Source organism: Micromonospora rosaria (assembly GCF_001567585.1).
Classification (GTDB): domain Bacteria; phylum Actinomycetota; class Actinomycetes; order Mycobacteriales; family Micromonosporaceae; genus Micromonospora; species Micromonospora rosaria.
The window spans coordinates 1-83,268 of the sequence record NZ_LRQV01000013.1 but is presented as its reverse complement, the minus strand read 5'-3'; the positions used below and the strand labels follow the sequence as shown (position 1 = coordinate 83,268).

The 83,268-nt window shown below is 74.5% G+C and carries 67 protein-coding genes and 1 riboswitch; of the genes, 25 read left to right on the top strand and 42 right to left on the bottom strand.

The window, feature by feature from the left end:
* Positions 1–154 precede the first annotated feature (154 nt).
* Positions 155–1,723 (top strand): pectate lyase family protein, encoded by a 1,569-nt coding sequence (locus AWW66_RS06530; protein ID WP_067361178.1) that lies wholly within the window; start codon positions 155–157, stop codon positions 1,721–1,723.
* A gap of 266 nt (positions 1,724–1,989) precedes the next feature.
* On the opposite strand, the gene AWW66_RS06525 is transcribed toward AWW66_RS06530, so the two are convergent.
* The 5 genes from AWW66_RS06525 to lanL form a co-directional block, all read right to left on the bottom strand.
* A complete protein-coding gene (locus AWW66_RS06525; RefSeq protein WP_067361175.1) occupies positions 1,990–3,765 on the bottom strand; it encodes an ATP-binding cassette domain-containing protein in 1,776 nt (591 codons plus the stop codon).
* Positions 3,765–5,471, bottom strand: coding sequence for an ATP-binding cassette domain-containing protein (locus AWW66_RS06520; RefSeq protein WP_067361172.1), 1,707 nt, complete (start codon positions 5,469–5,471; stop codon positions 3,765–3,767). Before AWW66_RS06520 ends, AWW66_RS06525 begins: the two co-directional genes overlap by 1 nt.
* 73 nt (positions 5,472–5,544) lie before the next feature.
* A complete protein-coding gene (locus AWW66_RS33435; RefSeq protein WP_157527208.1) occupies positions 5,545–5,706 on the bottom strand; it encodes a hypothetical protein in 162 nt (53 codons plus the stop codon).
* A gap of 120 nt (positions 5,707–5,826) precedes the next feature.
* A complete protein-coding gene (locus AWW66_RS06515) occupies positions 5,827–7,611 on the bottom strand; it encodes an alpha/beta hydrolase family protein (protein ID WP_157527206.1) in 1,785 nt (594 codons plus the stop codon).
* Positions 7,608–10,319 (bottom strand): class IV lanthionine synthetase LanL, encoded by a 2,712-nt coding sequence (lanL, locus tag AWW66_RS06510; protein ID WP_281179566.1) that lies wholly within the window; start codon positions 10,317–10,319, stop codon positions 7,608–7,610. The genes AWW66_RS06515 and lanL overlap by 4 nt, the downstream gene beginning before the upstream one ends.
* 319 nt (positions 10,320–10,638) lie before the next feature.
* Between lanL and AWW66_RS06505 the strand changes: the two genes are divergently transcribed.
* A complete protein-coding gene (locus AWW66_RS06505; RefSeq protein WP_067361162.1) occupies positions 10,639–11,703 on the top strand; it encodes a cobalamin-independent methionine synthase II family protein in 1,065 nt (354 codons plus the stop codon).
* Positions 11,704–11,874: 171 nt separating this feature from the next.
* Here the strand turns inward: AWW66_RS06505 and AWW66_RS06500 are convergent, their stop codons facing one another.
* Positions 11,875–12,324: an AAA family ATPase gene (locus AWW66_RS06500; RefSeq protein ID WP_067361159.1), complete on the bottom strand. Its 450-nt coding sequence runs from the start codon at positions 12,322–12,324 to the stop codon at positions 11,875–11,877.
* 96 nt (positions 12,325–12,420) lie between these two features.
* Here AWW66_RS06500 and AWW66_RS06495 point away from each other — a divergent pair, with 96 nt between their 5' ends.
* Positions 12,421–12,861 carry a VOC family protein gene (locus tag AWW66_RS06495; protein WP_067361156.1) on the top strand — a complete coding sequence of 147 codons (441 nt, stop codon included), beginning with the start codon at positions 12,421–12,423 and terminating at the stop codon, positions 12,859–12,861.
* Positions 12,862–12,926: 65 nt separating this feature from the next.
* On the opposite strand, the gene AWW66_RS06490 is transcribed toward AWW66_RS06495, so the two are convergent.
* Positions 12,927–13,829 (bottom strand): DMT family transporter, encoded by a 903-nt coding sequence (locus AWW66_RS06490; RefSeq protein ID WP_245647957.1) that lies wholly within the window; start codon positions 13,827–13,829, stop codon positions 12,927–12,929.
* 34 nt (positions 13,830–13,863) lie between these two features.
* On the opposite strand from AWW66_RS06490, the gene AWW66_RS06485 reads away from it, so the two are divergent.
* Entirely contained in the window at positions 13,864–15,267 is a 1,404-nt protein-coding gene (locus tag AWW66_RS06485; RefSeq protein WP_067361150.1) for an aminotransferase-like domain-containing protein, read from the top strand.
* Between the two features lie 100 nt (positions 15,268–15,367).
* Here the strand turns inward: AWW66_RS06485 and AWW66_RS06480 are convergent, their stop codons facing one another.
* From AWW66_RS06480 to AWW66_RS06470, 3 genes are all read right to left on the bottom strand, one after another.
* The gene (locus AWW66_RS06480) at positions 15,368–17,122 is read right to left on the bottom strand and encodes an ABC transporter ATP-binding protein (protein WP_067361147.1); all 1,755 of its coding nucleotides are present in this window, start codon (positions 17,120–17,122) and stop codon (positions 15,368–15,370) included.
* On the bottom strand, positions 17,119–18,798 hold the full coding sequence (locus AWW66_RS06475; protein ID WP_083978274.1) for an ABC transporter transmembrane domain-containing protein: 1,680 nt from the start codon (positions 18,796–18,798) through the stop codon (positions 17,119–17,121). Before AWW66_RS06475 ends, AWW66_RS06480 begins: the two co-directional genes overlap by 4 nt.
* A gap of 225 nt (positions 18,799–19,023) precedes the next feature.
* Entirely contained in the window at positions 19,024–19,782 is a 759-nt protein-coding gene (locus AWW66_RS06470; protein ID WP_211271847.1) for a hypothetical protein, read from the bottom strand.
* A 333-nt stretch (positions 19,783–20,115) separates the two neighbouring features.
* Here AWW66_RS06470 and AWW66_RS06465 point away from each other — a divergent pair, with 333 nt between their 5' ends.
* Positions 20,116–20,670 (top strand): hypothetical protein, encoded by a 555-nt coding sequence (locus tag AWW66_RS06465; RefSeq protein WP_067361140.1) that lies wholly within the window; start codon positions 20,116–20,118, stop codon positions 20,668–20,670.
* Between the two features lie 42 nt (positions 20,671–20,712).
* Here AWW66_RS06465 and AWW66_RS06460 read toward each other — a convergent pair whose 3' ends face one another.
* The gene (locus AWW66_RS06460; protein ID WP_067361212.1) at positions 20,713–21,399 is read right to left on the bottom strand and encodes a response regulator transcription factor; all 687 of its coding nucleotides are present in this window, start codon (positions 21,397–21,399) and stop codon (positions 20,713–20,715) included.
* Complete coding sequence (locus AWW66_RS06455) at positions 21,396–22,532, bottom strand: sensor histidine kinase (protein WP_157527202.1); 1,137 nt, start codon at positions 22,530–22,532, stop codon at positions 21,396–21,398. Before AWW66_RS06455 ends, AWW66_RS06460 begins: the two co-directional genes overlap by 4 nt.
* Before the next feature lie 170 nt (positions 22,533–22,702).
* On the opposite strand from AWW66_RS06455, the gene AWW66_RS06450 reads away from it, so the two are divergent.
* Positions 22,703–23,371 (top strand): DUF2306 domain-containing protein, encoded by a 669-nt coding sequence (locus AWW66_RS06450; protein WP_067361136.1) that lies wholly within the window; start codon positions 22,703–22,705, stop codon positions 23,369–23,371.
* Between the two features lie 7 nt (positions 23,372–23,378).
* Here the strand turns inward: AWW66_RS06450 and AWW66_RS06445 are convergent, their stop codons facing one another.
* Positions 23,379–24,479 (bottom strand): hypothetical protein, encoded by a 1,101-nt coding sequence (locus tag AWW66_RS06445; RefSeq protein WP_067361133.1) that lies wholly within the window; start codon positions 24,477–24,479, stop codon positions 23,379–23,381.
* A 255-nt stretch (positions 24,480–24,734) separates the two neighbouring features.
* On the opposite strand from AWW66_RS06445, the gene AWW66_RS06440 reads away from it, so the two are divergent.
* Complete coding sequence (locus AWW66_RS06440) at positions 24,735–25,757, top strand: LLM class flavin-dependent oxidoreductase (RefSeq protein ID WP_067361130.1); 1,023 nt, start codon at positions 24,735–24,737, stop codon at positions 25,755–25,757.
* Positions 25,758–25,789: 32 nt separating this feature from the next.
* On the opposite strand, the gene AWW66_RS06435 is transcribed toward AWW66_RS06440, so the two are convergent.
* The 5 genes from AWW66_RS06435 to AWW66_RS06415 form a co-directional block, all read right to left on the bottom strand.
* Positions 25,790–26,344, bottom strand: a complete 555-nt coding sequence (locus AWW66_RS06435; protein ID WP_067361127.1) for an RNA 2'-phosphotransferase — start codon at positions 26,342–26,344, stop codon at positions 25,790–25,792.
* A 74-nt stretch (positions 26,345–26,418) separates the two neighbouring features.
* Positions 26,419–28,056 (bottom strand): ribosomal protection-like ABC-F family protein, encoded by a 1,638-nt coding sequence (gene abc-f / locus AWW66_RS06430; protein WP_067361124.1) that lies wholly within the window; start codon positions 28,054–28,056, stop codon positions 26,419–26,421.
* Between the two features lie 298 nt (positions 28,057–28,354).
* Positions 28,355–29,026, bottom strand: a complete 672-nt coding sequence (locus tag AWW66_RS06425; RefSeq protein WP_067361121.1) for a peptide chain release factor-like protein — start codon at positions 29,024–29,026, stop codon at positions 28,355–28,357.
* Positions 29,023–30,201 carry an RNA ligase RtcB family protein gene (locus tag AWW66_RS06420; protein ID WP_067361118.1) on the bottom strand — a complete coding sequence of 393 codons (1,179 nt, stop codon included), beginning with the start codon at positions 30,199–30,201 and terminating at the stop codon, positions 29,023–29,025. The genes AWW66_RS06425 and AWW66_RS06420 overlap by 4 nt, the downstream gene beginning before the upstream one ends.
* A 167-nt stretch (positions 30,202–30,368) precedes the next feature.
* Entirely contained in the window at positions 30,369–30,989 is a 621-nt protein-coding gene (locus tag AWW66_RS06415) for a hypothetical protein (RefSeq protein ID WP_157527200.1), read from the bottom strand.
* A gap of 84 nt (positions 30,990–31,073) precedes the next feature.
* Here AWW66_RS06415 and AWW66_RS35120 point away from each other — a divergent pair, with 84 nt between their 5' ends.
* Together AWW66_RS35120 and AWW66_RS06405 are read left to right on the top strand one after the other, a co-directional pair.
* On the top strand, positions 31,074–31,679 hold the full coding sequence (locus tag AWW66_RS35120) for a CGNR zinc finger domain-containing protein (protein ID WP_067361112.1): 606 nt from the start codon (positions 31,074–31,076) through the stop codon (positions 31,677–31,679).
* Positions 31,680–31,835: 156 nt separating this feature from the next.
* Complete coding sequence (locus AWW66_RS06405; RefSeq protein ID WP_067361207.1) at positions 31,836–34,145, top strand: exo-beta-d-1,3/1,6-glucosidase; 2,310 nt, start codon at positions 31,836–31,838, stop codon at positions 34,143–34,145.
* Between the two features lie 167 nt (positions 34,146–34,312).
* Here the strand turns inward: AWW66_RS06405 and AWW66_RS06400 are convergent, their stop codons facing one another.
* The 3 genes from AWW66_RS06400 to AWW66_RS06390 form a co-directional block, all read right to left on the bottom strand.
* Complete coding sequence (locus AWW66_RS06400) at positions 34,313–35,830, bottom strand: hypothetical protein (RefSeq protein WP_245647954.1); 1,518 nt, start codon at positions 35,828–35,830, stop codon at positions 34,313–34,315.
* A gap of 46 nt (positions 35,831–35,876) precedes the next feature.
* On the bottom strand, positions 35,877–38,588 hold the full coding sequence (locus AWW66_RS06395) for an ATP-binding protein (RefSeq protein ID WP_157527198.1): 2,712 nt from the start codon (positions 38,586–38,588) through the stop codon (positions 35,877–35,879).
* A gap of 111 nt (positions 38,589–38,699) precedes the next feature.
* Positions 38,700–40,961, bottom strand: coding sequence for a phospholipase A2 (locus AWW66_RS06390; RefSeq protein ID WP_157527196.1), 2,262 nt, complete (start codon positions 40,959–40,961; stop codon positions 38,700–38,702).
* Between the two features lie 398 nt (positions 40,962–41,359).
* On the opposite strand from AWW66_RS06390, the gene AWW66_RS06385 reads away from it, so the two are divergent.
* From AWW66_RS06385 to AWW66_RS06375, 3 genes are all read left to right on the top strand, one after another.
* On the top strand, positions 41,360–42,037 hold the full coding sequence (locus tag AWW66_RS06385; RefSeq protein ID WP_083978273.1) for a CHAP domain-containing protein: 678 nt from the start codon (positions 41,360–41,362) through the stop codon (positions 42,035–42,037).
* 167 nt (positions 42,038–42,204) lie between these two features.
* On the top strand, positions 42,205–43,353 hold the full coding sequence (locus tag AWW66_RS06380; protein ID WP_067361201.1) for a transporter substrate-binding domain-containing protein: 1,149 nt from the start codon (positions 42,205–42,207) through the stop codon (positions 43,351–43,353).
* Positions 43,317–44,360, top strand: a complete 1,044-nt coding sequence (locus AWW66_RS06375; protein ID WP_067361100.1) for a hypothetical protein — start codon at positions 43,317–43,319, stop codon at positions 44,358–44,360. Before AWW66_RS06380 ends, AWW66_RS06375 begins: the two co-directional genes overlap by 37 nt.
* A 36-nt stretch (positions 44,361–44,396) precedes the next feature.
* On the opposite strand, the gene AWW66_RS06370 is transcribed toward AWW66_RS06375, so the two are convergent.
* On the bottom strand, positions 44,397–44,999 hold the full coding sequence (locus AWW66_RS06370; protein ID WP_067361096.1) for a DedA family protein: 603 nt from the start codon (positions 44,997–44,999) through the stop codon (positions 44,397–44,399).
* Between the two features lie 129 nt (positions 45,000–45,128).
* On the opposite strand from AWW66_RS06370, the gene AWW66_RS06365 reads away from it, so the two are divergent.
* Positions 45,129–47,294, top strand: a complete 2,166-nt coding sequence (locus AWW66_RS06365; RefSeq protein ID WP_067361094.1) for an APC family permease — start codon at positions 45,129–45,131, stop codon at positions 47,292–47,294.
* A gap of 43 nt (positions 47,295–47,337) precedes the next feature.
* On the opposite strand, the gene AWW66_RS06360 is transcribed toward AWW66_RS06365, so the two are convergent.
* From AWW66_RS06360 to AWW66_RS06310, 11 genes are all read right to left on the bottom strand, one after another.
* On the bottom strand, positions 47,338–48,531 hold the full coding sequence (locus AWW66_RS06360; protein WP_083978272.1) for a zinc-binding dehydrogenase: 1,194 nt from the start codon (positions 48,529–48,531) through the stop codon (positions 47,338–47,340).
* On the bottom strand, positions 48,518–49,216 hold the full coding sequence (locus AWW66_RS33430) for a GntR family transcriptional regulator (protein WP_067361090.1): 699 nt from the start codon (positions 49,214–49,216) through the stop codon (positions 48,518–48,520). The genes AWW66_RS06360 and AWW66_RS33430 overlap by 14 nt, the downstream gene beginning before the upstream one ends.
* Before the next feature lie 8 nt (positions 49,217–49,224).
* On the bottom strand, positions 49,225–50,157 hold the full coding sequence (locus AWW66_RS06350; protein ID WP_067361087.1) for a 2-deoxy-5-keto-D-gluconate 6-phosphate aldolase domain-containing protein: 933 nt from the start codon (positions 50,155–50,157) through the stop codon (positions 49,225–49,227).
* The gene (locus tag AWW66_RS06345; RefSeq protein WP_067361084.1) at positions 50,154–51,155 is read right to left on the bottom strand and encodes an alcohol dehydrogenase catalytic domain-containing protein; all 1,002 of its coding nucleotides are present in this window, start codon (positions 51,153–51,155) and stop codon (positions 50,154–50,156) included. Before AWW66_RS06345 ends, AWW66_RS06350 begins: the two co-directional genes overlap by 4 nt.
* Positions 51,152–52,000: a carbohydrate ABC transporter permease gene (locus tag AWW66_RS06340; RefSeq protein WP_083978269.1), complete on the bottom strand. Its 849-nt coding sequence runs from the start codon at positions 51,998–52,000 to the stop codon at positions 51,152–51,154. The genes AWW66_RS06345 and AWW66_RS06340 overlap by 4 nt, the downstream gene beginning before the upstream one ends.
* On the bottom strand, positions 51,997–52,950 hold the full coding sequence (locus AWW66_RS06335) for a carbohydrate ABC transporter permease (protein ID WP_083978268.1): 954 nt from the start codon (positions 52,948–52,950) through the stop codon (positions 51,997–51,999). The genes AWW66_RS06340 and AWW66_RS06335 overlap by 4 nt, the downstream gene beginning before the upstream one ends.
* A 4-nt stretch (positions 52,951–52,954) precedes the next feature.
* Positions 52,955–54,250: an ABC transporter substrate-binding protein gene (locus tag AWW66_RS06330; protein ID WP_067361081.1), complete on the bottom strand. Its 1,296-nt coding sequence runs from the start codon at positions 54,248–54,250 to the stop codon at positions 52,955–52,957.
* Between the two features lie 26 nt (positions 54,251–54,276).
* On the bottom strand, positions 54,277–55,383 hold the full coding sequence (locus AWW66_RS06325) for a 6-phosphofructokinase (protein ID WP_067361078.1): 1,107 nt from the start codon (positions 55,381–55,383) through the stop codon (positions 54,277–54,279).
* Between the two features lie 2 nt (positions 55,384–55,385).
* Positions 55,386–56,846: an aldehyde dehydrogenase family protein gene (locus AWW66_RS06320; RefSeq protein ID WP_067361075.1), complete on the bottom strand. Its 1,461-nt coding sequence runs from the start codon at positions 56,844–56,846 to the stop codon at positions 55,386–55,388.
* Positions 56,843–58,132 carry a mandelate racemase/muconate lactonizing enzyme family protein gene (locus AWW66_RS06315; RefSeq protein WP_067361072.1) on the bottom strand — a complete coding sequence of 430 codons (1,290 nt, stop codon included), beginning with the start codon at positions 58,130–58,132 and terminating at the stop codon, positions 56,843–56,845. Before AWW66_RS06315 ends, AWW66_RS06320 begins: the two co-directional genes overlap by 4 nt.
* Before the next feature lie 346 nt (positions 58,133–58,478).
* A complete protein-coding gene (locus tag AWW66_RS06310; RefSeq protein WP_067361069.1) occupies positions 58,479–59,261 on the bottom strand; it encodes a DeoR/GlpR family DNA-binding transcription regulator in 783 nt (260 codons plus the stop codon).
* A gap of 124 nt (positions 59,262–59,385) precedes the next feature.
* On the opposite strand from AWW66_RS06310, the gene AWW66_RS06305 reads away from it, so the two are divergent.
* Genes AWW66_RS06305 through AWW66_RS06290 form a run of 4 tightly spaced genes read left to right on the top strand, consistent with a single transcriptional unit; the run spans position 59,386 to position 61,718 of the window.
* Entirely contained in the window at positions 59,386–60,255 is an 870-nt protein-coding gene (locus tag AWW66_RS06305; protein ID WP_281179565.1) for a hypothetical protein, read from the top strand.
* 4 nt (positions 60,256–60,259) lie between these two features.
* The gene (locus AWW66_RS06300) at positions 60,260–60,982 is read left to right on the top strand and encodes a sulfite exporter TauE/SafE family protein (RefSeq protein ID WP_083978266.1); all 723 of its coding nucleotides are present in this window, start codon (positions 60,260–60,262) and stop codon (positions 60,980–60,982) included.
* Positions 60,979–61,395 carry a YidH family protein gene (locus tag AWW66_RS06295; protein WP_245647952.1) on the top strand — a complete coding sequence of 139 codons (417 nt, stop codon included), beginning with the start codon at positions 60,979–60,981 and terminating at the stop codon, positions 61,393–61,395. Before AWW66_RS06300 ends, AWW66_RS06295 begins: the two co-directional genes overlap by 4 nt.
* Positions 61,392–61,718, top strand: a complete 327-nt coding sequence (locus tag AWW66_RS06290) for a DUF202 domain-containing protein (protein WP_067361066.1) — start codon at positions 61,392–61,394, stop codon at positions 61,716–61,718. The genes AWW66_RS06295 and AWW66_RS06290 overlap by 4 nt, the downstream gene beginning before the upstream one ends.
* 170 nt (positions 61,719–61,888) lie before the next feature.
* Here AWW66_RS06290 and AWW66_RS06285 read toward each other — a convergent pair whose 3' ends face one another.
* The 4 genes from AWW66_RS06285 to AWW66_RS06270 all read right to left on the bottom strand — a co-directional run bounded on the left by AWW66_RS06285 (position 61,889) and on the right by AWW66_RS06270 (position 66,954).
* Positions 61,889–63,667 carry a vWA domain-containing protein gene (locus AWW66_RS06285; RefSeq protein ID WP_067361063.1) on the bottom strand — a complete coding sequence of 593 codons (1,779 nt, stop codon included), beginning with the start codon at positions 63,665–63,667 and terminating at the stop codon, positions 61,889–61,891.
* Positions 63,668–63,751: 84 nt separating this feature from the next.
* Positions 63,752–64,975 carry a serine/threonine-protein kinase gene (locus AWW66_RS06280; protein WP_067361059.1) on the bottom strand — a complete coding sequence of 408 codons (1,224 nt, stop codon included), beginning with the start codon at positions 64,973–64,975 and terminating at the stop codon, positions 63,752–63,754.
* 143 nt (positions 64,976–65,118) lie between these two features.
* Complete coding sequence (locus AWW66_RS06275) at positions 65,119–65,562, bottom strand: PPC domain-containing DNA-binding protein (protein WP_067361056.1); 444 nt, start codon at positions 65,560–65,562, stop codon at positions 65,119–65,121.
* Between the two features lie 93 nt (positions 65,563–65,655).
* Positions 65,656–66,954, bottom strand: coding sequence for an MFS transporter (locus tag AWW66_RS06270; protein WP_067361054.1), 1,299 nt, complete (start codon positions 66,952–66,954; stop codon positions 65,656–65,658).
* Positions 66,955–67,033: 79 nt separating this feature from the next.
* Here AWW66_RS06270 and AWW66_RS35895 point away from each other — a divergent pair, with 79 nt between their 5' ends.
* The 8 genes from AWW66_RS35895 (at position 67,034) to AWW66_RS06235 (ending at position 75,403) form a co-directional block, all read left to right on the top strand.
* Positions 67,034–67,159 (top strand): hypothetical protein, encoded by a 126-nt coding sequence (locus AWW66_RS35895; protein ID WP_281179564.1) that lies wholly within the window; start codon positions 67,034–67,036, stop codon positions 67,157–67,159.
* Between the two features lie 106 nt (positions 67,160–67,265).
* Entirely contained in the window at positions 67,266–67,493 is a 228-nt protein-coding gene (locus tag AWW66_RS06265) for a cation:proton antiporter regulatory subunit (RefSeq protein WP_067361051.1), read from the top strand.
* 45 nt (positions 67,494–67,538) lie between these two features.
* The gene (locus tag AWW66_RS06260; protein WP_067361048.1) at positions 67,539–69,017 is read left to right on the top strand and encodes a cation:proton antiporter domain-containing protein; all 1,479 of its coding nucleotides are present in this window, start codon (positions 67,539–67,541) and stop codon (positions 69,015–69,017) included.
* A 165-nt stretch (positions 69,018–69,182) separates the two neighbouring features.
* Entirely contained in the window at positions 69,183–71,615 is a 2,433-nt protein-coding gene (locus AWW66_RS06255) for a low temperature requirement protein A (protein WP_067361045.1), read from the top strand.
* A 69-nt stretch (positions 71,616–71,684) separates the two neighbouring features.
* A riboswitch (cobalamin riboswitch) is annotated at positions 71,685–71,867 on the top strand.
* A gap of 29 nt (positions 71,868–71,896) precedes the next feature.
* Positions 71,897–72,883 (top strand): ABC transporter substrate-binding protein, encoded by a 987-nt coding sequence (locus AWW66_RS06250; RefSeq protein WP_211271845.1) that lies wholly within the window; start codon positions 71,897–71,899, stop codon positions 72,881–72,883.
* Positions 72,884–72,921: 38 nt separating this feature from the next.
* Positions 72,922–73,944 carry an iron chelate uptake ABC transporter family permease subunit gene (locus AWW66_RS06245; protein WP_245647950.1) on the top strand — a complete coding sequence of 341 codons (1,023 nt, stop codon included), beginning with the start codon at positions 72,922–72,924 and terminating at the stop codon, positions 73,942–73,944.
* Positions 73,944–74,705: an ABC transporter ATP-binding protein gene (locus AWW66_RS06240; RefSeq protein ID WP_083978265.1), complete on the top strand. Its 762-nt coding sequence runs from the start codon at positions 73,944–73,946 to the stop codon at positions 74,703–74,705. Before AWW66_RS06245 ends, AWW66_RS06240 begins: the two co-directional genes overlap by 1 nt.
* Positions 74,702–75,403, top strand: coding sequence for a (2Fe-2S) ferredoxin domain-containing protein (locus AWW66_RS06235; protein ID WP_067361039.1), 702 nt, complete (start codon positions 74,702–74,704; stop codon positions 75,401–75,403). The genes AWW66_RS06240 and AWW66_RS06235 overlap by 4 nt, the downstream gene beginning before the upstream one ends.
* Positions 75,404–75,564: 161 nt before the next feature.
* On the opposite strand, the gene AWW66_RS06230 is transcribed toward AWW66_RS06235, so the two are convergent.
* The 5 genes from AWW66_RS06230 to AWW66_RS06210 all read right to left on the bottom strand — a co-directional run.
* Positions 75,565–76,596, bottom strand: a complete 1,032-nt coding sequence (locus AWW66_RS06230) for a hemolysin family protein (protein WP_067361036.1) — start codon at positions 76,594–76,596, stop codon at positions 75,565–75,567.
* Entirely contained in the window at positions 76,593–77,945 is a 1,353-nt protein-coding gene (locus tag AWW66_RS06225) for a hemolysin family protein (RefSeq protein WP_067361033.1), read from the bottom strand. The genes AWW66_RS06230 and AWW66_RS06225 overlap by 4 nt, the downstream gene beginning before the upstream one ends.
* A 373-nt stretch (positions 77,946–78,318) precedes the next feature.
* Entirely contained in the window at positions 78,319–82,320 is a 4,002-nt protein-coding gene (locus tag AWW66_RS06220) for an SGNH/GDSL hydrolase family protein (protein ID WP_083978264.1), read from the bottom strand.
* Positions 82,321–82,419: 99 nt separating this feature from the next.
* Positions 82,420–82,899 carry a DUF2690 domain-containing protein gene (locus AWW66_RS06215; protein WP_083978263.1) on the bottom strand — a complete coding sequence of 160 codons (480 nt, stop codon included), beginning with the start codon at positions 82,897–82,899 and terminating at the stop codon, positions 82,420–82,422.
* Between the two features lie 158 nt (positions 82,900–83,057).
* Positions 83,058–83,268: tetratricopeptide repeat protein (locus tag AWW66_RS06210; RefSeq protein ID WP_157527194.1), on the bottom strand; the 211-nt coding region annotated here is incomplete at its 5' end.

Below are 83,268 nucleotides of genomic sequence, written 5' to 3'. Positions count from 1 at the left end.
GGCACCACCGACCGACCCATATCGAACACACCAGCCCCCACACCCGGGTCGACCAGCGACCCGCCCGGCGACAGGCGACGGCGGCGGCGACCGCCGCACCGACCCCGGGATGTGGCAGCACCATCCAGCGTTCAACGACGAAGGTGAGGCGAGGATGAGACGACCAGTCGCCCTGCGAATCCAGGCGGGGTTGGCCACCGTGGCCGTCGGGGCCGCGATCGGCCTGGCGATGCAGACCCCCCAGGCGTCGGCAGCGACCGGCAGTGCCACCGGGTACGCCACCCAGAACGGGGGCACCCGGGGTGGCGCGGGCGGGCAGACCGTCCGGGCCACCACGGGTACGCAGATCCACGCGGCCCTGTGCAACCGGGCCAGCAGCAGCACCCCGGTCATCATCGAGGTGCAGGGCACCATCAACCACGGCAACACGACCAAGGTCTCCGGTAACAGCTGCAACACCGCCGCCGGCGTGATCGAGCTGAAGGGCATCAGCAACGTCACGATCGTCGGGGTCGGCAGCGGTGCCGTCTTCGATCAGATCGGCATCCACATCCGGGACTCCAGCAACATCATCATCCAGAACGTGACCGTCCGGAACGTCAAGAAGTCGGGCTCGCCCACCTCCAACGGCGGCGACGCCATCGGCATGGAAAGCACCGTCCGCAACGTCTGGGTCGACCACGTCACCCTGGAGGCCTCCGGTGGCGAGTCGGAGGGCTTCGACGGCCTGTTCGACCTGAAGGACAACGTCCAGTACGTGACCCTGTCCTACAGCATCCTGCGCAACTCCGGGCGCGGCGGCCTCGTCGGCTCCAGCGAGAGCGACCGCTCCAACGGCTTCATCACCTACAACAACAACCTGTACGAGAACATCGACTCCCGTACGCCCCTGCTGCGCGGCGGCATCGCGCACATCTACAACAACCACTACGTGAGCCTCCACGAGTCCGGCATCAACTCCCGTGCCGGGGCCCGCGCCAAGGTGGAGAACAACTACTTCCGGAACTCCAAGGACGTCCTGGGCACGTTCTACACCAGTGAGGCCGGCTACTGGCAGGTCGCCGGGAACATCTTCGACAACGTGACCTGGTCCAGCCGCAGCGGTGACACCAACCCGGCCGGCCCCAACCCGACGTCGAACACCACCGTCAGCATCCCGTACTCCTACCGGCTCGACGGGGCCAACTGCGTGCCGAACATCGTCAGCCAGACGGCCGGCGCCAACAAGGGCAACCGGGTGTCGGACGGCAACTGCACGCCGACCACCCCGACGCCCGGCCCGACCAGCCCCACCCCGGGCCCGACCACCCCGACGCCCGGCCCGACCACGCCCACGCCGGGCCCGACCAACCCCCCGGGCGGTACCAACCTCAGCCTCGGCGCCGGCGCGGACGGCTCCAGCAAGGGCAGCGGGACCAGCTACGGCAACGTGATCGACGGCAACCTGAACACCTACTGGTCGCCGAGCGGTTCGACCGGCCAGATCTCGGTCAAGTGGGGTACCGCCACCCGGGTCTCCCAGATCAACATCCGCCAGGCGTCCGGCGGCGGCACCATCGGGTCCTGGCGGGTCCTCAACAGCGACACCGGGGCCGTCCTGGCCAGCGGCAGCGGCGCGGGCGGCGTCATCTCGTTCGCCGCGACCTCGCTGCGCAAGATCACCTTCGACATCACCGCCGCGAGCGGCACCCCGCGCGTCGCGGAGTTCGAGACCTACTCCTGACCTCCGACCACCACGCCGGGACACCGCACCACGATCCGTCCGACCCGGCACGGGTGACCACCATCCACACCTGACCGTCCGCGAAGGGGCGGGGGCCGTCGACACGCCGGCCCCCGCCCCTCTGCTGTCCACCGTCGGCCCGCGCCCGCGCCGTCCACCGCTGGCCCCGCGCCCGCGTCGTCCACCACCGGCCGGCGCTGCCGCGTCGTCCGTCGCCTTTCCCGGCCCCGCTCCGGCGTTGGCCGGTCGGTGCGCCGGGCCGCCCGTCACCCCTGCTGCCAGTAGCCGACCAGGTCGGCGTAGCGCTCGTGCTGTGCCAGGAGCTGGTCGTGGGTACCGATCCGCACCTGCCCGTCGGCGACCAGCGTGACGAGGTCGGCGCGCAGCGCGCTGCTGATCCGGTGGGCCACGACGATCAGCGTGCCGCCCCGGCGGCGCATCTCGGCCTCCGCAACCTCCTCCGCCACCGGGTCGAGGTGACAGGTGGCCTCGTCGAGGACGACGACCGAGGCGGGCGACAGCCAGGTCCGGGCGAGCGCGATCCGCTGCCGTTCCCCGGCGGAGAGCCCTCCGCCGCCGGGCGGCAGCTCCCCGGCGAGGCCCCCGAACCGGGCCACCACCGGGGTCAGCCCGAAGCGGCGCACCGCGTCGGCCAGCTCCGCCGTGGTCGCCTCGGGCCGCAGGTAGGCGAGGTTCTCCCGGACCGTGCCGGCGAAGACGTAGCTCTCCTGCGGCACCACGGCGACGACCCGCCGGAGCAGGTCCGGGGGCCACCGGTCCAGCCGGGTGCCGGCGAGGGTCACCTGACCCGCCAGGGGGTGACGCAGGCCGGTCAGCAACGCGGCCAACGTCGACTTCCCGGCGCCGCTGGGCCCCACCACGGCCAGGTGCGTGCCGGCCGGTACGGTCAGCGCCACGTCCGCCAGCACCGGGGCGGCCCGGGCCGAGTAGGCGAAGGTCAGGCCGGTGGCCCGCAGGTCGGGCGGCCCCACCGGGGCGGTGCCGCCCGGGGCCCGCCCGGCCCGGCCCGGCCCGGCCGAGGTGGCGGCGGCGAGGCGTTCCCCGGCCAGCCCGAGCTGCACCAGCCACCCCGCGCCGCCGGAGACCATGAACCCCACCGCCGGCGCCAGGCCGTGGACCAGGTACACCACCGCGCCGACCAGGTCACCGGAGGTCAGCCCGAGGGTCCGGGACAGCCAGGGGGCCAGCAGCAGCAACACCAGCACCGGAGCCTGGACGGTGAGCATCGGCACGACCGACCGCCACCAGCCGAGCCGGTTGACCCCGGCGGCAGCCGCCGCCGTCGCCTCGACGGCCGCCACCGCCGGCCGCAGCGCCTGCTCCCGCGCGCCGCACGCCTCGACGTCCCGGGCCGCGGCCAGCACCTGTCGGCTGGTCTCGCCCAACCGTTCCCCGGCCAGCAGCAGGTGCCGTTGCCGCCGGATCAGGCGCCGCAGCACCGCCAGCCAGAGCGCCCCGCCGAGCAGGAGGAAGGGCAGGACCGCGAGGGTGACCACCGGTACCAGGGTGGCCAGGCCGGCGATCGCGAGCACCATCGTGACGGTCGTCGAGAAGGTGGTCCGCAGCAGCGCGACGACCAGCCGGCGCACCGCCTCCACGTGCTCGGTGGCCTGCACGGCCACCGCCCCGGCCCCGTCCCGGGCCGTCTCCTCGGCCACCGCGCGGGCGAGTCCGGCGCCGATGACCAGGGTGACGAGACGGTCCCGCAGCGGCTCGGCCACCCGCGCCATGACCGGCAGCAGCGCCTGCGCCACGTACGCGCCGGCCACCCCGAGCAGGGCGAGCCCGGCCAGCCAGAGCACCCCGGTCGCCGGGTCGCCGGCCAGGAAACCGGCGTCGACCGCGCGGGACACGGCCAGGCCGGAGAAGAACGCCGGGGCGCCGGCCAGCACCGAGCCCAAAGCCAGCCGGAGCAGGTCGGCGCGGGCGGGACGGAGCTGCCCGACCAGGAGCCGCCGCCCGGCGGCCGGGGTGGCCGGGGCGCAGCCGTCACCCGGCAGCACGGTATCGGTGGTGGCCATCAGCCGATCCGCTTCGGCTCGGGGCGGACGGGCTGACCGAAGACCCGCCGGTACTCCTCGTCCCGCCAGAGCGACTGGTGCGGCCCGTACGCCCGCAGCCGGCCCGCGTCGAGCCACACGACCAGGTCGGCCGCCGCCGCCGTGGCGGCCCGGTGGGCGACCAGCACCGCCGTCCGGCCCGTCCACGCCCGCCGCAGGGCGGTGTGCAGTTCGGCCTCGGTGGCCGTGTCGACGCTGCTGGTCGCGTCGTCCAGCACGACCAGGTCGGCGTCGCCGACCAGTGCCCGGGCGATGCCGAGGCGTTGCAGTTCGCCGCCGGAGAGGGCCAGCCCGGCCAGCGGTGTGTCGTAGCCGTCGGGCAGGCAGCGGACGAAGTGGTCGGCGCGGGCCGCGCGGGCCGCCGCGACCACCTCGGCCCGGCCCGCCGACGGCCGGCACGCCGCGAGCGCCTCGTGAACGGTGGCACCGAAGAGTTCCGGCCGCTCGAATGCGTACACCACCCGCCGGCGCAGCTCCGCCGACGCGATGGCGCGCAGGTCGACGTCGCCGAGGAGGACCTGCCCGGCGTCGGGGTCGGCGAGCCGGCCGACCAGCCCGCAGAGCGCGGACTTCCCGGCCCCGGAGCGGCCGACCACGGCCACCCGGCCGCCCGGCGGGATCTCCAGCGTCACCGCGTCGAGGACGGTGCCGGCGTCGTGGCGTACGGTCGCCCCCACCAGCCGCAGGGCTGCCGGGCCCGACGGTGGCGGCTGCGGTACGGCCGGCTCGGGCACCGCCTCCGGCTGGGTGAGCACCTCGTGGACGCGGCGGGTCCCGGCCCGGACGTGCAGGATGCCGCCGACCGTGTCGACCTCGTCGAGCAGACCGAGCACCAGACTGGTGTACCCGAGGACGGCCACCAGGTCCCCGGGCGCGAGGTGGCCCTGGTACAGCCGGATGCCCGCCACCGCCAGGACCGTCGCCTCCAGCAGGGGCCGGAGCACGGACACCCGGAAGACGAGCCGTCGTTGCGCCGTCCACTGCGCGCCGGCGGCGGCCCGCAGCTCCGCCAGCGGGCGCAGCACCCGGTCGGTCTCCCGCTGCACGGTGCCGCTGGCCCGGATGGTGCGGGCGCCCCGGCAGGCGTCCACGAAGCGGGCGGCCAGGTCGGCGGCGGCCTCCCGGTAGCGCAGCAGCGGCCCGGCGAGGTCCAGGACGAAGGCGCGCACCACCACCGCGCTCACGGCGACCCCGGCGGCGAGGACCAGCGCGGTCGGCCCGTCGACGACGACCAGCGCGACGAACCCGGCGAGGCCCACCGCCACGCTCAGGCCCACCTGCACCGCCACCGGCAGCAGCGCGCCGGGTTGCCCGGCGTCGGTGCTGACCCGGGAGACGAGGTCGCCGACCGGGAACGGTTGCCGGTGCGGCGTGCCGAGCCGCAGGGCGTGGCGCAGCAGCCGGGCCCGCAGCAGCCGGGTGGCCCGGACCGCCACCACGCCGGCGGCCACCGCGCTGGTGGCCCGGACCAGGGTGCCCCCGACCAGGACCAGGGCGAGGACCAGCAGCGGCGTACCTGCCGGCTGGCCCGCGATGGTGGCGTTGACCGCGGCGGCGAAGGCCGCCGGCTCGGCCACGGTCAGCACACCGGCGGTGACCGCCAGTCCGACGTGGACCACGGCGGGGCCGGGTGCCGCGCCGACCGCCTGCCAGAAGAGGCGACGCATGGTGCTGCTCCTCGATCCGGCTGGTGGTGGCTGCCGACCCGGTCGTCACCGGGTCGGCAGCCGCCACGGTCGATCACTGGGGGCTGACCGTGGTACGGGCGCAGCTCGCCGCACCGCAGGTGTACCCGCAGCTGTCGCTGCAGGTCACGGTGCACGGCGAGACGATGCTGAGACCGACCTCCGCCGAGACCGGCTCGAGCGCCGGCAGCTGCTGGAGATCCGCGACGTCCATCATGGTTGATCACCTCCTTCCGGGACTCGGAGCGGAAACACCCGTCGGTCACCTCGGTCCGGCGGCCGACGGGAGGCCGGGGTGGGGCGGTCGCGACCGGTCCGGCGTCGGGACCGGCGCGGATCAGGCATCGGCATGGTCCAGGCGCCCCTGCTCCCGGACCACCGGGTCGTGGTGCGGCTCCCGGAGGAAGTCGGCGATCGCGTCCCAGGCCGTCGGGCCGTCGACGTCGTGCCCGAGGTCGTACTCCCGGTACCGCACCGCCGGCCCGCGCGCCGCGACGAGGGCCGCCGCCAACTCCCGGACGTGCCCGACCGGGATCTGCTCGTCGTGGCGGCCGTGCAGGAGCAGGATCGGGGCGCGGGTCCGGTGGCCCAGGCGGAGCAGGTCCCGGGGGCCGAGACCGGCGTGCGGCGGGTCGGTGAGACCGCCCAACCGCTCGATCATCCGCCGTACCGTCGGCTCCGCCTGCCGGTGCAGCCGGGCCGCCGAGGAGAACGGCGCGACGGCGGCGCACCGCCCCCAGAGCTGCGGCCCGGCGGCGGCGGCGAGCAGCGCGAGGAAGCCGCCGTAGCTGCTGCCCACCAGGGCCACCCCGGGCCCGTCGCCGCGCAGCGCGCGCAGGTGCCGGCCCACCGCCAGGACGTCGTCGAGGTCCGGCCCGCCCCAACCGGTACGGATCGCCGCGGCGAAGGCGTGACCGTAGCCGACGCTGCCCCGGGGGTTGAGCGCGAGCACCGCCACGCCCTCGGCGGCGAGCTGGGCGAAGAACGGGTGGTACGCGAGCTGCCAGGCGCTGGACGGGCCGCCGTGCAGGGCCACCACCACCCGGGGCCGCTGCCACCACCGGTCCCCGCCGTAGGCAATCGCCTCGATCGGCCCGGCCGCCCCGGGCACGGTCACCACCCGCGCCTCCCACCCCGGGTCGGGCGTGGCGTCGGCGTCGGCGGGCCGGTCGCCGGCCGGTCCCAGGTCCAGGAAGGTCAGCGGTACCCGTGGGGTGGTCCACGGCACGACGAGGCGTCGCCGGGTCCACACCGGCCGGCCGGCGAGCGCGCCCGGTGGCACCACCAGGGTGTCCCGGCGGTGGCGCACGACGTCGTAGCGGTGCAGCAGGGACCGCACCCCGCGCCGCTCGTGGGCGAGGATCCGGTGCCCGTCCGGGTCGACCGCGACCGCCTCGACCAGCCCGTCGGGGGCGGCGAGGTCGTCCGGGAAGGCCCACCGTTCGCCCCGCCCGGGCCGGGCGTACCCCAGCCGCTGCACGCCGCCGACGTCGGTGTGCACGACGCCCAGGCCGGTGCCGGGGTGCCAGGCCTGGAGGGTGTCGTTGCTGTGGTCGCTGACCTCGAACAGGGTCCGGTCGGCACCGGTGACCAGGTCCACCTCGACGGCGGTGTGCGGCTCGCCGGACCGGCTGCGGCCCAGGCCCAGCCGGCGGCCGGCCCGGTCGGTCCACACCCCGCCGGTGTACGCGCCCGGCAGTGCGATGACGGCGGTCGGGGTGGGGCCGTGGGTGACCAGCCGGGCCAGGGTCGTCCGGGTGCCGTCGTAGGCCAGGACCCACGGCCGGCGGTCCGGGTCGCCGGGCGCCGGGGTCAGCAGCCGGACCGCCTGGCCCGCCCGGGTGGTGAGCCGGGTACGGGTCAGGGTGGCGCAGTCGACCGTCCAGACGGTGTGCCGGCTGCCGCCCCCGCCGCAGATCAGCAACCGCCGCCCGGCCGTCGGCACCAACTGGTCGACCGGCTCCACGGCCAGCGGGGTGGGGTGGGGCGTGAACGTGGCCCCGTCGCGGTCCCACAGCTCCACCGTGACGGCGTCCCCGTCGAGGCGGGACGTCGCCGCCCAGCTCGCGTCGGCGGCCAGGTGCACGCCGAAACGCGCCGGGCCCCGCCTCGCCGCGCTCACGACGGCACCCGTGCCGTCGCGGCGACCGGCGGGTGGAAGATCCTCGGGCCGCCGTACCGCAGCCGGAGCAGGAACGCCAGGTGACCGGCGAGCCCCGCGCCGAATTCGGCGGTGACCTGCGCGCCCGTCTCGTTGGGCAGCACCGCGTGGCCGTCGCGGTAGGTCCGCCGGTCGTACAGCGTGCAGGCGATCTCCTCCGCCCAGGCGCGGTGCAGCGGGTCCCCGCTCGCCTCGGCCAGGTCGAGCAGGAAGTCCCCGTCGCCGGCCAGGCCGTGGCAGTACGCCGTGCCGGAGCGCCACCGCTGCCGCAGCACCGCCCGCGCCGCCCGGTCGGCGAGGCGCAGGTACCCGGGGTCGCCGGTGGCCGGGTACAGGCGGGCGAACAGGGTGCCGACCCCGGAGGAGCCGTTGCACCAGTGGTAGAGCAGGCCGGGCTTGCCCGCCGCCTCGGACCAGACCGCCGTGTCGTCGCGGTGCTCGGCCAGCGTGACGAGGGTCTGTCCGCAGCGCCCGGCCAGCTCCGTCAGGTCCGGGCGGCCCAGGTGCTGACCGGCGGCGAGCAGGAACGTCCCGATCCCGGCGGTGCCGTGGCCGAAGCCGTACGAGCGGTAGCCGGCCAGTGCCGAGTCGAAGTCCCGGGGGACGGTCCAGCCGACGAGGTCCCGGTCGGGGTCGACGCTGTCGACCAGGCCGTCGGCCACGTCGGTCACCGCCTGGGCGAGCCGGCTGTCCCCGGTGTCGCGCCAGAGCAGGAGCAGGGCAGTGCCGAGCCCGGCGGCCCCGTGCGTGACATCCGGGTTGGGCCACCGCCGGGGCAGGTCCGCCAGGAGCGCCCGGGCGAGCTGCGTGGTGCCGGGGCGGTCGAGCAGCGTACCGGCGTCGTGCAGGGCCAGCGCGGTGCCGGCGGCACCGAAGCAGAGGCCGGGCAGCCGGTGCTCCTGCGTCCGCAGGTGGTCGATGATCCAGTCGGCGACCTCGCCGACCAGCCGCCTCGCCACGGGGGACGGTCGGTGCCGGTGCAGCCGGGACAGGACGGCGAGCACGCCCCCGGCCCCGTGCTGGACGGCGCAGGGTTCGGTGTCGTCGCCGAAGGCGGTGCTGCGCCAGAGCCGCTCCGCCGCGGTGTCCACGGTGGCCGCCAGGTGCGCCACGGCACCGTCGAGCAGGGCGTCGAGGTGCGCGGCGGGCAGCGTGCGGAGCCGGCCGTACGCCTGCTCGGGAGTCGGCGGACGCCACAGGTCGACCGGGCCGGGGACCGGGGTCGGCCGGTGGGCGGCGATGGTCGCGGTGACCTCGTCGAGGCCCGGCCGCCGGGCCGGGTCCTCGCGGAGCAGGGCCAGCAGCAGGCGCGTCACCGGCTCCGGTGGTGCCACGGCCCGGTGCGGTGCGCCCAGCCGCGCCGCGACCAACTCGTCGTGGCCGCGCCCGCCGGGGCTGTCCCGCAACAGGTCCGGGGTGGTGCAGGTGGCCAGGTAGAACAGGACCGCGCCGAGGGAGTACAGGTCGGCGCTGGGGTCGGGGGCGGCGGCCCGGAACTGTTCGGGAGCGCTGAAACCCGGGGTGCCGCCGTGCTCGTGGATCGGGGGCCCGCCGTGGTCGAAGTGGGCCATCTCCAGGTCGACGAGCGTCATCGCGCCGTCCTCGTCGACCAGGATGTTGTTGGGGCTCAGGTCGCGGATGACGACGTGACAGCCGTGGACGGCGCGGAGCAGCCGGGTCAGCCGGTCGGCCATCCGCCACCACTGGTCCAGCGGCAGCCCGTCGCCCCGGTGCAGCCGGTCGGTGACCCACCGGGCCAGCGGAACACCGGGCACGTGGGTCTCGACCAGGAACACGTGCTCCTGGTCGGTGAAGAGATCGACCAGTCGGGGGACGCTGCCCAGGTGACCGAGCCGCCGGAGCACGGCGGCCTCGTGCCGCAGCACGTCCCGCACGTCGCGGCCGTGGTCGTCGGTGGCGACGTGCGGCCGGCTCTCCTTGACCACCACGACCGAGCCGGTCTCCCGGTCGTCGGCGAGGTACACGCCGCCCTTGTTCGCGTGCCGGATCGCGCCGGTGATCCGGTACCGGGAGTGCAGGACCGCCTCGGTGGGGCGCGGCGGGGCCGCCGGGCTCGGCACCGGCGGCACGGCCCAGGGCGGCGGGCTGTGGAAGGCCTGCCGCCGGTCGTCGACCGGGTTGCCCGCCGGGTCGAGGATCAGGTACCGGTAACTGCCGTCGTGGTCGAGCTTACGCAGGCCGATAAAGGCGCCGTAACGGTAGTGGACCAGACTGCCCGAACGGAGTCGGGCGTCGGAGAGAATGCGGGGACCGGCCAGTCCTTCCGTCGCTTCGTCAAGGCGTTCCGCGAGTGTGCGGAATTGCTCGTCGTCGACCGGGTAGGCGGTCAGGAACTTTCCGGACGAGCCGCGCGGGGCGCGGACGTCGTTGAGGTTGCGCAGGATGTCGCCGGTGGCCGCGTACTTGAACTCGCAGCCGGCCTCGACCAGCACCGGGGCGCAGGCGGCCAGGACCCGGTCGGCGGAGTGGACGGTGGCCGATACGTGCAGTTTCCAGCCCTGGACACGGGACATCGTCGCGGCCGGTCGGACGTGGGTCCACGGTCGCCGCGACTCCGTCCGCCAGCCGTCGGCCCGCAGCCGGGCGGCCACCGACGGCGGCAGTCGGTACGCATTGTCTCCGCCTTCTCTTCCACGCCCAGCAGACATGCGGGAATCACCTGTCCAATGCAGGTAGGAACCTGGATGGTGGCGGTGCCGGAGAGGTGTGCGGCACCCTCGCAGGGACACCATATCCAGCGACGAACGGCAATGAAACAAGCAAAAAATTCAATTGCTTGGTGTGTCCCTCTTTGTCGGGGAGGGGGTGATTCCCGGAGTGCGGTGAACAACATCGGAGAAACAAGCCTGTAATGTGTATCAAACGAGCTCGACCGTCCTCTGCCCACCCGCCGGACGGTCCGCCGCGTCACGTCGCGCCGCCCGACGCCGTTGAATCGATCACCGACGTTGCCTAGCCTCGTGGCTCATGGGAATCCCCACCGAACCGATCGGCAGCATGCCCCGTCCGCCGGAGCTCCTCGCCGGCCTCGCCGACCACGCCGCCGGCCGCCTGGACCGCGCCGGGCTCGACGCGCTCCACGACCAGGCCGTCCAGGACACCATCGCCCGTTTCGAGGCACTCGGCTCCCCGGTGGTCACCGACGGGGAGCAGCGCAAGCCCAGCTTCGCCACGTACCCGGTCGACGGCCTGGACCACCTCGCCCCCGACGGGGTCGTCATCCCGTTCGCCGACGGGCACGTCCGGCAGCTTCCCCGCCTGACCGGCGGCCCCTTCCGGTACGCGACCCGGTCGGCGCGGTACCTGCGGGCGGCGCAGCGGCACGCGAGCGTACCGGTCAAGCAGGCGGTGATCGCCGCGTCCGCGCTGAGCCTGCTCTACCCGGCCGACGGCCTGCCCGGCTACGACCGGAGCGCGTTCCTCGACGACCTCGTCGACGAGGCCGAGGCGGACATCCGGGGTTCCCTCGACGCGGGCGCGCACCGGGTCCAGCTCGACTTCACCGAGGGGCGGCTGTCGCTCAAGCTCGACCCCTCCCGGGGCGTCCTGGACTCCTTCGTGGCGCTCAACAACCGGGTCCTCGACCGGTTCACCCCCGCCGAACGGTCCCGCATCGGCGTGCACACCTGCCCCGGCGGCGACCAGGACTCGACCCACAGCGCCGACGTCGACTACGCGGAGCTGCTGCCCCGCCTCTTCGCGCTGAACGCGGGGGTCTTCTACGTGCAACTCGCCAGCGAGCCCCACCCCGACCGGGTTCTCCGGGTGATCGCCGAGCACGTACGGCCGCAGCAGCGGGTATTCGTCGGTGTCACCGACCCGATCGACCCCGTCGTGGAGACTCCCGAGCAGGTCCGGGACCGGGTCCTGCGCGCCGCCGAGTACCTCCCGCCGGACCGCCTCGGCACCTGCGACGACTGCGGCTTCGCGCCGTTCGGCGACGACGTGTCGACCTCCCGGGAGACCGCCTGGGCCAAGGTACGCGCCCGCATCGAGGGCACCGCGCTCGCCGCCGCGCAGTTGGGCGTCTGACCCGTCAATGCGGCGACCCGCCGACCAGGCAGCGCGGCGCCGGCGTCGACCGGTACCCGCCGGTGGCGCCGGCCGCCCTGCCCGACCCCACCGGCGCTGCCGGGCGACGCCCCGCCGTCCGGCAGCACCGGTGGGTGCCGGTGGGCGGCGGCCCGCACGCGGCCGGCCGGGTCAGGTCGCCTCGGCGAGCAGCCGCTCGACGACGTCGGCCAGGTCCCGTACCGGCCGCCGGCCGTCGAGTTCCAGGGTGGCGCCGCGCCGCAGCAACGGCTCCACCTCACGTACGTAGCGCTCGATCTCGGCGCGCTGCTCGGCGGTCCCCCCGTACGGGTTCGTCGACCGGGTCGCCACGCGGTCGAGCAGGACGCGCAGCGGTGCGCTCAGCAGGACGACGTGGTCGAAGCGGTCGTAGAAGTGGACCTGGTTCGCCACCGTCCCGGACACGACGACGGCGGGCCGTGCGGTGAGCAGTGCCGTCATGCGTGGCTCGTCCCAGTCCCGGTCCGGCAGCGTCCACCCGTCGTCGTCGGTGTCGACCGTCGCGTGTCCACGGCGCGACAACTCCTCCAGCAGTGTCGTCTTGCCCGCCCCTGACATGCCCGTCACCAGCACCCGCGCCACCCGTCGACCCTACCGACCGCCCGGCCGCCGTGGTCGCGTCCCCGACGTCACCGGCGGGTCCGGGCCCGCCGCCGAAGGGTCGGTTACGGTACCCGGATGGAGCAGCGCATCAGCCTGGTCACCCTCGGCGTGACCGATCTCGTCCGGGCCCGCACCTTCTACGAGCGGCTCGGCTGGCGGGGCCAGGAGGTGGAACGGACGGTGTTCTTCCAGGCCGGGGGGATGGCCGTGGTGCTGTGGGCACGGGAGTCGCTGGCGGCGGACGCCGGTGTCGACGAGGTCGACGGGTCCGCCGCTGGGCACGCCCGGATCGCGTTGGCGCACAACGTGCGCGACCGGCACGAGGTGGACCGGGTACTGGCGTCGGCGGTCGAGGCGGGGGCGACGGTCACCCGGCCCGCGCGCGAGACCTCGTACGGCGGGTACGCGGGCTACTTCGCCGACCCCGACGGTCACCTCTGGGAGATCGCCTGGAACCCCGGCTTCCCGCTGGCGGCGGACGGCACGATCAGCGTGCCCGACCTCGGCCCGGCCTGACCGGCAGGGTCACCCGGCCCCGGCGCGCCGCCGGCGCCCGGTCGGGGCGGGCGGATCCGGGCCGGTCAGGCCGTACCCGGCGCGGGTGTCGGCGCGGCGGCGCGGGTGCGTTGCGTCAGCACGACGCAGACCAGCACCAGCAGCGCCGTCGCGACCGAGGCCGGGGCGACGGTCTCGCCGAGCAGCAGCGCCGACCAGAGCAGGGTCAGCACCGGCTGGGCGAGCTGCACCTGGCCGGTCCGCGCGACACCGCCCCGGGCCAGGCCCGCGTACCAGGCGAAGAAGCCCAGGAACATGGAGACCACGGTCAGGTAACCGAACGCCGACCAGGTCACGGCGTCGGCGCGCGGGCTGGTGGCGACCGCGACGACGACCGTGACGGGCCCGGTGACGGGCAGCGCGACCAGCAACGCCCAGCAGATCGTGCGCGCCCCGCCCAGGTCCCGGGCGAGCGCACCCCCCTCGGCGTACCCCAGACCGCAGAGCACCACCGCCGCGAGCAGGAACAGGTCGGGCAGGGACAGCGCGCCGTGTACCGCGCCGCTGGCGCCGAGGAAGGCGAGGACCGCCACCAGCCCACCGGCGCTCGCGACCCAGAACAGCAGCGGTGGCCGCTCGGCGGCCCGCAGCACCGCGCAGACGGCGGTCACGGCGGGCAGCAGGGCGATGACGACCGCGCCGTGCGCGGCGGTCTGGGTGAGCAGCGCCAGCGAGGTGAACAGCGGGAAGCCGACGACGACGCCCAGGGCGACGAGCGGCAGCCGTCGCCACTGGTCGCGGGTGGGCCGGGGCGCGCCGGTGAGGCGCAGGTACGCCCAGGCCAGCAGCGCCGCGCCGACGGCCCGACCGAACGCGACGAACCACGGGTCGAGCTGCTGCACGGCGACGCGGGTGGCCGGCAGGGAGGCACTGAAGGCGAGCACGCCCAGCGCCCCGAGCGCGAGGCCGGTCACCCGGTCCGCTGTCACCGTCGGGCGCGCGATAACGCTACTATGACCTGTCATGAATGACGGTAACGCAGCCGACCGCGTTATCCAACACCTGCGTGGCCTCGTGGCCGGCGCGGCTCCCGGCTCGCGGCTGCCCTCGGTCCGCGAGCTGACCGCCCGGCACCAGGCCTCGCCGGTCACCGTCGCCGAGGCGATCCGGCACCTGGTGGCCCAGGGGTTGATCGAGACGCGATCCGGCAGGGGCACCTTCGTGGCCACCGCACCGGCCGAGCGACGCGCCGCCGACCTGTCCTGGCAGACGGTCGCGCTCGGTCCCCGTCGGCCCGGCGAGGAGGAGATGCGGGCACTGCTGGCGCTCCCGCCCGCCGACGCGATCCCGCTCTCCGGCGGCTACCTGGACGCGGACCTCCAGCCGGCCGCCGCGCTCGGCGCCGCGCTCACCCGCGCCGCCCGGCAGCCGGGCTCCTGGCAGCGCGGCCCGGCCGAGGGCCGTGAGGACCTGCGCGCCTGGTTCGCCCGGGAGTCCGGAGCCGGGCTACGCACCGACGACCTGGTGATCTGCCCCGGTGGGCAGTCCGCGCTGTCGACGGCGCTGCGGGCGCTCGGCGCCCCCGGCGACACCCTGCTCGTCGAGTCACCGACCTACCTGGGCGCGCTGGCCGCCGCCCGGGCCGCCGGACTGCGGGTGGTGCCCGTGCCCGCCGACGCCGACGGCGTCCGGCCCGACCACCTCGCCGACGCGTTCGCCCGGACCGGCTCCCGGCTGTTCTACTGCCAGCCGCTGCACGCCAACCCGCACGGCGCGACCCTGGCCATCCACCGCCGGCGTCCGGTCGCCGAGGCCGTCCGCGCCGCCGGGGCGTTCCTGATCGAGGACGACTACGCCCGGGACCTCACCCTCGACGGGGACGCCCCACCACCCCTGGCCGCCGACGACCCCGACGGGCACGTCGTCTACCTGCGCTCCCTGACCAAGTCGGCCGCGCCCGGGCTGCGCGTCGCCGCGATCGGCGCCCGGGGCCCGGCCGGTGCCCGGCTGCGCGGTGCCCGGCTGCTCGACGACTTCTTCGTCTCCGGCCCCCTGCAACAGGCCACCCTCGACATCGTCACCGCCCCGGCCTGGGCCCGCCACCTCCGCGCCCTGCGCGTCGCGTTACGGGCCCGCCGGGCCGCGCTGTCCGCCGCGCTCGGCCGGCACCTGCCGGACCTCGGCCAGCAGCCGGTACCGCGCGGCGGCCTGCACCTCTGGGTCCGCCTGCCCGACGGCACCGACGACGTCGCGCTGTCGGCCGCCGCGGCCACCGAAGGCGTCATCGTCTTCCCCGGCCGCCCCTGGTACGCCGCCGAGCCGCCCGCCCCGTACCTGCGCCTCACCTACGCCGCCGCCCCGGCCGAGCTGATGGACGAGGCCGTCCGCCGCCTGGCCCGGGCCCTGCGCGCGACGTCGACCGGCTAGCCGACGGTGGCCCGCCCGCCGTGCCCGGGGTCGGTGGGCGGTGCCGGGCTCGGGTCTGACGCTGGCGGTCAGCCGCCCTCCGCGCGGTCGGGGAGCCGGGTCAGCGGTGCCAGGCGGACCAGAGCGTCGCGTAGGTGCCGCCGGCGGCGACGAGCTCCTCCGGGCTGCCCAGTTCGACGATGCGGCCGTGCGCCATCACGGCGATCCGGTCACAGGCCTGCGCCTGGGTGAGCCGGTGGGCCACGACGATCGCCGTCCGCCCCCGGACGAGGGCGGCGCTGGCCAGTTCGAGCTGCCGGGCGCCCGCGCTGCCCGCCTCGGCGGTCGCCTCGTCGAGGACGACGATCGGCGGGTCGAGCAGGGCGATCCGGGCCAGCGCGACCTGTTGCGCCTGGCTCGGAGTGAGGTGGTGCTCGCCGTCGCCGACCACGGTCTGGAGCCCGTCGGGGAGCGCGGCGACCCAGGTGTCGGCCCCGACCAGCGCCAACGCGGCGTGCAGCTGCGCGTCGTCGGCGTGCGGGGCGGCCAGCCGGAGGTCGTCGGCGAGCGTCCCGGCGAAGACGTGGACCTCCTGGGTGACCACGCCGACGAGGCGGCGCAGCTCGTCCGGGTGCAGGTCGTCGATCGGCAGGTCGCCCAGCCACACCTTGCCGCCGGTGGCGGGGAAGACCCCACCGAGGATGGCCGCGAGGGTCGTCTTGCCCGCCCCGCTCTCCCCGACGATCGCCAGCGACTCGCCGGGGGCGATCTCGATCGAGACGTCGTGCAGCACGGTCGGGCCGTCGGGGTACCGGTGCGACACCGACGAGGCGACGACCCCGGCCGGCGCCCGGGAGCCGGCCGGGTCGACGACCCGTGCCGCCGGCACGTCGAGCCCGGCGATGCCGACGAGCCGGGCGAGCGCCGCGCCCGCCGACTGGACGTCGTTGAACGAGATCAGCAGCATGCCGAGCGGGCCGAAGAGCCGGTGGAACAGCAGCGCGGCGGCCGTGACGTCGCCGACCGTGCTGACCTCCCCGCGGACCAGCAGGAAGCCGGTGAGCAGCACGGCGGTGAGCCCGATCGCCTCGGCGTAGTTCATCATGTTCGCGAACCAGAGGAAGCCCCGGACGGCCCGCAGCCGGGCGACCACCGCACCGCGCGACGCCTCCTCGACCCGCCGGCCCTGCGGCTCCTGCATCCCGTAGGCGTGCACCGTCCGGGCGCCGGTGAAGGTGGTGAGCAGGCTCTGCGTCCGGACCGCCGCGGCCTGGCGCTCGGCGGCGTAGAGCCGGGCGGCCCGCGGCACGAACCGGCGCAGGCTCAGCACGTACACCGGGAAGACGACCAGGAACGCGGCGGCGATCCGCCAGTCGAGCGTCGCGAAGCCGGCGAAGGTGATCACGACGGTGACCAGCGAGGTGAAGACCCCGGCGGCCAACTGGACGGAGTCGGTGACCTGCTCCACGTCCTCGGTGACCCGGGAGGCCACGTCGCCGGACCCGACGGCCTCCAGCCGCGCCGGGTCCATCCGCAGCGCGTGGTCGAGCACCTGCTCGCGCAGGTCGGCGCAGGCCCGCGTACCCCACTCGGTGACCAGCCACCGGGACACCCCGGTCAGCACCGCGGCGACGAGGCCGGCGGCGAGGATCCACGCCGAGATCAGCAGCAGTGACCGGACGGTGCCGCCGGCCACCACCAGGTCGACCAGCCGGCCGAGCAGGATCGGCACCACCACGGCCGCGCCGCTGGCCGCGGTCGCCGTGGCGACCGACGTCCAGGCGAGCACCGGATGGCGGCGCAGCGCCCGCCAGAAGACGGCGGCGGTCACCCGGCCGGTCGCGACGGGCAGGATCGTGGGGACCGGGCCGGTCATCGCAGCACCACCTCGGCGTACGGGGGTTGCGCGAGCAGGTCGCGGTGGCGTCCGACGGCCGCGACCCGCCCGCCGTGGACGAACACGACGCGGTCGCAGCGGTCGAGCAGCGGCGCGCTGGTGGTGACCAGCACCGTCGCCTGCCCGTCGCGGTACGCGCGCACCCCGTCGGCGATGGCGTGCTCGGTGACCGCGTCGACGGCTGTCGTCGGGTCGCGCAGCACGGTGACCGGACGGTCGGCGAGCAGCGCCCGGGCCAGGGCGAGCCGCTGCCGCTGGCCGCCGGAGAGGTTGAGCCCGTGGTCGAGCAGTTCCCGGTCCAGGCCCTTGCCGCCGTCGGTGCGCAGGTCGCTGGCGGACGCCGCCGCCAGGGCCCGGTCCACCGTCGCCTCGTCGTGGTCGGTACCGGTGTGCAGCGCCTCGCGGATCGAGGACCCGAACAGGTCGACCGCGTGCGGCTCGACGAGCACGACCCGGCGCAGCGAGGCGATGTCGAGGTCCCGCACCGGCGTACCGGCCAGGGTGACCTCCCCCCGTTCCGGCGGTCGGGCGCCCGTGAGCAGGTCGGTGACGGCGTCCGCGGTCGCGGTCTCCCCGGTGACGACCCCGAGCAGCTCACCGGGCTCGACGGCGAGGCTGACGCCGTCCAGGCCCGGTGCGTGGACGTCGTCGAGGACCAGGGTGCCCGGCTGCGCCGTCCGCGTACCCGACGAGACGCGCTCCGGTGCGTCGAGCACCTCGGCGACCCGGGCGGCGCTGGCCCGCGCGGTGGCCAGCTTGAAGACGCAGTCGGCGAGGTTGAGCACCGGGTCGGTGATGAACGCCGCCAGCCCGACGATGGTGATCAGTTCCCCGAACGTGATCCGGCCCTGGAGCGCGAACCAGCCCGCCAACGCGGCGACGACCGTGATCAGCAGACCGGTGGTGAACGTCGACGCGCCGACGAACACGGCTCCGGCCTTGACCGCCCCGATGTTGGCACGCAGCGAGGTACGGCTGGCGGACCGGTACCGACGTGCGGCCTCGTCGACGCCGCCGAAGCCCCGCAGCGGCCGGAGCCCGTGCAGCAGATCCGCCGCCGTCGCGGCGGCACGACCGATGGCCTGCTGCTGCGCCGCCGTGTGGCGGCCCACGAGCGGCCCGAGCGCGTTGAGCCCGAGCACCAGCACCGGGATGCCCACCACCAGGCCGAGGCCGAGGGACCAGTCGATCCGGAGCAGCACGACCGTCGCGACCGTCAGACCCAGCAGCGCGGACACGACCCGGCTGCCCAGTTCGAGCAGCTCGGCGGAGGCCTCGGTGTCGGAGGTGGCGATCGAGAGCAGTTCCCCGCTCTGGCGGCGGGTGCGGATGCCCTGCCCGGCGACGACCCGCCGGACCACCCGCATCCGCAGGGCGTGCGACTCCTCCACCATCGCCCTGGACAGGAACCAGAAACCCGACCGCCAGCCCATGGTGAGCGCGGTGAACAGCCCGAAGATCCCCAGGACCGACCAGAGCATCGCGGTGGTCGACCCGGTGCCGACCGCCTGGTCGATGACCAGCCCGATCGCCACCGGGACGAGCGCCTCGCAGACCTGGTGCAGGGACCAGAAGGCGGCGCACAGGACGGTGTCGCGCCGCTGGCGCCAGAACATTCCACGGATCAGCCGACCGGCCGGTGACACGGCGCGCATCCTCACACCGCCCGTGGCCGGCGCAGGTGCGCGGCGACCACCCCGAGCGATCGTTGGCCGGCCCGGCGGACTCGCGCCGTGGTCTCTGTCATCCCCGCCCCACTCTCAACAAGTTAGGCTAGGCTAACTTGTTGACCCGCTCGGGTGTGAGCCGGGGGAACGACCTGCGGTGCGTGTGGGGACGGTCCGGCCGGAGGGGCCGGGAGGACGGTCCCGGCCCGGTCCTCAGCCGAACGTGATCGTCCAGTTCTCACCGTCGAAGACCGCCGTGGCGTCGGTCTCGCCGTCGGGGTACTTGAGTTGGTACGGCTCGGTCAGGATGTCCTCGGTGACGACCGTGCCGGCCTTGTAACTGCCGAACGCCAGCCAGTAGGTCGGGGTGAGCAGGAACTGCGCGCCGGTCTTGGGCTGGGTCGGCACCACGAACGTGCCCGCCCCGGACATCCCGATCCCGACGCTGCCCTGGGTGGCCAGTCCGGGGCCGGGCACCGTCTCGTCCTCGGTGATGAGCAGTGACCCGGGGGCGGCGCCCGAGGTCGGCGTCCCGAACTCGAAACCGTCGTCGATGTACGAGAGGGTGACCATGTTCTGGTTCTGGAGGTCGGCGGGGATGATCTGGCCCGCCTCGTAGTCGACGCCGGGCTTGAGCGTTCCGGTCTGACCCCAGACGAAGTTGTAGTCGATCGTCCATTTGAAGGTGATGCTGGTGCCGGCGTGGCACATCTTCGACAGCCAGGCCAACGAGTACATGTCTGCCGGCTGGCTGGGCTGCTGCTGGAACACGATCGCGTTCTCGTCGTCGATTTTGGAATTGTTGACGATCGTGACGCTGTACGGCGTGCCGGTGAGCGCGGCCCGCCTCCGGCCCGTCGTTGCCGGGCCGGCTGACGCGGGTGTCGCCGCGCTGCCCAGCACGGCCGCGCCGAGCGTCAGGCCCAGGGTCGTGAGGCCCTGCCGGCGGCTCATTGACACGTCTTTGCCCATGCGTTTCTCCTGAGGAATCCGGGCACCGAAAGGTGCGTGGCAAACGCAGTCAATGTGCTCGCCGGAGGAGGCGTGAACAATGCGGTGACGATGCGGGAAATGCTAGTGCCGATTCGTTGATGATCGCAAGCTCGCGCACCGGGCTTCCGGTTGTCCGCCCAGAGGGAGATAGCGCGCCAATAGCATTGGCACTGATGAATGCATGCAAATGGGGTGCCGGTGTCCGGCGCGCCGCGCTGCCGGGCGTCCGGAGACGCCGGCCCCGCCGTCCCCACGCCACCGGCGCGTCGCCCCGCGGTGACGGCGGTCCGGCCGCGTCGCTACCCTGCGGCGATGACGGTGGGCGGGGACGGGGAACGGCTGGCGGCGTCACTGGCCGACCGACTCGACGCGCTCGCCTTCACCGACCTGACCACCGACCAGGTCACCGCCCGGCTGATCGACGCGGTGGCCGACTGGGCGGGGGAGCGCGGCTGGCGGGTCTACCGGCGGGCGCCCAGCGTGTTGCCGCTGCCCCCGCCGATGGCCGCGCAGCACTCGGTGCTCGACGTGGCCTGCGCCCGTCCGGACGGGCCGCCCGTCGTCGTCGAGGTCGACCACGGCACCCGGCGGCGTACCTGGGAGAAGCTGCTCGCCGAGGCGGACGCGGGGCGGATCCCACTCTGGGTGCGCTGGGGCGCCGGCCGGTTCACCGCGCCACCCCCGCCGATCCGGATGGTGACCTGCGAGGTCGACCGGCGGCCGGATCCGACCGGCCGGGGTCGGGTGCACAGCCGCTCACCGCTGGCCGGCATGCCGCCACCGGCGCACTCCGCCGGGCGGGTCGGGGCGGTCACCGCCGTCGAGCTGCCGCTGCCGCCGGCCGCGTCACCCGACGTCGGCCGCTGACCGGGCCGTACCGGACCTCGGTGATGACGGCGCTCACGGGCGCTACCCCGCGCCGCCGTGGCCCTTCCCGACCCGGCCCGTCTCGTACGCCCACATGGCGATCTCCACCCGGTTGCGGGCGGCCAGCTTGGCCATCAGGCTCGCGACGTGGGTCTTCACGGTGCTGAGGCTGATGTGCAGCTCGCGGGCGATCTCGGTGTTGGTCCGACCGCCCGCCACGGCGACGAGCACCTCCTCCTCCCGGCCGGTGAGCGCGTCGACCGGCTGCCTCGGGGGAGTGCCCGGCCCCAGCTCGGCGAAGGCCGTGAGCAGCCGGGTGGTGACGGTCGGCGCGATGAGGGCGTCGCCGGCGGCGGCGGCGCGGACGGCCTGGGTGAGCAGGGCCGTACCGGAGCCCTTGAGCAGGAACCCGCGTGCTCCGGCGCGCAGCGCGGCGTAGACGTACTCGTCGAGGTCGAACGTGGTGATGACGACCACGGCGAGGGGATCGACGACGGCCGGCCCGGCGAGGTGCCGGGTGGCCTCGATGCCGTTCATCCCGGGCATCCGGATGTCGAACAGGCACACGTCCGGGCGCAGCCGCCGGGCCAGCTCGACGGCCCGGTGGCCGTCGCCGGCCTCGCCCACGACCTCGATGTCCGGCTGGGCGTCGAGGATCATCGTCAGTCCGGTACGGACGATCTCCTGGTCGTCGGCGACGACCACCCGGATGAGCGGGCCGCCGGTCATCCGGCGGTTCCGGTCCGGGGCAGCGCCACGGCCACGGTCCACCCCCGGTCGGGGTCGGGACCGGCCTCGCAGGTGCCGCCGAGCAGCCCCGCCCGCTCCGTCATGCCGACGATGCCGAAGCCGCCGGGACCGGCGGGGCGGGCCGACCGGGTGTCGCCGTCGTCGCTGACCCGCAGGCGGACCGCCCCGGCGTCGGCGGCGACCCGGACCTCGATGCGGGTCGCGTGCCGGGCGTGCCGTCGCGCGTTGGTCACCGACTCCTGGGCGAGCCGGTAGATCGCGGTCCCGACGGTCGACGGGACGTCGTCGAGGTCGCCGAGCAGTTCCACGTCGACCACCGGCCCGGGCGGTGACCGGTCCGCCAGCCCGACGAGGTCCGGGATCCCCGGGCTGGGGGCCAGATCCACGGAGTGGCTCCGGCGCAGGGTGTGCACCATCGTGCGCATCTCGGCCAGGGCGCGCGTCGCCTCGGCCTCGATCACCCGAAGCGCGTCCACCGCGGCCTCCGGCCGGGTCTGCGCCACCGCGATGCCCGCCTGGGCGCGGATCGCCATCGCCGAGACGTGGTGGGCCACCGTGTCGTGCAGGTCGCGGGCGAGCCGCTCCCGCTCGCGCAGCTTGGCCTGGTCGAGGCCGCGGGCCCACAGGCCCGCCCGGTACCGGAACGCGGTGGCGAGGGCGAACACCGCGACCATCACCACCGTCCCGAGGACGGCGTCGGCGGGACTGAGCTGCCCCAGCGCCACCGACAGGCCGATCTCGGCGAGGATGAGCGCCGCCCCGGCCGCCGCCTCCCGCCCGGAGCCCCAGCGGACCAGCGCGTAGGGCAGGAGCAGCAGGTACACCATGGTGGCCAGGTCCGGCTCGTGCCCGATCAGCAGCGGGGTGACGCCGGTGGTGGTGAAGGCGATCGCGACCATCAGCAGCGGCCTGCTCCGGCGCCACCACAGCGTGGGCACCAGCGCCAGCGCGACGAACACCGCGGCGGCGCGTGCCGGCACCTCGGGCCGGAGCAACCCTTCGAGGAGCACCAGCGGGACGAGCCCGCCCACCAGCGCCCGGTCGCGCCACACCCGCCCCGGCGGGTCGGGGGCCCGGGGCTCGGCCCACACGGAGCGGACAAGCTCGCGCACGTACCCGATGGTACGCAGTGGACCCGGCCACCGGACCGGCCCAAAGTACGGCTCCGCCCCCCGCCCAACGACCGGGTCGGCGCCGGCCGTTGCTCCGATGAGTTCGGTGACGCCCGGCGCGAGGATCGAGGCGTCACGACGGACCGAGTGCGCGTCGGGAAGGGGCACCCGTGAAGTCCACCACCGCGTCAGACTGGCTCATCCCCACCGGCCTGCTCGTGCTCAGCGCCGTACCGGTGGCCGCCGGCGGCCTCCGCCTGGCCGAACTCGCCGGCGGTGGGCCGGTGCTGCCCGACGGCGAGCGGATCGGCTCGGCACCCGTGCCCGTGGCGCTGCACATCGTCGGCGTCACGGTCTTCAGCGTGCTCGGCGCCGTCCAGTTCGCGCCCCGCGTGCGCCGCCGCCACCGGGGCTGGCACCGCGCGGCGGGCCGGGTCCTGATCCCGTGCGGGCTGGTCGCCGCGCTGAGCGGGGTGTGGCTGGCCCTGTTCCTGCCCCGGTCGGCCGTCGACGGTGACGCGCTGGTGGTGCTCCGGGTGGTGGTGGGCGCGGCCATGGCGGCAGCCCTCGTGCTCGGCTTCGTCGCGGTGCGGCGGCGCGACTTCGCCCGGCACCGCGCGTGGCTGATCCGTGGCTACGCGATCGGCCTGGGCGCCGGCACCCAGGTCGTCACCCAGGCCGTCTGGGTGGGCTCGGCCGGCCCGCTCACGGTGTCCGGCAAGACCGGTGCCCTGGCCGCCGCCTGGCTGATCAACGTGCTCGTGGCGGAGTGGATCATCCGGCGGCCGGCCGGTGCGGCCCGGCGCGCGGCCGGCGCGCGGGGCGTACCGGTCCGCTGACCCGCGGTCACCGTCCGTGCTGGACCAGGGAGTCCCGGGTGGCCAGCAGTTGCCACGCCATCCCGGGCGGGGTGTCGCCCAGCGCCACGCGCGCCACCAGGGTGGTCCCGTCGACCCGGATCTCGGCGGCGGTCAGCAGGTCGGACCAGGGCTGACGGGTGGCCAGCGAGCGCCCCTGCGCGAGGTGGGTCCGCAGCGCGGTGGCGTTGGCCTCGGCCGTGGCGGCGTCGGCGTGCGTGTAGGCGAGCACCAGGAACGGCTGGCCGTCGAGGACCAGTCCGGTGGCGACCCCGGTGAAGGGCCGCAGGGGAGAGACGTCCGGCGCGACCTGGTAGCGGCCCCGGGCGCTCAGCATCGTCGCGTACGCCCCCTCGGTGGTCATCGCCTGGGCCAGCGCCCGCAGCTCGGGGACGTCCGCGAGCGTGCCGCCGCCCGCCCCGACCGCCGCGTCGACCTGCCCGGCGGAGGGGGAGACGACCAACCGGCCCGAGTCCAGGGCCACGGTCAGCGGCTGGCCCAGCGGCCGGGCGACGGTGCGCTCGTTCAGATTGGCGGACAGGTCCTCGCCGGTGCCGACCCGCCACCGCCCGTCGGTGGGGGCTCCCATGGCGGCGGTCAGGCGTTGTTCGGTGAACGTGCCACCGAGCACGGTCAGCGTGGTCGGCGGCGTCGGGTACTCCACGAACCAGCGTACGTCCAGCACCGACCAGCCCAGCTCCGCGTCGAACTCCCCGGCCCGGCTGAGCCCCGCGGGCCCGATCCGCTCCGGCAGGGGCGTCACGACCCGTGGCGCCGGTTCACCGGGCGTCCTGACCCCCTGCAACGCCGTGAGGTAGGCGGTGACCGCGTCCTGGTCGGTGACGTCACCCGGCGGGCTCACCCCGGCCGCCTTCGCCGCCGCGTCGACGTCGGCGACGGTGACCAGGATGCCGTCGTCGCCCTCGGCGAGCGAGCCGGGCAGCAGGGCGAGCCGGTCGACGAACGAGCCACCGGCCGGACGCGGGTCCTCGTTACCGGCCCCGCCGCCACCCCCGTCGTCGCCACCGCAGCCGGCGGCGGCCAGCCCGAGGATCAGCAGGACCGCGGTCGTGACATGTCGTCGTCCCATGCCGCGCACGATAGCCTTGTGGATCAAGCACGGACCGTGGGCCGGTGGCGCCGAGCGCCCGTCGGTCGTCAACACCGTCGTGGCGGCGTCCGTGCTGCCGCCCCGCCCCCGAGACAGCGCCGGCCCGGCACCGGGCCGCCCGCCGACCTGCGCGCGGGGGCCGGGCGGCACGAGCCGGTGCCCGGCTGCCGGGCCCGTGCCGGGACGCCGGCCGGCGGTCTAGGCTGGCGGACGATCCGGACACCTGGAGGAGTTGTGCCGCTGCCCGCACGACCGCTGCGGAAGCTGGGCTTCCTGACCATCGGGCTGTTCGACCCCGCCGATCCCGGCGCGGGGCACGAGTCGACGCTGCGCCTCGTCCACCTCGGCGAGCAGCTCGGCTTCGACAGCGCCTGGGTGCGGCACCGGCACCTGCAGTACGGCATCTCCTCGCCGGTGGCCGTGCTGGCCGCCGCGTCGCAGCGCACCGACCGGATCGAGCTGGGCACCGCGGTCACCCCGCTGGGCTGGGAGAATCCGCTGCGGCTGGCGGAGGACCTGGCCACGGTCGACATCCTCTCCGGGGGCCGGCTCAATCCCGGGGTCAGCGTCGGCCCGCCGATGCACTACGAGCGGGTCCGGGCCGCGCTCTACCCGGACACCGGCGACGTGGAGGACTTCGGCTACGAGCGGGTCCGCCGGCTGCTGTCCCTGGTCCGGGGCGAGCCGGCCACCGCCTTCAGCGGTACCGAGGGCTTCGAGGTGTTCTCCGACCGGGTCCAGCCGCAGGCGCCCGGACTGGGCGAGCGGATGTGGTACGGCGGCGGCAGCCTGCGGTCGGTGCGCTGGGCCGGCGAGCAGCGGATGAACCTGCTCACCAGCAGCGTGGTGAAGGCGGAGGAGTCGTCGACGGACTTCGCCGAGGTCCAGCTCGCCCACATCCGCGCCTTCCGGGCCCACCACCCCGACGGCGACCGGGCCCGGGTCTCCCAGGGGCTCGTGGTCATCCCGACCGACAGCGCCTCGGCCGACCAGCGGGAACGCTACCGGCGGTACGCGCAGCAGCGGCTGGCCCGGACCGCCGCCCCGCAGGGACCGGCCCGACTGCTGTTCGCCCCCGACCTGGTCGGCACGTCGGCCGAGATCGCCGAACGGCTCTCCGCCCACGCGGCGTTCCGGGAGGTGGACGAGGTCGCGTTCGCCCTGCCGTTCACCTTCGACTACGACGACTACGTGCAGATCCTCACCGACGTCGCGACCCGGCTCGGCCCCGCGTTGGGCTGGTCACCGGCGGGCTGACCGGAGCGGGCGGCGGTCGCCGCGGACACCGCTCAGCCGGCGTCGGTCCCCTCGCGCAGGTAGGCCGCCGGGACAGCCTCGGTCAACCAGACCCCGTTGTCGCTGCGGTAGAAGAGGTGACCGTCGCCGGCCATCGCCTCGGCGTCGACGGTGAGCACGAGCACCCGTCCGCCCCGTCGGGCGCCGACCCGTCGGGCGGTCTCCGTGTCGGCGCTGAGGTGCACGTGATGGCGGCCGGCGCGGTGCAGCCCGGTCGCCCGGATCGACGGCCACGCGGCGGCGCCGGTGCCGTGGTACAGCCGGGCCGGGGGCGGCAGCGGCGACAGGCCGAGGTCGACGGGGACGGAGTGGCCCTGGCTGGCCCGGATCCACTCGACGCCGTCGGCGTCACGGCGGACGGCGTACCGCTGCTTGTTGTTGCCGGCGACCACCGCGTCGAGGTCGGCGCGGCGGATCCGCAGCGCGGTGAGGAAGGCGTCGACCCGGACCCAGCCGGCCGCGTCGAGGCGGAGCCCGACCCGCCCGGGGTCGTGCCGGAGCACCTTGGACATGCGTTTGCTCAGGCTGATTAGTTGCTGATGTTCCACTGTGGGGATTGTGGCCGCCGCGCCGCCGCCCGGCCAGCGATTAACCGGTGGCCGGGCGGGGACGGCGTGCCGCGTCAGGTGGCCTCGGGGGCGGGGACCTCCCGCAGCACGCCGCCGTCGAGGCGCAGCCAGCGCTGCACGCCGATGTCGGCGAGGAAGCGTTCGTCGTGGCTGACCACCACGAAGGCCCCCCGGTAGGCGTCGAGCGCGCTCACCAGTTGCGCCACGCTGACCAGGTCGAGGTTGTTGGTGGGCTCGTCCAGCAGGAGCAAGTGGGGGGCGGGCTGGGCGGAGAGGACGCAGGCGAGGGTGGCGCGCAGCCGCTCACCGCCGGAGAGCACCCCGACCGGCAGGTGCGCGCGGGCGCCCCGGAACAGGAACCGGGCGAGCAGGTTCATCCGTTCGGACTGCGGCCGGTCCGGCGCGGAGACGGCGAGGTTCTCCGCGACCGTCCGGTCGAGGTCGAGCAGGTCCAACCGCTGCGACAGGTACGCGACCCGCCCGTCGGCACGGCGTACCTGCCCGTCGTCGGGGTGCAGGTCGCCGTGCAGCAGGCGGAGCAGGGTGGACTTGCCCGCGCCGTTCGGTCCGGTCAGCGCGATCCGCTCCGGGCCCCGGACGCTCAGGTCGACGCCGTCGCCGGCGAAGACGTCGTGGTCGCCGTGGCGGATCCGGACCCGTTCGGCGGTGACCACCGTCCGCCCGGCGGGGACGAGGGTGTCCGGCAGGTCGAGGGTGAGGACCTGGTCGTCGCGCAACGCCCGGCTCGCCTCGTCGAGGCGGGTCTGGGCCTCGCTGACCCGGTTGGCGTGCGCCTGCTGCGCCCGGCCGGCGGACTCCTGGGCGCTGCGCTTGAGACCACCGGCGACGATCCGGGCCAGGCCGGCGTTGCCGAGGTTGCGGGCGGCGTTGCTGGCCCGGCGGTCGGCCCGCTCGCGGGCCTGCTGCATCTCCCGCTTCTCCCGTTTCACCTCCTGCTCGGCGCTGCGCACGGTCCGTTCCGCCGCCTCCCGGGCGGTCTTCGCGGCCTGCTCGTACGCGGTGAAGTTCCCGCCGAAGAGGCGCAGGCCGCCCCGGTCGAGTTCGGCGATGCGGTCCATCCGGTCCAGCAGGGCCCGGTCGTGGCTGACCAGCAGCAGGCAGCCGGGCCAGCTCTCCAGCACCGCGTACAGCCGGTGCCGGGCGTCGACGTCGAGGTTGTTGGTCGGCTCGTCGAGCAGCAGCACGTCCGGTCGCCGGAGCAGTTGCGCGGCCAGCCCGAGCGCGACCACCTGGCCGCCGCTGAGGGTGTCCAGGCGGCGGTCCAGCGCCACGTCCCCCAGGCCGAGCCGGTCGAGTTCGGCGTGGCTGCGTTCCTCGACGTCCCAGTCGTCCCCGACGGCGGTGAAGTGTTCCTCCGCCGGATCGCCCGCCTCGATGGCGCGCAGCGCGGTGATGGTGGCGTCGACGCCGAGCACCCGGGCGACGGTCAGGTCGCCGGCCAGCGGCAGATCCTGCGGCAGGTAGCCGAGCACCCCGTCGACGTGCACGCTGCCGCCGGTCGGGGTGAGCGCACCGGCGATCAGGCGCAGCAGGGTGGTCTTGCCGGCGCCGTTGGGGGCGACCAGGCCGGTCCGCCCGGCCGGCACGGTGCCGGTGAGGTCCTGGAGGACCGGGGTCTGGTCCGGCCAGGAGAAGGACAGATTGGTACAGACGATGCAGGTGTCGGACATGCGGGAGACATCCTCGGCAAAGGGGACCGGGGCACGACAGGCACCCGGTGGGAGAAAGGGTCACGACGGGACAGACCGCCCCGGCGGGCGGCGGGGCCGCTCACCCCGAGATGTCGTCGTCCCCCGTCTTCACGGTGCTCTCCCTCAGTGCTCAGGCGCTCTGGTGTGCTCTCGCGCTCTGGTATGCTCTCGCGCCCTGGTGTGCTCTGGCGCTCTGGTGCTTCGGTCCCTCGGCGCGCGGGTCCGTGTCGCACGCGGCCACCAGCCTAGCAACTCCCCGGAGCCGTCGACACCGCATTCACCGGCGGACGCGGTGGGGCAGCGGGGGACGGCGCGGGCGGCCGGCGCGGTCCCGATCCGCGCCGGACGGCCGTTCGACCCGGGTGGGGTTGCCCCGGACCAGGTCGTCGTGCAGGTGCCGACCGGGGGTGTCGACGGCCCGGCGCGCGGCCTCGTCCCGCTCCTCGACGCGACGGCGCAGCAGGTCCAGGGCGATCCGGCGGTTGAGGCCGAAGTGCCGCTCGGTGTCGACCACGACGACGGTCCCGGAGGGACGGTGGGTGGTCCGCGCCGCCGTGCTGGCCTTGTCGCGGTGCTGCCCGCCGGGCCCGCCGGTGCGGCACCCGACGATCTCGACGTCCGCGACGCTGAACGGGCTGGCCGGGGCGGCGACCGGGCAGGGCCGGGCGGTCACGTACCAGTTCCTCCGGGCGGTGACCCGGTACGGGCTCGGGGCCTGCCAGCACAGCGTCCCGGTCCAGCCGGCGGCGAACGCCTCGGCGTCGGCCCCGTCGATGCGGAGCAGCACCGAACGGTAGGTGCCGGACCGGTCGCCGGGCACGGCGCGTACCCGGTCGACGGTGACCCGGTGCCCGGCGGCGTCGGCCGTCAACCGGCGCAGCAGCCGGGCCACGGCCCAGGCGCACTCCTGCGGGCCCCGCCCGGCGGAGATCAGCAGGTGCACGGTCACCGCCGCCCCCGTGCCCGCCGCCGGTCGGGGCGGTGCGCCGACCCGGCGTCCGGGGTCTTGTACGTGACCAGCGGCACCGTGGTGGCCACGGGGGTGGCCAGGCCGTGCTCGACGAGGTCGCCGATCACCTGCTCGATGCGCTTGTACGCGGTGGGCGCCTCCTCGAAGAGCAACTGCCGGTCGCCGCACACCACCAGCGAGCCCACCGGTGTCCGCCGCAGTTCCTCGACGGTGTGCTTGGCCCGGCCCCGGCGCAGCGCGTCGGCCCGGGACATCTTGCGGCCGGCCCCGTGCGCCACGGAGTGGTTGGCCGCCGGGCCGGAGTGGGCGGCCACCAGGTACGACGGGGTGCCCCGGGTGCCGGCGACCAGCACGTCCCGGCCGTCGCCCGGCGCGGCTCCCTTGCGGTGCAGGTACCGGCCGTCGCGACGCTCGACCAGGTTGTGGCACTGGTCCACGATCGGCGCGGTGGGCTCGGCCCCGAGGGCGTGGGCGACCCGCGCGGCCAGCAGCCGCCGGTTGAGCGACCCCCACCGGACGGCCTCGTCGTGCCGCGCCAGGTACCCGGCCGGGTCGGGGGTCGGCCCGGCGCCGTGGACCTCGGTGTGCTCGCGCAGGATCCGCTCGCCCAGCCCCCGGGACCCGCTGTGCACCACCAGCACGAGGTCGCCGGCGGCGATCCCGAGCCGGGACGCGTGCGCCGGCTCGACGACGGACCCGATCCGGGCCAGCTCGACGAAGTGGTTGCCCCGCCCGACGGTGCCGAGGCCGTCGAGGTGGCCGGCGGGGACGTCACCGTCCACGACGGACCAGGCTGGGTCGTCGGCGTCCCGCCCGGGGTGCAGCGCGCGGTCGAGGTCGGGGAACCGGGCGGCGAGCCGCTCCGGTACGGCCCGCTTGAGGGCGATCGGGAACACGGCGATGCCGCACCCGATGTCGGAACCCACCAGGAACGGGTACAGCACGGTCGACGCCATGGCGGCACCGATCGGGGCGCCCTTGCCGGGATGCAGGTCGGGCATGCCGGCGACGTGGACCATGCCGTCGAGGGCGGCCACCTGTCGGCACTGCGCGACCGCGTCGGACTCGATCCAGCTCGTCGGGGTGGCGAAGACGGTGACGGTGGCGGGGGTGGACGGCGGCAGGGACTCCTGCCGCCCGTGGCGCAGGGACACGGACGCTCTCTTCCGTTGACAGGACAGGGGTGTACGGCCCTCCCGGCACGCATCGGTGCCGAGACGGCCGGGTCGTCACGGGGTGCTGTCCGTCAGAACGTCATGGGCCCACCCTTGCGCAGCGCCGGGGCGCCGGGCAACCGCATTTCGGCGGACCGGGCGGCGGTTCAGTCGCCCAGGGCGAGGCAGACGTTCTCCTGCTCGCCGAAGCCGACGGCCAGCCGGCGGGTGCCGTCGGTGTCGATGGTGACGACGTGCAGGCCGTCGAGCAGGTAGTAGCCCCGGGGGTGGTGGTCGCCGGGCCGGAACCCGAAGCCCGCCGGGCCGACGATGGTGTACCGCGACCAGGTGCCGTCGGGCCGGTAGTCGGCGGCACCCGACCCGCCCGCGTCCCGTCGCGCGGTCGCCGCGGTGTCGCCGTTGACGAAGTCGACGACCAGCGGGCCGGTGAACTCCTCCCGGCGGACCGCGCCGTCGGGGTGCCGGGCGACGACCCGGACCCGGACGTCCTGGGTGACCACGCGGACCTGGAGCGGGAAGGAGCAGTACCGACCCGCCGGGGCGCTCCACTCCGGCTGTACCCAGGTGCGCCACGGCTCCGGCCGGTAGCCGTCGAGCAGTGGGTGGCCGTCGGCCGGGCCGCCGGGCGCCGGTGCGGCACTGGACGCGGTCAGCGGTGGGATCGGTTCGGTCGCGGACGCGGGGGCCGCCGTCCCGGTGACCGTGGCCAGCATGGTGGCCGTGACCAGCATGGTGGCCGTCAGCGTCGCTGTCGCCCGTCTGCGCATCGTCGTCTCCTCAGCACGATCGTCGATTAACCGGTGAAAGAAGGTTTACCGGTTAATCGGCGGCCGTCAAGGCATACTCGGCGCATGCACTGGGTCGAGGTGGACGGGTACCCGATGCCGGTGCTGCTCGCCGGGCATCCCGGGCTGGAACTCTGCAACACCTGGGCCGGCTGGGACGCGCCCCCGGAGCCGCACCGGGAGTGGCTGCGCGACTACCAGCGGCTCGCCGTCTGGGCCCGGCACGCCGGCCTGCTCGACGCCGTCGTGACGGACCGGCTCCGGGCGGCGGCCCGGGACCGGCCCGACGAGGCCGTCGAGGTCCTCGCCGAGACCCGGGACCTGCGGGCGGCCCTGTACGTCGTCCTGCTCGACCCGGGCGCGGACGCCGCCTTCCGGGTCGTCGCCCGGTACGCCGAACGCGCCGCCGCCACCGCGCGGCTGCGGGCCGACGCGGCGGGCGTCGCCCGGTGGACGCTGCCCGAGGACGCGGGGCTGGCGCTGCCGCTGCTCGCCTGCGCCCGGGCCGCCGCCGACCTGCTCGGCACGCCCGACCGGGCCCGGGTGCGGGCCTGCCCCGGCGACGACTGTGGATGGCTCTTCCTCGACACCCGGGGGCGCCGCCGCTGGTGCAGCATGGCAGTCTGCGGCAACCGCGCCAAGGCCCGCGCCTACCTCACCCGCCACCGCTGACCGCTCCGCCCCCGTCGACCACCGGCCCACCTCCGGGCAGCGTCGGGCGATCGGCGGCGATGGGTGGACGCGTGTTGCCGACGGGACACCACGGCGACCAGAATGCCGGTACGTGACCACGGACGGGACGGCGTCCCCCGACACGAGAGCGCGGACATGACCCACGACCTGCCCTATCTCGACCCGACCCGTCCCGTCGCGGAGCGGGTCGCCGACCTGCTGGCCCGCATGAGCCCGGCGGAGAAGGTCGGGCAGATGATGCAGCTCGACGCCGGCGGCGACCTGGCCGACCACATCCTGGCCACGCACGTCGGCTCCATCCTGCACACCTCGCCGGACGGCCTGCGCGAGGCCCACGACCTGACCGCCCGGACGAGGCTGCGGATCCCGCTGCTGGTGGGCGAGGACTGCATCCACGGGCACTCGTTCTTCCGGGGCGCGACGATCTTCCCGACCCAGCTCGGGATGGCTGCCACCTGGTCCCCGGACCTGGTCGAACGGGTCGCCCGGGTCACCGCGGTCGAGGTCTCCACCACCGGCGTGCACTGGACCTTCTCCCCGGTGCTGTGCATCGCCCGGGACCTGCGCTGGGGCCGGGTCGACGAGACCTTCGGCGAGGACCCCTTCCTGATCGGCGAGTACGCCTCCGCCATGGTGCGGGGCTACCAGAGCGAGGGCCTGAGCGACCCGACGGCGATCCTGGCCACCGCCAAGCACTTCGCCGGCTACTCGGAGACCCAGGGCGGGCGCGACGCGAGCGAGGCGGACATCTCCCGCCGCAAGCTGCGCGCCTGGTTCCTGCCGCCGTTCGAGCGGGTGGCCCGGGAGGGCTGCCGGACCTTCATGCTCGGGTACCAGACCATCGACGGGGTGCCGATCACGGTCAACGACTGGCTGCTCGACGACGTCCTGCGCGGCGAGTGGGGCTACACCGGCATGCTCGTCACCGACTGGGACAACGTCGGCCGGATGGTCTGGGAGCAGCAGGTCCAGCCGGACCACGCGCACGCCGCCGCGGCGGCCGTCCGGGCCGGCAACAACATGGTCATGACCACGCCGCAGTTCTTCCAGGGCGCGCTGGACGCGATCGACCAGGGCCTGCTCGCCGAGTCCGACCTGGACCCGGCCGTCGCCCGCATCCTCACCCTCAAGTTCGAGTTGGGCCTCTTCGAGGACCCCCGCCGCCCGGACGTCGAACGGCAGCGGGCGGTGATCGGCCACCCCACGCACACCGCGCTCAACCTGGAGGTCACCCGGCGCTCACTGGTGCTGCTGCGCAACGACGGCGTCCTGCCGTTCGCGGGCGGGCTGACCGCCGACGGGACCGGCCGGGCCCGTGGCGGGGCCGCCACCGCGCGTACCGTCGCCGTCGTCGGACCCCTCGCCGACGACGCGCAGACCCAGCTCGGCGACTGGGCGGGCTCCTCCGGCCAGGCGCCCTGGCTCGCCGACGGCCAGCCCCGCGAGCTGATCACGACGGTGCTCGACGGGCTGCGCGCGGTCACCCCGCCGGAGTGGACCGTGACGTACGCCCGGGGCGCCGACATCCTCACCCTGGACACCGACCCGGAGGGCGCGTTCTTCCCCGACGGCCAACCCCGCCCGCAGGTGGTCGTACCGTGTCCGCCGGACCAGGCGATGATCGCCGAGGCCGTCGCGGCGGCCGAGGCGGCCGACTACGTGGTGGCGGTCGTCGGCGACCGTATCGAGCTGGTCGGCGAGGGCAAGTCCACCGCCACGCTCGATCTCGTCGGCGGTCAGATCGCGCTGCTGGACGCCCTCGCGGCCACCGGCACCCCGCTGGTCGTCGTGCTGCTCGCCTCCAAGCCGTTGGTCCTGCCGGACTCGGCGCTGACCGCCGCCGCCCTGCTCTGGGTGGCGAACCCGGGCATGCAGGGCGGCCGGGCCGTCGCCGAACTCCTCCTCGGCCTCGTCGAGCCCAGCGGCCGGCTGCCCATCTCCTTCGCCCGCCACGTCGGCCAGCAGCCGACCTACTACAACCAGATCCGTGGCCAGCACGGCACCCGCTACGCCGACCTGACCCAGAGCCCTGCCTTCGCCTTCGGCGAGGGCCTGTCGTACACCACTGTCGAATACACCGACCTGCGGATCGACTCCGCCGAGCTGGGGCCGGCGGAGACCGTCCGCGCCGAGGTGACGGTCCACAACACCGGGTCGCGGCCGGTCCGCGAGACCGTCCAGGTGTACGTGAGCGACACGGTGACCTCCGCGAGCTGGGCGGAGAAGGAGCTCAAGGGCTTCCGCCAGGTCGACCTGGCGCCGGGGGAGCGCAGCACGGTGCGGATCGAGATCCCGGTGGCCGACTGCACCGTCGTCGACGGCCGGGGCCGCCGCGTCGTCGAACCCGGCGACTTCGACCTGCTGGTCGGGCCGTCCTCCCGGGACGCGGCCCTGCTGCGGGCACCGTTCACCGTGACGCCCGGCGCCGTGACCCCGGCGCCGTGACCGGCAGCGCCTGACCCGGCCCGCCGCACGGGCCGGTGCCACGACGGCGCGGGTGGACTGCGGGCGGCGGCGCCCCACGGGGTGTGGGGCGCCGCGCGCCGCTGCGGGACGGACCTCACCGGCAGGGCGGCGGGCCGGCGGGAGCCTGCGGAGCGGGGCGGGTGGGCTCAGCCCTGACAGAGCGGTACGTCGGGTTCGACGACGCTGCGGTTGACGATGTCCTTGCTGAGGGAAGCGGCCTCCGCCGGGATGCTGACCTTCAGCACCTCTTCGATCGCCTCCGACAAGGTCCTGGACAGACTGATCCCCTCGCCGGCCCGGACGGTGAGCACGAGCGTGGAGCCCCGGCACTTCGCCGCCGGGCCGGCCAGCGGCAGCCCCACCCGACCCGCCGCCGAGCCGTTGGTCAGGCCGAGCGAGGCCACCACGCCGACGAACGGCCCGGCGCCCGCGACCGGCAGGCCGAGCAGGAGGCCGAACCGGAACTCTGCGGCCACCACGATGCCCTCGACGCCGATCGACACGCCCCGCAGCGACTGCATGATGCTCTCCTGCACCGAGAAGGCGGGCGTCAGGACGGCGGAGCCGTCGTACCCGATCGGACCGTCGAGTCCCCAGCGGCCGGTGGCGGAGATGTTGCCGTTCTTCGCGGTGAACGCCGTCTGCACGAGGAACGTGAAGGTCTGCTTGAGGGTCGCCGGGAAACCGCCGATGACGATGGGCTGCTTCACCTCGATCGGGAGCTCGATCTTCGCCTTCTTGTTGTCGCTCAGCCCGCCCTCGGCACCCGCCGCGATGGTGACGGCCAGCGCCTCGATCCCGTCGACGCGGAACCTCGGGTGCGGGATCACGCCGTCGGTCACCCGGATGTCGCCCGACACCCGCAGGTCGCGGACGAGCAACCGGATGTCGAAGTCGACCTTGAGTCGGGACACGGCCGTCCCGTGCTGGGCGGTCAGGCCCAGCTTCCCGCTGTCCTTGTACGCGGTGACGGCCCAGGCGCCGATCTTCCGGTCGATGCTCCTGGCCGCCGGGTCGGCCGCCGGGGCGCGGGCGGGGGCGAGGACGATCGGTGGCGCGGCGAGCCGCAGATCGGGAAGCCCGATCGCGTTCGTGCCGATCCCGGTCGCCTGTCCGGCGTCCGGTACCGCCGGGGTGGCCCCGGCGGGGGTCTCCTCGACGGTCTCGCCGAGCAGGGACGGCAGCGCGCCGAAGGCCTGCGACTCCAGGTCGAGCGCCTGGTCGACGGCGAAGTGACCGTCCCGGACCACGTCGGTCAGGCGTACCGGGGCCAGCGTGATCGCCGCGTCGCCGCCCGAGCGGTCGACCCGTACCACCCGGCCGACCGCCTCGCTCGTGGCGAACATGATCCGGCCGGGGCGCAGGTCGTCCACGCCCCGCGCGTCGCCGTCGACCACGTACGTGAACCCGTCCGCACTGACCGAGCGGATGGCCCGGCTGCCCCCGTCGACGAGCACCACGTCCGGCTGGTACACGACGGAGTCGTCCGGCCTCGGGCCGAACCCGTACCGGTCGTCGTCGGCGGCGGAGCCGCCGAGGTCGATGGCGCCGCAGCCGGTGGACAGCACGACGAGGCAGGTCAGCGCCGTGACGCCGGCGGGTCGGCGGCGGGCCGGGCCGCCCGCGCCACCGGCTCGCCCGCGCCACACCGCAGCTCTGGTCATGCTCCGACGCTAGGGCGTCGCAGGTCCCGGCGAATCCGGTGTTCTCCTATGTATCGCCGCCGGCCGGGTCGTGCGCACCGTCGCCGGCCGGCTCGCGCCGGCCGGACGGGCCCTCCGCGTGGGCCCGGGCCGCCGCGTCGATCAGCCCCACCAACCGCGCGGCCTGGTCCGTCCGGCCGAGTCGGGTGAGGAGCGCATGCGCCTCCTGGAAGGCGTCCCGCGCGCCCTGCGGGTCGGCGTCGAGGCGGGCCCGACCCAGGCTGGTCAGCGTCGCGGCCTGGAAGGAGAGCCAGCCCCGGGTACGCCACAGCGACACGGACTCCTCCAGGTGTGGTACCGCCCGGGCGGGCCGGCCCTCGGCCAGCTCGATCTCGCCGAGCAGTTGGAGCGCCTCGGCCAGGTGGTGGACCATGTGGTACTCGCGGCTGAGCGCCAACGCCATCTCGGCGGCCTCCCGCGCGCCCGGGTCACCCCGTGTGAAGTGCAGGTGGGCCAGGGCCAGCAGGGTCAGCGCCGCGGTGTAGTCGTCCCGGTAGGCGCGGGAGATCCGGAGGGACTCGGTGAGCAGCCGGTGGCTCTCGTCGAGGTTGCCCAGCTCCCGGTGACCGATGCCGGAGAACTGCAACGCGGTCGCCTCCCACCGGGGGTTGCCCAGTTGTCGGGCCCGGTCGAGCGCGGCGGCGGTGTGGGTGGTGGCGGTGTCGACCTGCCCCTGTTCGAAGGTGGCCACCGCCAGCGCCAGGTGGGCGCGGGCCTCGCCACCGAGGTGTCCGGACCGGGTGGCGAGCCGTAGCGCCCGCTCGGCCATGGTGACCGCCTCCGGGTAGGACCCGGCCGCCGTCAACGCCCAGGAGCACATCACGGCCGCGTCCGAACTGCCCGGATCGTGGCCGAGGGCGTCGAACATCTCCAGCAGCCGGACCGAGTCGGCGTGCAGTTGGGCCATCGCGGCCCCGTCACCGGTGTCGGCGCTCCAGGTGAGCACGTCGATCAGGCCACGGCGCATGACGGCCTCGCCGAGCAGGTTGCCGGCCTGCCGGCAGACCGCCAGCACCTCGGTGTCGAGACTCGCCCAGTCCGCGTACATGCCGCGCAGGTCGAAGTACTTCTCGAGCCGGCCGGCGAGGTCGACGGCGAGGTCGGCCAGGCCGAGCCGGCAGGCCTGCCGGGTGGCCGCCACCATCGCGGCGCGTTCGGCGTCGAACCAGCGCAGCGGGTCGACGTCGCGCAGGTACTCCCACGCCCAGTCGATCGTCGGGCGCGGCGCGGGACTGGAGATGAGGGCGAAACACGGCCCGGGGATCGCGGGGACCAGCCGCTCGGCGAGCACGATCCACCCACCGAACCCGCGCACGAGGGCCTGGGTGACGGCCTCCTCCGAGTCGTCGGCGGCGGACTCGACCGCGAAGAGCCGGACCAGGTCGTGGAAGCGGTACCGGACCTGGTCGGCGGCGTCGGCGCCGGCGACGGTGAGCAGTTGGGCGTCGACCAGCGTCTCGACGTGCTCGGCGGCCTGCTCGAACGGGCAGTCCAGCACCAGTGCGGCCAGCCAGGTGGGAAAGTCGGGCAGGTCGAAGTGGGCGAGCAGGCGGAACAGCCGCCGCGGTTCCTCGTCGAGCTCTCGGTAGCTCAGCGCCAGCGAGGCCCGTACCGCGAGGTCGCCGGTGGCCAGCCGGTCCAACCGCCGTCGTTCGTCGCCGAGCAGCGCCGCCAGGTGCGCCAGCCGCCAGGCGGGCCGGGCCGCGAGCCGCGCGCCCGCGATGCGGACGGCCAGCGGCAGGCCGCCGCAGTACTCGACGATCTCGGCGGCCTGGTCGACGCGGCTGAGCACGCGGTCGTCGTCGGTGATCCGGGCGAGCAGCCGGATCGCCTCGTCCGGGGTGAACAGGTCCAGTTCGATGTGGCGGGCGCCCTCGATACCGGTCAGCCGCAGCCGACTCGTGACGATCACGGCGCACGTCGGGGCGCCGGGCAGCAGCGGGCGGATCTGCTGTTCGGCGCCGGCGTTGTCGAGGACGACCAGCACCCGACGGCCGGCGAGCAGGGTGCGGTAGATCTCGGCGCGTTCGCTCTGCCCGTCGGGGACGGCACGGGGGTCGACGCCGAGCGCGCGCAGGAAGCGGGCCAGCACGTCACCCGGGTCCAGCGGGGAGCCCTGCGCGTCGCGCAGGTTGACCCAGAGTTGGCCGTCGGGATACTCCTCGGCGAGCAGGTGCGCCACGTGCAGGGCGAGGGTGGTCTTGCCGACGCCCCCCATGCCGGAGATCGCGGCGACCACCCGGACACCGGGACCGGGCCCGGGGGCGGCCTGCCGGGTGAGCAGGTCCCGCAGGGCCCGGACGTGGGCGGCGCGGCCGGTGAAGTCGGCGATGTCGGGTGGCAGCATGCCGGGCGCCGACCGGCCGGGCCGTACCGTCGGTGCCGGCGGCGGGTGCTCCGGCGGCGGATCCGGCTCGGCCGGATGCCCGGACCGGGCCAGCAGCGCGTCGCGGGCGGTGACCCAGGCGGCCACGGTCGGGGCGTCCATACCGCAGGCCCGGACGAAGCCGGCGACGACCTCGCGCCGGGGCAGCGTGGCCCGGCTCAGCACGGAGGCGAGGGTGCTCACCGCGAGGTGGTCGCCGGACGCGCTCGCCTTGGCGGCGAGTTGGCGGAAGGTCAGGCCGGACCAGAGTCTCAGCGCGCGGAGCGCGGCGACGTACTCGGCCGGGGTGGTGGCCCCTTCGGGTCGCGGCGGATCGAGGCTGAGCTGGGACACGGTCATCCTCCGGCGCAGACGTCGTCGACGTCCATGGTAGTGCCGGAGGGTGACCGGAGGACGCCCCACGGTTCCCGCCCGGGACGCGCCGGACGGGAACCCGGGTGGTGCTCAGTACTCGCTGCGGTACTTCATCGACGTCCCTCCGGTCGCCCGGACGACCGTGTAGTAGCTGTAGGCGGTGTTGCGACACGTGGTCCGGACCCGGACGGAGTAGGCGGCGCAGGTGTGGTCGCGCAGGATGGTGTAGAAGACCGAGTCCACCGACGCCTTCCTGGACTTGTCCCACTGTGGCGTCTTCAGGTAGATGATCCCGTATCCGTAGTCGTGCGCGTCGCAGGCACTGCGGAAGTCGAAGCCGTTCGGCTGGTCGGGTGAGTACGTGCAGTGGTCGTCCTTGACCCCGACGACGGCCTTGCGGGTCGGCGTCCGCTTCCACGACGGCTGGAGCTTCGGCCCGCCGTACCGCATCGGCACCGGGCCGGCCCAGCAGCCGTTCTGGCCGAACAGGTACTGCGCGGCGTACGTGCAGTGGGTGGGCAGCGCCGACAGGGCCGGGTCCCTCGTGGCGCCGGCGAGCTTCCCCGCCGCGACGTAGCTGAGCGTCCACGCCCCCTCCTGGGGCGTGCTCAACCGGACGATGTTGCCCCGGGCGTCGTAGGTGTACGCCGACACCAGCACCGGGGAGCCGTCGACCTGGCGCACGTCACGTACCTCCCGGAGCCGCGTGAGCTGGTCGTACGCGTAGCGGACGACGGTGACCGGGGTGGCGCTGCCGGCGGCGGTGTGGTCGATCCGCTGCACCTGCCCCGCCACGTCACCGAACTGGGCGCTGGTGGCGGTGGTTGTGGCGGCGTAGACGACGGTCGCCGAGGCGCATCCGGGCGCGCCCGAGGCCGTGCAGTCCTCCTGGCCGGTGGTCGGTGCGGTGATCCGGGTGATCCGGCCCTGCGGGTCGTACCCGATCAGGACCGTGCCGGAGGTGGGGTGACCGATGCCGGTGACGAGCAGGTCCGCGCCGACCGGACGCCAGCGGAAGGTCAGGCCGTCCGGGGCGCCGCCCTGGGTGAAGCCGCCGTCGGTGTCGCGGACCACGGTCGAGCCGTCCTCGGCGACGAAGGTGCCGGGCCGCGCCGGGTCCGCCTCGAAGCGCACCGACTGGGTGCCGATGGAGAGCCGGACCTCGACGTAACCGTTCGCGCTGTGGTCCTTCAGCCGGTGACCGAGCATGCCGCCGAGTGGTTCGAACCGCCAGTGCGGGCCGAGCACGCTCTCGTTGGGCTGGGTGAGGTCGATCCGCTGTCCCGCGCTGTGGCTGCGTCCGGTGAGCAGCCCGTCCTCGGTGACGTCCGTGCCCCGGGTGACCCACGACCCGGTCTCGGGCTCCGCGCTGCCCGGCCACAGGTCGGCCGGCGCGGGACCGGGGTCGGCCGGGTCGTCCCCCTCGCCGGGGGTGGTCGGGATCTCCGAGGTGACCGTCAGGGTCGGCGGCGGGCCCAGGTCCTCCGTGTTCTCCGACGAGGTGAAGACCCGATAGTTGGCCGTCCTCGTCTCGCTCGGCGACTGGAGGACCAGGCCGTGGTTCTTGGCGGTCCCGGCGGCCCACTGGGCGACGATCCCGGTGACGTCCCAGGACATCCGCCCGCTGCCGCAGCTGCCGAGCTGCGAACCCTCCCGGCTCAGCACCGCGTCGGTGGCGCTGCTGGTCGGCTGCGGGGTCCAGGTCTGGGCGGCCGGGTCCCAGAAGTCGGTGACCCGGCGGACCTGGATGCCCGCGCCGACCGTGGCGCCGCAGCCCGGCGCGTCGACGTTGGTCAGGGTGAGTTCCGCCCTCGTCGGCGTCTGCAACCCCCGGGTGTCGAACGCCAGGTAGACCCGGGCCTTCTCCCCGTCGGCCTCGGTGCCGGCCTTGAGGTACGCGCCGTCGGCGTTGTTCCCGTCGAAGACGCTGTTGACGTCGGTGTCGCCGACCACCGGCAGCGCCACCGGGTCTGCGGCCGGTGCGACGGGCCCCGTGTGCGCCGACGGCCGGGCCGGTCGCCACGACCCGTCCGCCCGGCGGACGCGGACCGGCGCGGTGGTGAGCTCGGTGACCAGCCTGCCGTCCGGGGTCGCCCTGGTGATCGAGGTCGCGGTGGTCGCGTCCGGCACGACGACCGGCCGACCGGTCCGGCGGGCGTCGACCGCGGCCGACCGCGCCGCGTCGGCCCGGCGGGCGGCCACCGTGGCGGCGGGCGCGTCCGGTTCCGGGTCCGCCGGCGCGGCGGTGGCGGGTCCGGCCACCCACGGTGCCGTCAGGAGCACTCCGAGGGCAACCAGCGCGGTGGTGGTCGTCCGGGCCCGGCGCGGCCGTGTGCTGGGTCTGCCTCTCATCGTGACTCCCTTACGGACGGTGGGTCGGTGGGGGTCTGCCGCGTACCGCCTACGGTGTCCCGCCAGCGGTGGTCGAACCCGCGAAGAATCGAAACACGTGCCCGCCCGACAGGTGCGGCCAGAAGCGTCCGGCCTTGTTCGGAACAGTTCCGTACGCGATTGCCGGAGGGCCCCGTCCCGGGGTTGTCCGAGGTTGTCCGGGCCTGTTCCGAATCACTTACCGCCACCGCCGGAGATTGCTACAAACGAATGGCGTCCGGTGTGGCACCACGCGGGTTGGGGCCACGCGAATCAAAGAGTGACCAGCGGACGCAATTCGAGAACCGCGCTACCGCCGACCGGCGGAGCGTTTCCCCACGGGCCGCAGGCATACTGCCGCCCGCTTTTCCGGAGGACCGATGAACGTCCTGAAGAGAATGGTCACCGCGGCGGTGGCCACCGTGTCCGTCGGCGCCGCGCTGGTGGTCCCGGCGACCGCCGCCCACGCCGCCGACACCACCCTGGGCATCGACGTCGGCAACATCGCGTACAACCAGGTCTACTCGGACAACGCGGAGGTGCTGAAGCGGCTGTCCGAGAAGGGCACCAACTGCAACTTCTACACCGGCTTCTGGGCCGACCCGAACAACGACCGGTACGACAACAACCCGGCCTCCACCTGCGGCACCTCCAGCAAGGGCTACCAGTACCGCGACGGCACGAAGTCCTGGGTGACGGTGAACTGGCGGGCCCGCGCCTGGTGCGCCGACTTCGCCAAGTTCGCCTTCTACTGGGGAACGGCGAAGTACACCGGGCTCAACGCGCTCGCGTCGAGCTTCCGGACCTACGGGGTGAACAACGGCACCTGGCACCCCAAGGGCAGCTACGTCCCGCGCAAGGGTGACGCGGTCGTGTACGACTGGGAGGGCGACGGCGTCATCGACCACGTCGGCATCGTCACGTCGTACCAGGAGAACAACACCGACGGGACCTTCAACTCCGTCGAGGGCAACAGGTCCGACGCGGTGAAGCACGTGTTCAACACGTCCAACCGTGCGGCCTCCGTCGTCGGCTTCACCTCACCGGTACCGAAGTAGGACGCGGGAACGCCCGGTCGGTCGTCGAGCCGGCCGGGCGTCGTCCCGCCCCTTGTGCGGCGAGCGGGTCACGACCCGCTCGCCGCCGCCCTGGTGGGTCGTCACGGACCGTCCGGCGACCCCACAATGGAGGGCCAGGCACCGGGTAGCGAGCGGGGAGGGTGCAGTTGAGCCAGGCAAGCGAGCCGGGTCCGGCCGGACCGACAGCGGCGGTGCCCGCACCGTCGCGCGCCACCCGGATCCGTCAGATCCGGTTGGTGGGACTGGTGGTCGTGCTGGCCGTCCTGGTGGCGGCCGTGATCCCGATCGTGGTCGCGGTCGGCCCACCGACCCGCGACGAACTGCTGGAACAGGCCGGCCTGAAGGGCCGGCAGTACCTCCGCATCGGCGTGAAGGACGACCAGCCCGGCATCGCCCAGCAGTTCTCGAACAACGTGTGGAAGGGCTTCGACATCGAGATCGCCTACATGATCGCCGGCTATCTCGGCATCGACCGGTCCCGGGTGCGCTTCCTGCCGATCGAGAGCGAGGACCGGGCCCGCCGCCAGGCCCGCGAGGGCGACGGGTTCGTCACCGTCGACCTGGTGATCGCCTCGTACAGCATCACCCGGCAGCGGGAGGAGGAGGAAGGCGCCGTCTTCTCCGCCCCGTACCTCGCCACCGAGCAGTCGGTGGTGACGCTCAAGAGCGTCGAGGGCCGGGACCAGGTGAGCAGCCTGGAGGACCTCGCCGGGCAGCGGGTCTGCACGCTCACCACCTCGACGTCCTCCCAGCGCCTGCGGGAGGCGGGCGCGACGCCGATCGGCCGGAACAAGATCAGCGAATGCATCCAGCTGCTGTACGACGGGCAGGTGTACGCGGTCACGACCGACGCGGCGATCCTCGCCGGCTTCGTCACCGGCGACCAGCCGAACGACGACGGCCAGCGCTTCACGGTCGGTCTCCGCAACGCCAAGCCGCTGCGGCACTGGGACATCGGCTCGTCCGCCCAGGAGATGTGGGGGGTCAACACCGGCTCCAACCTGGCGCTGCGGGACCTGGTCGACCTCGCGCTCTACGCCTCGGCCAAGGACGAGAAGAACACCGCCTGGGAGGACGCGTACGACGCCAACCTCCGGTGGCAGCAGCGCTACAACCTCCCGCAGTCGGTCGCGGAACAGCAGCAACCCGAGCCGAGGAAGGTGGAGGTACGGCAGTGGCCGTGGGAGAGGATCGCGCTACCGGTCCCGGCGCACCCCGGATCGTCGCCAAACCGGGTCACCCGGGCCGGCCGCGTCGGATGGCGGGGGCGCGGCAGGCGCAGCAGTGGCTGCTGACCCTCCTGCCGGCCTTCCCCGTCCTGCTCCTGGTGCTGCGGCTGTGGCAGCTCAGCCGGCAGGACATGTCCACCATGCTGCTGCTGGTGCAGTACGTCAGCCCGCTCGGCCTGCTCAGCGCCCTGTTGATCGCCCTGCTCTGGGCGCTCCCGCTGGCCGTGCTCACGTTCGGCGTGCTGGGGCGGCTGCTGCGGCTCAGCGCGCCGGACCGGTTCGAGCCGGAGCGGTCGCTGCTGGCCTCCTGGACGGCGCGCACCCCGGGCTGGGTGCTCACCGCCGGGGTCGCCCTGGGGGCGCTCACCTGGCAACTCCGGTTCCTGCCGACGTTGCTGATGCTCGGGCTCTGGCTGCTCGCCCTGCGCACCCGCTACCTGTTCCCGGACCAGCCGACCCGGATCCTGCTGGTCAGCGTGGGATTGCCGGTGGCGGCGGCGGTGCTGGCGTACGCCGTGCTGGGCCCGGCGATCTGGGCGGCGGCGTCGCGGGGCGAGGTGACCACGGCCGCCCTGCTGGCCGTGCCGCCCGCCGCGTCCGTGCTGCTCACCGGCCCGGTTCCGGCCCGCGTCGCCCCGACACTGACCCACGGTCTGGCCTACGTGGTCGCCGCCGTGCTCCCCCTGGTGATGGGGGCGGTCTTCCTCCGGGTGCCGGTGCTGCCGACGGCGGCGGTCGAGATGGGCGCGGCGGAGCCGGCCGATGGTGCCCCGGACGACGGGGCGGAGCGGGCGTCGGCCGATCCGGCGGCCCCGGAGGTGCTGGTCGGCGCCCTCATCACGGTCACCGACACGTCGACGATCGTGCTGGACGAGACCGGCGTGGTGCGGTTCCTGCCCAACGGCCGGGTCCGGTCGCAGGCGCTCTGCCCGCAGGACGCCGGGGCGCCGTACAGCGTGGTGGCGGTGCACGGCTGGCCGGTGGAGGCGACCGCCCTGGACTGGATGATGCCGCAACGACCCCTCGCCGACCCGGACGTACGCTGCGACGGCCGGGCCCCCACCGGCGGGTGACGGCCGGTCCACCGGCCGGCGGCACGGCCACCCCGGTCAGCGGTGCCGCCGCCGGTACCAGGACACCAGCAGCACGCCGAGCACGACCAGGCCGAAGAGGGCGAGTTGCGCGACGCCCAGCCGCTGGTCCAGGTACCGCCAGGAGGCGGCCCCGAGGTAGCCCACCAGGGACACGCCGGTGGCCCAGAGCGTCCCCCCGACGAGGTTCGCCCACGTGAACGACGTGCGGGGCATCCCGCTGGCCCCGGCGACCAGCGGCACCACCGTGCGCAGGACGGCCACCCACCTGCCGAGCAGGACGGCCAGCGCGCCCCACCGGGTGAGCAGGCGCCGGGCCCGGCCCAGGTCGGCCCGGCGACGCAGGAACCGTGGGCCGTGCGCCAGCGCGGCCGGCCCGAACCGCCGGCCCACCAGGTAGCCGACCTGGTCACCCAGGAACGCCCCGACCGTCGCGGCGCCGATCACCGCCCCGAGCGGCACCCCGCCCGCGTGGGCCGCCACCCCGCCGACCAGGACCGCCGCCTCGCCGGGCACCACCAGCCCCACCAGCGTCGAGGACTCCAGCGCGGGCAGCACGAGGACCACGGTCAGCACCGCGAGTGGCGGCAGGCCCGCGAGCAGGGTCAGCAGCCGGTCCACCCCGGGATTGTCGCCCGTGGGGCCCGTCGAGCCACACCGTTCGGGGTTCTTCGCCGAACGTCGCCTGCGCCGCCGTGGTTCCTGCGATCGTCGGTGGTGCGAGCGGCGCGGTGGCAACGCGGAGGTGCGGTGGGCACGCCGAGGGATGATCGGGAGGAGAAGACCCCGGCCCCCTCGACGACCCTCAGCCCCTCCGCGGAGTTCCCACCGCTGTCCGCGGGTGACCTCGCCGCCCTGGGCAGGCTCGGCCGGCAGTGGCGGCTCAACGACCGGGTCCGGGCTCTGCCGGTGGACCCCGGGGTCAGCGAGGTGCGGCGGCCGACGGACACCACCGGCGCCGGAACCGGCCCGCCGGGGCCGTTCCAGCCGGAGCATCCCGGGTACCTCGCCGCCACCGCCGGCGCGGAGCGGGGGGACACCCCGCCGGGCCGGGCCGCCGGGCGGCTGCGCCGGCTGCTGCTCGGTCCGCCGCTGGCCAGCGCGGCCGTGCTGCGGGAACGGATGCCGAAGCTCGTCGCCCTGCCGGTGCTCTCCTCCGACCTGTTGTCCTCGGTGGCGTACGGGCCGGAGGCGATGCTGACCGTGCTGCTCCTCGCCGGCAGCGGCGCGCTCGGGCTGTCGCTGCCGATCGCGGCGGCCCTGGTGGTCCTGATGGTCACGGTCGGCGTGTCGTACCGGCAGACCGTCTACGCCTACCCGCACGGTGCGGGGTCGTACCTGGTGGCCAGCGACAGCATCGGCCCCCGGGCGGGCCTGGCCGCGGCGGCCGGCCTGATCCTGGACTACATCCTGACCGTGTCGGTCTCGGTGGCGGCCGGGGTCGCCGCGGTCACCTCCGCGCTGCCCACGCTCACGCCGCTCGCGGTGCCGCTGGCGCTGGCGGTCATCGGGCTGCTGCTGGCGGGCAACCTCCGGGGCGTCCGGGTCGCCGGCAACGTCTTCGCCGCGCCGACGTACCTCTTCCTGGCCGCCGTCGTCGGGCTGGTCGCCGTCGGGCTCGGCCAGGCCGCGGCCCGGGGCTTCACCCCCGTCGCGCCCGCACCGACCCCCGCCGTGCAGGGGCTGAGCCTGCTGCTGGTGCTGCGGGCCTTCGCCTCGGGGGCCACCTCGATGACCGGCATCGAGGCGGTCTCCAACGCCGTGCCGGTCTTCCGGCCCACCGAGTGGCGCAACGCGCGCACGGTCCTCACCTGGATGGTCGGCATCCTCGTCGTGCTCTTCGTCGGCCTGACCCTGCTGATCCACCTCAACGGCCTGGTGCCCCGGCGGGACGAGACCCTGCTGTCGCAGCTCGCCCACCGCACCTTCCCGCACGGCCCGTGGTACCCGCTCATCCAGGTCGCCACGGCGCTCGTCCTGCTCTTCGCGGCGAACACCGCCTTCAACGACCTGCCGCGTCTGCTGTACTTCATGGCCCGGGACAGCTACGTCCCCCGCCGGTTCCTGCACATGGGTGACCGGCTGGCCTTCAGCAACGGGCTGGTCACCCTCGCGGCCTGCGCCGCGCTGATCGTCGTCGCGTTCGGCGGGCACACCCAGTCGCTGATCCCGCTCTACGCGGTCGGCGTCTTCCTGGCCTTCACCCTCTCCCAGGCCGGCATGGTCAACCACTGGCGCCGCCACCGGGGTGCCGGCTGGCGCCGCCGCGCCTGCCTCAACGGCGTCGGGGCGCTGCTGTCCGCCGTGGTGCTGCTGACCGCCGCGGTCACCAAGTTCGCCGAGGGCGCCTGGCTGGTGGTGCTCGCCGTCCCGCTGCTGGTCTGGCTGTTCCTCCGGGTCCGCCGGCACTACGACCGGGTCCGCGACGCGCTGAGCCCGCAGGCGGCGGTCCTGGCGCACCCGCCGCGCGCCGGGGTCGCCGCCGACCCGGCCGCCGTCCTCCCGCAGCAGGTCCGGCACCTGTTCGTCGTCCCGGTGGTCCGGCTCAACCAGGCGGCCCTGCGGACCCTCGCGTACGTCGGCTCGCTCGGGCAGCCGACCCTCGCCGTCCACGTCAGCCCCGAGGAGCAGGAGGCCCGCCGCTTCCACGACCAGTGGGACGCCTGGGGCAACCACATCCCGCTGGAGACGATCCTGTCCCCGCACCGGGTGACCGTCGCCCCGCTGGCCCGGTACGTCCGCGCGCTGCGGCGCGGCCGGCCCGACGTCACCGTCACGGTCGTCGTGCCCGAGGTGGTGGTGGAACACCCCTGGCAGCGGGTGCTGCACCACCGCACCGAACGCCGCCTGCGCCGGGCGGTACGCCGGGTGCCCGGCATCGTGGTCACCAACATGCCCACCCACCTGCCGCGCTGACCGGGCCGGCCGACGGGCTCCGCCGGTGGCCGGCCCGCCGGGCTCAGCCCTGGCCCACCCCGGCCAGGTCGCCGACGCCGGTGGCGAGGTCCACCCCGTACGGGGCGAGGAAAACCTTGTCGGCCGTGCCGGACCGCTGCTCCGCCAACGCCGCCGGCAGCGCGTCGAGCCCGAAGAACGCCGGGGTCAGCCGGTCCAGCGGCAGCGTGGGCAGCAGCCCCACCGCCCGGTGATGGGTGTACGGGTTGATCAGCGCGCCGACGATCGACAACTCCCGGGAGAAGATCTCGTTCGGCCGGATGGGCACCTCGTCGTCGGGGTGGGCGACCCCGAACACCAGGATGCGTCCGCCCCGGGACGCCAGGTCCAGCGCCGCGCGCAGCACCCGCCCCGAACCGACCGCGTCGACCACGTACGGGAACCCGTGCCCGCCGGTCAGTGCCCGCGCCGCCGCCTCCGCCGTCGGGTCGCCGGGGTCGAACACCGCGTGCGCGCCCATCGCCAGGGCCAGGTCACGCCGCTGTGGCCGGGGGTCCATGGCCACCACCGGGGCGAGCCCGGCGGCGCGGGCCAGCGCCACCATCATCGCCCCGGCCGGCCCGGTGCCGTACACCAGCAGCGGCAGGCCCGAGACGGGGGCGAGCCGGTCCATCCCGTGCACGCAGCAGGCCAGCGGCTCGGTCAGCGCCCCGATCCACGGCACCGTGCCCGCCGGCAGCCGGTACGCGATCCGCCCCGGCACGAGCTGCCGCCGGGTCATCCCGCCGTCGAGCCGCACCCCGTACCCGCGCCGGTGGTCGCACAGGTGTTCCTGGCCGAGCCGGCAGTACACGCAACCGGTGCAGTAGTGGTGCGGCTCCACGGTCACCAGGTCGCCGACGGCGAGCCCGTCGACCGCCGACCCGACCGCGGTGACCCGGCCGCAGACCTCGTGCCCGAGCACGACCGGGCGGGCGGCCGGGAAGTCGCCCGCCACGATGTGGCCGTCGGTGCCGCACACCCCGACGGCCAGCGGGGCGAGCGCCACCTCGTGCGGCAGCGGGTCGCGGGCCGGCACCTCCTCCAGCCGGACGTCGGCGGGTCCGTGGAACCGGACCGCCGGCACCGTGCCGGCGCTCGTCGCCGGCACCGAATCAGCAGCCGGCGCCGACGTCTGCGGCGGGTCAGCGGCCGGCGTCGACGTCTGCACCCGGTCAGCGGCCGGCGTCGACGTCTGCGGCGGGTCAGAGGCTGTCATGCAGCACCTCCTTGAGCCGGCGGATGTGGGCCAGCGCCGCCTCGGCCGCGCCCTCCGGGTCGCCCGCGCAGATCGCCTCGAAGATGGCCTGGTGCTCGTCGACGGCGAGCATCATGCCGCCCCGGACGCTGGTGGACCGCATCGCCAGCCGGACCCGGCCCTGCACCCCGTCGAGCATCTGGGCCAGCACCGGGCTCTGCGCGGCCTGCCGGATCTCCTGGTGGAACGCCGCGTCCAGCTCCAGGTGCCGGGCGAAGTCGCCGGCCTCGGCGACCGTCCGGTGCTCGGTCAGCAGGCCGAGCAGCGTCCGCCGCAGCGCCGGGGTGTACCGCTGCGCGGCGAGCCGGGCCGTCGCCCACTCCAGCGCCTCCCGGGCCTCGTAGAGGCTGACCAGCTCCGCGCCGCCGATCCGGGCGACCACGGCGCCCCGGTTCATCGTCTCGGTGGCCAGGCCGTCCTGCACCAGCCGGATCACCGCGTCGCGCACCGGGCTGCGGCTGACCGAGAACTCCTCGGCCAGCGCCGGCACGCTGAGCCGGACGCCGGGCCGCAGCTCACCGGAGACGATCCGGTCCCGGATCGCCCGGTAGATCACCTCGCCGGCCCGGACCGACTCCTCGGCCGGCGGTCGGGCCGGCGCGTCGGTCACGGTGGGCTGCTGCGGGGGGATCGACGTGGACGTCACGGCTGACCTCACTTGGTGAGCGTGCCGGCCGACCCGGTGCCGGCCGTGGCGGTGGACGCGACGTGACCGGCGGCGGTGAGGAAGCAGGTGGCGAACCGGCGGTAGGTGGCCGCCACCGTGGCGACCGCGTCCGGACGGGTCACCGCGCCGGACAGCAGCCCACGCAGCGCGTCCCACCAGATGCTACGACCGATGGCGAAACCGGTGAAGCCGCCGGCCGCCGCGTCGCGCAACCAACCGTCCACCGTCTCCGCCGGGGCGTTCGCCCCGAGCAGGATGCACTCACCGCCGGTCGAGGCGGCCAGGTCGGCGGCGGCCCGGTAGTGCGCCACCTCGGCGAGGTGCTCCAACTTCCACACGTCGACCGGCAGCCGCGCCGACAGCTCCGCCATCGCGCGCAGGATCAGCTCGGGCCGCAGGTGCCGGTCGAACGCGGCGGTGTCCCCGCCGACCGCGGCGAGCTGCGCGGGGGTCGGCGGCACCAGCACCTCGACCAGGAACCGGCCACCGGCGTCGCGGGCCGCGGCGGCGACCTCGGCGAGCCGTTCGCGCTGCACGGCGTTGCCGTCGCGGTCGCCGTCCACGTTGTACCGGATCAGCACCTTCGGCAGCGCGGGCGCGTGGTGCCGAAGGAACCCGGGCAGGTCGGCCGGCTCGGTCTCGTAGACGTCGAGGCCACCGCGCTCCAGCGGCATGCTGAGCGTGACCCGGTGCGCGTGGGCGCGTTCCGGCACCCCCGGGCCGAGCAGGTCGTCGACCAGCACGGCGGCGTGCTCGCGCAGCGCGGGCGCGTCGGCCAGGGCGGCGAGCAGGCCGTCGAGGACCATGTGCTTGCCGTCGGCGACGGCGGACCGTTCGGCGACCGTGGCCGGGCCGGTGTGGCCGTACAGGGCCTTGGTCAACCAGGGGCGCTGGTCCATGGCGAGGATCAGCAGGCTCATCGGGCGTCCTCCGTGACGATGCAGGGCTTGACGTGGTCCCCGGCGACGAACCGGGCGAACGCCTCGGGCAGGTCGGCGAGGGGCAGCGGATGGGTCAGGGTGTCGCGCAGCGTGGCGCCGACCGCGCGCAGCAGCGCCCAGTTCTCCGGCACCTCGCTGATGGGGAAGTAGAACGAGCGCACCGTGAAGCAGTCGGTGCGCCGCCAGCGCGGGGTCGCCGGCATGGTGTACGGCTCGTTCGACTCGCCGAGCGCGACCACCGTGCCCCCCGGGGTGACCACCCGCTGGGCGGTCTCCCGGGCGGCGGCGGCTCCGGAGACCTCGACCACCAGGTCGTACTGGTTCTCCCGGGTCAGGTCACCGGCGGCGGACGCGCCGAGGCGCACGGCGGTGGCGAGCCGCCCGGGATGCGGGTCGTACGCGTGCACCTCGCCGACGCCCAGGTGCGGCGCGACGGCGACGACGCCCAACCCCAGCGGGCCGGCCCCCACCACGAGGGCCCGCGCGACGTCGCCGTCGCGGGTGCGCCGGGCCAGCCGCAGCGCGTGCGCGGCGGTGCCCACGGTGTCCAGCCCGAGCACGGCGACGTCCAGCGGGACGTCGTCGGGCACCGGCAGGACGCAGCGGGCCGGCACGTCCACGTGCTCGGCGAACCCGCCGTCGCGCTGCCAGCCGACGAGCTGCCCCAGGTCCAGGCACTGGTTGGTCAGCCCTGCGGCGCAGCGCACGCAGGTGCCGCAGTAGACCGGGATGTAGACGATGGCGCGGGTGCCGGCGGGTACCTGGACGCCCTCACCGGCGGCGACGACGGTGCCGCCGATCTCGTGGCCCGGCACGACGGGCGAGCCGGCGGCGAGCAGCCGCTTGTCGGACCCGCACAGCGCGCAGACGTCGACCCGCAGCCGGACCTCGCCCGGCGCGACCGGACCGAGGTCCACCCGCTCGAAGTCGATCCGCCCGTCGCCGGTGAACCGGGCCCGGGAACTGGTCGTGGTCACTTGACCGCACCTCCGGTGATGCCCCGGACCAGCCAGCGCTGCGCGAAGACGGTGAGCAGCAGCGCGGGGGCCGAGATCAGCGTGCTGGCGGCCATCAGGCCACCGAAATCGTTGGAGCCCTGGCCGATGAAGTTGAAGGCGATGACGGTCAACGGCAGCGTCTCGGTGGTGGCCAGGGCGAGGGCGAACAGGAAGTAGTTCCACGAGAAGACGAAGCTCAGCATCAACGCCACCGACAGGCCCGGCAGGGCCAGCGGCAGGGCGATCCGGGTGAACCGCTGCCAGGCGTTCGCGCCGTCGATCAGCGTCGACTCCTCGATGCTGATCGGGATCTCCTCGAAGAAGGGGATCAGCAGCCAGATGCAGAGCGGCATCGTGATGATCAGGTGCGCGACGATCAGCAGCCCGTAGTTCAGCGCGGTGTTCGACGGCGCGTCGATGCGGACCGACAGGATGAACAGCGGCAGCACGAACAGCACGCCGGGCGCCATCCGGGCCAGCAGCGTCAGGAAGCCCAGGCCGGGCAGGTTGCGCCGGACCACCACGTACGCGGCGGGCACCCCCAGCAGCAGGCCGAGCAGCGTCGAGCCGCCGGCCACGACGAAGCTGTTGACGATGTACCGGCCGAACTCGAACCGCTCGAACAGGGCGGTGTAGTTCTCCAGGGTCAGCGCCGAGGTCACCGCGAACAACGAGCCGGTGATGTCGACGTTGCGCCGCAGCGACGACCAGAGCATGAACAGCACCGGGCCGAAGAAGACCACGGTGAAGACCGCGTAGGCGGCGTACACGCCGAGGTTGCGGCGGCGGGACCGCTGGGCGGGACCCGCTCCGACGGTACTCACTTCGCCTCCCGGCCGCGCAGCCAGGTGAACAGCCCGGCGATCCCGATGACCAGGACGAGCAGCGTGATCTGCAACGCCGCCGCGTAGCTGGGGGCCTGGTCGATGAAGGCGGCCCGGTAGCCGTAGACGTTGAGGGTGTTCGTGGCGTCCACCGGACCCCCCTGGGTCATGATGTAGATGGTGTCGAAGAACCGGACCAGGTCGACCGTGCGCAGCAGGATCGCCACGGTCAGCACCGGCCGCAGCAGCGGCAGGCCGATGTTCCAGGCGGTCCGCCAGGGGCTCGCGCCGTCGATCGCGGCGGCCTCGAACGGCTCCTCGGGCAGCGCCCGGATACCGGCCGAGATGATCAGCGCCATGAACGGCGTCCACTGCCAGATGTCGACCAGCGCGATGGACCAGGGGGCGATGTCCGGGTCACCGAGCCACACCACCGGGTCGATGCCGACCGCGCCGAGGATCTGGTTGGCCGCGCCGAGCGTCGGATCCATGATCAACAGCCAGAGCAGGCCGACCGCCACGCTCGCGGTGATCGCCGGGATCAGCATCATGCCCTGGAAGATCCGCCGGCCGGGCACGTCGAGGCTCATCACGTACCCGAGCACCAGGCCGAGCACCGTCTCGACGACGAGGCAGACGACGAAGAGGAAGATCGTTACCCGCAGCGCGTTCCAGAACTCCGGGTTGGCGAACATCTCCCGGTAGTTGCCCAGGCCGAGCAGGCCGGCGTTGGTGCCGTCCGGCTGCCGGTCGCTGACCGACAGCCAGAGGGTGTAGACGATCGGTACCAGGACCAGGGCGGCGGTGGCGAGCAGCGCCGGCAGGACGAAGGGCAGGATGCCCCGCGCGGTCGGGTCGACCCGACGCCGGCGCCGTCGCTGGGGTGGGGTCGGCGCCCCCCGCTCCGGCTGTGCGGAGCGGGAGACGGCCGACGGTGTTGTGGTGACCACGACGTCACCCCTCGTTCTTGGCCAACTGCGGGGCGAGGCCGTCCTGGATCTGCGTGGCCGCCTCGGCGGGCGACGCCCGGTCCAGGATCACCAGGCCGACCGCGTCACCGATGATCTTGCGCATCTCCGGTGCGGCCACGCCGACCGGGCCGACCTCGGTCGAGCCGGTGGTCTGCGCGGAGGTCAGCACCTCGTTCCACTCCGTGAGCAGGTCGGTGTCGAGCGAGGCGGTGTACGCCTCGGAGCCGGCCACCGAGGTGCGCGGCGGGGCGATGCCCGACTCGGTCAGCTTCTGCTGGGTCTGCGCGCTGGTCGCCCACTCGACGAACTTCCAGGCGGCGTCCTTCTTCTGGGAGAACGACGAGATCGCCAGGCCCCAGGACAGGATCGTGGTCCGCGAACCGGCCGCCCCGGCGGGGAACGCGACCACGCCCAGGTTGTCGGCGACCTTCGAGGTCTTCGGGTCGGCGATGCTGCTGACCTCGTTGCTCGACTCCAGCATCATCGCCGCGTTGCCGGCGGCCATCAGCGCCGAGGACTGGGTGAAGGTGTTGTTGACCACGCCGTCCGGGCCGTACTCGCGGGCCAGGGTGGCGTACTGGTCGATGGCCTCGACGGCCCGCGGGTCGTCGAAGTTGGGGGTCACCCCGTCCTCCTTGGTCCACGCCACACCCCGGGAATGCAGGAACGGGCCGAAGGTGAACGGCAGCGCCGCCGACTGGCCGCGCAGCGCGATCGGGGTGACCTGACCGCCGGAGCGGTCCTTGATCGCCGCCGCGGTGCTGGTCAGCTCGTCCAGGGTGGTCGGCGGGGTCAGCCCGTACTCCTGGAACAGGTCCTTGCGGTAGTAGAGCACCACCGCCTCGACGTTGATCGGCGCGGCGACCTGCTTACCGTCGACGACCATGCCGGCCCGTACCGCCTCGGGGAAGTCCTCGGCGTCGTAGTCGGCGGCCCCGGAGACGTACGAGTCCAGCGGCTCGTAGTAGTTGGCCTTGGCGAACTGCGGCCCCTCCCGCGACGGCAGCGCCATGAACACGTCCATGGCGGAGCTGCGCGACTGGAGGTTGAGCTGCACCTTGTCACGCATCTGCTGCTCGGCGAAGGTCTGCACCTTGACCGTGATGCCCGACTCCCGCTCGAACTCCGGGATCAGCGGCTCGATCGCGCGCTGCCAGGGGTGGTTGGACATGATGAGGTTGATCTCGTTGGACGACCCGCCCGCATCGCCGCCCCCGCAGCCGACGAGCAGCCCGCCGGCCATGGCCAGGACGACCCCGGCGGTGAGATATCTGCGCATGGTCTTGCCCTTCCGTGTTTCTCGGTTCAGCCGAGCAGGGGTTCCAGCCAGCGGTGGAAGTCGTCGAGCTCGGTGGGGTGGGTGGTGCGCCACTGCTCGGGTACGGTCCGGGTCCGCCCGGCCACGTCGGCCAGTGGCACCGGGTCGTACCCGACGTCGTACGAATCGCCGGGCCGCCGGTGCAGCCCGACCAGGACACCGCCGGCGCGGTCCAGCAGCAGCCGGGCGGCCCGCCGCCCGACCTCGGTGGCCTCGCGCCGGTCGACCTCGGAGGCGAGCGCGCCGGCACTGCGCTGCGTCATCCCGAGCACCTCGCCCCGGGCGGCGACGCCCAGTTCGGCGCCGACCGTGCCGGCCAGCACCCGGGACACGCCGCCGAGCAGGATCCGGGTGTGGTTGCCCGCGTGGAACGGCTCGTCGGTCAGCCCCGGCGCGGCCCCCTCGCTGACCACCACGAAGGCCCGGCCGTGGGTGGCCAGGGCGTCGGCGACCCGGTCGAGGAAGACCGTCCGGTCGAACGGCACCTCCGGCAGCAGCACCAGGTGGGGCGCGTGCGCCGGGTCGTCGGCGTGCCAGGTGGCGGCCAGCGCCAGCCAGCCGACGGAGCGGCCCAGGGTCTCCACGATCCGGACCGGCTCCACCCCGGCCATCGCCGCGTGGTCGCGGGCCAGGTCCGGCACGACCCGGGTCAGGTACCGGGCGGCCGAGGCGTACCCGGGGCTGTGGTCGACACCGACCAGGTCGTTGTCGACGGTCTTCGGGATGCCGACGGTGACCAGCGGCCGGCCCCGGGCGGCGGCGCGCTCGCCGAGCGCGTGCAGCAGCGCCATCGTGCCGTTGCCGCCGATCAGCGACACCCCGTCGACCTCGTGCCGGTCGAGGGAGTCCAGCGCCGCGTCGAGGTCGTCGACGGTCACCGCCCGCCGGCCCGCGCCCAGCCAGGAGCCGCCCCGCCGGGTCGCCGCCGCCGGCACGTCGGCCGGCGTGACCGGGGTGAACGCCCCGGCGACCAGACCGTCGGGGCCGCCGCGCAGGGCCAGCACCTCGTGCCCGGCGGCGGCCGACAGGAAGCCGTGCAGGCTGGCGTTGACCACGGCGGTCGGCGCGCCGGTCTGTCCGATGAGCAGCCGCATCGTCAGCCCTCGACCGGTCGGGCGGCCACGCTGGCGAAGCTCTGGAACGTCTCCAGGCCGGGCCGGCCGCCCTCGTACCCGAGACCGGACTCGCCGAGTCCGCCGAAGGGCACCCACGGCGTGTTCGGCGTACCGGTGTTGATCCCGACGATGCCGGCGCGCAGCCGGCCGGCGACGGCACGGGCGGCGTCGAGGTCGGTGCCGCAGACGTACCCGGCCAGCCCGTACCCGGTGGCGTGGTGCAGCCGGAGCACCTCGGCGAGGTCCCGGTAGACGTGCACCGGGGCGACCGGTCCGAAGATCTCCTCGGTCATCGCCCGGCTGTCCGCCGGGGCGTCCAGCAGCACGGTGGGGGTGGCGTAGTGCCCGGCGGCGGGCAGTGGCGCGTCGGCGGTGACGGCGCGGGCGCCCCGGTCGACCGCGTCGGCGACGATCGCGGCCATCCGGGCCGGGTCGCCGGCCGGGGCGAGCGGCCCCAGGTCGGTGTCCGGGTCGGTGGGGTCACCGACGCGCAGCGCCCGGGTGGCGGCGACGAACGCGTCGACGAAGTCGCCGGCCACCTCGGCGGCGACGAAGACCTGGTTGGCGGCGATGCAGGACTGGCCGTTGTTGCGGTACTTGGCCACCACCAGGGTCTCGGCCGCCGCCTGCGGGTCGGCGTCGGGGAGCACCACGAACGGCGCGCAGCCGCCCAGCTCCAGCACCGTCCGCAGGAAGTGCGGCGCGGCCTGGGCGGCGACGAGCCGCCCGACCCGGGTGGAGCCGGTGAACGAGACGACCCGGACGGCCGGGTCGGTCAGCCACGGCGTCACCACGTCCCCGGGGGTACCGAGCACGGTCGAGAGCAGCCCGTCGGGCAGGTGCCGGGCACAGACGTCGGCCAGCACCATCGACGACAGCGGGGCGAGCTCGGACGGCTTGAACAGCACCGGACAGCCGGCCGCCACCGCCGGGGCGATCTTGCGGGCCGGGATGGAGACCGGGAAGTTCCACGGGGTGAGCACGGCGGCCACCCCGAGCGGCCGGACGTCGACCTCGTGCCGGATGCCGGGCACCACGTCGAACCGCTCGGCCCGCTGCCGCTCCAGCAGGTCGGCGGTGATCCGGAAGTACGCGACGGTGAGCCCCAGCTCGGCACGGGCCTCGGCGAGGCGCTTGCCGGTCTCCCGGGTGATCAGGGCCGGCCACTCGTCCCCGCCGGCGAGCTGCTCGACGGTGTCGGCGACGGCCCGCAGCGCGGCGGCCCGGTCGGCGACCGGGGTGGCCGCCCAGCCGGCGGCGGCCCGCTTCGCGGCGGCGAGGGCGGCGGCGGCCTCCGCCGGACCGCCGGTGGCGACCTCGGTGACGGCGGCCCCGGTCGCCGGGTCGTGCACGGCCAGCGGGGCGCCGCCCGCGCCGGCGTGTCCGGCGACCCGCACGGCGGTGGCGGCGGCGAGGACCTGGGGGACGATGGGGTCGGTCACGGGATCTGCTCCTCGTAGCGGTCGAGCTGGTCGGGGTCGAGGTCGACGCCGAAGCCGGGGCGGTCGGGAACCCGGACGGTGCCGTGGTCGGTGAGCAGCGCGTCGGCGGCGGCGCGCAGCGGGTTGGAGCGGATGTCCCACTCGACGAGCCGGGTGGCCCGGGTGGCGGCGGCGGCGCAGACCGTCGCGGCGGTGGCCACGGCGCCGTTGTAGAGGTGCGGGTTGACGGTGTGCCCGGTGGCGGCGGCAGCCGCGCGGACGGCGAGGAACTCGGTGATCCCGCCGACCTTGCTCAGATCCGGTTGGACGATCCGCACCCCGTCGCCACGCAGGTACGGCGCGAAGGCCGCCGCGCCGTACAGGTTCTCCCCGGTGGCCAGCGGCATGCCGGTCCGCCGGGCCAGCTCGGCCAGCTCCGCCGGGTGGTCACCGGCGAGCGGCTCCTCCAGCCAGGCCACCCCGAGGTCGACCAGGGCGGGGGTGGCCGCCAGCGCCTCGTCCAGCGACCAGGCCTGGTTGGCGTCGGCGAAGATCTGCGCGTCGTCGCCGAGCACCCTCCGGGCGGTCCGTACGTTCGCCAGGTCGGTCTCGGTGCCGAAGCCGACCTTGACCTTCACTGCGGTGAGGCCGAGGGCGGCGCACCGCTGCGCGGTCTCGGCGACGCCGGTCGGGCCGAGGCTGGAGCCGTACACCGGGAGTTCGGTGCGGACGTCGGGGTGGTCGGCGAGCAACCGGGTCAGGCCGACCCCGGCGTGCCGGGCGGCCAGGTCCCACAGGGCCAGGTCGACGCCGCTGACCGCCTGGTGGATCGGGCCGGGCGCGCCCCACTGCCGGCCGAGCGGGCGCAGCCGGCGCAGCAGGGTGCGGTGCGCCTCGGCGGGGTCGGCGAACCGCCGGCCGACCAGCAGCGGGGCGACCCCCTCACGGATCGTGGCGACCCGCTCCCGCCAGGCCCAGGACGGGTAGTTGGCCCAGGTCTCGCCGACCCCGACCGCGCCGTCGGCGAGTTCGACCTCGACCAGGAGCATCACCCGGTGGGTCAGCGGGGCGAAGGACATCGCGATGTCCTCGGCCGGGCGGGCCCGCAGCACCCGGCAGCGGACGGCGGTCACCGGCGCGTCCGGCAGCGCGACGGGGGCGGGCGTGACGCCGCCCGTCGCGGTGCCGGGCGCGACGCCGTCCGTCGCGGTGCCGGGCGCGACGCCGTCCGTCGCGGTGCTGGGGGAGCCGGCCGGGGCAGGCGGCACGGCGGTGGTGTTCCCGACGGCTGCGGACGTCCGGCGCATCTGCTCCCTCTCTCACAACCTGGCGAAGTTGCATGCAGTCTTGAACGCCAGTGTCGTGCTCGTCAAGAGCCTGTAACAAACACGTGTCCGAGACCGGCGGACCCCGCGCGAGGAAACGGGCCCGTGGCACCCGGGGTCGGGGTGGGTCCGGTGAACGACCGATGGAACCGCAGGTCGACGCGGTGCCGACGCCCGGCGGAGGGACCACGGGGCGTGGTCGACGCACGGCCGCCGACCCCGGCTTTCGGCCGGAGCCCGCAGCGGCGCCCCGACCCCGGCCTCACCCCCGGCCCTGGCGACGGCCGCCCGGTCAGGGCGCGGACCGGACGGCCGTCGCCGGGCGGGGTCAGGCGCGGACCAGCCGGGTGCCGCTGCGGCGGGCGGCGTCGGCGACGGCCGGTGGCAGGTCGACGTCGGTGACCAGGGTGTCGATCCGGTCGAAGGCGCACACCCGTACCGGGGCGCTGGCGGTGAACTTGCTGCCGTCGACGACCAGGACGATCTCGTCGGCGATGTCCATCACCGCGTGCTTGGCGGTCAGCTCGACCTCGGAACGGGCGTAGACCCCGCGCTCGTCCACCGCGCTGGCGCCCAGGAAGAGCATCCGTACCCGCATCCGTTGCAGCAGGTCGAGGGCGGCGAAGCCGACCATCGCCTGGTTCTCGTGCAGCAGCTCGCCGCCGATGCCGATGACCCGGGCGCGCGGCCGACCCAGCATGTGCGCCAGCACCGGGACCGAGTGGGTGACCAGGCAGCCGTCGAACTCGTCGGGCAGGGCGTGCGCCACCGCGACCGCGGTCGTACCGCTGTCCACGCCGATCGTGTCACCCGGTCTGACCAGGCCGGCGGCGGCCCGGCCGACGGCCCGTTTGGCCTCCGGGTGGGCCTGGGCGCGCAGGGCGAAGGTGGGCCCGGCGGGCCCGTCCGGGGGCAGGCTGACCCCACCGTGGACCAGCATCGCCTCGCCGGTCTCGGCCAGTCTCCGCAGGTCCCGGCGGACCGTCATGGGGGAGACGCCGAGCTGCTCGGCGAGGTCGGTGACCGAGAGGAAGCCCGACCGCCGCAGGGCGGCCATGATCTGGGTCCGGCGCTGCGGAGCGCCGTCGTAGCGCAGGGACTCCAGGGTCACGCCGGGGACCTCTCTCTGTGCGGCGGATGTGCGGAAAGTCTAAACCACCCGACCCGTCTGGTTGATTTCTAACAAAGGATGTTAGCTTCGGTCACCCGTTGTTCCGTTTCCGGGAGGATGACCCGTGACGACCTTCCCCGCCTCCGCCCTGGCCCGCCCCTCCGGCGGCTACGCCATGCTCGCCGTCGACCAACGCGAGGCCCTGCGGGCCATGTTCGCCGCCCACCAGTCGGCACCCGTCACCGACCAGCAGCTCACCGACTTCAAGGTCGCCGCCACCCGGACGCTCAGCCCGTACGCCTCGGCCGTCCTGGTCGACAAGCAGTTCGGCTGGGACGCCGTCGTCGCAGCCGGCGTCACCGACCCCGGCTGCGCCCTCATCGCCGCCGCCGACGCCTTCACCGGCAGCGCCACCGAGTTCGTCGCCGACGTCGCCATCGACCCCACGGTCGACCCCGCCACCGTCCGGGCGCAGGGCGCCAAGGCCCTCAAGCTGCTCGTCCTCTGGCGCCCCGACGAGGCCCCCGACGGCCGGATCGCGCTGGCCACCGACTTCATCGCGCGCTGCCGCGAGCACGGCCTGGTCAGCATCATCGAACCGGTCAGCCGGGGCCCCCGTGACGGCGGCGCGTACGACCACGAGGCCGGCATCCACGCCGCCGCCCGGGAACTCGGCTCGCTCGGCGCGGACCTGTACAAGGCCGAGGTCCCCACCCACGGCAAGGGGACCGAGGCGGAGATCCTCGCCGGGTGCGAGCGGCTCACCGAGGCCATCACCGGCCCCTGGGTCGTCCTCTCCTCCGGCGTCCCGGCCGACCTGTTCGGCCAGGCCGTGCGGACCGCCTGCCGGGGTGGCGCGTCCGGCTTCCTCGCCGGTCGGGCCGTCTGGGCGTCGGTGGTCGGCAGCCCCACCCTGGAGGCCGACCTCGCCGCCGTCTCCGTCGACCGGCTGCGCCGGCTCGCCGACATCGTCGACGACGCCGTCACCCGCTGACACCGTGCCGGTCGGCGACGTTCTCGCGGTGGTCGCCGTGGCGCTCGGCGCCACCGCGCAGCGCCTCACCGGGCTGGGGTTCGCCCTGGTGGCGGCCCCCTTCCTGGTGGTGCTGCTCGGCCCGCGTACCGGCGTCACCCTCGCCAACGTCCTGTCCATCGTGCTCTGCCTGATCGTGCTCGCCAGCACGTTCCGGCACCTGCACCGCCGGCTGGCCGCCGCGCTGGTCGGCGGCGCGGCGCTCGCCGTACCGGTCGGCGCGCTGGTGGTCCGGACCCTGCCCACCCCGGCGCTGCTGATCGGCGTCGGCACGCTGACCGCCGGCTCGGTGCTCTGGGTCGTCACCGGCCGGGCGCTGCCCCTGCTGCGCCGCCGGGGCGGCGCCGTCCTCGCCGGTGTCGCCTCCGGCTTCTGCAACACCACCGCCGCGACCGGCGGACCGCCGCTGGCCGTCTACGCGGCCAGCACCGGCTGGCCGCACCGCGCCTTCGTACCCAGCGTGCAACTGGTCGGGCTGGTCAGCAACACGCTCTCCGTGGTGGTCAAGGGCACCCCCGCGGTCTCCTGGCCGCTCGTCGCGGCCTGCGGCCTGGCGATGGCCGCCGGCCTCACCGGCGGACAGTTCCTCGTCCACCGGGTCAGCGATGCCCACGCCCGTCGCGCCATGCTCCTGCTCGCCCTCGGCGGGAGTCTGCTCGCCGTCGTCAAGGGGGTGACGTCCCTGTGACCGTCCTGCGTCGTGGCCGCCCCACCGCCGGAGCCGACGAACCGGACGACGCCGGCCCGGTCCGCCGGCCCGAGCGTCTGTTCGCCGAGGGCACCGACCCCGACCCCCGGTTCAGCCTCGCCAACGAACGCACCTTCCTCGCCTGGATCCGCACCTCGCTGGCGCTCTTCGCGGCCGGGATCGCGCTGGAGGGCCTGAACCTCCCGATCCATCCCGGGTTCCGGCTCGCCGCCGCCGTCGTCCTGATCGCCCTCGGCACCCTCACCCCGGCCCACGCCTGGTACGGCTGGCTGCGCACCGAACGGGCGCTGCGCCTGGAGCGGGGACTGCCGCCACCGACCACCATGGCGGTACCGCTCGCCGTCGGGCTGCTGACCGTCGGCGCCCTGATCGTCGCCGGACTGCTGGGGTGAGCCGGCCCGGCCTGCACGTCGAGCGGACCACCCTGGCCTGGCGCCGGACCGCCGCCGCAGCCGCGCTCGCCACGCTCGTGGTGGGTCGGATCCTGGCCCCCCACCTCGGGTACGCCGCGCTGGCCGTCACCGCCCCGGTCGCCGCCGGGGCCCTGGTGGCGGTGATCGGGGTGCTGCCCCGCCGCGCGTCCGCCGCCCGCCCGCCGGCCACCGCAGGCGTCTGCCCACGACCACCCCGCCCCGCCCCCGCGCTGCTCGCCCTCCTGGCGGCCACCACCGCGCTCGCCGGTCTCGCCGCGGCGGGCGCCGTCCTGCTCACCTGACCGCCGCTCGGTCCTCTGGCGGCTGGCGCAGCGCGTCGTCGAGACGTACCGGGCGCCGCACGTCGTCCCGGCGGTCCCGAGGGACGTCACCGACCTGCGCGACGCCTTCGCCGGCCACGACCGCCCCGACCAGCTCTGAGCGGGGCGGCCCGCCGTGGCGCGGCGGACCGTCAGAAGCTGCTGACCAGCTTGACGAACGCCTCGTCGATCTTCGCGGGGTCGGTGGCGTCGAACGCCTTGCCCGCCGACGCCTTGGCGATCTGGTCGAGGATGGCGAAGTTCGAGTCCCGGTCGAAGGCGATGCAGAACACCTTCACCGGGCGTTGCGGGTCCAGTTCGACGTCGGCGAGCAGCCGGGCCAGGTCGTTGTCCTTGCTGTACTCGTTCTCGCCGTCGGTCAGCACGACCACGGCGTTGATGCGTTCGGGGTCGTACCGGTCGACCAGGTGCCGGTGCGCGGCCCGGACGGTCGTGTAGAGGGCGGTGCCCCCCTCCACGTGCAGCCCCTCGATGCGGCTGGTGATCCGCTTCTGGTCGAAGTCGCCGAGCCGGACCTCCTCCCGGTACGGCCCCGGTGCCCGCCCCGGGTCGTCTGACGAGAACGACCAGAGCCCGACCCGGTCCTCCGAGTTGAGCAACGCGAGGCCCTTGCCCGCCGCCGTGGCGGCGACCTGGAACCGGGTACGGTCACCGACCGCCGCCTCCATCGACCCGGACGTGTCGAGGGCGATCAGCACGTTGGCCTTCTTCCGCAGCGTGCTCCACTTGTTCAGCATCGCCTCGACCACCTGCGGCTCCGGCGGCGAGAAGTAGGTCAGCCCGCCCGGCGGCTCGGTGCCGACGCTGTCCAGCAGCTCCGCCGAGGCCCGGTGCTCGTGGTCGCGGAAGCCGAGGCGGGTGAAGCTCTCCTGCTGGGGGCCGTCGGTCAGGAAGTCCAGGAAGTCGGCCGCCGCCGCGCGCTGCCGCTCGTCGGCGGAGGGGAGCACCACGAACGGGTGGTCCAGGTTGAACGTGCCCTCCTTCGGGTGCACGGCGACCAGGGGCACGTTCGGCCGGCGGGCCGGTTGACCGTCCGCCCTCGGGCTCAGCTCGCCCTCGTTGTAGAGGTGGACCAGTTCCTCCTGCATGACGATGGCGCTCATGTCGCTCGTGCCGCCGGCCAGGTCGACCTCGGCGAGGTCGCGCAGCAGGTCCACCGAGTCGTCGCTGTAGTGCGACACGTTGGCCTCGATGCGCCGGACGAACTGCGTCACCGCCGGGTTGGCCAGGTCGGAGCGGGTCAGGTCGCTGGCCCGGTTGACGGCGGCGTAGTAGGTCGCGATGGTCGCGGCCAGCCCGGAGGTGGACAGGTTCGGGTTGTCCTTGCCGAAGGTGAAGCGCCCCCACTCCGGCTTGCCGAAGCTCTTCCAGCCCTCGCGGCCGGAGAGGCCGAGCAGGTCGCCCCAGCCCAGGGGCCCGCGCTGGCGGACGACGTCGGCCTTGGGCTGCGGCATGGCGATCACCAGCGGGCTGTTCACGATCGACGGGTAACGGTCCGGGGTCTGCGGCGTCCGTCCGGCGGCCCGGTCGAGCAGGTGGAGCTGACCGGTCCACAGGCTGGACGTCGGCAACCAGACCTGCGGCGGCGGCAGGCCGGTGCCGCGCCAGTCGGTGGCCAGGGCCTCCGCCGCCCGGCCCGAGTTCAGCGCGCTGACGTGGACCGTGGCGCAGCCGCCACCGGGCAGCGGCCGGGCGCTGGCGCTGTACCGCTGGGCCAACTGGACCAGCAGTTCCGCCTTCTCCGTCGAGGAGTTGACCTCCAGGGTCACGGTGCAGGACGCCCGGGGCTGTCCGGTGTCGGCGGCCCGCTGCTGGACGAGGACGAACGCTCCGGCGATGACCACCAGTCCGGCGCTGACGGCCGCCGTGTACGGCAGCCACCGTCGCGGACCCGTCGAGGTTGCGGCCATGCGGGAGCCTCCTTGCTGGTCGACCGGTGGCAGTCAACCTATCGGTCGCCCGCCACCCGGGCGATCGGTCGCACGGACCATCGGCTAGGTCTGGTGGGAGCGACCGCCGAGCGCCACGGCGAGCAGCAGGCGGACCAGGTAGACCACGACGAAGGTCGCCGCGCCGGCTGCGGCGGCGTCACCGACCAGGCCCGAGGCGAGGTAGCCGGCGGCGGCGCCGACCGACCCGAGGAAGATCGCCGTCGAGACGCCCCAGGCGTCGGTGGCCTCCCGGCGCAGCCGCCGCCCCCAGCCGTCGTCGGTGGCGGCGGGCCGACCCTGCCCGGCGGCGGGCGCCGTCGGGGCGTCCTGCCCGCCGGTACGGGCCTGCACCGGGATCGTCGGCGTGGGGATCGGCAACGGCTGGTTCGGTGTCGGCGCGCCGGCGGTCTCGTGCCCCACTTCGAGCATGGCCTCCCGGCGGTGCGGGCCGGCGGCCGTGGCATCCTGCCCGAGCAGCCGCATCAGCACGTGCTCGGCCTCCGGCCGGTCCGCCGGATCCTTGGCCAGGCACTGACGTACGAGATCGTCGAGGTCGGGCGGGAGCGGTGGCAGGTCGGGCGGCTCGTGCACCACCCGGTGCATCACCGCGAACAGCGAGTCGTTGCCGAACGGGGGTCGACCGCCGGCGGCGAAGGCGATCGTCGCGGCCCACGCGAAGACGTCGCAGGCCGGGCCCACGCCGTCGTTGCGGAACCGTTCCGGCGCCATGTACGCGATGGTCCCCACCACCTGGCTGGTCACCGTCTCGGTGACGCCCACCGCGCGGGCGATGCCGAAGTCGATCACCCGTGGGCCGTCGCGGCCGAGGACCACGTTGTCCGGCTTCAGGTCGCAGTGCACCACGTGGGAACGGTGGATCGCCGCGAGCGCGGTGGCGGTGCCGACGGCGAGCCGGTGCAGCGCGTTGCCGGTCACCGGGCCCTGCTCGCGGACGTGGCGGAACAGGGTGGGGCCCTCGATGAACTCGCTGACCACGTACGGCCGCTCGCCGTCCACGTCGGCGAAGAGCACCTGCGCGGTGCAGAACGGGGCGACCCGGCGGGCGGCGGCGATCTCCTTCATGAACTGCGACCGGGCCCGGGGATCGCGCAGGTCAATGTTGATCATCTTGACCGCGACCCGGTCGCCCTGCTCGTCCTCGCCGAGGTACACCACGCCCTGACCGCCGGCGCCCAACCGACCGAGCAGGCGGTACGGGCCGGCGGTGGGCGGATCGTGCGCCCACAGCGGGGCGAGCCCCGGCGGGCCACCGGCCAGTTCTGTCATCCCGACCCCATCAGCGTCTGTCCCACTCGGCGGAGCACACCGGACATGGTGCCATGCCCGGTCAGGTCCACGGCGTCCGTCCGCCCGGCGCCCGGCCCGTGCCGCTGGACCTGCCGGGTGGGCGTCGGGCGGGCGGCGCGTCCTCAGGGGCGACCGGTCGCGGTGAGCAGCGCGAGGCCGGTCTCCGGGTCGACGCGCTTGACGAGGCTCCCGCCGACCTCGCTGATGATCACTTCGAGGGTGGGCCAGACCTCGCCCCGCAGCAGGTGCCCGCCGACGGTGCTGCCGTCGCGGCGGCCGAGCACGGCGTGCACGTGCAATGCGGGCCGGCCCTGGCTCTCGGCGACGTCGCCGAGCAGGGACAGCACCTCGACCTGCTCGGCGACGGGGATCCGGAGGTAGTCCCGCGCGTCCCGGTCGAAGTAGCCGACCTCGGCGCGGCGGAACCCGCCGACGGCGGTGACCCGCGCCCCCCGGACGTCGGAGCGGGCCGCCACCTCGTTGACGACCTCGACCGCGTCCTCGCCCTTGTCGACCGCGACCACGATCACGCGGCACCCGCCGTCGGTCAGTTCGGTCATTCTCATGGTCCGCCTCCGGTTCGACACGGTGAGCGGCGGCCCGCTCTCCGGCCGGCGGTTACCCCTCAGGGCCGGGTCCTCACGGAGGACACGCCGGTGCTACCGCCCGGCGGGTGCCCGGTGGTCGACGAGGCTGGCGGCGAGCAGCCCCAGGGCGAGAAGTTGGGTGGCGCCGAGGACGGCGATCAGGGCGGGCAGCGAGCGGCTGTACAACGCTCCCGCCAGACCGCCGCCCGCCAGGGCCGCGACGCCCTGGACGGCGGCGAAGACGCCGTAGGCGGTGGCGCGGCGGGCGGCCGGGACGAGGTCGGCCACGAGGGCCTTGACGGTGGAGTCCTGTACCCCGACCGCCGCGCCCCACAGCAGGGTGCCGACCACGATCGCGCCGAAGCTGCCGGACAGCGCCAGGGCCGGCACGGCGGCCCCCAGCACGGGCAGGGCGAACAGCACCCGGGCGTGCCACCGGTCGTACAGGTGACCGCTGGCCAGGGCGGCCACGGCGGCGGCGGCCATCGCGGCGGCGTACAGCAGCGGAATCCCGGCGGTGGCCAGCACCCCGGTCCGCGTGGCGTGGAACGAGATGATCCCGAAGGTCACCAGCCCGGCGGTGGCGGCTCCCGCCGCCGCGGCGAACAGGAAGAAGCGACGGGGCAGGTCGGCGCCGACCCAGCGGCGCGCAGCGGTCGACGGTGGGGCGGTGGCGGGGCCGGCGGAGGCGGCGGGTGCCGGGGCTTCGCGGTCGAAGACGGCCGGCTGGGGTACCCGCCGACGGATCCACAGCAGCAGCCCGACGGCCAGCGCCCCGGGCACCGCCAGGACGGCCAGGGCCGGCCAGATCAGGCCGGTGGCCGCGATGACGGCCGCGACCAGCAGCGGCCCGGTGAACGCGCCGAGCTGGTCCAGGGCCTTGTGCACCGCGAAGCCGCGCCCCCGACCGACGGCTCCGGCGGCCTGGGCCAGCAATGCCGACTTGGCCGGGCTGCGCACGGCCTTGCCGGCGCGCTCGGCCAGGATCAGCGCGGCGGCGACCAGCAGGCCGGCGCCGCCGAGGAAGGGCGCCACGGCGAGGAGCGGCACACAGACGGCGGTCACCGCGTACCCGGCCAGCGTCAGGGACCAGTACCGGCCGGTGCGGTCGGCCAGCGGCCCGAAGGCCAGGCGCAGCAGCAGGGCCATGGCCTCCCCGGCGCCGGCCACCAGGCCCACGACCAGGGCCGAGGCGCCCAGCGCGCCCAGCAGCGGCCCGGTGATCGACCGCGCGCCCTCGTAGACCATGTCGGCGGCCAGGCTGACCATCCCGAAGCCGACCACGACCCGCCACGCGGACCACCTCGGAGCCGGCGGCCCGGCCGACACCGGCACGGCGGGCTCGGCCGGGCCCGTGGACACCTTCGACATGCGCGCTCCTCGCTCCCGCCGGGCGGACCGCCGACGGGGGTGGCGGTGCGCTCAGCGATTCTCGCGGAGGAACCCGTCGATGTCGTCGGCGATCTCGTCGGGATGTTCGCCGGCGACCGCGATCGTCGCCGAACAGCTCGCCGACCCCGGCTACGACACCGCCGCCGAGCACCTCGTCGACCTGCTCTACGCCGCACTCAGGTAGCCGGCGGCAGCTCCGCACCCGGCTGTCGTCCGGTGGCACCGCCGGGGCCCCGGTCCGGGCCTGCGGACTCGTACGATGGGCGCAGGCATCGCAGCGGGGAGGGCGGATGGGCAAGGGGATCGTCTCGCAGGATCTGCCGGGTATCGGGACACGGTACGACGTCGACCTGGGCAGCCGTAGCCAGCGGTTGTCCATCGTCGTGCGCCGCGACGGTGTCCGTGACCTGTACATCTTCACCTCGGGCTCGGACGACCCCGTGGCGGTGATCGAGCTGACCGACGAGCAGGCCCGCAAGGTCGGCGCCCTGCTGGTCGGCACGTACTTCGCCGACTAGACTCGCCGCCGCCGCGGGTCACCCCCCTCCCCAGGAGTTCGTCCCATGCATGCTGAGCTGCTCGGTTTCGGCGCCCTGGTGCTGGTCGCGGGCCTGCTGGCCAGGGCGGGCCGACGGGTCAACCTGCCCACCGTGCCGTTCTTCATGCTCGCCGGCATCCTGCTCGGGCCGGCCACCCCCGGGCCCGTCCTCATCGCGCACCCCGAGGACCTGAGTCTGCTCGCCTCGCTCGGCCTGGTGCTCCTGCTGTTCCACCTGGGCGTCGAGTTCCCGGTCCAGCAGGTGCTCGGCAGCGGCAAGCGGCTGTTCGTGGCGGCCGGCTGCTACATCGCCCTCAACATCAGCGCCGGCCTGGCCCTCGGCTTCGCCCTGGGCTGGGGCGGCCACGAGGCCTTCGTCATCGCGGGCGCGCTGGGCATCTCCTCGTCGGCCATCGCCACCAAACTGCTCATCGAGCTGCGCCGGCTGGCCAACGCGGAGACCCCGGTCATCCTCGGCATCATCGTCATCGAGGACCTGTTCCTCGCGCTGTACCTGGCGCTGCTCTCACCGATCCTGTCCGGCGCCGGGTCGGCGGGCGAACTCGCCCTGCGGATCGGCATCAGCTTCGGCTACCTGGTCGTCCTCTTCGCCGTGGCCCGGTACGGCGCCCGGCTGGTCGCCCGGGTGATCGACAGCCGGGAGGACGAGCTGCTCGCCCTGCTCATGGTCGGGTTGGTCCTGCTCGTCGCCGGGATCTCCGCCGAGATCGGGGTCTCCGACGCGATCGGCGCGTTGATGATCGGGCTGGTGGTGGCGCGCACCACGGTCCGGGAACGGGTGGAACGCCTCGTCCTGCCCCTGCGCGACGTCTTCGCGGCGGTGTTCTTCGTGGTCTTCGGGCTGAGCATCGACGTCGGGGAGATCGGCACGGTGGCGCTGCCGGTACTCGCCGCGGTGCTGCTGACGATCGTGATCAACGTGGTGGCCGGGCTGGTCGCCGGTCGCCTGTTCGGGCTGAACCAGCGGGGCGCGGCCAACGTCGGACTGACGGTTCTCGGCCGGGGCGAGTTCTCGTTGATCCTCGCCACGCTCGCGTTGACCGCCGGCCTCGATCCGCGGCTCGGCCCCTTCATCGCCCTGTACGTGTTGGTGCTCGCCGTGCTCAGCCCACTGCTCGCCGCGAACTCGCGCTACCTGGCCCGGGTGATCCCGGACCGGATACTGCACCCCGGCTGGCGGTACGTCCGGGAGGAGACGATCAGCACCGCCTGCACGCACCTGGACCGGATCCAGATCACCGAGTCCGACGCCGAGGAGTGCCCGCAGTGCGTGGCCACCGGCGACGACTGGGTGCAGCTACGGATGTGTCTGACCTGCGGCGCGGTACGGTGTTGCAGCGACTCACCGCACAACCACGCCGAGGAGCACTTCCGCCAGACGGGGCACCCGTTGATCCGCTCGCTCGAACCCGGCGAGGAGTGGCGGTACTGCTACGTCGACGCCACCCTGGTCCGGGAGCCGATCGGGTCGACCCGCCCGTGACACCGCCCGCCTGAGGGCGCCGGCCCCGGTGCCCTGAGCCGTAACCACCACGGCCCGGGTCCCCCGCTGGGGAGGAGCCCGGTACGCGCGGGGGTGCCGTCGGTCGGCCGTCCCCGCTGTGGCGAACCGCCTGCGGCCGGTGGTGGTGCTTGCCAGAGTGAACAGGTGTCCGACGACGGCCTGCGTCCGCATCCGAGCGCCGGTGGTGTCCGGCTGGTGGGTCGGGACCCCGGCGCCGAGGGTGACGTGAGCTGGATGGAGCTCTTCGTCGACCTGTTCTTCGTCTTCGCCTTTCTGAAGGTGGCCACGCTGATGTCGGCCGACCTGAGCGTGTTCGGCACGATCCGTGGGGTCCTGGTGATCCTGCTGCTGTGGCACTGCTGGACGTCCTGTGCCTGGCTCGGCAACGTCATCCACGTCGACCGGGGCGGCATGCCGCTGCTGATGACCGGGGTGGCGACCGCGGTGCTGGTGATCGGGGTCGCCGTACCGGAGGCGTTCGCCGACGTGCCCGGCAACCTCTCCGGTCCGGTCGTGGTGGTCGGCGGCTACCTCCTGATCCGGTTCTGTGTCCTGGCGGTGCTCACCTACCACCAGCGGGGCGGCGCGACGGGCCGGAGGCTGCTGGTGTGGCTGGCCTTCCTCGCGGCCGGGGCGATGCTGCTGGTCGCCGTGCTGCTCCCGCCGGCCCTGCCGGAACGGGTCGACGGGGATCTGGTCCGGGTCGTCCTGTTCGCCGGCGCGCTCGGCGTCGACTTCGTCATCTTCGCCGGGGTCGGCCGGGGTACCTGGCAGGTCGTGTCGCCGTGGCACCTGGCCGAACGGCATGCCGTGATCATCCTGGTGGCGCTCGGCGAGACGATCATCTCGATCGGGGCGAGCCGGGGGGTCGGCGTGGACGAGCCGGTCACCTGGGAGGTGGCCGCCGCCGCGACCCTGGGCATGATCATCGTGTCGGCGCTGTGGTGGACCTACTTCGACCTGGCGAAGATGCTCGCCGAACACGGGCTGTGGCGGGCCCGGGGCCCGGCCCGGACCCGGCTGGCCCGGGACGCCTACCTCGGGCTGCACCTGCCCATGATCTCCGGGCTGATCATCTTCGCCCTCGGTCTCAAGCACGCCGTCGCCGTCGCGGTGGGGGAGGCCGACCGTCCCTGGGACACCACGAGCGTCCTGACCCTCTTCGGCGGGGTGCTGCTCTACCTGATCGCGCTGGTCGCCTTCGAGTGGCGGACGGCACGGATCATCGGTCGCAGCCCGCTGATCGGCATCGGGCTGCTCCTCGCCCTGCTGCCGCTGGCGGTCGGCGCCCCCGCCGTGGGCGCGCTGGCGCTGCTCGCCGTGGGGGTCGCCGCGATGGCGGTCGCCGACCAGACGATCTTCCGCCGCCGGCACCAGGCGCTGCACCACCTGGTCGAGCCCGAGGCGGCCCGCCTCGGTGGGGTCTCCCCCCGGGAACTCTTCGTCGACCTGGTGTTCGTGTTCGCGTTCATCCAGGTGACGTTGCTGATGACCCGGCACCCGTCGCTGCTCGGCATCGTCCGGGGGCTGACCCTGCTCGCGTTGCTCTGGTGGGCGTGGATCTCGTACTCCTGGCTGGCCAACATCGTCCGCACCGAGACGGCGGTGGTCCGGTTCAGCACGATCGGCATCGCCACGGCCGTGCTGGTGCTCGGCTTCGCCATTCCCCAGGCATTCGGCCCCGCCGGCGGTGGCCTGCAGGGCTCCTCGCTCATCGTGGTGTGTTACGTCGCCGGGCAGCTCATCCAGGGCGTGCTGCTCTGGCAGGTGTCCCGCACGAACGCGGTCCTGCGGCACGTCGCGCGCCGGGTCGCCCTGCCCTCCGGCATCGCGCTCGCGCTGCTGGCGGTCATCGTGGCGGTGGAGGTCGTGACGCCCGCGGTGGTCTCCGACAGCCTGGGCATCACCCTGCTGTGGGTCGCGGCCCTGCTCGTCCAGTACGTCGGCGCCTACCTGCGGGAGAGCGCCGCCTGGCGGGTGCAGTCGGTACGGCACTGGGTCGACCGGTACGCGCTCATCATGCTCATCGCCTTCGGCGAGGCCATCATCTCCGTGGGCCTCGCCACGAGCGGGCGGCCGGTCTCCGTCACCGTCCTGGCGCTCGTCGTCGTCGGAGCGCTGAGCATCGGGACCCTGTGGTGGTCGTACTTCACCACCATCGACTCCTCGCGCCTGGCCCTGCGGGCCCGGACCGGCCGGGCGCGGACGCTGCTCGCCCGGGACGCCTTCACGTACCTGCACCTGCCCATGGTCGCCGGGGTGATGCTGGTCGCCTTCAGCCTGCGCCAGATCCTGGTGCCGGAGCGGACCGTCAACGCCTACGGGCACTACGCCCTCTACCTGGGCGTGGCGCTGTACCTGGCCGCCAACCAGTGGTACTGGTGGCGGATGTGGCGCGTGGTGAGCTGGCAACGGGTCGGCGGGGCGGTTCTCGTCGCCGCCCTGTCCCCGCTGACTGTCCTGCTGCCCCCGCCCTGGCCCCTCGTCCTGCTCACCGGGGTCGGCGTCGTCGCCGCTGCCCTGGAGGTGCTGCACGGCGGTGACCCCCGCACCCACGAGCCCCGCCCGGCCACCTGAGCCGGCGGCGGCGCCCCTGAGCAGCCCGCTTCCGCAGGCGGTGGGATTCCCGAGGGGACGGCGCGGGAGGTAGGGTGTGGCCGCCGTGGTGTTCGGGAAGCCGGTGCGGTACCGGCGCGGCCCTCGCCACTGTGATCGGGAAGCCGACGGCCCTTGTCCTCCGTGGAGGTCACTGAGCGTTCACGCTCGGGAAGGCCGGCCGTCGGTGTGGTACCCGTCAGCCAGGAGACCGGCCACGGCACGCTCGACCCGTCCACGAGGTGCTGGAAGGTGGTCCCGCTGTGCGGATCCCCATGCTCTGGCGCGTTGCCGCGCCCCTGTCCGTTCTCGTCGTGCTGCTCGGCGGCTGCGCCGCCGACCAGGAGGCCCCTGCCGGATCGGATTCCGCCGGCGTGGTCCTGACCAACTGCGGCACGCCGGTCACGATCCCCGAACCGCCCGCCCGGGTGGTGACGATGAACCAGCCCGCCACCGAGATCATGCTGGCCCTCGGCCTGGCCGACCGGATGGTCGGCACGGCGTACCTGGACGACGAGATCCTGCCCGCCTACGCCGCCGCGTACGCGCGGGTCCCGGTCCTGGCCGAGGAGTACCCGGCCCGGGAGAAACTGCTCGAGGTCGAGCCGGACTTCGTCTACGCCTCCTTCGCCAGCGCGTTCGGCGACGAGGGCGTCGGCGACCGTGAGGGCTGGCAGCAGCTCGGTGTCGGCACGTACCTCTCACCGGCGGGCTGCCCGGCGGAGACCCGCCCCGCGACGCTGCGGATCGACGACGTCTTCGGCGAGATCCGGGAGATCGCCGCGATCTTCGGGGTCACCGACCGCGCGGAGGCCCTCGTCGCCGAGCACCGGGCCCGGATCACGACGGCCGCCGCCGCCGCGCCGGACGCCCGGGTGATGTGGTGGGACGGCGGCAGCGACGCCCCCAGCGTCGGCGCGTGCTGCGGCGCCCCGAACATGATCATGTCGGCGGCCGGGGTGACCAACGTCTTCGCCGACGTCACCGGCCGGTGGGCCGACACCAGTTGGGAGGTCGTCGCCGAGCGCGATCCCGACGTCATCGTGCTGGTCGACGCGCGCTGGGATCCCGCCGCGCAGAAGAAGACCTTCCTGGCCGGTCACACCACCCTGCGCAACCTGTCGGCGGTCCGGCAGCAGCGGTACGTGGTCATCCCCTTCTCCGCCACCTCCGCCGGCGTGCGCAACGTGCTCGGCGTGGAGGCCCTGACGCAGGGGTTGACCGCGTCGGCGGCCGGGGCCGGGAACTGACCGCCGTCGTCCCACGGCCGGCCGCCACCCGTACCCCGGTGGTGCGGGCCACCGGCCGAGCCGTGGTCCTGGTCGTCCTCACGGTGGGGCTGCTCGCCTCGGTCGGCGTGGCCGTCACGGTCGGCCCGGCGGACCTCTCCATCGGTACGGTGTGGCTGGTCGTCGCCGACCACCTCGGGCTGGCCCGGTCCGACGTGCCGCCGCTGCGCGAGCACATCGTGTGGGACCTGCGCCTGCCCCGGGTGCTCGGCGCGGCGGCCGTCGGCGCCGGGCTCGCCGCGGCGGGAGCGGTCATGCAGACCGTCATCCGTAACCCGCTGGCCGACCCGTACCTGCTGGGTGTCTCGTCCGGGGCGTCGCTCGGCGCGGTCCTGGTGATCGTGGCCGGGGTGGGCAGCGGGGTGGTCGCCGTGGGCGGCGGCGCGTTCGTCGGCGCGCTCACCGCCTTCGCGGCGGTGGTCGCGGTCGCGGGCCGCCGCGCGGCGCTCGCCCCGACCCGGGTGGTGCTGATGGGGGTGGCGGTGGCGCAGCTCTGCGCCGCGCTGACCTCCTTCGTGATCATCTGGGTGGGGGACCCGCACGCCACGCAGAGCATCACGTTCTGGCTGTCCGGGTCGCTGGCCCGGGCCGGCTGGGCGGAGCTGGCCTGGGCGGCGCCGGTGCTGGTGGCCGTCCTGGGGCTGGTCGGCTGGCACGCCCGCGCGCTCGACGCCTTCGCCTTCGGCGAGGAGGCGGCGGCCACCCTCGGGGTGGACGTGATCCGGGTCCGGTGGCTGCTGCTGGTCGCCACCGCGCTGCTGACCGCCGTGCTGGTCGCGATGAGCGGGGCGATCGGGTTCGTCGGGCTGATCATGCCGCACGCCGCCCGCCTGCTCACCGGCCCGGACCACCGGCGGTTGCTGCCGGTCGTGGCGTTGGCCGGCGCGATCTTCCTGATCTGGGTGGACACCGCCGCGCGGACCCTGTTCGAGCCGCGCGAGCTGCCGGTCGGCGTGCTCACCGCGCTGCTCGGGGTGCCCGCCTTCGTGATCCTGCTGCGACGCCGGGAGGTACGGGGCTGATGCTGGACGTCTCCGGAGTGTCCTGGGCGGTGCCGGCCGCCCGCATCCTCGACCGGGTCACCTGCACGGCGCCGGCCGGCAGCCTGGTCGGGCTGCTCGGTCCGAACGGCTCCGGCAAGACCACCCTGCTGCGGGTGGTCGCCGGGCTGCTCCGTCCCACCAGCGGACAGGTGACCATCGACGGCGACGCCGTCGCCCGGCTGCGCCGGCTCGCCGTCGCCCGACGGATCGCGCTGCTGGCCCAGCACGCCGAGACCGACCTGGACCTGACCGTGCTCGACGTGGTGCTGCTCGGCCGGATCCCGCACCAGCGGTCCCGCTGGTCCGACAGTGACACCGAGCGGGCCAGGGCGGTCGAGGTGCTCGCCCACGTCGACCTGACCGGCTTCGAGCACCGCAAGTGGCAGACCCTCTCCGGTGGGGAGCGGCAACGGGTCCAGCTCGCCCGAGCGCTGGCCCAGGAACCGGAGCTGCTGCTGCTCGACGAGCCCACCAACCACCTCGACATCGGCCACCAGTTGCAGCTGCTGCACCTGGTCCGCCGGGCCGGGATCACCACGCTGGCGGCGCTGCACGACCTGAACCTGGCCGCCATGTTCTGCGACACCGTCGTGGTGCTGGACGCCGGCCGGGTGGTCGCCGCGGGGGCCCCGGAGCAGGTGCTCACCCCGGCCCTGCTCGCCGACGTCTTCGGCGTCGAGGCGGAGGTCGGGACGCACGACGGCCGTACGGTGATCCACTACCGGCCGCCGGCCGCATGAACCGGCAGGTGCTCCTCGTGGCCCGGTCGGTGACCCACCACGGCGGCCACGACGCGGTCCACCGGCTCGCCGAGGCGGTCGCCGGGGCTCTCGGCGTACCGGTGCGGGGCTGCTTCCTCGACGGCGCCGCGCCGTCGCTGCACACCGCGCTGGACGCGGCGGCCGACGCGGACGAGGTGGTGCTGGTGCCGACGCACCTGCCGCCCGACCGCTACCTGGACACCTGGATCCGGCGCGCGGTGGCGCACTGGCGGCAGCAGCACGAGCGGGCCCTGCGGATCGTGGTCACCGCGCCGCTGGCCGGGCAGCCCGCACTGGTCACCGCGGTCGTGGCCGCCGTCGCCGGGCCGCTCACCGAGCTGGCTGGCAACCCCGGGCCGTTCCGGAGCCCGGCCTGGTCCCGGATCACCCGCCACCGGCGGCACGTGCTCGTCTGCCGGGGGCCCCGCTGCACCGCGTACGGGGCCGACGAGGTGGCGGCGGCGCTCGCCGACCGGCTGGCCGAGCACCGCCTCGGCGACGACGACGTGCTGCTCACCGCCACCGGGTGCCTGTTCCCGTGCACCCTCGGCCCGCTCGTCGTGGTGCACCCCGACGACGTCTGGTACGAACGGGTCGACCGGTCGACGGCGACCCGCATCGCCGACGAGCACCTGCGCGACGGCCGGCCCGTCGACGACCGGCCGCCCCGGGGCTGACCACCCGGGGCGCGGCCGGTGCCCGTGTCCCGGGAGCCCGTCCGGCCGGGCGGAGCCCAGGGGCCGGCGGGACGAGCCCGGGACCGATGGCGAACGGCCGCACCCACCGTGGTCGTCGACCACGACGGGTGCGGCCGTCGACCGCGCCGGGTACCCGCCGGTCAGCGGGTGGTGGCGTCCTGGACCTCGCCGACGAGTTCCTCGACGATGTCCTCCAGGAAGATGACGCCGGTGGTGCCCTCGTCGTCGAGGACCCGGGCCAGGTGCGCGCCCTTGCCCCGCATCGTCGCCAGCGCGTCCTCCAACTCGCTGTCCCGGCGGACGGTGGCCAGCCGGCGGACGCGTTTGGCCGGTACGGCGCTGGTGTAGGCGTCGCCGGACAGGTCCATCACGTCCTTGATGTGCAGGTACCCGCTCGGTTCACCGTTGTCGGTGAGCAGGTACCGGGAGAAGCCGTGCTCGGCGACGGCCCGCTGGACGTCGGCGGGGGTGACGGACGCCGGCAGGACGACCAGGCCGTCGAGGGGCACCGCCACGTCGCCGACGGTCTTCGCGGTGAACTCGACGGCCGCGGTCAGCGTGCCCGACCCGTCGACGAGCACCCCCTCGCGGGTCGACTGCGCCACGATGGTCGCCACCTCGTCCAGCGTGTAGGTGCTGGTGGCCTCGTCCTTCGGGGTCACCCGGAACAGCCGCAGGATCCCGTTGGCGATGCCGTTCAGGCTCCAGATGATCGGCTTGAAGATCCGGGCGACGAGCACCAGCGGCGGAGCGAGGATCAGCGCCGCCCGGGTCGGCACCGAGAACGAGATGTTCTTCGGCACCATCTCGCCGAACACCACGTGCAGGAACGTCACCAGCAGCAGCGCGATGACGAACGCCAGCACGGTGACCGCCTCGGGCGTCAGCGGGGTGTTCGCCAGCGGGATCTCCAGCAGGTGGTGGATCGCCGGCTCCGAGACGTTCAGGATGAGCAGCGAACACACCGTGATACCGAGCTGGCTGGTCGCCAGCATCAGGGTGGCGTGCTCCATCGCCCAGAGGGTGGTCTGGGCGGCGCGGCTGCCCGCCTGGGCCTTCGGCTCGATCTGGGAGCGGCGCGCGGAGATCACCGCGAACTCCGCGCCGACGAAGAACGCGTTGACGACCAGCAGGACGAAGAGCCAGATGATGCCTGGCAGGTACTCGCTCACCGGACGCTCTCCTCCGTGCGGTCACCGGTCGGACGGTTGGCCCCGGCGGCGACGGGCGCCTCGGTGGGCACGAACCGCAGCCGGTCGGCCTGGACGCCGTTGAGGTGCTCGACGCGCAGCACCCCGCCCTCGATCGCCACCTCGTCACCCACCTCGGGGAACCGGTTGAGGCGGGCGGTGACGAAACCGGCGATCGTGTCGTAGTCGTCGTCCTCCGGGACGGTGATCGTGGCCCGCTCGAACAGTTCGTCCGGGCGCAGCGAGGCGTCGAAGGAGACCGACCGGCCCCGACGCACCAGGATGGTGCGGGCCCGGTCGTGCTCGTCCTCCAGGTCGCCGATGATCTCCTCGACCAGGTCCTCCAGGGTGACGATCCCGGCGGTGCCGCCGTGCTCGTCGTAGACGACCGCGAACTGCAGGCCCTGGCCGCGCAGCGTGGGCAGCAGCGCGTCCAGGTGCATCGTCTCCGGCACCCGCGACGGCTCCACGACGAGGTCACTCGCCCGTACCCCGGAGCGTTGCTCCAGCGGGATCGCGAAGGCGTGCTTGACGTGCAGCACGCCGAGGATGTCGTCGACGTTGCGGCCGATGACCGGGAACCGGGACAGGCCGGTGGCGCTGGCCCGTTCGATGATCTCGGCGGCGCTGGTGGTGGCCTCCACCGCCGTCATCCGCACCCGGGGGGTCATCACGTCGGAGGCGTCCCGACCCGAGAACCGCAGGGTACGGTCCAGCAGCGTGGCGTGCTCCGGGTCGAGGACACCGGCACGCGCCGAGTGCCGCAGCAGCGAGCTGAGCTCCTCGGCGCTGCGGGCGCCGGACAGCTCCTCCTTCGGCTCGATGCCGAAGGCCCGGATCACCGCGTTGGCGGTGTTGTTGAACAGCAGGATCACCGGCTTCAGGACGGTGGTGAACAGGGCCTGGAACGGCACCACGAACTTCGCGGTCTGCAGGGGCACCGCGAGGGCGAAGTTCTTCGGCACCAGCTCACCGATCACCATCGAGAAGAGCGTCGCCAGGAGGATGGCGAGGACCGAGCCGACCGCGGGGACCGCCCCCTCCGGCACGCCGGCCGCGCCGAGCGGATCGGCCAGCAGCGCGCTGACCGCCGGCTCGAAAGTGTACCCGGTTAGCAGGGTGGTCAGCGAGATGCCGAGCTGCGCGCTGGACAGGTGGGTCGAGGTGATCTTCAGTGCGGCGATCGTGGGGCCGAGCCGCTTCTCGCCCCGGGACTGGCGCGCCTCGAGTTCCCCACGGTCGAGGTTGACCAGCGCGAACTCGGAGGCGACGAACATGCCGGTGCCGACGGTGAGGAGCAACCCGATCCCCAGCATGACTACTTCATACATCGGTCAGCCCCTGTCGCGTGGTGGCCGCCGTGCGGGCGGTCGGGACGACGAGGGGCCACGGACTGTGGTGCGGAAGATCATCCATAGTCCTGCAGAGAGTAGCCGCGCCCACTGAAAGCAAGCTGTGAGTGGGGGTGGTGGTGCGTCGGGTCACCCGGCCCGACCGATTCTTCGGGGCGTAACGGGATGAACCCGGCGGCGGCAAGGGTCTGGTGTGACGCGGATCGCGCCGCGAGCGGGTGCCGCCGGGCACCGGGGCGGCCACCCGCCGGCCGGCGCTCGCGCGGCGGGCGCCCGGCGGCGCGATCCGGGCGCCCGCCGGGCGGCCGTCACCCTGCGGTGGCGGCGCGGCGGTCACGGTACGGCGGGCCGCTCACCAGCGGTAGCCGACCTCGTCCATCCGGCGCTGCACCACCCGGGCGTAGGCGTCGTTGCCCGCCCGGTTCGGGTGCAGGGTCTCCATCCCCACCGGCTGCCGCGGGTGCCCGTCGTCGTCCCCGAACAGGTCACCCGCGACGACGCCGTGCAGGTACTGCTCAGACGCGCCGCAGATGCCGTGCTCGGTGTACTCGCCCCGGGCGTCCATGCCGTGCACGCCGCGCGCGGGATCCGACGGCACCGCGGAGCCGGCCATCAGGTCGGACAGCTCGTTGAGGAACTCGGTCTCGCCCTCGGTGAAGCCGAACGCCATGCCGTACTGACCGAAGTACCGGCACGGGGTGTCGAACAGGCGCGGGTAGCCCATGACGAAGATGCGCGCCGCCGGCGCCCGCAGCCGGATCTGCTCGACCACCTTCTGCACCGACGCCCGGACGGCGCCGGTGATCAGGTCCTGCTGCCGGTCGCGCAGCGGCTCGTCGTCGCCGGCCATCACGTAGCCCGGCGCGCCGCACTCCAGCCCGGTCGCGCAGGAGAGGCCCACCTGGGCGAACCGGGCGTCGTTGCCGCCGATCGAGAGCAGCACGGCGGTGGTGTTCGCGGTCAGCGACCCCTGGTCGAGCTGGCTGACCTCGCCGTACTGGCCCTCGGCCGGCGAGCCCTGCCAGCGGCCGTCGGGCAGCAGGCTCGGGCTGAGCAGGTTCACCGTCCGCGCGCCGCTGCACGCCAGGAACTGCGCGTCGAGATCGGGATGGTGCTGCGCGGACAGGGTGCCGATGCTGGCCGGTGCCCCGGGGATGGTGGCCCGCTGCGACCAGGCGTGCGGGCTGCGCCGGCACGAGTTGCGCCACTGCTCGTCGTCGCCGTACTGGTTGCTGACCCGGGTGTAGTCCCCGGCGCCCTCCCCGGAGGAGTACGAGTCGCCGAGCGCCACCACGAAGTGCGCGGGCTTGCGGGGCAACGGCTGGACGGCGAGGGCGTCCCAGGCGATGTCCTGGACACCCCGGCCGTCGAGGGTGAAGTTGGTCAGCTCCACCCGTGGGGTGCCGGGGCCGGTGAAGTCGAAGACGCCCAGGCTCACCCACCGGTTCTCTTCCCACTGGGTGGGGATGGTGCGGTGCTCGGTGCCGCCGTCCGGCCGGCGGATGACGTACCGGGCCTGCCGGGTGTGCGCGCCGTGATCGGGCAGGTGCACCCAGACCCGGGTCCACGCGTGGGTCGGGTCGATGCGCCACGTGCCGGTGACCCGCAGCGTCGGTTGCTGCTGCTGGCGGTGGGTGTGCGCGAACCAGAAGTGTCCGCCGAAGCCGGCGCCGATCTGGTGGAAGTCGACCTTGCCGGGGGTGACCACCGTGCCGTCCGGCCGGGTGTGGGTGGCGAAGTTCAGCGCGAAGGTGCCGCCCCGGGTGAACGTCGGTGTGCAGCCCTCCGCGCCGAGCGGCACGGTGGTGGCGATGTCGTCGATGATCCGCGCGCCGGCGGGCAGGCCGCTGACCGCGCACGAGCCGTCGGCGTGGGCGGGGGTGGGATGGATGTTGTCGCCCGGCTGCGTGTACGGCCTCGGCTCGACCGACGTGTAGGCCCGGTTCTCCGTCCCGCACCTGCCCGGACAGGACGTCCAGGTGACCGGCGCGTGCCACCAGCACCGCAGGTCGTCACGCTGGCACGCGCCGGCCGGCGTGCCGGGGTAGTCGCCGGGCGCGTGCGGGGGCAGGTGCTCGCCGCAGTCGTTGACGGCCGGCGCGCAGAAGGTGTACCGGCCGGGCTGGGCGAGCGCCGGCGCGAGCGGGGACAGGGCCGGGCGGTACGTCGGACGGTACGACCCCGACCGGTAGTCGAAGCGGATCAGCGAGGTGTAGGCGAAGCCGATGACCCGCTCCGGGTACGACCAGTGGTTCGGGTGCTTGGCGTTGTCGTAGCCGGTGTCGTCGTCGACGATCCTGCGTCCCTGGGAGTCGTACACGTCCAGCGGCTCGGTGAGGAACATCCGCCGGTCGGCGGGGTAGTCCGGGTTCGCCGGGTTGTTGGCCCAGCCCACGCCCCACGGCTGTCCGGCGGCGCGCGGGTAGAAGCCGGTGTTGTACGCCCAGATCGCGAACCACCAGTTCTCCAGGTACCGGGGGTCGCCGTCGTTGACGACCAGTCCGGCGTCGCGGGTGGTGTTCCACTTGTCCTGCAGGATCCGCAGCCCCGCCGCGAGGTTGGCGGCGTAGTCGAGCGCCACCGCCTGCTGCTTCGGGTAGGTCCAGGCGATACCGGCGACCGTGGTGTCCACGTCGGTCCGTTTCATGCCCGAGGTGACCTGGGCGGCCCCGTACCCGCAGTCGGTGTGCTCCCAGTCGATGTCGTCGAAGTCGGGCTCGGCCAGGTCGAGGCCGTAGTAGCCCAGGCTGATCAGCGGGTTGCCCACGGAGGCGTCGACCACGTGCGGGCTGGCCTGCCACAGGTTCGACTCCTGGGCGAGGATGCCGAGGAAGATCTGGGCGGGCACCGTACCGCCGCCGGACAGCGCGGTGAGCGGGAACAGGCCCTGCGGCGAGTACGCGGCCATGCCCTTGTTGTTCCAGTTCGCCGGCCGCTGGAAGGTCAGCATCCCCCGGACGGCGAGGTCGGCGGCCCACTCCACCTGGGCGACCGTCGGCTGGTACACCTGCGAGGCCGGGTCGTTGCGCGGCACGGAACACGACCGGTCGGGGTCGTGGGGGACGTCCGGGTCCGCCGGGGGCCGCGCGGAGCGGCTGCCCGGCCCTCCGAAGCCGGGCGCGGCGCGTGCGGTCAGCGCCGGGGACGGCGCCCGTCCGGCGGCGGCCGGGCGCGGCACGACCGAGAAGGTCAGGCGGGCGTCGGTGGCGACCCGGCGGGAGGTGATCTCGACCGGCTCGGCCCGCCCGGGTACCGGTCGGTCCGCCGGCCGGCCGGCCGCCTCCCGACCGGTGCTCGCCCGCGAGACGACGAGGGCGCCCGTGGTCGAGACGTCACTGTCGGGCCGCCCGTCGACGGCCCGCCAGCCCGACGGCAGGTGGCCGGCGGTGCGGCTGCCGGCCCGGCTGCCCACGACGAAGACCCGACCCCCGGCCCCCGGTCGCAGCGCGACCTCGCCACGGGGCGCCGACCCGTGTCCGGCCACCCGACCGGCGGCGAACCGCTTGAACTCGGTGCGCTCGCCCCGGACCACCTGGAACGCCACCGCGTCGCGGCCGTCGGCGAGCAGCCGGAACGGGGTACCGGCCAGCTCCGCCAGCGGGCGCGGGCCGCCCGCCCGGTCGATCGAGACGAGCTGGTCGCCCCGCGCGCCGATCAGCCGGTCCCGTACCGGCAGCACCGAGGTGACCTGCCCCGGCGTCCGCCGGACCCGAACGGGCGCGGTCGGCCGGGCGGCGTCGACCGTGCCGAGCCAGGTCCGTGCCGGCCCGGTCGGCCCGGCCGGAGCCTCCAGCCGGGACAGCACCGCGCGCTCGCCGGCGCCGCACCCCGGATTGTGGTACGCCAGGGAGACCCGTTCGCGCAGCTTCGTCACCGCGCCGGTGGTCAGGTCGACGACCGCGGCGAACCCGCCGCGCTGCAGCAGGGACTCCCGGTTGGTGAACGTCCGTGGACCGTAGACGACCACGGCCCGCCGGCCGGAGCCGGTCAGGCACGCCTGGCCGATCCACTGGTCGGTGTCGAAGCCGGGCTCGGCGAGCGTCGCCGCGGTCCGCCAGGCGTACGCCTGCGCCTCGTCGGCGACGAGCAGGTGCAGCCCGCTCGCGTCGCTCGAGGTGGTGACGGCGCGGTCGGTGGAGCCGCGCCACGCCGGGCCGAGCCGCGCGTCCGGCTCGGTGACCCGGTCGGGGTGCGTGGGCGGACGCCCGCCGGCCGCGCCGGCCGGACCGGACCCGGCGGCCGGCGGGACGCTGTCGTGCGGCGGTGTCGCCGCAGCGGCGGCCACCGGCAGGGTGGACGGGGACAGGAGGACGGCGGCGCAGGTCAGCGCCGCCAGCAGGGCCGAGGAGCGCATCGGTCACCTCTTCGGGGGTGGGCGGATCGGACGGGGGACGGGCCGGGGGCGCGGGGGGCGGGGCGGAAGCCGGTTCCGCCCCGCCCCCCGGTCGTGGGGTCACTTCCAGGCGGTGCAGCCGTCCCGGTGGTAGCCGCCGTCGTCGGTGTAGGCGATGAAGCAGCCGCGCACGTAGTTCCGGTACGACCACATCGCCGACCAGCGCTGGCCGGGCCTCGGGTCGGAGAACTGGGGGGAGCCGCCGGAGACCTCCAGGACGGCACCGCAGTTGCGCCACATCGGCAGGCAGTCGCCGTCGGTGGTGCGGATCCACGCCGCGTCGCAGGCCGTGGAGCGGCGCAGCTCCATCAGCGCGCCCTGGAGGAACGTGTTCGACCCGCCGTAGCGGAACGAGGCGATGGTGGTGGCGCCCGCGTCGCAGCCCTTGTCCTGGGGCAGTTGCCCGTTGCAGCTCGACTGGTAGCACCCGGCGGCGAGCGCGGGGGTGGCCGCGACGGTGGCCGAGGTCACCGCGCCCACGACGGCGAGCAGGATCGCCAGCAGCACCCGGGGCAGGCGGGCGGAACGTGGTCGTGACATGGGTTCTCCTCACGGGGGCGGGGCGGGCCTCCGGCGGCACCGCCCGGGGCGGGTACGGCACACCCGGTGTGGTGCCGCCCGACCAGCCTCGACGGGCCGCCGTCCGGGAGCGAGGAATCCGGCCGGTCCCGGCCGGGCCCGGACGGCCGGGCGTCGGGTCAGCCGGCGGCCGGGTCCGTGCCGGCCGCCGCCTCGGCCCGGCTGCGCGTCAGCAGGTCCCGGCTGGCCCGGGTGTCCGGGTGGTCGGGACCGAGGACCTGCTCCCGCGCGGCGAGGACCCGCTCGTACAGCGCCACGGCCTCGGCGATCCGGCCCGTCGCCCGGTAACAGCCGGCGAGGTTGTGCCGGGAGGTGAGCGAGTCGGGGTGC

What these genes read in the sequence shown, in the direction of transcription:
- AWW66_RS06375 (WP_067361100.1), top strand. Translation starts at nt 43,317, where the DNA reads ATGGCGGGGGCGCGGCAGGCGCAGCAGTGGCTGCTGACCCTCCTGCCG.
- AWW66_RS06240 (WP_083978265.1), top strand. Translation starts at nt 73,944, where the DNA reads ATGCTGGACGTCTCCGGAGTGTCCTGGGCGGTGCCGGCCGCCCGCATC.
- AWW66_RS06470 (WP_211271847.1), bottom strand. Translation starts at nt 19,782, where the DNA reads ATGGGCAAAGACGTGTCAATGAGCCGCCGGCAGGGCCTCACGACCCTG.
- AWW66_RS06505 (WP_067361162.1), top strand. Translation starts at nt 10,639, where the DNA reads ATGGGAATCCCCACCGAACCGATCGGCAGCATGCCCCGTCCGCCGGAG.
- AWW66_RS06350 (WP_067361087.1), bottom strand. Translation starts at nt 50,157, where the DNA reads ATGAGCCTGCTGATCCTCGCCATGGACCAGCGCCCCTGGTTGACCAAG.
- AWW66_RS06280 (WP_067361059.1), bottom strand. Translation starts at nt 64,975, where the DNA reads ATGACAGAACTGGCCGGTGGCCCGCCGGGGCTCGCCCCGCTGTGGGCG.
- AWW66_RS06265 (WP_067361051.1), top strand. Translation starts at nt 67,266, where the DNA reads ATGGGCAAGGGGATCGTCTCGCAGGATCTGCCGGGTATCGGGACACGG.
- abc-f (WP_067361124.1), bottom strand. Translation starts at nt 28,056, where the DNA reads ATGTCCGACACCTGCATCGTCTGTACCAATCTGTCCTTCTCCTGGCCG.
- AWW66_RS06475 (WP_083978274.1), bottom strand. Translation starts at nt 18,798, where the DNA reads ATGCGCGCCGTGTCACCGGCCGGTCGGCTGATCCGTGGAATGTTCTGG.
- AWW66_RS06390 (WP_157527196.1), bottom strand. Translation starts at nt 40,961, where the DNA reads ATGAGAGGCAGACCCAGCACACGGCCGCGCCGGGCCCGGACGACCACC.
- AWW66_RS06525 (WP_067361175.1), bottom strand. Translation starts at nt 3,765, where the DNA reads ATGGCCACCACCGATACCGTGCTGCCGGGTGACGGCTGCGCCCCGGCC.
- AWW66_RS06315 (WP_067361072.1), bottom strand. Translation starts at nt 58,132, where the DNA reads ATGCGCCGGACGTCCGCAGCCGTCGGGAACACCACCGCCGTGCCGCCT.
- AWW66_RS06285 (WP_067361063.1), bottom strand. Translation starts at nt 63,667, where the DNA reads ATGGCCGCAACCTCGACGGGTCCGCGACGGTGGCTGCCGTACACGGCG.
- AWW66_RS06520 (WP_067361172.1), bottom strand. Translation starts at nt 5,471, where the DNA reads ATGCGTCGCCTCTTCTGGCAGGCGGTCGGCGCGGCACCCGGCCCCGCC.
- AWW66_RS33435 (WP_157527208.1), bottom strand. Translation starts at nt 5,706, where the DNA reads ATGATGGACGTCGCGGATCTCCAGCAGCTGCCGGCGCTCGAGCCGGTC.
- AWW66_RS06385 (WP_083978273.1), top strand. Translation starts at nt 41,360, where the DNA reads ATGAACGTCCTGAAGAGAATGGTCACCGCGGCGGTGGCCACCGTGTCC.
- AWW66_RS35895 (WP_281179564.1), top strand. Translation starts at nt 67,034, where the DNA reads ATGTCGTCGGCGATCTCGTCGGGATGTTCGCCGGCGACCGCGATCGTC.
- lanL (WP_281179566.1), bottom strand. Translation starts at nt 10,319, where the DNA reads ATGTCTGCTGGGCGTGGAAGAGAAGGCGGAGACAATGCGTACCGACTG.
- AWW66_RS06530 (WP_067361178.1), top strand. Translation starts at nt 155, where the DNA reads ATGAGACGACCAGTCGCCCTGCGAATCCAGGCGGGGTTGGCCACCGTG.
- AWW66_RS06235 (WP_067361039.1), top strand. Translation starts at nt 74,702, where the DNA reads ATGAACCGGCAGGTGCTCCTCGTGGCCCGGTCGGTGACCCACCACGGC.
- AWW66_RS06270 (WP_067361054.1), bottom strand. Translation starts at nt 66,954, where the DNA reads ATGTCGAAGGTGTCCACGGGCCCGGCCGAGCCCGCCGTGCCGGTGTCG.
- AWW66_RS06325 (WP_067361078.1), bottom strand. Translation starts at nt 55,383, where the DNA reads ATGCGGCTGCTCATCGGACAGACCGGCGCGCCGACCGCCGTGGTCAAC.
- AWW66_RS06445 (WP_067361133.1), bottom strand. Translation starts at nt 24,479, where the DNA reads ATGGGACGACGACATGTCACGACCGCGGTCCTGCTGATCCTCGGGCTG.
- AWW66_RS06405 (WP_067361207.1), top strand. Translation starts at nt 31,836, where the DNA reads ATGACCCACGACCTGCCCTATCTCGACCCGACCCGTCCCGTCGCGGAG.
- AWW66_RS06220 (WP_083978264.1), bottom strand. Translation starts at nt 82,320, where the DNA reads ATGCGCTCCTCGGCCCTGCTGGCGGCGCTGACCTGCGCCGCCGTCCTC.
- AWW66_RS35120 (WP_067361112.1), top strand. Translation starts at nt 31,074, where the DNA reads ATGCACTGGGTCGAGGTGGACGGGTACCCGATGCCGGTGCTGCTCGCC.
- AWW66_RS06225 (WP_067361033.1), bottom strand. Translation starts at nt 77,945, where the DNA reads ATGTATGAAGTAGTCATGCTGGGGATCGGGTTGCTCCTCACCGTCGGC.
- AWW66_RS06360 (WP_083978272.1), bottom strand. Translation starts at nt 48,531, where the DNA reads ATGACAGCCTCTGACCCGCCGCAGACGTCGACGCCGGCCGCTGACCGG.
- AWW66_RS06275 (WP_067361056.1), bottom strand. Translation starts at nt 65,562, where the DNA reads ATGAGAATGACCGAACTGACCGACGGCGGGTGCCGCGTGATCGTGGTC.
- AWW66_RS06330 (WP_067361081.1), bottom strand. Translation starts at nt 54,250, where the DNA reads ATGCGCAGATATCTCACCGCCGGGGTCGTCCTGGCCATGGCCGGCGGG.
- AWW66_RS06480 (WP_067361147.1), bottom strand. Translation starts at nt 17,122, where the DNA reads ATGACCGGCCCGGTCCCCACGATCCTGCCCGTCGCGACCGGCCGGGTG.
- AWW66_RS06400 (WP_245647954.1), bottom strand. Translation starts at nt 35,830, where the DNA reads ATGACCAGAGCTGCGGTGTGGCGCGGGCGAGCCGGTGGCGCGGGCGGC.
- AWW66_RS06260 (WP_067361048.1), top strand. Translation starts at nt 67,539, where the DNA reads ATGCATGCTGAGCTGCTCGGTTTCGGCGCCCTGGTGCTGGTCGCGGGC.
- AWW66_RS06215 (WP_083978263.1), bottom strand. Translation starts at nt 82,899, where the DNA reads ATGTCACGACCACGTTCCGCCCGCCTGCCCCGGGTGCTGCTGGCGATC.
- AWW66_RS06415 (WP_157527200.1), bottom strand. Translation starts at nt 30,989, where the DNA reads ATGCGCAGACGGGCGACAGCGACGCTGACGGCCACCATGCTGGTCACG.
- AWW66_RS06495 (WP_067361156.1), top strand. Translation starts at nt 12,421, where the DNA reads ATGGAGCAGCGCATCAGCCTGGTCACCCTCGGCGTGACCGATCTCGTC.
- AWW66_RS06485 (WP_067361150.1), top strand. Translation starts at nt 13,864, where the DNA reads ATGAATGACGGTAACGCAGCCGACCGCGTTATCCAACACCTGCGTGGC.
- AWW66_RS06460 (WP_067361212.1), bottom strand. Translation starts at nt 21,399, where the DNA reads ATGACCGGCGGCCCGCTCATCCGGGTGGTCGTCGCCGACGACCAGGAG.
- AWW66_RS06465 (WP_067361140.1), top strand. Translation starts at nt 20,116, where the DNA reads ATGACGGTGGGCGGGGACGGGGAACGGCTGGCGGCGTCACTGGCCGAC.